96 protein-coding genes, 2 pseudogenes and 1 other annotated feature (2 of these 99 cut by a window edge) are annotated in these 115,343 nt (G+C 41.7%); of the genes and pseudogenes, 16 read left to right on the top strand and 82 right to left on the bottom strand.

The features are described from left to right. The 6 genes from ACP8HI_RS06375 to ACP8HI_RS06350 all read right to left on the bottom strand — a co-directional run. On the bottom strand, window positions 1–478 hold the 5' end (the start) of the coding sequence (locus ACP8HI_RS06375) for a FecCD family ABC transporter permease (RefSeq protein WP_438351727.1). The gene continues 506 nt to the left of window position 1, outside the view; only the first 478 of its 984 coding nucleotides appear in the window; it begins with the start codon at window positions 476–478; its stop codon lies beyond the left edge, outside the window. Between the two features lie 60 nt (window positions 479–538). Then, window positions 539–1,591: a FecCD family ABC transporter permease gene (locus ACP8HI_RS06370; RefSeq protein WP_438350281.1), complete on the bottom strand. Its 1,053-nt coding sequence runs from the start codon at window positions 1,589–1,591 to the stop codon at window positions 539–541. A gap of 22 nt (window positions 1,592–1,613) precedes the next feature. Continuing rightward, window positions 1,614–2,609, bottom strand: coding sequence for an ABC transporter substrate-binding protein (locus ACP8HI_RS06365; protein ID WP_438350280.1), 996 nt, complete (start codon window positions 2,607–2,609; stop codon window positions 1,614–1,616). Between the two features lie 146 nt (window positions 2,610–2,755). Next, entirely contained in the window at window positions 2,756–4,390 is a 1,635-nt protein-coding gene (locus tag ACP8HI_RS06360) for an AraC family transcriptional regulator (protein WP_438350279.1), read from the bottom strand. A 547-nt stretch (window positions 4,391–4,937) separates the two neighbouring features. After that, window positions 4,938–5,150 (bottom strand): zinc-binding dehydrogenase, encoded by a 213-nt coding sequence (locus ACP8HI_RS06355; protein WP_438350278.1) that lies wholly within the window; start codon window positions 5,148–5,150, stop codon window positions 4,938–4,940. Between the two features lie 47 nt (window positions 5,151–5,197). Then, window positions 5,198–5,863: a helix-turn-helix transcriptional regulator gene (locus tag ACP8HI_RS06350; RefSeq protein ID WP_438350277.1), complete on the bottom strand. Its 666-nt coding sequence runs from the start codon at window positions 5,861–5,863 to the stop codon at window positions 5,198–5,200. Window positions 5,864–6,027: 164 nt separating this feature from the next. Here ACP8HI_RS06350 and ACP8HI_RS06345 point away from each other — a divergent pair, with 164 nt between their 5' ends. Beyond that, window positions 6,028–7,383, top strand: coding sequence for an MFS transporter (locus tag ACP8HI_RS06345; RefSeq protein ID WP_438350276.1), 1,356 nt, complete (start codon window positions 6,028–6,030; stop codon window positions 7,381–7,383). 138 nt (window positions 7,384–7,521) lie between these two features. Here ACP8HI_RS06345 and ACP8HI_RS06340 read toward each other — a convergent pair whose 3' ends face one another. The 3 genes from ACP8HI_RS06340 to ACP8HI_RS06330 form a co-directional block, all read right to left on the bottom strand. Further along, window positions 7,522–8,898, bottom strand: a complete 1,377-nt coding sequence (locus ACP8HI_RS06340) for an FAD-dependent oxidoreductase (protein WP_438350275.1) — start codon at window positions 8,896–8,898, stop codon at window positions 7,522–7,524. A gap of 284 nt (window positions 8,899–9,182) precedes the next feature. Next, window positions 9,183–14,066 carry an S-layer homology domain-containing protein gene (locus ACP8HI_RS06335; protein ID WP_438350274.1) on the bottom strand — a complete coding sequence of 1,628 codons (4,884 nt, stop codon included), beginning with the start codon at window positions 14,064–14,066 and terminating at the stop codon, window positions 9,183–9,185. An 880-nt stretch (window positions 14,067–14,946) separates the two neighbouring features. After that, entirely contained in the window at window positions 14,947–16,176 is a 1,230-nt protein-coding gene (locus ACP8HI_RS06330) for an MFS transporter (RefSeq protein WP_438350273.1), read from the bottom strand. A 133-nt stretch (window positions 16,177–16,309) separates the two neighbouring features. Here ACP8HI_RS06330 and ACP8HI_RS06325 point away from each other — a divergent pair, with 133 nt between their 5' ends. Continuing rightward, complete coding sequence (locus tag ACP8HI_RS06325) at window positions 16,310–17,188, top strand: LysR family transcriptional regulator (protein WP_438350272.1); 879 nt, start codon at window positions 16,310–16,312, stop codon at window positions 17,186–17,188. A 123-nt stretch (window positions 17,189–17,311) separates the two neighbouring features. After that, a pseudogene (locus ACP8HI_RS06320) lies at window positions 17,312–17,491 on the top strand (family 43 glycosylhydrolase); the annotation flags it as partial. A gap of 439 nt (window positions 17,492–17,930) precedes the next feature. On the opposite strand, the gene ACP8HI_RS06315 reads toward ACP8HI_RS06320, so the two are convergent. From ACP8HI_RS06315 to ACP8HI_RS06215, 21 genes are all read right to left on the bottom strand, one after another. Then, the gene (locus ACP8HI_RS06315) at window positions 17,931–18,764 is read right to left on the bottom strand and encodes a formylglycine-generating enzyme family protein (RefSeq protein WP_438350271.1); all 834 of its coding nucleotides are present in this window, start codon (window positions 18,762–18,764) and stop codon (window positions 17,931–17,933) included. A 330-nt stretch (window positions 18,765–19,094) separates the two neighbouring features. Further along, complete coding sequence (locus ACP8HI_RS06310) at window positions 19,095–19,730, bottom strand: glycoside hydrolase family 11 protein (protein ID WP_438350270.1); 636 nt, start codon at window positions 19,728–19,730, stop codon at window positions 19,095–19,097. Between the two features lie 506 nt (window positions 19,731–20,236). Further along, complete coding sequence (locus ACP8HI_RS06305; protein WP_438350269.1) at window positions 20,237–20,464, bottom strand: hypothetical protein; 228 nt, start codon at window positions 20,462–20,464, stop codon at window positions 20,237–20,239. Between the two features lie 56 nt (window positions 20,465–20,520). Next, window positions 20,521–21,318, bottom strand: a complete 798-nt coding sequence (locus ACP8HI_RS06300; RefSeq protein WP_438350268.1) for an ABC transporter permease subunit — start codon at window positions 21,316–21,318, stop codon at window positions 20,521–20,523. Between the two features lie 18 nt (window positions 21,319–21,336). After that, a complete protein-coding gene (locus tag ACP8HI_RS06295) occupies window positions 21,337–22,128 on the bottom strand; it encodes an ABC transporter permease subunit (RefSeq protein ID WP_438350267.1) in 792 nt (263 codons plus the stop codon). A gap of 2 nt (window positions 22,129–22,130) precedes the next feature. Next, on the bottom strand, window positions 22,131–23,024 hold the full coding sequence (locus ACP8HI_RS06290; RefSeq protein WP_438350266.1) for an ABC transporter ATP-binding protein: 894 nt from the start codon (window positions 23,022–23,024) through the stop codon (window positions 22,131–22,133). Between the two features lie 18 nt (window positions 23,025–23,042). Continuing rightward, on the bottom strand, window positions 23,043–23,663 hold the full coding sequence (locus ACP8HI_RS06285; RefSeq protein ID WP_438350265.1) for a TetR/AcrR family transcriptional regulator: 621 nt from the start codon (window positions 23,661–23,663) through the stop codon (window positions 23,043–23,045). Next, on the bottom strand, window positions 23,645–23,938 hold the full coding sequence (locus ACP8HI_RS06280) for a hypothetical protein (protein WP_438350264.1): 294 nt from the start codon (window positions 23,936–23,938) through the stop codon (window positions 23,645–23,647). Before ACP8HI_RS06280 ends, ACP8HI_RS06285 begins: the two co-directional genes overlap by 19 nt. Before the next feature lie 304 nt (window positions 23,939–24,242). Next, window positions 24,243–25,460, bottom strand: a complete 1,218-nt coding sequence (locus ACP8HI_RS06275) for a CynX/NimT family MFS transporter (protein ID WP_438350263.1) — start codon at window positions 25,458–25,460, stop codon at window positions 24,243–24,245. Then, window positions 25,461–26,147 carry a FadR/GntR family transcriptional regulator gene (locus ACP8HI_RS06270; RefSeq protein WP_438350262.1) on the bottom strand — a complete coding sequence of 229 codons (687 nt, stop codon included), beginning with the start codon at window positions 26,145–26,147 and terminating at the stop codon, window positions 25,461–25,463. A 214-nt stretch (window positions 26,148–26,361) separates the two neighbouring features. After that, window positions 26,362–27,465 (bottom strand): hypothetical protein, encoded by a 1,104-nt coding sequence (locus tag ACP8HI_RS06265; protein WP_438350261.1) that lies wholly within the window; start codon window positions 27,463–27,465, stop codon window positions 26,362–26,364. A 126-nt stretch (window positions 27,466–27,591) separates the two neighbouring features. Then, the gene (gene abc-f, locus ACP8HI_RS06260) at window positions 27,592–29,538 is read right to left on the bottom strand and encodes a ribosomal protection-like ABC-F family protein (protein WP_438350260.1); all 1,947 of its coding nucleotides are present in this window, start codon (window positions 29,536–29,538) and stop codon (window positions 27,592–27,594) included. Between the two features lie 105 nt (window positions 29,539–29,643). Beyond that, the gene (locus tag ACP8HI_RS06255; RefSeq protein ID WP_438350259.1) at window positions 29,644–29,787 is read right to left on the bottom strand and encodes an RAxF-45 family protein; all 144 of its coding nucleotides are present in this window, start codon (window positions 29,785–29,787) and stop codon (window positions 29,644–29,646) included. Window positions 29,788–30,184: 397 nt separating this feature from the next. Beyond that, window positions 30,185–32,461, bottom strand: coding sequence for an MMPL family transporter (locus tag ACP8HI_RS06250; RefSeq protein WP_438350258.1), 2,277 nt, complete (start codon window positions 32,459–32,461; stop codon window positions 30,185–30,187). A gap of 29 nt (window positions 32,462–32,490) precedes the next feature. Next, window positions 32,491–33,099, bottom strand: coding sequence for a TetR/AcrR family transcriptional regulator (locus ACP8HI_RS06245; RefSeq protein WP_438350257.1), 609 nt, complete (start codon window positions 33,097–33,099; stop codon window positions 32,491–32,493). A 365-nt stretch (window positions 33,100–33,464) separates the two neighbouring features. Continuing rightward, on the bottom strand, window positions 33,465–35,891 hold the full coding sequence (locus tag ACP8HI_RS06240; RefSeq protein WP_438350256.1) for an S-layer homology domain-containing protein: 2,427 nt from the start codon (window positions 35,889–35,891) through the stop codon (window positions 33,465–33,467). A 253-nt stretch (window positions 35,892–36,144) separates the two neighbouring features. Continuing rightward, a complete protein-coding gene (locus ACP8HI_RS06235) occupies window positions 36,145–36,285 on the bottom strand; it encodes a hypothetical protein (RefSeq protein WP_438350255.1) in 141 nt (46 codons plus the stop codon). Between the two features lie 109 nt (window positions 36,286–36,394). Next, window positions 36,395–36,760: a LytR/AlgR family response regulator transcription factor gene (locus ACP8HI_RS06230; protein ID WP_438350254.1), complete on the bottom strand. Its 366-nt coding sequence runs from the start codon at window positions 36,758–36,760 to the stop codon at window positions 36,395–36,397. Window positions 36,761–36,882: 122 nt separating this feature from the next. Then, window positions 36,883–38,016, bottom strand: coding sequence for a response regulator (locus ACP8HI_RS06225; RefSeq protein ID WP_438350253.1), 1,134 nt, complete (start codon window positions 38,014–38,016; stop codon window positions 36,883–36,885). After that, entirely contained in the window at window positions 38,013–39,848 is a 1,836-nt protein-coding gene (locus ACP8HI_RS06220) for a histidine kinase N-terminal 7TM domain-containing protein (RefSeq protein WP_438350252.1), read from the bottom strand. The genes ACP8HI_RS06225 and ACP8HI_RS06220 overlap by 4 nt, the downstream gene beginning before the upstream one ends. A gap of 557 nt (window positions 39,849–40,405) precedes the next feature. Then, window positions 40,406–40,792: a MerR family transcriptional regulator gene (locus ACP8HI_RS06215; RefSeq protein ID WP_438350251.1), complete on the bottom strand. Its 387-nt coding sequence runs from the start codon at window positions 40,790–40,792 to the stop codon at window positions 40,406–40,408. 119 nt (window positions 40,793–40,911) lie between these two features. Here ACP8HI_RS06215 and ACP8HI_RS06210 point away from each other — a divergent pair, with 119 nt between their 5' ends. The 3 genes from ACP8HI_RS06210 (at window position 40,912) to ACP8HI_RS06200 (ending at window position 42,415) form a co-directional block, all read left to right on the top strand. Continuing rightward, entirely contained in the window at window positions 40,912–41,046 is a 135-nt protein-coding gene (locus ACP8HI_RS06210; protein WP_438350250.1) for a hypothetical protein, read from the top strand. An 18-nt stretch (window positions 41,047–41,064) separates the two neighbouring features. Next, window positions 41,065–41,388 (top strand): SDR family NAD(P)-dependent oxidoreductase, encoded by a 324-nt coding sequence (locus ACP8HI_RS06205; RefSeq protein ID WP_438351726.1) that lies wholly within the window; start codon window positions 41,065–41,067, stop codon window positions 41,386–41,388. Window positions 41,389–41,473: 85 nt separating this feature from the next. Next, window positions 41,474–42,415 (top strand): aldo/keto reductase, encoded by a 942-nt coding sequence (locus tag ACP8HI_RS06200; RefSeq protein WP_438351725.1) that lies wholly within the window; start codon window positions 41,474–41,476, stop codon window positions 42,413–42,415. 237 nt (window positions 42,416–42,652) lie between these two features. On the opposite strand, the gene ACP8HI_RS06195 is transcribed toward ACP8HI_RS06200, so the two are convergent. From ACP8HI_RS06195 to ACP8HI_RS06185, 3 genes are all read right to left on the bottom strand, one after another. Beyond that, window positions 42,653–44,113, bottom strand: a complete 1,461-nt coding sequence (locus ACP8HI_RS06195) for a PstS family phosphate ABC transporter substrate-binding protein (RefSeq protein ID WP_438350249.1) — start codon at window positions 44,111–44,113, stop codon at window positions 42,653–42,655. 109 nt (window positions 44,114–44,222) lie between these two features. After that, entirely contained in the window at window positions 44,223–44,408 is a 186-nt protein-coding gene (locus ACP8HI_RS06190) for a hypothetical protein (RefSeq protein WP_438350248.1), read from the bottom strand. A gap of 68 nt (window positions 44,409–44,476) precedes the next feature. Beyond that, window positions 44,477–45,436 (bottom strand): AraC family transcriptional regulator, encoded by a 960-nt coding sequence (locus ACP8HI_RS06185; protein ID WP_438350247.1) that lies wholly within the window; start codon window positions 45,434–45,436, stop codon window positions 44,477–44,479. Window positions 45,437–45,572: 136 nt separating this feature from the next. Here ACP8HI_RS06185 and ACP8HI_RS06180 point away from each other — a divergent pair, with 136 nt between their 5' ends. After that, complete coding sequence (locus ACP8HI_RS06180) at window positions 45,573–46,622, top strand: glycoside hydrolase family 88/105 protein (RefSeq protein WP_438350246.1); 1,050 nt, start codon at window positions 45,573–45,575, stop codon at window positions 46,620–46,622. An 83-nt stretch (window positions 46,623–46,705) separates the two neighbouring features. On the opposite strand, the gene ACP8HI_RS06175 is transcribed toward ACP8HI_RS06180, so the two are convergent. The 11 genes from ACP8HI_RS06175 to ACP8HI_RS06125 form a co-directional block, all read right to left on the bottom strand. After that, window positions 46,706–48,544: a hypothetical protein gene (locus tag ACP8HI_RS06175; RefSeq protein WP_438350245.1), complete on the bottom strand. Its 1,839-nt coding sequence runs from the start codon at window positions 48,542–48,544 to the stop codon at window positions 46,706–46,708. Window positions 48,545–48,554: 10 nt separating this feature from the next. Next, window positions 48,555–52,961: a hypothetical protein gene (locus ACP8HI_RS06170; RefSeq protein ID WP_438350244.1), complete on the bottom strand. Its 4,407-nt coding sequence runs from the start codon at window positions 52,959–52,961 to the stop codon at window positions 48,555–48,557. Between the two features lie 115 nt (window positions 52,962–53,076). After that, a complete protein-coding gene (locus ACP8HI_RS06165; RefSeq protein ID WP_438350243.1) occupies window positions 53,077–54,690 on the bottom strand; it encodes an extracellular solute-binding protein in 1,614 nt (537 codons plus the stop codon). 65 nt (window positions 54,691–54,755) lie between these two features. Continuing rightward, a complete protein-coding gene (locus ACP8HI_RS06160) occupies window positions 54,756–55,655 on the bottom strand; it encodes a carbohydrate ABC transporter permease (RefSeq protein WP_438350242.1) in 900 nt (299 codons plus the stop codon). Then, window positions 55,656–56,639: an ABC transporter permease gene (locus ACP8HI_RS06155; RefSeq protein ID WP_438350241.1), complete on the bottom strand. Its 984-nt coding sequence runs from the start codon at window positions 56,637–56,639 to the stop codon at window positions 55,656–55,658. Window positions 56,640–56,968: 329 nt separating this feature from the next. Beyond that, window positions 56,969–59,278: a helix-turn-helix domain-containing protein gene (locus ACP8HI_RS06150; RefSeq protein ID WP_438350240.1), complete on the bottom strand. Its 2,310-nt coding sequence runs from the start codon at window positions 59,276–59,278 to the stop codon at window positions 56,969–56,971. Between the two features lie 175 nt (window positions 59,279–59,453). Further along, window positions 59,454–59,615: a hypothetical protein gene (locus ACP8HI_RS06145; protein ID WP_438350239.1), complete on the bottom strand. Its 162-nt coding sequence runs from the start codon at window positions 59,613–59,615 to the stop codon at window positions 59,454–59,456. Between the two features lie 133 nt (window positions 59,616–59,748). Then, entirely contained in the window at window positions 59,749–60,918 is a 1,170-nt protein-coding gene (locus ACP8HI_RS06140; RefSeq protein ID WP_438350238.1) for an acyltransferase, read from the bottom strand. Window positions 60,919–61,000: 82 nt separating this feature from the next. Beyond that, entirely contained in the window at window positions 61,001–63,511 is a 2,511-nt protein-coding gene (gene hrpB, locus ACP8HI_RS06135) for an ATP-dependent helicase HrpB (RefSeq protein ID WP_438350237.1), read from the bottom strand. Window positions 63,512–63,925: 414 nt separating this feature from the next. Continuing rightward, window positions 63,926–64,729 carry an SDR family oxidoreductase gene (locus tag ACP8HI_RS06130; protein ID WP_438350236.1) on the bottom strand — a complete coding sequence of 268 codons (804 nt, stop codon included), beginning with the start codon at window positions 64,727–64,729 and terminating at the stop codon, window positions 63,926–63,928. A gap of 97 nt (window positions 64,730–64,826) precedes the next feature. Beyond that, window positions 64,827–65,624, bottom strand: a complete 798-nt coding sequence (locus tag ACP8HI_RS06125) for a hypothetical protein (RefSeq protein WP_438350235.1) — start codon at window positions 65,622–65,624, stop codon at window positions 64,827–64,829. A 342-nt stretch (window positions 65,625–65,966) separates the two neighbouring features. Between ACP8HI_RS06125 and ACP8HI_RS06120 the strand changes: the two genes are divergently transcribed. The 5 genes from ACP8HI_RS06120 to ACP8HI_RS06100 all read left to right on the top strand — a co-directional run bounded on the left by ACP8HI_RS06120 (window position 65,967) and on the right by ACP8HI_RS06100 (window position 68,890). Next, window positions 65,967–66,206: a hypothetical protein gene (locus ACP8HI_RS06120; RefSeq protein WP_438350234.1), complete on the top strand. Its 240-nt coding sequence runs from the start codon at window positions 65,967–65,969 to the stop codon at window positions 66,204–66,206. A gap of 177 nt (window positions 66,207–66,383) precedes the next feature. Next, window positions 66,384–66,713: a PadR family transcriptional regulator gene (locus tag ACP8HI_RS06115; protein WP_438350233.1), complete on the top strand. Its 330-nt coding sequence runs from the start codon at window positions 66,384–66,386 to the stop codon at window positions 66,711–66,713. Further along, window positions 66,706–67,266: an HAAS signaling domain-containing protein gene (locus ACP8HI_RS06110; protein ID WP_438350232.1), complete on the top strand. Its 561-nt coding sequence runs from the start codon at window positions 66,706–66,708 to the stop codon at window positions 67,264–67,266. The genes ACP8HI_RS06115 and ACP8HI_RS06110 overlap by 8 nt, the downstream gene beginning before the upstream one ends. Further along, window positions 67,266–68,111: a DUF4097 family beta strand repeat-containing protein gene (locus ACP8HI_RS06105; RefSeq protein WP_438350231.1), complete on the top strand. Its 846-nt coding sequence runs from the start codon at window positions 67,266–67,268 to the stop codon at window positions 68,109–68,111. The genes ACP8HI_RS06110 and ACP8HI_RS06105 overlap by 1 nt, the downstream gene beginning before the upstream one ends. A 134-nt stretch (window positions 68,112–68,245) precedes the next feature. Further along, window positions 68,246–68,890, top strand: coding sequence for an FMN-dependent NADH-azoreductase (locus ACP8HI_RS06100; protein WP_438351724.1), 645 nt, complete (start codon window positions 68,246–68,248; stop codon window positions 68,888–68,890). Window positions 68,891–69,066: 176 nt separating this feature from the next. Here ACP8HI_RS06100 and ACP8HI_RS06095 read toward each other — a convergent pair whose 3' ends face one another. Further along, on the bottom strand, window positions 69,067–69,735 hold the full coding sequence (locus ACP8HI_RS06095) for an HAD family hydrolase (RefSeq protein ID WP_438350230.1): 669 nt from the start codon (window positions 69,733–69,735) through the stop codon (window positions 69,067–69,069). A 170-nt stretch (window positions 69,736–69,905) separates the two neighbouring features. On the opposite strand from ACP8HI_RS06095, the pseudogene ACP8HI_RS06090 reads away from it, so the two are divergent. Next, window positions 69,906–70,895, top strand: a pseudogene (locus ACP8HI_RS06090) (YpdA family putative bacillithiol disulfide reductase); the annotation flags it as partial. Window positions 70,896–70,916: 21 nt separating this feature from the next. Then, the gene (locus ACP8HI_RS06085) at window positions 70,917–71,360 is read left to right on the top strand and encodes a DUF441 domain-containing protein (RefSeq protein WP_438350229.1); all 444 of its coding nucleotides are present in this window, start codon (window positions 70,917–70,919) and stop codon (window positions 71,358–71,360) included. 474 nt (window positions 71,361–71,834) lie between these two features. Here the strand turns inward: ACP8HI_RS06085 and ACP8HI_RS06080 are convergent, their stop codons facing one another. After that, a complete protein-coding gene (locus ACP8HI_RS06080) occupies window positions 71,835–73,586 on the bottom strand; it encodes an ABC transporter ATP-binding protein (RefSeq protein WP_438350228.1) in 1,752 nt (583 codons plus the stop codon). Window positions 73,587–73,731: 145 nt separating this feature from the next. Continuing rightward, window positions 73,732–74,028, bottom strand: a complete 297-nt coding sequence (locus ACP8HI_RS06075) for a HesB/YadR/YfhF family protein (protein WP_438350227.1) — start codon at window positions 74,026–74,028, stop codon at window positions 73,732–73,734. Window positions 74,029–74,525: 497 nt separating this feature from the next. Here ACP8HI_RS06075 and ACP8HI_RS06070 point away from each other — a divergent pair, with 497 nt between their 5' ends. Both ACP8HI_RS06070 and ACP8HI_RS06065 read left to right on the top strand, forming a co-directional pair. Next, window positions 74,526–76,283: an ABC transporter ATP-binding protein gene (locus ACP8HI_RS06070; protein WP_438350226.1), complete on the top strand. Its 1,758-nt coding sequence runs from the start codon at window positions 74,526–74,528 to the stop codon at window positions 76,281–76,283. 48 nt (window positions 76,284–76,331) lie between these two features. Continuing rightward, window positions 76,332–78,365 carry an ABC transporter ATP-binding protein gene (locus ACP8HI_RS06065; protein WP_438351723.1) on the top strand — a complete coding sequence of 678 codons (2,034 nt, stop codon included), beginning with the start codon at window positions 76,332–76,334 and terminating at the stop codon, window positions 78,363–78,365. 111 nt (window positions 78,366–78,476) lie between these two features. On the opposite strand, the gene ACP8HI_RS06060 is transcribed toward ACP8HI_RS06065, so the two are convergent. The 35 genes from ACP8HI_RS06060 to ACP8HI_RS05890 all read right to left on the bottom strand — a co-directional run. Continuing rightward, window positions 78,477–78,959 carry a hypothetical protein gene (locus ACP8HI_RS06060; protein ID WP_438350225.1) on the bottom strand — a complete coding sequence of 161 codons (483 nt, stop codon included), beginning with the start codon at window positions 78,957–78,959 and terminating at the stop codon, window positions 78,477–78,479. Window positions 78,960–79,089: 130 nt separating this feature from the next. Further along, window positions 79,090–80,796, bottom strand: a complete 1,707-nt coding sequence (gene argS, locus ACP8HI_RS06055; protein WP_438350224.1) for an arginine--tRNA ligase — start codon at window positions 80,794–80,796, stop codon at window positions 79,090–79,092. A 69-nt stretch (window positions 80,797–80,865) separates the two neighbouring features. Continuing rightward, window positions 80,866–81,131 (bottom strand) — a binding site (T-box leader). A gap of 80 nt (window positions 81,132–81,211) precedes the next feature. Beyond that, on the bottom strand, window positions 81,212–82,219 hold the full coding sequence (locus tag ACP8HI_RS06050) for a CobW family GTP-binding protein (RefSeq protein ID WP_438350223.1): 1,008 nt from the start codon (window positions 82,217–82,219) through the stop codon (window positions 81,212–81,214). 135 nt (window positions 82,220–82,354) lie between these two features. Beyond that, window positions 82,355–83,311: a stalk domain-containing protein gene (locus ACP8HI_RS06045; RefSeq protein ID WP_438350222.1), complete on the bottom strand. Its 957-nt coding sequence runs from the start codon at window positions 83,309–83,311 to the stop codon at window positions 82,355–82,357. Between the two features lie 261 nt (window positions 83,312–83,572). After that, a complete protein-coding gene (locus ACP8HI_RS06040; protein WP_438350221.1) occupies window positions 83,573–84,580 on the bottom strand; it encodes an acrylyl-CoA reductase family protein in 1,008 nt (335 codons plus the stop codon). A 163-nt stretch (window positions 84,581–84,743) separates the two neighbouring features. Then, on the bottom strand, window positions 84,744–87,050 hold the full coding sequence (locus ACP8HI_RS06035; protein ID WP_438350220.1) for a thiamine pyrophosphate-dependent enzyme: 2,307 nt from the start codon (window positions 87,048–87,050) through the stop codon (window positions 84,744–84,746). Between the two features lie 27 nt (window positions 87,051–87,077). Then, window positions 87,078–88,079 carry a 2-oxoacid:acceptor oxidoreductase family protein gene (locus ACP8HI_RS06030; RefSeq protein ID WP_438350219.1) on the bottom strand — a complete coding sequence of 334 codons (1,002 nt, stop codon included), beginning with the start codon at window positions 88,077–88,079 and terminating at the stop codon, window positions 87,078–87,080. A 340-nt stretch (window positions 88,080–88,419) separates the two neighbouring features. After that, window positions 88,420–88,719 (bottom strand): hypothetical protein, encoded by a 300-nt coding sequence (locus ACP8HI_RS06025; protein ID WP_438350218.1) that lies wholly within the window; start codon window positions 88,717–88,719, stop codon window positions 88,420–88,422. A 663-nt stretch (window positions 88,720–89,382) separates the two neighbouring features. Continuing rightward, window positions 89,383–90,837 (bottom strand): nicotinate phosphoribosyltransferase, encoded by a 1,455-nt coding sequence (locus ACP8HI_RS06020; protein ID WP_438350217.1) that lies wholly within the window; start codon window positions 90,835–90,837, stop codon window positions 89,383–89,385. Between the two features lie 57 nt (window positions 90,838–90,894). Next, complete coding sequence (locus ACP8HI_RS06015) at window positions 90,895–91,440, bottom strand: cysteine hydrolase family protein (RefSeq protein ID WP_438351722.1); 546 nt, start codon at window positions 91,438–91,440, stop codon at window positions 90,895–90,897. Window positions 91,441–91,472: 32 nt separating this feature from the next. After that, window positions 91,473–92,258, bottom strand: a complete 786-nt coding sequence (locus tag ACP8HI_RS06010) for an NUDIX domain-containing protein (protein ID WP_438350216.1) — start codon at window positions 92,256–92,258, stop codon at window positions 91,473–91,475. Window positions 92,259–92,342: 84 nt separating this feature from the next. Next, window positions 92,343–92,747, bottom strand: a complete 405-nt coding sequence (locus ACP8HI_RS06005; RefSeq protein WP_438350215.1) for a PaaI family thioesterase — start codon at window positions 92,745–92,747, stop codon at window positions 92,343–92,345. Window positions 92,748–92,904: 157 nt separating this feature from the next. Further along, the gene (locus tag ACP8HI_RS06000; RefSeq protein WP_438351721.1) at window positions 92,905–93,318 is read right to left on the bottom strand and encodes a RicAFT regulatory complex protein RicA family protein; all 414 of its coding nucleotides are present in this window, start codon (window positions 93,316–93,318) and stop codon (window positions 92,905–92,907) included. A 52-nt stretch (window positions 93,319–93,370) separates the two neighbouring features. Further along, window positions 93,371–94,960 (bottom strand): tRNA (N6-isopentenyl adenosine(37)-C2)-methylthiotransferase MiaB, encoded by a 1,590-nt coding sequence (miaB, locus tag ACP8HI_RS05995; protein ID WP_438350214.1) that lies wholly within the window; start codon window positions 94,958–94,960, stop codon window positions 93,371–93,373. Between the two features lie 182 nt (window positions 94,961–95,142). Continuing rightward, window positions 95,143–96,909 (bottom strand): SulP family inorganic anion transporter, encoded by a 1,767-nt coding sequence (locus ACP8HI_RS05990; RefSeq protein WP_438350213.1) that lies wholly within the window; start codon window positions 96,907–96,909, stop codon window positions 95,143–95,145. A 164-nt stretch (window positions 96,910–97,073) separates the two neighbouring features. Further along, on the bottom strand, window positions 97,074–97,400 hold the full coding sequence (locus ACP8HI_RS05985) for an ArsR/SmtB family transcription factor (RefSeq protein ID WP_438350212.1): 327 nt from the start codon (window positions 97,398–97,400) through the stop codon (window positions 97,074–97,076). A 262-nt stretch (window positions 97,401–97,662) separates the two neighbouring features. Next, window positions 97,663–98,235, bottom strand: coding sequence for a phosphate propanoyltransferase (gene pduL / locus ACP8HI_RS05980; RefSeq protein ID WP_438350211.1), 573 nt, complete (start codon window positions 98,233–98,235; stop codon window positions 97,663–97,665). A 191-nt stretch (window positions 98,236–98,426) separates the two neighbouring features. Next, window positions 98,427–99,380, bottom strand: coding sequence for a dipeptidase (locus ACP8HI_RS05975; protein WP_438350210.1), 954 nt, complete (start codon window positions 99,378–99,380; stop codon window positions 98,427–98,429). Between the two features lie 124 nt (window positions 99,381–99,504). Next, on the bottom strand, window positions 99,505–99,765 hold the full coding sequence (locus ACP8HI_RS05970; protein ID WP_068655598.1) for a stage V sporulation protein S: 261 nt from the start codon (window positions 99,763–99,765) through the stop codon (window positions 99,505–99,507). A gap of 111 nt (window positions 99,766–99,876) precedes the next feature. Continuing rightward, window positions 99,877–100,671: a TIGR00282 family metallophosphoesterase gene (locus ACP8HI_RS05965; RefSeq protein ID WP_438351720.1), complete on the bottom strand. Its 795-nt coding sequence runs from the start codon at window positions 100,669–100,671 to the stop codon at window positions 99,877–99,879. Between the two features lie 70 nt (window positions 100,672–100,741). Next, complete coding sequence (gene rny / locus ACP8HI_RS05960) at window positions 100,742–102,283, bottom strand: ribonuclease Y (protein WP_438351719.1); 1,542 nt, start codon at window positions 102,281–102,283, stop codon at window positions 100,742–100,744. Window positions 102,284–102,596: 313 nt separating this feature from the next. Beyond that, window positions 102,597–103,331, bottom strand: a complete 735-nt coding sequence (locus ACP8HI_RS05955) for a regulatory protein RecX (RefSeq protein WP_438350209.1) — start codon at window positions 103,329–103,331, stop codon at window positions 102,597–102,599. A gap of 121 nt (window positions 103,332–103,452) precedes the next feature. Continuing rightward, window positions 103,453–104,514 (bottom strand): recombinase RecA, encoded by a 1,062-nt coding sequence (gene recA / locus ACP8HI_RS05950; protein WP_438350208.1) that lies wholly within the window; start codon window positions 104,512–104,514, stop codon window positions 103,453–103,455. A gap of 216 nt (window positions 104,515–104,730) precedes the next feature. Next, entirely contained in the window at window positions 104,731–106,005 is a 1,275-nt protein-coding gene (locus ACP8HI_RS05945) for a competence/damage-inducible protein A (RefSeq protein ID WP_438350207.1), read from the bottom strand. A 117-nt stretch (window positions 106,006–106,122) separates the two neighbouring features. Beyond that, window positions 106,123–106,710 (bottom strand): CDP-diacylglycerol--glycerol-3-phosphate 3-phosphatidyltransferase, encoded by a 588-nt coding sequence (pgsA, locus tag ACP8HI_RS05940; protein WP_438350206.1) that lies wholly within the window; start codon window positions 106,708–106,710, stop codon window positions 106,123–106,125. 179 nt (window positions 106,711–106,889) lie between these two features. Beyond that, window positions 106,890–107,381, bottom strand: a complete 492-nt coding sequence (locus ACP8HI_RS05935) for a YajQ family cyclic di-GMP-binding protein (protein WP_438351718.1) — start codon at window positions 107,379–107,381, stop codon at window positions 106,890–106,892. Window positions 107,382–107,529: 148 nt separating this feature from the next. After that, window positions 107,530–107,691: a hypothetical protein gene (locus ACP8HI_RS05930; protein WP_438350205.1), complete on the bottom strand. Its 162-nt coding sequence runs from the start codon at window positions 107,689–107,691 to the stop codon at window positions 107,530–107,532. Window positions 107,692–107,771: 80 nt separating this feature from the next. Next, complete coding sequence (locus ACP8HI_RS05925) at window positions 107,772–108,719, bottom strand: RodZ domain-containing protein (protein ID WP_438350204.1); 948 nt, start codon at window positions 108,717–108,719, stop codon at window positions 107,772–107,774. A 43-nt stretch (window positions 108,720–108,762) separates the two neighbouring features. Continuing rightward, on the bottom strand, window positions 108,763–109,527 hold the full coding sequence (locus ACP8HI_RS05920) for a DUF3388 domain-containing protein (protein WP_438350203.1): 765 nt from the start codon (window positions 109,525–109,527) through the stop codon (window positions 108,763–108,765). Window positions 109,528–109,719: 192 nt separating this feature from the next. Then, entirely contained in the window at window positions 109,720–109,977 is a 258-nt protein-coding gene (locus ACP8HI_RS05915; RefSeq protein ID WP_438350202.1) for a DUF3243 domain-containing protein, read from the bottom strand. Between the two features lie 101 nt (window positions 109,978–110,078). Next, entirely contained in the window at window positions 110,079–110,840 is a 762-nt protein-coding gene (gene ymfI, locus ACP8HI_RS05910) for an elongation factor P 5-aminopentanone reductase (RefSeq protein WP_438350201.1), read from the bottom strand. 8 nt (window positions 110,841–110,848) lie between these two features. Further along, the gene (gene yfmH / locus ACP8HI_RS05905; RefSeq protein ID WP_438350200.1) at window positions 110,849–112,129 is read right to left on the bottom strand and encodes an EF-P 5-aminopentanol modification-associated protein YfmH; all 1,281 of its coding nucleotides are present in this window, start codon (window positions 112,127–112,129) and stop codon (window positions 110,849–110,851) included. 3 nt (window positions 112,130–112,132) lie between these two features. Next, entirely contained in the window at window positions 112,133–113,413 is a 1,281-nt protein-coding gene (gene yfmF, locus ACP8HI_RS05900; protein WP_438350199.1) for an EF-P 5-aminopentanol modification-associated protein YfmF, read from the bottom strand. A gap of 161 nt (window positions 113,414–113,574) precedes the next feature. Then, window positions 113,575–114,387: a spore cortex-lytic enzyme gene (gene sleB / locus ACP8HI_RS05895; RefSeq protein WP_438350198.1), complete on the bottom strand. Its 813-nt coding sequence runs from the start codon at window positions 114,385–114,387 to the stop codon at window positions 113,575–113,577. Between the two features lie 163 nt (window positions 114,388–114,550). Then, window positions 114,551–115,343, bottom strand: the 3' portion of a protein-coding gene (locus ACP8HI_RS05890; RefSeq protein WP_438350197.1) for a DNA translocase FtsK 4TM domain-containing protein. Its footprint extends 1,868 nt past the window's final position; 793 of the gene's 2,661 nt are visible here — the last part of the coding sequence; its start codon lies off the right edge, out of view; the stop codon is at window positions 114,551–114,553.

The raw sequence follows: 115,343 nt of genomic DNA, 5'->3' as shown, positions 1-115,343 counted from the left end.
TCGCCGAACTGACTGCTGAAGCAACAGCGATTCCAGACATCAGTAAACGGATGGGGATCAAGCCTTCAGACCGTTTATAGGCAAGTCCATAGATTAAAGCAGCAATCAATGAGCCGCCAACAAACGCCAGTATAGGAAGAAGAGCTACAGGCGCAGCACTCGTATTCGGATAGAAAGAAATAAAGAGCATAACCACTAGCCCCGCTCCAGCATTAATGCCAAGAATACCTGGATCGGCTAACGCATTACGTGATATTCCCTGCAAAACGCAGCCAGATACGGCTAGACCTGCGCCAATTAGAACTGAAATCACGATTCTCGGTAGCCGGAATTCAAACAAAATCAAATTTTGTTCGGCACTGCCTTGACCCAATATGACTTTTAATAAATCTATCGGTGGCACTCGTGTATATCCTGTGTTCATGCTTACGACAAATGAAATCATAATCAACAGACCAAGAATCACCATAGCTTTCATTGCCTGTTTCCGCTTACTCTTACTTGGCTCCTCTTTAGATAACACCATACGATTCATAACTCACAGTTCCCTCCTTTGCTTGCGCGCCAAATAGAGGAAGAATGGTACACCAATTAACGCAATAACCGCGCTGACTGGAGCCTCATGAGGAGGATTGACCATTCTGGCCGCCAGATCGGATAGTACGACCAGCAAGCTGCCAAGTACCGCCGAGCAAGGAATAATCCAACGGTAATCGACACCAACCACATATCTTGCAAGATGAGGTATGATGAGTCCAACAAATCCTATCGCACCAATGACCGAAACTGCCGCCCCAGCAAGAATGAGTACGACAATCGCACTAAAAAGTTTGACTAAAGTTGTGTGCTGTCCAAGACCTTTTGCAATATCGTTACCGAGGCTCAGCAAGGTAATGGAATGGGATAGCGCAAGAGCTCCAGTCAGAGCAACTGCAATCCAAGGAAATACAATCTTAATATGAATCCATTTGGTTCCGGCGGTACCTCCAGCATTCCAGAATGCTATGTCTTGATCAACATTATAATGAAAAGCTAATGCTTCGCTTAAAGCATATAATAGCGAGCTAAGCGCAGCCCCTGCGAGTACAAGGCGAATCGGTGTCAACCCGCCTCTCGTTAAAGAACCAATTCCATAAACAAGTCCGGCGCCAAGTCCGGCACCTACAAACGAAAACAACATTAAATATATAAATGAAAGTCCCGGATAGAACGCAAAGCTGAGTGCCATAACAAAACCCGCTCCTGCATTGATTCCAAGCAATCCGGAGTCAGCTAGAGGATTACGTGTTATCCCTTGCATGATTGCACCTGCAACGGCAAAGCACGCTCCTACCAGGGCGCCTCCTATTACACGAGGCAAACGGATGGTCTGAATAATTTGATGCTCCAGTATTTCGGGATTAAAGTGAACAATTGCATCCCAAACCGTTGCCAAGCTGATGTTGGCTGCTCCGAAAGCTGTAGACCATCCGATGCTTAGCAACAAGGCAGCGCTGCTGAAGATCAGTAGCAGAACTGCCGCTTGAGGTCTGGAATGATTCTTCTTTTCCTTGACGCTAGTATATGAATGACTTGTTTGGTGAAGACTCATTTCTACCACCTTGTACCTTTTCTTATTTAATAGACATTAGCTTTTCTACCACTTCATCCAGCTGCTTATTTAACGCATAAGCGTCGGAGAAATAGTAGTTCTTAACATCATAGCTAAAGACATTACCGGCTTTAACCGCAGGAACGCTATACCAAACTGGACTCTCTAGCACATCCTTCTTATCCTGCTCCTCGCCTCGGCTGAAGCCTTGGAATATATAATTTGCCTCTCCAAGATATTGCGGAATGGCTTCGAGCGATATTTGTGACCAGCCCTCTTTAGCAACCGCTTCTTCTACGATCATCGGCGCATGTAACCCAAGAGCGTTGTATATAATTTCTCCTCCTCGTCCATACGACGTCCCATAAAGATATAAATCTTTGCCTGCAATTTCAAAAATGACGACTTTTTTGTCTGCATTAATAATATCAGCCAGCAGCTTCTTCTTTTCTTCGATCTTCACATCAAAGTCAACCAGCCACTTCTCCGCTTCTTGCTCCTTGTTCAGTATTTTTCCGAACTCTACCAGTCGCTCTCTATAATTGTATTTACCCCAAGGAATAAAAACTGTTGGGGCTATTTTGGATAGTTGATCATAAACCTCTTCTTGAAAAGTAAGAATCAGATCTGGCTTCAAGCTCGTAATCATCTCGAAATTCACAGTCGTATTATCGCCCACAACCTCCGAATTACCAAGCTCTTCCTTAAAATATGGATGTTCCTTGATATCGTTACCTGCAACTGCGAGCGGTGTTACTCCTAAGCTCAACACGTCACCAATAAAATCCTCTACCGCTACAACGACCCGCTTAGGATTAACAGGAATCTGAATTGTTCCTTTATCGCTCTCGTAATCTCTAGTCTCTTTCTCGGTGGATTTGACATCACTATTGATCGGCGCGGTCGTTTTAGAACTGACGTCATTCTGATTTACGTTAGCCCCACATGCGCTCACGATAGAAATAATAACTATCAACAATGTATAACGTAACAACTTCCAACCTTTATGATTAAACAAACGAAACACCCCTATAGAATATTTTGCTCATCAATTGAATTAATGATAATGATAATCATAATCAATTGTGCAGCTTTGTTTAATATACTCTTTATTGGATTTCGTGTATATCCACAGAAGGACATCCCTTTATGTATGGACAATTGTCAGATGCTGTCGTTACGAGTGAGCATGTTTGTCTGAACTTCCAATTGTCTCTCCAGAGACAATCCTTCGCTATGCCAAAACGCTTCAAGCTTTAGGAAATAAATCTTTTTATTATTAAAGGCTGGTAAACCATTCCATATCGGACTATTTTCTAACCAATTCTTCGTCTGCTCCATCAATCCGTCTGATGCCACAACAAACATATGATCCGCTGCATATTCAACCAATAACGATTCGTGTAAGTACAAATGCTCATCCTGCTCCAACATATCCTTTTTCACCCGTTCCGGTGGGCGCATATCGAGCATATCGTACAAATTATATACGCCCCTTGTCGTCCGGTTCCATATATAAAGATAGTCATTACCACGCATCTCGTAGACGGCAATCGTTTCATCAGAACGGATTAGTGGCATTAATTTCCGCTTGGCTATAGCAGCCTTTCTACGGTATCCCTCAATCCAGTCTTCGACACGCTCTTCTTCGCCAAAGAGCCGTCCAAATAGCCTGATTTCCTCTAAACGGTCCATTTTATCACATTGTATCGTAACGACCGGAGCAACCTTCTCTAATACTTTCATCAGCTTTGGATCGGGATAAGTAGAGGCGATGACCATATCCGCTTCAAGCATTGTCAATCCCTCCAAAGAAGCTTTATCATCAATATCTAGCGAGTATACGTCATCAAGTTCTTGGGATAACAACATCGAATGGTGCAGTAAATTCGTTTCTACGGCTATCGGTTTTATCCCAAGCACCAGCAAATTCCCTACAAATTGTAGGGCTATGATGCGCTTCGGCTTTGGTCTAGAACGAAATTCGCTTGGCGTCATTCCACAGATTTGTTTGAACTTTCTGCTGAGATACAACCCGTCCGAATAACCAACCTTATTTGCAATTTCATCTAACGTTCCTCCACTAGAAAGCAGAAGTTGTTTAGCTTCATTTACACGAATACGAGTCACATACTTAGTGAAGGTCCAGCCCGTCTGTATTCGAAACCATTCCGAGAAATAACGAGGATTAAAGCCTGTTAGATGCGCTATCGTTGAACGATCAAGACTTTCGGCATAATGTTCATGAATATATGAAAGTAGCTTTTGAGAAGAGCCATCAAATATACCTCGCCCGGATAGGATTCCATTCTTGAATGCGAGATGAAGTAATTGAGCTAGCAAATCATGGGCACTTCCCGTCTCCTTCTTTCCCTCCCAGCAGTCGGCAAGTTCTTGAATGAGATTCACTGTCTTTTTGATTAATTGGCCTTCGGTAATGCCAGTAAATAGTGAATCACGAGACAGCGTATAAATGATGTCCTGTTCCGTTCGCTGCCGCATTTCATAAATCTCGTAAGCAACTAGATAGATCTGCAATGGTTTAGCACTATGATTATGAAATTCGAAAGTCGTGTCCGGTCGTATAAACACAATATTCCCCTGTTGAAGGTCTATTGATTTGTCATTAATTAAGAGTTCTGCCCTTCCGTTACCAACTGATAGCAACGTTGGTGAATTCACATGCTTAATGAACGGCCCTTGTCCAATCTCATTACGAAATATGGACGCTTCTTTCAATACATTAATTCTCTGAATAAATTTATCGTTATAGCTACTAGAATCGCCCTGTTTCTCCATATAACCTCCAACTTACTTTTATTTTTAAGAGACTAATTGCCTACACCCAAGTGATAACCATTCTCAATAACCATTATAACTAAGGAATATGATTAAAAATAGAGGCGGAGAGGACATAAGTAGCCTATCACAGCATTTCCTCCGCTTTGTGGAAGCTCCGAGCTCCGGGTTTCGCCCTCTGGGCATTCCACCATATAAAGCTGTTATGCCATCGACTCCACCGCTTCCTTTATTCTTCTTCACGGACAGCCATGCTTCGTACAAGTTGTTCATTTGGTATACTTTGACGAAGCACATCCCCTTTGTCTCTGTCTTCCCTCTTTTAGAGTGAAAGCAGGTTATACGACTGTGAGACGCACCAAAAAACCACATCCCGAAGGATGTGGTTGGAATTTCGTATATGGCGAATCCAAGAAGGATCGAAACTTTGACCTAATCACTTCCAGCAATGCGCTCTACCACCTTGGGGTATTACAATACCTAAAAAAAAATTTTAACATAAATAATAATGTATAGTATCTATCCGTCAAGCGCTTCAATTCTTTGATTATTTTTTTTCAACACGAATGACAATTTTACCAAACGCGCCGCGAGATAAATGTTTGTATGCTTCAATAGCCTCCTCAAATGAATATATGGTATCAATAACAGGTTTGATTTGATATTTGTCAAAAGCTTGATTCATCTCATCAAATGCTTTACGATGTCCTACATAAATCCCTTGTATGCGAGCTTGTTTTGCCATGCTTTCATCTTTCAAACTCCTCCCTAGGATGTTTTCATTTTTAAATCGAAGTATAAGCAGCATTACGCTTCTTTGCCGCCTTCCTTAACTCTGTATACACAATTCCTCCCCCCCGCCAAAATATACTCTTCCCGTTCGATAAGAACAGTATCCCCCAGAATGGTTTGAAATAGATTTAACTCATTCTTGCATAATCCGGTACAGGCAATAGCAACCTCACAGATCGGACAATGCTTCTCAATAAACAAGAGACTCCCATCACCTTGATCCTTAACTTCGGCCATATAGCCTTCATTAGTTCGAATATCGGCTAGTTTATCCAGTTTTTCTCTTACTCCCGATGCATCACCAAGGTGCTGAAGATATTCATCTTGCATATTCTTATTCCGGACAGCCAACAGCTTGTCTAACCCCTCGGTTCCGAAAGCCTCTTTCATAGAATTAATCAGGCTGACTGACAACTCCGAATACCCGCTTGGGAAGAACCGATTAGCCTCAGGAGTTAACCTCCATAGCTTGGCTGGTCGACCCATTGGGCGAGCTTCTTCTTCATGAGTAACTAATCCATCTTCTTTCATGGTATTTAAATGCTGACGAACAGCCATTCCAGATAGCATAAATTCGGAGGATAGTGCCATAACATCCATCCCACCCTCCTGCTTTAGCAGATCAATAATCCTTCTTCGAGTTCTAATTGAGGAATCCTTATTCGTTTTATTCTGGCTCATGGGGCCCTCCTTTAAAGCAACTAGATCTACATCACTCCCTACATTTTAAGTAAAAATGTTGACAAAGTCAAAGTCAAACTGTAACTTATACTTTATAAAGAAATACGTTTACTAAGTACCTGAGTTTGGTGTATACATAAAAATTTTCTTGGAGGTCACTTCTATTGTCTAATCATCAAAGTATTTTTAGCCCGCGTTATTTTGCACAAACGATAGGAATTATTCTGTCAGTCATGGCGGTTGGATTCGAAGGCTTAGCTGTAACCACGATCGCTCCTTCTATCGCTAGCGACTTGAACGGCATCGACCTATTTGGTTGGATATTCAGTACATATCTGCTTTCCCAGATTATTGGCACCTTGGTCGTCGGACGTATCATTGATAGACAAGGACTTGCTGCACCCTTTACTTTCGCACTTCTATTGTTTGTCGTAGGACTGATCGTTGCTGCGACTGCAAGCGACATGTATATGATGATATTGGCACGAGCGATGCAGGGTCTAGGTGCCGGTGCTATGATGACTTGCGTGTACACTGCAATATCCCTAAGTTACCCCGATGAATTGCGTGCCAAGATACTCGGAGCATTCGGTACTGCCTATGTTCTTCCGTCCATGCTCGGTCCATACGTGGCCGGTATTATCGCAGAACAGTGGTCTTGGCGGTTTGTTTTCTGGGGAATACTACCTATATTAATTCTGTCAGCACTGCTTAGCTTACCGGCCTTTAGGAAATTAAAGCCACAGGGTGTGCAAGAGGGAAGCGGAACTGCCGCTACATGGATGGCGATATTATTAACGATGGGTACCGGGATCTTCTTGATTGGTCTTGGTATGCTGCCGCAAATTACGGGGATTATCTTAGTCATTGCCGGCTTAGCGTTAATGGCATATCCACTACGCAAGCTGCTACCTGAGGGAACTCTTGCATTTCGAAGAGGCATGCCAGCCATTCTAGCAACACGCGGGTTGTTCTTTGCCGCATATGTCAGTACACAGAATTTCTTAGTATTAGCTCTGATAGATGTGAAAGGTATGACTCCTGATCAAGCCGGACTAATTGTGGCCAGCGCCGCACTGAGTTGGTGTATCTTTGCTTATCTGCAAGGACGATGGGATTCAGCAGATCAGGGTAGTGGGCGTAATAGAAGAATTAGCCTGGGTGTGCTGCTGCTTACACTTGGAATCGCAAGCGTGTTATGGATTCCAAACGTGACGACTGCTTTAGCAGTTATTGGGCAAATCATTGCGGGCATCGGAATGGGATTGGCACATCCGACGAGCGGTGCAGTAGCATTTGCTCATGCGGGAGAAGAAGGGGCTGGCGAGACTTCTGCGAATCTGCAATTTGCGGATTCTTTTACACCGGGTGTGGTCATCGGTATAGGGGGTGCCATCCTTGTTGTTTGTCAGGTTGCAGGAATGACGATGCAATCCGGATTGATTGTAACGATGGGATTTCATCTCTTGTTAACAGTAATGAGTTTATTCGCTAGTGCTCGGATTAAACCAGCCAACTAAAGAAATAAAAACCAATAGTCAGATGAGTTTATAATCTTTAATGCTTTAAAAGCTACGATTGACAAGAATCTTATTTCACCAGAGGAAGAAAGGCATAACGAGAATAATTGGTTTGTGCCTTCGCCATGATTGAATCCCTTACTGAATCAACTGAAATAAGTCATTTAATGATTCACTCATTGTTGGATGTGTAAAGATGTGATCTCTTAAGAAGGTATAATCCTGCCCTGTTTCCATAGCTATTTGAACGATATTAATCATTTCATGAGATTCCGCACAGAATAGGGAACATCCTATTATCTTATTCGTTTTCGCATCGACAATAGCTTTCAGCATTCCTTCGGATTCTTCCATCAATTTGGCGCGAGGAATAACTGCTGCTTGCATGACCGCAATTTTTGTTTCGTAGCCTTTTGCAAGTGCTTCGGCTTCACTGAGCCCTACTCGGGATAATGGCGGGTCCATAAAGACAGAGTAGGGAACATTTATTCGATCCCTTGTTGTTCTTTTCTTTTTACCTAGCATATTATCTACAATAATACGTTGATCATCAAGTGAGATATAAGTGAATTGGAGTCCTCCAACGACATCACCCATGGCATAAATATGGGGAACGGTGGTTTGTAATCTTTCATCCACTTGTACAGCGCCTCTTTCGGTAACCGCAACACCAGCATTTTGTAGTTGAAGACCTTCCGTATTCGGCTTTCTTCCTGTGGCTAGCAGGACAGCATCTGCATATAGTTCATGTACGGTATTATCAGTATCATGGTAGGTTACAACAACACCTTGCTCTGTGTCATGAATAGATTGAACTTTTGCACCTAGACAGAATTCGATTCCCTTTTTCTCTAACGTGTCTTGGACTACTTGGGCAATATCACGATCTTCACGCGAGATCAGCTCAAGATTCGCATCTAAAACGATAATCTCCGAGCCGAATCCCGCATACATGGAAGCGAACTCTAATCCAATATATCCAGCACCGAGAATTAGCATCCGTTTGGGGAGAACAGATAATTCCATAAGTGTGGTACTCGTGTAAACATACTCACTATCGTGAATACCTTCAATGTTAGGAATAATCGGTGTAGCCCCTGTGTTAATATAGATATTTTCACCATAAATCACTTTTATTTCTTCATCTATATTAATAGAAATCTCGTGTGGAGATACAAAAGAAGCTTTCCCCGTATAAACGGTAACATTTTCTTTACTATCAAGGTTATCAAAGTTCTTATGACGTAGAGCTGAGGTCAAGTTTGTTTTCTTTTCAATCGCTATGCGATATTCTACTGCTTTATCCTCATGTGTCACCAAGTCCTTTAACTGTGAAAGTTTGGAATAATGAACTAGCGCCTTAGTCGGGATACAGCCAATATTGGGGCAGGTACCTCCGTACATCATCTTCGACTGTTCAATGATTGCTACCTCATGACCTTGATTAGCCAATGCTGCAGCCAACGTCTTACCACCTTTTCCGAATCCAATAATGATAGTCTTATAATGTTTCATGTCCACTCTTCCTTCTAGTTAATGACATAGTATACAGTTCAACATCTTAGAACTATAAGCATTCATGCTAGGATCTGCATTAGCATCATCAATTACAGCTACATCAAAACTCTACTAAACAAGTGTAACCCTTTTTCCAATTCCCCCACAACCCCAAACTATCAAGTCGTTGCGGTATATATTAGATTTAAAATTAGCGAAAGTCCGCAAGCTAGTTCATTGCTTCCGGACTTTACGCTTTTTTAGAAAAGCATGTTTCATTCGAATTAATATTTTACATTTTATTACTTATTCAACATATTCGCAATCGATTGGAGCGCTTCTGCACGAGTGAGTTCCCCTTTGGGAGCAAACTCATCATTGCCACGACCTTGAACTAGGCCGAGATCGAATGCCGTGTTCACAGCTTCCATTGCCCACGCACTAATTCTTGCTTGATCAACAAAGCCGGCTGTTTGTGATGCTTCGGATAGCACCCCTTGCTGCATGTTGTATGCACGAACGAGCATGACCACCATTTCTTCTCTAGTGATGGAGCTTGTCGGTACAAACAATGTCTCACTCTGCCCGTTGACAATGCCTGCTTCATACGCTGCTGCTACATCGGAGGCGTACCAGTATTCTGCACTGATGTCAGCAAACTGATTCACACCCTTCGCTTCGATACCCAATACACGCACGATTAATGCTGCAAATTCTGCTCTACTAATATCATTTTCAGGAGCAAAATCTGTTTCATTCACGCCCTTAGCAATGAGCTTTGCAGCCATCTTCTTGAGCATCTTTGCAGCCCAATGTTGTTCTGGAACGTCTGCAAATGATTTGTTAAACTCTAGCACAACATACTTACCAGCAGACATGACACCCGCCGTGATATGACCATCAGCAATGGTTCCACCTACATAAGAAAAGGTGCCATCATCGTTGATCTTATAAATACCAACAAGATCTAATTCTACATCATCATTAATGTCGAACGATAAAGTGAGCGGTGCATCGAATGTCGTTAGCTTTTCTCCTACGCCACCTTTACCTATGACTGATAGGCTTATTTCATGAATCTCACTTAATCCTTGAATGTTAGCATGATGACTACTCATTGCTTTATCAAGCAATGCTTCTTCTGCTGCATCTCCAATGCCAGCAAAGGAGAAAACAATTTGTGCATTGCCTAATTGCTTATCTAATGCTAATTGTTGCAATTGGATCAATGTTTCGATAGGAATTTCTGCACTGTAGCCATCGCTCTCAATGACAACAGGATGACCGTCAAGTATCGTTACAACATTCATAGGAAGACGGACTGCCGTTTTACCTTTCTTAACCTTAATCACGACATTACCTGCGGCATTTGCTTGCAATTCACTTGCACTAACTTGTTGCGTAGCCACCTCTACTGGATCCGTTGGTGTAACTGGAGCTGTTGGGCCTGTTGGGCCTGTTGGACCAGTAGGTCCAGTAGGTCCAGTAGGTCCAGTAGGTCCAGTAGGATCTACCGGATCTGTTGGATCTGTTGGACCAGTAGGATCTTCTGGATCTGTAGGAACTAATGGAGGGACTATTGTAAATGTAACATCATCCCAGTAGGCTTCTGTTTCACTTATTCCCCCTGAATATAGCCCAATTTTCGCATAGGCTGCTTCTGCTGGGGCAATTGTCGACAATGTCATCTCAGACCAGGTGTTCAATCCTAGTGAATCGCCAGAGAACAATGCCTGTTTGACCTCTAATTCAACATTTTCAGCGTCAAAATAATTAACTTCTAATACAATGACATCTGATTGATTCACAACGTTCACATAGCCTGAAGCAATGTATGCTTCATTCGGAGTCACAGCAATCTTATTGCTGAATATGCGTAGCCCTGTGCTATCAGCATCTGCTACCGACTCTTTAAAATGAAGACTATTCGTTCCATTGCGTGCTTCATCTGTACTTATTTCGAGTAAACCTTCAGTAGTCGGATCAATGTTCCAGTAAGGAATTTGCCCTTCTGCTAGTGGCAACTCGAAGCCTGGATTGAGTACTCTTGCATCTGCAGGGTCATTCTCATATCCTAATGCTATTTTGTACAGATTTGCATCTTGTGTATAATACAAATTATTGTAATCATCTAATGTCATTAAGTTGATATTACTTACTAACGTTTTGTATGCCATTGTTTTAGTATTAATAGCCGTCACATGACGCCCTACTGTTGAGAAGAGAATACCTTCCTTACCCCAGCGCAGATGGAATGGTTTCCACGTGCTACCTGTAGCTGAACCAGAGTGAAGCAAAGTGCTTTTAATAACCTTCAAATTATCCTTCGGATCTAAAGCAAATATAGTATAAATATTACGGTCTGTTGGTGTTTTACCAAATGATGCTCCCCATAGTAGGCCATCTGGTCCGATTGATAGTTCCCCAATCATTTCATGATGATCTACACCAGGAATAATTAATTCAAACTCTGACTTCTTAACTTTTCCGTTTACATCCCACACGAACATTTTGGCTTCTGACGCTACAGGGTCAATACCATTGCCTCCGCGTATTGTTGTTCCACCATAAACGAGCCCATCCTGATACGCTAATCCAATAATGCCTTGATCTTCCACGATCCCTTTATGAACAGCCCATTGTTTCGTCTTGTTATCGTAAATTGTCATAGCACCATCTAACAGGCCATAATCGGCAACTGTAGCAATAAAGAGCTTATTATCTCCCGTTTCGAAAGCGAATGGTCTGCTTTGCCCATCGGCAATGCTTTTAGCAAGAGAAGGATTTTCACCTAATTTAAAAGCACCCGAAGGTTGGGTCGTATCATATTCATATATGACGGCACCCCCATAAGTACCAAAGTACATCGTGTCACCCAAAAAGCCCATGCCTTCAATTTGAGCAAATTTTTGTTCTTGGAGTATAACCTCATCGTTTATTAGATCGTACATCGTTAGGCTTCTTTGAAACCCACCAAGGTACAGGTTGTGATCTGGACCCATCTCCATACTTTGAATATTGATGGCCTGAGCCTTTAACGCTGATGAATAGGTAGTGATGGTATTATCTTCAGGATTATACAACTTGTAATCTAAATGCTGTGTCACCATGCCAAGTAATGTCTTTCCCTCTTTCTCAATCCAATCATAAGCGAGTACGCGAACCTCATCACTTATTAACACATCACCAGGTACGAATGATGTTTTATGATTATTCTTATCAGTCATGTCATACGTGGCTAACTTGCCTGTTAATGCATCTCGAAAATAAAGTATATTTTCATTGGCTGGCGAAGGTGCAGACATCGCTCCATCAGGTCGGAGGGGATGAGCAGGCCAATACATTTCATTAACAACAGCATCCGTCTTTTCATCAAATACTACGAAGCTTGAGACGCCAATTCTCATGAATACATTGCCACCATACTCCCAAATCTTAGATACCCCACCATCCTTCGGTGCATTAGGCGGAAGCACTATTTCCCTTTTAGAACTCACACCACTCTCTTCATTTTTATCACGGTCAAATTTGTAGAGGTGGTTCATATTTCCTGTGCCCATATAAACGTAATCATCTGTTACGCCAATACCTTGGACGTACTTTTGACCTTCAAGGAGAGGGCCTAAATTAGTAAATTTCTTGGCTTCAATATCGTATACAAATGCCGATCCACTTGTTTTCGAATCGAAGGTACCCCCATAAATAAGACCGTCGTCCGTTGCATCAAATCCATAGACCTCTTTATGTCCTGCAGGATTAAAGCCCAGATCTTCAATCTTCTTTTTCTCTGGGAGATAGCGGTATAGTTTCCCATTATCCGGACCAATAAAGTAAACATTGTCGTCGTAGCCGATTGTTATCGACAAGACGTTCGTCAATCCGATCAAGTCCTCAGAAAATTTAACTTCTCCAGTCAGGGCATCCAACACATAGAACGTTGCTGGCGAGCCATAGCTAGCAAAATATACTTCATCATTCCCAATGACCGCACCAACAGCTCGGGAAGCAACGACTGGCTGCCCCAAATTTATGGCTTTTCCAAAAGTAACAGGGAACACTGGAGCTACCTCAAGTGACACATTGTCGAAGTAAACCTCTGTACGACTTACATCCCCTGAATAAAAGGCAATTTTGGCGTAAGCCGCGTTTGCTGGGGCTGTCGATTCATTCTCCAACTCAGTCCAAACGTTCAGTTCTAAGCCACCTGGTACATAGAATGGAACATGTTCAAAGACTTTCTTACCTGCTTCATCGAAGTATTGTACTTCAAAGATCAGTCGATGCGTTTGTTGCAAAATAAAGGCTTGAGCTTGCGCAATATACGTCTCTCCTGGCGTAATCGCTATGTTATCACTGACCACACGGAACACCGCATCCGAGTTATCATAGAAATGAAGACTGTTTGCTCCACTCTTTTTTATTGTGCTATCAAGCTCTATATTTCCCGATCCAGTCATAATGCTCCAACTAGGGATCTTTCCTTCCACTAGATCTTCTTCAAACCCTGGGTTTGCGATCTCTAATAGTGCAGGTGGGTCTACGGGTTCTTCAGGTGATACATCATCGGAAGCTAATACAATAGATACATCATCGAAATATGCTTCTGTTATTGCAATCTTTCCAGAATTAATACGTAGATGAACTTGTGTCGCGCCAGCTGGAACAACAAAAGGCACTTCAATTTCAGTCCATTTTTTCACACCTAATGCTGCTGCTGGAAAGTTAATAGCCGTCACTGTCTCTGTTGGTTTATCTGGATTCACAGCTACTCCTACGCCTTCGTCATTATAAAAGTAGACTTGATAACCAATGCTATGCGATTGACTTACGACGTTAACAAATGCTATCGCAATATATGATTCTCCCGGCATAACTGCAATCATGTCACTTTTCACTGTCAATTGTTCTTCTGCACTGGAGTTGTTAAAGTGTAAGCTCTTAGATCCTTTCCTAACATAATCTTGATCATCGTTAATAGTGAGCGTACTATAAGTACTGGTCGTTACTGAACTCCAACCTGGAATCTTCCCACCTATTAAATCATCTTCAAACCCCGGGTTTACAATAACTATGTCCCCTGCCTCTGCTGATGCTGAGGCCACGTCTGCATACATCGGAAATGTTCCAAAAATCATTGCAAAACTTAATATAATGGCAAATAAACGTTTATACCTACTTCTTTTCATGATGTCACTCCTATTTTATTATTTGTATGAAAGCCACCATTTCAGCGCATGGTATTTGCGTTTCTTTGCAACATAATCCCCATCTGCTTTTCCAATTCTCTTTACATATCGAATTATTTCTTCTAATCTCCTTCTACCCAAGCATCACTCCTTAAAAGTAATATTAGAGCGCTTTCACTACGCTTGCTCTAACCTAACTATTAACGATGAAACTAACTCACATATTGGGAGCGCTCCCAAATTAGGTTTTACACTTTGGTTACTATTGTGACTCTGTTATGTATGCTCCAACCAACACTAAGGGTGAATATCGTCTACTTGATATGATAAAAGATGATACTAGCTTTCTGTAGGGAGCGCTCCCATTGATCGTAAGTATAGTGAAAGCCCTTTCATTTGTCAAAGCTGATATCTATATAGTACTGTCGTAAAGCAAGCAAAAGCCCTCAAGTGAAAGTATAACTTGAGAGCTTTTTGTTATTCAAACATACCGATCTAAATAAATCTTTTACATAGTTAATGTGATCATCAGCCCGATATAAGGAGATTTGACTCTGGGAATGTCCTGGCGTATGGAGCACTTGCCATTCAGGAAAATGGGACAGCGTCTGCCCGTGCCTTAAGTATTCATCAATCTGGCACTTTTCGGAAAATGGCTTTGTCCGATTGTGGTATTTATCAATAATGGTAAGGGACTCCTCTGGAACTCCGCTTGAGGATGGGCGAACGTACGGGCACTGGAGAATTTCCGTACACGCTCCAGCAAGCCGCAATGATCGACGTGATGATGAGTCAGCACAAAATGCGAAAATAACGTTCTAGACTGACACGTTTATTGAACTACCATCATCCGTTCACATCCCTAGCATTGACCACATACTTAGGCATTGTTAGTTTTTTTATTATATATGGTCAGTAGCTTAGCTTGGGGACGATGATGGAGCAGATAGTAGACAACAACAGAAAACAAAGTAATGAAACCTGCAACAACATACATCATGCGGTAATCCGTTAAGGAAGCGATCAGACCCATAAAATAAGATCCCACTCCATAGCCTAAGTCAAACAACAAGAAAAATGTCCCCAAAGCGGCCCCTCTACGATGTCCAGAGGCCAGTTTCATGGCAAGAGTCTGGAAGCAAGGTACGAGGGCTCCATAGCCTACTCCCATGATGACGCCCGCCATCAGAATCACCGTTCCGGAATGAGCTTGGCTTAATAAGAGCATGCCTATGGCAAACAACAAAATGCCGGGATAAACCAGCAAATGTTCATTATATTTATCGAATACTTTGCCAATAACGGGACGGGATAATACAATCATAACTGCAAAAACAATAAAAAAATAACCCGTGACATGAGATTGATGGATCTCAGCAGTGAAAGGAGCAATAAATCCGGTTATCGAGCTATAAGAGAAAGCAAGAATAAACGCCACCAACGAAATCGGCAACGCCTTCGGTTCAATAAAGTCACTCCAACGAAGGCCTTTTCTTTTCTTAATAGGCTTTATGTTCAGAATAGGTTCTGAGGTGTTCTGCATTTGCTTTGGCATCCGCATTCCAATCGTAAACAGTAGAGAGAGTGCCGCAATAGCACAAACGGCCAACAGCAATACATTGATATTCTTGTCTTTCCATAGAAAAAGCCCAAGAGCAGGTCCGACAACCATGGCAATACTCATAAACATGCTGAAGTAGCCCATTCCTTCACCTTGGCGTGATTCAGGAACCAGCGTAGAAGCAACAGTGCTCGTAGCCGTTGAGGCTATCGCATAGCTCATTCCATGAATAAGACGAATGACTAAGAATAGAAAGATTCCCTTGGTGCCGAAATAACATACACAGGCGATTAGAAAAATAACCATCCCTATAACAGCCATTTTCTTTTTTCCGAATCGATCTACCCATAGACCTGAAAAGGGCCTGATCAAAACACCTCCGATAACATAGATGGTAATGGCTAACCCCATCTGCTGTTGATTCCCATCCAAACTATCTTTCACATATAACGGAAATGCTGTAGCCAGAATATAAAAAGTAAGAAACATGAAAAAGCTACTCATACAAACAACAATGAAATCCTTCGTCCAGATTCTCTCTCTAATCAACTAACTCTCTCCGTTCTCCATAAAAACAACATCTGTATGTTACAATATTATAAAGTTCAAAATTGATAATGTATAATACATATTTGATTATTAAATCATCACATTAAAGCTATGTATGAAAAGAGGGCTTGTTATGGAATTTCTACAACTCAAATATTTCCAAGTAGTTGCACGCCTAGAACACATCACGAAGGCAGCTAAGGAGTTAAATGTATCACAACCTTCGATTAGTAACTCGATCCAGCGTTTAGAGAAAAAACTGGGTATTCCCTTATTCGACCGTCAAGGCAGGCAAATTAAATTGAACGCATTCGGGAAAACTTATCTTCGCCGAGTCGAACAAGCCTTTTTAGCACTAGATGAAGGTAGACGCGAACTCACGGATATGGCCGGGCTTGATCATGGAGTAATATCCTTAGCGGTGTTGCTTCCGAATGTATTGCCAAATCTCCTCAAAGATTTTCTAACTATCCATCCTCACGTACGAATCATACAACGTCAGGCTGGCTCTACTGTAGAGATGAGAAACGAACTAGAGAATGCCACTATTGATTTTTGCATATCCACAACTCCGCTTACCGGACCAGACATCGAATGGCTAACATTGGTGGAAGAGGAAATGTGTTTGACTGTGCCCAAGGGACATCGTTTTGCTTCCAGAGAAAGCATCGATTTAATTGAAGTAGCCCACGAACCTTTTATCTCCTTATCCTCCAGATATAACTATCGAGAAATTACAGATGGGTTTTGCCAGCAAGCTGGGTTTGAACCTCATATCGCATTCGAGCTTGAAGAAGTCAGTGCCATACAGACTTTGGTCGAAATGGGATTAGGTGTCACCTTCACCCTCCCTCTCTCTTTAGGGAGCAGAACCTCGGAAACTGTTCAATTAAAAATAACGAACCCGCTTTGTCAGCGTACATTTGGGATTGCATGGAACAGAAAACACTATTTATCCCAGGCCGCCATTCATTTTCGCCAATTTATTATTGAATATTTCAGTAAATCTTAACAACCTGAAAAAACCGCAAGACTTGAAAGCCCGAACGACTTAGAAATCCCTGCATTTCGTAGACATTTACCGAACCAACAATCCGTGTCTGAACAGTCTCGTTTTTCTATAATTTTCACAACACTTCAAGGGGATGAAGAGAGAAGAAATTTTGAAGGTCCATGGGTACATAAATATAACGGTTATTATTATCTATCTTATTCCACTGGTACTACCCACAATATTGTATACGCTATCAGTAAAAATCCGCTGGGCCCTTATGTATATCAAGGTAAACTACTTACGCCGGTGATTGGTTGGACATAACAGGCTAATTCCGGTGAGATTCGCATGCAGTTATCTTGGAAGAGCATCGTACAGAAACAGCACAAACAACTGTGCCGCCTTTCAAGGTCGACACAGCTGTTTTTGTAGGGATACCCGGGAACCATTCTCTTTCATTGCTGATAGGCAGCGTAATGGGAGATAAGTTCAGTGCCGAGGGGTTGCGAGTGCTTGGGTTGGTTATTCTCACGTTGCTAGCATTGTCCTTGGTATTCATGAGTCGGTGGCGCTGGGAGTCAGGGCAATTCGGGGAGTCGTAGGTTATACTCGCAAGTTAGGATAAGCAATGCAATTACCTAGTACTCATGTCTAAGTTCTCGCGAATTCCTCCAGAAACATCGATCGCGGTAATAATTCCTGTCATATAAACTCTCCTAAGGAAAACTGAATATCAATGCTTGGTCTGTCTTGTTCCCGTTTACTCGCCGCGGCTCACACGAAAACCTTGATCGGGGCCAATGCCATTCGCCTCGAACTTGCCCCGAAAAGATATCTCGCTGTTGGTGACTTTGCCGATCCAACCGCCGCCCTTCACAACCCGGAAAGAACCGCTATTACTATCCAAGTCTTCGTACCAGTTCCAACACCATTCCCTTACATTCCCTGACATATCGTAAAGGCCTAACTCGTTGGGTTTCTTGATACCGATAGATTTTGTTTTAGTATTGTTGTTTTCTATGATAGGCCAGTTCCATTCTCCTGATAAGGACTTATCTCCAGCATTTTTCCAATACCATGCTACTTCATCTGTATTATTACTTCCACTGTATGTGTAACTCTTGCTCATCTGACCTCCACCTGCAGCATATTCCCACTCCGCTTCTGTCGGCAATCGGTAACCATTAGCTCCCTCATTGATCGTTACTGTCCATTTTATATTATCGTTATCACTCTTATTATTCGTGTCTTCTTTATTCTTGTCTATATTGTAATAGGGTTCTAAACCCTCTTTTGTACTCCTTTTATTACAGTACTCAACAACGTCATACCAACTTACCATTTCTACCGGAAAATTGTCGCCTTTGAATTCTGAGGGATTGCTTCCCATTACCTCAACCCACTCTTTTTGAGTTACCTCATATTTGCCGATATAAAAGTTCGATATTGTTACATTTTTATAGTTGGACTTTGTGTTCATAAAAGGCCCGCCTTGGACTAATACAAAGTTATCATTCTTTCCAGGATTTTCTTGCGAACAAGCGCTAACAACAACTGTTATTGCTATTAAAAGAAAAATTAATAGTTTTCTCATTGATATATCTCCTTTAAACTGATAGGAAAAGTTATAGACCGTTCGTCTTGCGGGGAACAAACATCGGGCTGTCTCGTATTCTTAGGGATGGGTTTCTTCCATACTATATTTGGTTATTCAGATAAGCTCAAAACCCGGTTACCCGCGACGACGGTCCCATCCGTGCCCTTCACTTTTCTGAAAGGTAATATTCCAGTAGTATGTAGGTAATTATCTTTTGTTGGAATAAATAAGGCCGCCGGCTGTGAGACCGGCAGTCCTTAGCAATATCAATGATTAAAAGTCTTTCTCAATATTCTGTAAATGGTCTGGCGCCTGTCAGTTGACCTGTTACCACACCGTTACGTTAGAGCTCCCACTACTTTGATATCCCTCTGTCGCTAACACCTGGTAAGACCAACTACTCCCCAGATTCATTCCGTAATTCTTCCATGCGTTAACGTGGTTGCTAAAAGTGATAGCAACGTTGCCCCCAGTCGCTCTCTTTGACTGTCGGACACTCCAAAACTGGGTGAAAGTTGCAGTGCCGTCAATTGAAGGTGCGTTTACTCGCTGAGTCGTATATATGTCATAGGTGCCCCCATCACTGGTCACGGTACCTTTATACGTTCCAGTAGGTCTATAAGTACCCCAGCTGTCAACGACGTAATATTCTATGAGTGAGTTTCTCGTCCACCCATAGAGAGTCAAATACCCATTGCCGGATGGCGCCCAGACGCCGGCATTGTAGTTTATTGTCCTAGATGGTGATCCGACATTCCAACCTTTACCGACAACGAAATTCCCAGTATTTGACCATGTAACACTGTAATTTCCACCAGATCCGTTGGTAGCATTTACTGTCCCTCCACCATCGGTCCAATTTTGCCAATAGTCTGTCGCTGCATTTGAGGTTGCTGCAAACATGCTAAAACTCATTGAAGCTGCAATAAATACAGTCAAGATTTTCTTATTAAACTTAAACATAATTTACCTCCTAAAATATTTTTATTTGTCACTACTTACCTACATACTACTTGTCTGTACCTCTGGTAATCCGAGCATTTCGTTGATAGACTGGAGTGACATCTGTCATTTCCTATTGTTGTTTGGTAGGAATTACAACAATACAATGTTTACAGATGATTTCCGTTTTCAGCTGCTCCCCACTTTAACTGCATTCCTCAACGGGGAGATCAAGATCACCACATCCTTCCATAAATATAATTGTAAGCGGTTTCATAAAGTATCTTATCATAAACCTTTAATATGTAACTCATACAAATTAAAGGTTTTACCCGGAAAAATCTAGTTTTTTTGTGGATGGAAATGGAGAATTATACAAATCCATGTCAGCGCTTATCCCAACCGTGCATAGCTATCCAGCCGTGCTCCGCGGAACAATTGGATCGGTACTGATACAGATTTAGATACATGCGCATTTTTATTTTGATGACTATTCAAATACGACTTAGCAGAGGGAAATGTTGTACCTATTTTGTCCCCAGTGCAGCAGGAACACAATAGTTCTCATAAGCCTGAGTGTAAAGATTGAACGCGCCTGGTAAATAGGACCCATTAAATTTTGCACGGTGATAAATAGCTTCTATATTCATATTCGCATCATTCTCCTTCTTCGTACCCTTCCGTCTGCAATCCAGTATGGAGACGGACGCGAAGCAACCCCATGCCGCTAACCCCATCCCAAACACCAATCCCAAATTCCTGATTCGGCTCCTTATGCTGAGGGCTAATACAAGCCATCTACGAATTTCAATTACATATTCAAGTCTCTTTTATTATAAAAAGCATAAGTCACCCCTATTAATACGGCAATGATCACAACAGAAATGATTACGAACACAGGACTCAAGCCGCCGTCACTCAGCAAACGATCCGCCTTGTAATACGAAAATGGGGTGACGTATTGGAGAAACTCCAGTTTATCGTTCAAGTCAGCGGCTGTAGCGAGCACATAGGTAGCGAGAAGTACCGCACCGGAGATAGACGAGGCCGATTTCGGCCGTCTGCCTGCTGAGGCTGTTACCGTTCCGACCAACAAAAAGATGAGCTGCAGCATAAACATACCGGTCATCAGAATGACAATATCTCGACCAATCGACTCACCTTTGCTATATAAACCGAGATATCCAAAGGTGCTGATTGTCGTGATGCCGTTGAAGATCGCGATATTCACCACGGCTGATAGCAGCTTGGATGTGATGACCGCATTTCTTGAAACCGGCTTGGCCATGAGAAACTCCGTTGTCTTGTCCTGCTCCTCTTTGGAGATGATCCCCGATCCGAGCATGACCGCGTGAATCGTAGCCATAAGCACCACATAGAGAAACAAGAAGCCGAAATATCCACTCACTTTCGATAAATCGAGCGAACCCATTCCCATAATCGTTTGCAGTGATTTCGGCATCTTAGACATCATTTCGTTCAACGATTGTCCCGATGCAGATATCGTTTCAAATTTGCTCATACCGCTTGCGATCAGCGCAAATACGCCGATGCACCAAATAATTAATGATTTACGATATGCTTTCATTTCTCTGAGGAATATATTCAATTTAGACGGACCTCCCTCTCAAACGGCATGGATATCTTTTTTTGCATAAACATAGTAACTAGTGCAGACAGTAGCGATGATGATCACGATACTCAGAATAACAAAAGAAACCTCATAGGCGGAGTGCGCAATGATATACGCGGTATCGAAATATTTAAACGGTGTTATATACCGGATGGCCTTGTCGCCGATAACCGACCCAAGCATGCCAATCGCATAAAAACCGAACACAGTACCAAGTGAAATGGAGATAACGGATTTAATCTTCGCTGCAAATACGGAGACTACCATCCCTAATGACATGAAGATCAACTGCACAAACAATGCCGTGATGGATATCATGAAGAACACATGCCATTGAAAGGAAGCCTCCCTCACAGAGAATGCCATCAGGCTGGCAGCGGCCACATATACGGCATTCGACACTAGCAGTGATAACACGCCAGCAGTCAGTTTGGCTGTTATGATTTGGGTTCGTGTCACCGGCTTGGTCAGCAGAAAATCCGCCGTCTTATCACGTACTTCCCGCGACAGCATTCCGAGGCCCAAATTCATCGCCTGAATGGCCGCAACCAACACGACAAATCCGAAAACAAACGAGTAGAATCCGATCAGCGACGCGATCGAATCAAGCGACACACCAATCGCCTCCCGAAACGATTCTGGATAAGTCGCGAACAGCTCTCTAAACTGCTCCGCATCTTGGGATAATGAGGGGAATATAGACAAATATAAAGCCATCACACCAATCATGGAACATGCCCATATCAGCGTTGATCGCCGAATCATTTGCCATTCGTGCAGAAACATATTCATGGCTGTTCATCCGCCTTTTCGTAATAATGCATAAAGATCTCTTCCAAGTCTGGCTCCCCAATCCACAGATTGGTCAGATGAAGCGCGGAGAGCTTATGCATCATGACATTAATATTGCCCCGGAACAAAAAGCTGGTCTCGTGCACGCCTACCTTAATATCGCTAACCCCTTCCATGGCAAAATATCCACTGTCAACTGCATCTGTCGTCTCTAGCTTAAAACGTTTATAATTGTTTTCCTTAAGCGTGCTAATCTTCTCCAACTTGATCAATTTACCTTCTTTAATAATCGCAACGCGATCGCACATTTTCTGAACTTCGCTTAGGATGTGGGAAGACAACAGAATGGTCGTTCCCTTCTTATTCTCCTCTTTCAATAAATCAAAAAATGTTTGCTGCATCAGCGGATCGAGTCCGCTAGTAGGCTCATCGAGAATAAGCAACTTTGGCTCGTGGAGCATGCCTTGGACGATGCCGACTTTCTTCTTGTTTCCGAAGGACAAGTCATCGATTTTCTTATTCAAATCGAGATCCATCCGTTCAGACAGTTCCTTGATCCGTTTACGACAATCTTTCTTGTAAAAGCTAGCCGAATAGTTCAATAGGTCGATCACTTTCATTTTGTCATAATAGAACACTTCGGACGGCAAATAGCCGATCTCCTTCTTAATCTCAGGACCATGCTGGATGCAGTCCTTTCCAAAAATGGTTGCGCTCCCGCTCGTCGGGTATATGAGTGATAACATCGTCCGTATCGTCGTTGACTTTCCAGCTCCGTTGGGTCCGATAAATCCGAATATTTCACCCTCCTCCACGTTGAAGCTGATGTCCGTAATTCCTCTCGCCTTGCCGTATGTTTTGGTCAGATTACGAATTTCAATCGCATTCATAGATCACGCCTCCTATTCTCATTTGTAGAAACATTGTTTAAACAACTCGATATAATCTTCCGTTTCCGCAAATATCTTGTCGTAATCAAGCGGTGTCGACTGCTTTCTCGCCTTTTCCAATTCCTCCTTACCGAAGCCCTCAAACGTCCAAAGAATGACTTTCAATACTTTGTTGAAGTCCGCCCCCTCCTTGAACTTCGAAAGATCAATCCCTGCGAAAATCTTGGCAATACTGATGTTGCTAAGTTCCAGATTCCTTGCTTCTATCTCGTTTCTAACTTCAGTCGAAGTTTCCACATAAACAGATTCGAAATATTGGAACAAGGGTGGATATTGATGTTGAATGTTTAGTTTCAATTGGGACGTTTGCTGTAATCGATTAAAAAAGTCTGGATCGTCCATATCCAGTTTGGCGAAAGTCTCATTCATGAGGAGCTCGATACAGTGGTCGTACAGAAATAAATAGAGATGCTTCTTACTTGTGAAATAGTGAAATAGTAGCCCTTTGGATATGTCTGCCTCCTTGACAATTTCGTTCGTAGAAGCGCGGTCAAATCCACTCCGAGCAAACTCATGCATGGCCGCATTGAGGATACGATCCTGCTTTTCCGAGTCCAGATTTAAAAACTTGGTGAACATGTTGTTAGCCTTCTTTCCGTGCGGATCATTTGATCAAACGAGTCGTTAACTACTCCAGTTAATTCCATTGTAATTCCGTTGACCAATCTGGTCAACACCCAAATTAGGTGATCGAAAACTACCAGTATTCCCTGGTTTGTCCGCCCATCTTGTTGTGAAAACAAAAAGAGGTTATCCCTTAGGCGGTCGTTTTGACCACCATCGGAATAACCCTTTTTTTTCTTATGCTGTTCACTATAATCACTTAATTGTTCAACAGTTTGAATGGCTTCCACTCGTGAGTTTGCATACTTCTTTTATTTTCATAAGATCCCCCCTCCGTATGCTAGGATCGTAGCATCTTACGTAAGGGAAGTGTCGACCATTTTTATTCTAATTGATTGTGAAACTACTATTCTATTGCGTAATTTATGTTTCACTTCGTGCTAATACGGAACAACCCGTTCAAGTCATTGAAACCAAGGGTAAAGTCCATGATGGCCCATTGGCGAAAAACTTGCTGATCAGAATTACATTCTTGTTCAAGATCGTTCTTATGGAAATATCAAACGATTTGATCAATATGCAATCATGGTTAGTTCACAAGTTTTCTGCTCCGATGACTCGATTACGACCTGAAGCAACACCAAAAATAAGCATCAAAACTGATATGACAAGCAACACGATAAGTGGTACATTCCATCCGTTGGTCAAATCGTGCAGATAACCGAATAATATAGGTCCTACCGCGGCCAATAAATATCCTACTGATTGAGCCATCCCGGATAACTCGGCAGCGTCATGCGCATTTGTAGTTCGTAGCCCAAATAGTATCATCGCAAGACTGAATGAACAACCCGCGCCGATCCCAATAAAGATTGCCCACAGAAGAACCAATTGATTTCCAGATAGTAGTCCCCCAATACCTATGAAGAAAAAGAGCGCCGTCAGGATCATAAGGACAATTTGATTTTTCATGCGTCCAGCTAAAATAGGTACGATAAAAGTAACTGGAAGTATAGCGAGTTGCATCAGCGAAAGTATCCATCCTGAGGAATCCGAACTCATCCCTTGAGTCTTCAAAATATCTGGGAGCCAAGAAACAATAACATAAAAAAGCATCGACTGTAGACCCATAAATAGGGTCACATGCCAAGCAAGAGAGGACTTCCACAAATTCGTTCGCTTTTCGTTCAACGTTACTGTCTTCGCTGTTTGTTGTTGACGTCTTAGTTGAGGAATCCAAACGAGAAAGGCTATAAATGCTAACAGGCCCCACAGACCCAAGGCCCCCTTCCAGCCTAATCCTGTTTGATTGGCCAGTGGCACACTGATTCCAGATGCAATAGCACCACTTAGATTCATTGCAACCGAATAAATGCCGATCATTAATCCGATTTTCAAGGGATACTTTTCTTTAATTAGACTTGGCATCAATACATTACAAATGGATATCGCAAGACCCAAAATGACCGTCCCGATCAGCAATGATCCGATATTCCACGCTGAACGCAATACAATGCCGATAACCAGCAGGAATAATGCTCCAAACAGAACAGAGGACATTCCATATCTGCGAGCCAACTTCGGCGCAATCGGCGACAGCAAAGCAAACGCAATTAAAGGAAGCGTAGTAATCAGGCCTGCTAATGTATTCGATATGCCCAAATCATCCCGGATACTCCCAATCAAAGGGCCTACTGAAGTTAAAGGGGCTCGTAAATTGGCTGCGATCAGAATAATTCCCAAGAGAAGTAACCAGCCTGTAAAATTTGAACCCGCTTTTATTGAATTGACTTTATGTTGTTTGGACTCCATTTATACTTCCTCCACCTCTATTGCGCGTTTTATTTCATTTATTGACTGCTCTACAATTTGGGCTGCCGAATCGGGATCTTGCGCGACTATAGCATTCACCAGTTGATCATGCATATTTTTCGGTAGGTTTATAGAAAATTGTTCTTTTAAAATAACTGTAATCGAATTCTGAATTGCTTCAGTTATATGTGTATATAAATCAATCAATATCCGATTTCCAGTCGATTCGACAATGGTCTGATGCAACTTGATGTCTGCGTCCACATATCTCTTTAAATCCCCTATTATGCTAAACGAGTTGCATTCCTGTTGATAAAATCGGATTTTCTCTAAATCCTCTTCGGTCCTTCTTACAGCGGATAGCTTTGCAGCCTCTTGTTCAAGAGCATTTCGTACTTCAAGTGTATCCAATAGACTAGATTTTTGAACACGTCGTTGAATAGCCACGCCAAGTGTGCTGTTAGAAGATACATAAGTACCATCTCCCTGCTTTGTCGTTAGTACTCCGGCATGACATAACGCTCTGATCCCTTCACGCAATGTATTGCGGCTGACATTCAAATCATTGACTAAGTCAGGTTCCGGCGGAATTTTCTTTCCTATCGGCCATGTGCCGGATTCAATCAAAGATTCAATTTGAATAATGACTTGATCGACAAGGCTAAGATGTTTAATTTTTTGTAGCACTTCTTAAACCTCCAAACATAGGATGATTAGACAAGATCGATTTTAACATATTTTAATTATTTTGAAAACTATATCTGGATAGGCTGGATGGTGATAAAGAGCTTCTACATTCATATTCGAAGCATTACCATTGGACCAACATAGCCTAATTCAACAAAAAAAGTGACAGGAAAAAAGCTCAAACATGATGTTTGAGCTTTATCAATTACTCCGGCTACTCAAAGGATTCATCCGCAATCTCTCGCTTCATCTCATCGAAGAACCAGGTGACACCCTTCCACCAATTCGGGTCCTCGGCATAGGTATGATTTAGCCATTGGATTGGGTCACTCGCTCCTGGGCGGCGACCACTAATATTAAATACCGTCCTCGCTGCAATAGTAGCTGAACCTTCAATCGAAGTGTTGTAGCTCTCCCAGCTGCCAAATACGTTAAAAGGATTGTTCGCTATTTCTTCTACCCTTTTATGATCTTTTGGAACGAATCCCTGCTCTTGTCCAGTTATAGCAAACAGCAGGAGTGGATGAATATTGAATTCCTTGCTCGCTTTCACAATCGCAGACAAATACGGTTCCTCAGCTAACATTGAGTTTTTATCCCGCAAATATTGCTGCAAACGTTTCGTATCTATAGAAACATATTCGAACTCCTTAGGGATTCCATCAACGGGTTCCTTCTTCACATTCTCATTCAATATGGGTTGCGAAATATCTATAGGTTCTGCATGAAGTGCGGGTGCAGACGACTGTAGATCCAATGGAAGGGTCAGTATGAATAAGAGAACAACCGCACACAAACAAGCAATCAGAATCGATTTCCTTCGATTGAACCATTCTTTGTTCCATACTGGAACAACAGACTCACTAGCAGCGGCAATCTCCCTATATACACTCGGGTTCAGTTGATCCCATTCCCGCTCCAATGCTTGAAGTGAGACTCCGACTCCAGGCATTAGTTGCTGAGACCATCGAAGAAGAATGTCCTGAGCCACCTCTTCCTGTACAGGTACAGCAGTTCTGCTGGACACCCATGCAGCTAAGGAGGATAACAGACCCTCTTTGCCCAAATCCAGAGACATACAATGTTGGAGCACATCATCTGTATGAATAACGAGGGATTCTCTCTGCTTCATAAGAAGCTCATAGCAAATCTGCTTCTTCACCGCTTCTGGAAAAGAAGGTAGACGGCTCTCAATAATCCGATGCACCGCATCAGCTAATATGGGTGCCCGTTGCTTCGGCTCAAGACTGCGATGCTTGTCTTCAATATATTGCTTCAACCGTACAATTTCCCCACCAGATAAAATATACTCTTGCATCCTCAAGATCCCAGCCCATCCTCATGTCCAGTTAGGGTTCGATCCCCTTTGAAAGTGATTCCACGTTCAGGCTGGAATATCCTTCTTGGATGTATAAACAAAATCGTATGAGATTTGTAAATATCATCAGCTCGACAGTTCCATCCACAATTCCAGAAGGTGATCTAGCTGTAATTGTCCCTTTTCTCGCTCATGCCACCTTGCCTCAAGTTGGTGCGTATCGCCCATAAGATCTAGATGGTGAAGATCTTCGTCGGCACGAGATAGCTCCGCTTCAAGTACAGCAATTTCAAGTTCCAACTGCTCACGTCTCCGCTCGTTTGTACGTGCCAAGTCGCTTCTTTCGGTCCCTTTGGCTCCTTGTTGCTGCCGACCCGTTGCGAAAGTTTTCCCTTCGGTCATACGTGATGCACCACTCACCGATTTGCTCTCTTGCGACAACCGTTCTTCACTCTTCCCCTTAAAATCATCATAATTACCGAGATACTTAGCAATCTTACCTTGCTTCAGCTCCCACACGCTCTTCGCTAGACGATTAATAAAATAACGATCATGGGAAATCGCCAATACCGTTCCCGGATAATCTTCTAACGCCTCCTCCAATGCTTCTCGTGAAGCCATATCGAGATGATTCGTCGGTTCATCCAACAGAAGTAGGTTCGGCTTACGTCTTACAAGTACTGCTAGACGCAAGCGGGACCATTCACCGCCAGAGAGCATTTGCAGCGGCTTGAAAACGTCAGCACCAAAGAACAAATATTTCGCCAGCACATTTCGTGCTTCGCCTTCCTCCAAACTTCCCTCGGTCTGAAAATATTCCAATACCGTCAGCTTATTGTCGCTCACCGGTTCTTGCTGAGCCAAGTAACCAATTTCCACACGTGCCCCTCGCTCGACCTCACCTGCATCCGCCTCAAACGAACCTAGAAGCAGGTTGAACAGCGTCGTTTTTCCCGATCCATTATCCCCCAATAACACGACCTTCTCACCGTAAAGCAGACTCCCCTCCGCTCCATTCAAAATCACCTGTGTCCCGAATTTCTTCGTCAAACCCTCGAATGTGATCACCTTACGGCCAGAACGATCAAGTGGGGACAGATCGAAATCCGCCGTTTTCTGCTCCAGGACGGGACGTTTTACAGCCTCCATCCTTTCTAAAGCTTTACGAATCGACGCTGCCCGTTTGAAGAACTTTTCATTCCCTCCAACTCGCCCCCAATCCTCTAACTGACGAATCGTTTCTTTCATTTTTTTCATCACCTTCTGCTGCTCTTGAAACTGCGCGAACTGTTGCAATACGCGCTCTTCCTTCTCCTTCATATATCCGCTGTAGTTAGTGAGATACGTATAAGCCTCCCCATCCTCCAATTCAATCATCTTCGTACCGATTGCATCGAGGAAATAACGATCATGCGATACGATAATACATGCGCCATCATAACGTTGAAGAAACTGCTCCAGCCACTCTATCCCCTTGAGGTCGAGGTGATTCGTTGGCTCATCCAATAGCAATAAATCTGGACGAACAACTAATTGGGACGCTAGAACAATACGTGTCTTCTCCCCACCCGACAAACTTCCAAACATCCGCTCATCGTTGCTTCGATCAATCTGCAATCCACTTGCTACTTGATCAATGGCCGTATCCATCTCATAACCGCCACTTCGTTCAAAGCGTTCTTGAACTACCGCATACGCCTTGAGTAGAGCCTCCATCAGTTCAGGATTGTCAGCAGTCCCAGAGCTGGACATCTGCTGCTCGATAACGAGCATTTCCTGCTTAGTGACCATCAGTTCCCGATAACCATAAGCTAGTACCTTATATACGTTCATTTTCTCAAACTCGGCAGGAATTTGTGGCAAATAACCAATTCGCAATCCTTTCTTGATAGTTAGCATACCTTCATCTACCCGCTCATGGCCCGAAATTAACCGGAGAAGAGTTGATTTACCGCTGCCGTTACGGCCTATCAGACCGACTTTCTCACCGGTTTGGAGTTGAAGCATCACCCCGTCCAAAACAAGGTTTGCAGCATGGTATTTTTTTATCTGTTGAGCGTTAACTATTATCATTTCAAAAGCCTCCTATTAGATGAAGACCCTAACTTGAATACACATAAAATAAAGAGCCGCAGCAACAAGCCCGCGACCCTCAGGATGGTAAAATATCCGTTGTGGTTAAGGTAGGCGTCTTCTCACGAATGGTTCAAACGTATGTTCATAATTGGACAGACTGATCCCGTTCGTGAAAAATGCATGAACAATGCCAGCCATAGAAATCGGCAGCTGGCTAATACGGTTGTTGACCATTTCGTGATTCACCTACCTCACCCCCTTTACATTAGTTCTTCAATATTAACATAAATGATGATGTCCGGCAATGCGTTCCATATGTCGTTGCCACTAATTAAGCGGATGTCATTGGATTGAAATGAATAGTATTCAACATATTTAATGATGCCGTGTTGTGTTTAATTAATAGGAAGGAGCTGTCCCCTTTTGCCATTTCAGTGCAGCATTAAGGCGTTTACGTATTTTACTACTCTATTGATCATATCGTTGTACGTTGCTTTGCTTCTGCAGTGACCGGAACCTGAAAGTGGACTGGAATTATATGGTAACAAAATAAGAACAGCCCGTGAGATCCTTTACAAAGCGTACACATTAATCTCGACTTAGGCTCATACAGGTTATACAATTAGGTAAATGTGACGTTATATCAATCCTTTTGATTAAGTTTCGTGATTAGCTTATCACCTTCGACATCTAAGTTCGGTAGAATACGATCTAACCACTTTGGTAACCACCAAGCTTTACTATCAAAAACAGCCATAACAGCAGGAACCAATGTCATTCGCACAATAAATGCATCAATGAAGATACCTATAGTTAATGCAAAGCCTATTTGTTTGATAATGATATCATCGGTAAATATAAATCCAGCAAATACCGATACCATAATCACTGCAGCTGCTAGGACCACGCGGCTCGCTTGATTGTATCCATGAATAATGGGCTCTTTACCCCGATGTCCATGAACGTATGACTCACGCATGGAACTGACAAGAAAAACTTGATAATCCATTGCTAATCCGTAAAGGATACCCGTGATGATAATCGGCATAAAGCTAAGCAGCGGTCCGCTAGTATCAAAGCCAAAAACAGAGTTCAGCCACCCCCATTGAAACACTGCTGTGGTCATCCCAAATGTTGCCAATATACTAAGAAGGAAGCCAACGGTCGCTTTGATCGGAATAACAACAGAACGAAATACCAACATGAGAATAATCAAAGAAAAGATAACAATGATGCCGATATAAATCGGGAAAACATCTGCCAGTTTAGCTGACATATCAATATTTACTGCTGTAAATCCGGTAACTCCAAGCTTAATCCCATTTGACTGTAAAATACTTAGATCAGGATCACGTAATTGTGTTACCAATTCTTTTGTTTCTGTATCAGAAGGTCCCGTTTCGGGGATTAGACTGAATATAGCCAAGTTACCATTCTCATTGATTCCGAGTGGTGACACTTGATCAACGTTGTCCTGATTTTTGAGTTCCTGGACAAGATTCATGATTAATTCAGGAGTAAACTTTGAAGAAGAATTCTCTTGCTCTGCAACCAAAACAAACGGCCCGTTAAATCCTTCACCGAATCCCTCTGTAATCGCATCATAACTTTGCCTTGCCGCCGTATCCAAATTCGCTGTGGCTGCTCCAGGAATACCCATATCCATTTTCAATATCGGCGTTGATGCTACTCCAAGTACAACAATAATGCATATAATCACTGGCCAACGAAACTTGATAACACCTCTGATCCATCTGTCAGAGAACCCGCTGTGCGCCGTGTTTGCTGCTTTGTCTGTATTCTTTTGGCGAGCTTTCTGAGAACAGATCCGTTCTCCTAATAACCCAAGCATAGCTGGTAATAACGTCAAAGCAAGTAACACGTTAATAAGTACGGTTGCCGCAGCTACCAATGCCATGGTCGATAAGAAAGAAATCTCTATCACAAGCATACCGCATAATGCAATGATGACTGTCAACCCTGCAAAGAATACCGCACTTCCAGCTGTGCCAATCGCTCTGCTTGCGGCTTCCTGTGATCCTAACTTCTGATCAAATATCAAACGGCGCTGGCGATTGACAATGAATAATGCATAATCGATTCCTACCGCCAGACCAATCATAAGCCCCAACATGGCAGAGACACTTGACATCTCAATAAAGCTTGAAAGTGAAAAAGCTCCCCCAACGCCGATACCAACACCTAAAAGTGCAGTAAGAAGCGGAAGCCCTGCAGCTACCATTGATCCTAAAGTCATCAATAGAACCATCGCAGCAACAATTACACCAATAATTTCTCCGGTTCCAATCCCAAGTTGAAGAGGTAACAGCGATTCGCTTGGCAATACGGTGATGCCAGCTTCATTCTCAACAACTTTAGTGGCTTCAATAATCGAATCCTTAACTTCTTGTGGAATAGAATTCACATCTTTTGTGAATTGAAATTGGAATAATGCAATTGTACCATCGGAAGAGAGTAACACTCCTGGCAATGGAATACCGTCCATGATCATATACCCATAAGGGGGTAGTTGATCAGCAGAGGCATTCTGCATCATAAGTAATGTTAACTCACTTGCGCCTGTATCGAAATCTGCAGGGTTTAACACACCTTCTAAAACATATACTTCATTAATTGCTTTGCTAATCGCAGACATTCGCTCTGGTGTATCCATTCGCGTATCATTGGAGGTCTTGAATACAATACTGCCTTGCCCGCCAGAAGCCAGCGGAAGCTCTTGTGATAATTGGTCCAGTATCCTCTGTGATTCGGTACCTTCAATTTTCATCTCGCTACTTACATGAATACCATTTACTCCTATTAATGAAACAACAATTGCTAATATGATCAGCCAGCCCGTTATAAAGTGCCAAGGTTTGCGGTAAGCTGTATTTCCGATTTTATATAAAAATGTAGACATATTTCAGCTACTCCCTTCGACTATCTAGTTTAGTAATTGAACCCATTTCGCAAATATTCGTATATCTTATCTAAGTATTGATGAAACGAAGTATCTGACAACGTTTGCTCTGGAAGCAGTACATTGAGACTTCCATTCAGCACCGGCAAGATGGCTCCATAAACCGCGCCTACAAGAAGATGAATATATACTTCATCATATTTCTCATTGGAGATTTCCATTAAAGTGTAATATGCTCCATTTTGCATATGGCTCATTTGGTCAAGGAAATAAGGCTTAAGAGATGGATGTTTTTCGCAGAGAATCACGAGTTTACTCACTTTTCTAAAAAGTTCTAATGTAAGCTGCATTTTGATTAATTGAAAAAGCACATCAAGCAGGGGGGTATCTTCGGACAAATCCGCAAGTAAGTTCTCAACTTCGATCGTGTCATTAAACATATAAGCTCCTGTAACCACGGCTTCTTCCTTACAAAAGAAATGATTTGCGAAGGTTCTTCTGGAATAGCCAGCTCTTTGAACCACATCTTCAACTACAAAATCATCAAGCCCGCGTTCCAGTGCAAGCTCGAAGGCTGCATCAGCAAGTGCTTTGATAGTTGCTTCTTTTTTTGTATAGCGTAAGTTTCTTTTTATCATTCGTCTACTCCTTTCCATACATATCTTTTAGTAGTATATATAATAATTACCCAAAGTGCAACATTGCACTTTGGGCAATTATATTCTCGTAGACGACAATCTGTATGAGCATTATATCCATACACGATCAACATACCTGTACCTATTATATTTACCTTTATATGGGAAAAGGATGCTATGCCGAATTCATTACAAAGGGATCTTCTTTTGTCGGGAAGATCCCTTTGTTGAGAATATATCTAATGCACCATCAATATTGAGCACTCCACATGTGTAGAGTACACAGAGTCCACATATATAAAAAAAGCAAAAAAATACGGTAGGTACTGTTTACCAGTACCTACCGTATGAGTGATAAGTGTTTGCTACTCTATGTCTAGTGAATCGCCAAGACTTGCGTTCAACATCCGCAGAATCATAACTAAAGACTCCGATCTCGTAGCATTCGCATTAGGTTTGAATGAACCATCGGCTGAACCTTTTACGATCCCCATATCAGATAACGTAGCAATCTCAGCCTCTGCCCAGTTACCTGAAACATCATTAAACTTATCATTTTTTACTATTGTCGTGTTCATTACTTTGGATAGCATAGCCACGATTTCCGCTCTTGTGATGGTCTGATTCGGTTTGAACGTTCCATCCGCATAACCGTTGATAATACCACTAGCTTTTAACGTTGCAATTGTATCTGCCGCCCAATGTCCTTTGATGTCCTTAAAGCTGGAATCACCTTCAGACGTTAATCCAAGTGCTCTTACTAACATAGTCGCAAATTCTGCCCTAGTTATCGTAGCATTGGCATGGAATGAGCCATCCGCATTTCCCTTAATGATCCCAAGCTTAGCTGCTAACTCGATCGCTTTAGCATTTGGAGCATTTGCAGGTACATCCTTAAATGTTACTGCTGGTGCAGTATTTACTTTTTCTACTAGCGCCTTGATTACATCGATATTAACCTTTTCGTTAAAGAACGGTTTAGTTGTTGGTGTTACTGGTGCTACTGGTGTTACTGGTGGTGTAGGTGTTGCAGTAGGCGTTGAACCCGAGCCCGTTGATGGGTTACCAGTTGGAGGGGTAACTACAACTGGTGGTTCATCAACCACTGGTGGTGCAAGATTAACAGTAACTTTGTAATCTTGGTACGATTCATCTTCGGCATAAACTGTGTAGGTAACAGGATGTGTAAAGTTATTCAATGTTACACCAGACTCCTGTGTAATATCTCCTACCTTGACAGATGCTCCTGTAGTAGTGAAGTGCGATGCTAATGCAGTTAAATCTGCATCAGAAGGTACTAGTACATCTACTGTTTTATCAGCCTGATTGATTATCCCATATTTATTCAGAACTGAGAAAGTGCCTAAGTCCTTCGATGAGTTTGGTATCGGTATGACTGCTGCACGACTTACACTAACCAAGTAATCTTGGTACGATTCATCTTCTGCGTAAACAGTGTAAGTAACTGAACTCGTAAAATTATTAGGTGTAGTTCCTGAAACTTGTTCAGTTGTTCCTACCTTGACAGATGCACCATCAGAAACACTGAATTGTGATGCTACATCATCTAAGTCGGTATCAAAAGGTACCAGTACATCTACCGTTCTATCATCCTGATTAATTGATCCCTCATTTCCAAGCAATGAAAATTGGGTTATTTGCTTCTCCGAACTTGGTGCCACTACTTTAACCAAGGTATTAACAATAATAGGTGACTCACCTATATAATCATTACCTGCTTTGACAGTACCAATATAGATGTTTAGCGAAGCATCATAACTACCTAAAGTGTCTAGAGAATCTAAAGTTACTTGATATACAGGTCCATCCTTAAAAGGAATCTCTGAATGCAAGTCTAAGATTAAATACTTCGCACTAGGCGATGACATTTTAAGTATATATGGAGTATTCATATACGCATCTTCTCTAGCTACAAGCGGTTTGTAGTACCCCTCTGTATACTCATCATCCTCGTCAATGTAAGACTCCACAGAGAACTCCGTTGGATTAAACTCCAAAGTGGTTTTAATCCTATTGACGCCATTTTCGTTGATATTGGTAGTACCACTAGCTGATACAGTAACTACAACAGGCTCTCCAGGTTTGTATGAAGTTTTGTCCGTAGTTAACGTTAATGTCATATTGGGAAGTACGTTGACAGTCACCAAGTAATCGTGAGTACTCGCATCGGATACACTGTGTATTTTATAAAGTACGGGCGAAGAAAAATCAACAGCATCAACATTAGATTTCTGAGCAACCCCATTAATCTCAGCGTAAAATCCGTTGTGACTGAATTGAGGCTTAATGTTGGTTAAGTCTGTACCGTATGGGACAGTAACCTCAACACTATCGGTATCATTATTAATTTTCCCAGCAATCCCATTAATACTGAAACTCGTGAGATCATTTGAAGTAGGTAATTCTGAAGCGTACCCCTTTAACGTGTAATTCCGGTATGTCCCATCCCCAGAGGCTACTTTGAATATGTTAGGATTGTAAACATACCAGGGATATGACCCAGGGACTGGCCAGTCCTTGACCCCATTATTATAAGAAATCGAGGACCCATCTGAAATGCCAAGATTAATATAATAGGGTGTTTGCCCCAAATTAGTACCAGGCGGTAGATAGAAATCTACAGTACCAGTATTATCACTGTAGTTTACAATCTTACCTGCGTATGTGCCAAAGTTAATATAATTAATTACGTTTGTCAAAGCAGGTGTTTCATCGCCCCCGTCCGCTGAAACCAAACTGCCAAACATTGAAAAAACTAAAATAAGTGCCATAAAAACTGATACTAAACGCTTTGAACCATTTCTTATCATGTAGTTACCTCCGCTGAATCTATTTATATTGTCGCTATGCTGTAGTTAAAGCATGCGTTAACATACGAGATGTTCCATTTAAAAATTTTGTCGCATCCACTACCTTCCGCCTTGAAAAGTTTTTTCATACTAACACTGCATCTACAAATAACATATCCCCGATTTTGGGGGGGAGGTGTGAAATTTTAAGATATACCTCGTAATACTATAATCTTTATTTTTCAGCATGCTGCTGCACATCGAAGCCACCCGCAGCAAATGCTTTGACACCTCCAACAAACAACCCATTCAATCCACCTACTACCATCAACATCACTAAGATGATGGAAATTCCTTTTTTATACACACTACGCACACCATTTCCCCCTTCTAATTTTCATACTATCCGTAACAAAGACAAGCATAACAAACCCCAATGACAGCAGAATGACAAACTTCGGCAAAAAAGGCTAAGGAGCCAATGGTCAAGTCCCCGCTTCGAAAAGTACTCTTAACACAGTTTGGTGAAGTCTGCCCTGCTCAACGGGCTTCACGATGTAATCATAGGCATTCACCTCGAATGCAGCCGATGCGTATTCTTTATAGGACGTGACAAATACTAGCTTCACTCGCCTGTGGCTCCCTCTTAATCGCTTGGCAAACTCGATACCATTCTCTCGTGGCAGCTTAATATCTAGAAATACCAAGTCCACCTCATGATTCACCAAATACGAGAATGCAGTCGAGGTATCCTGGAAGCTCCCCACAATCTCGATCTCATCCACCTTAGCGAGTATTCGTCTCATGATTAAATGCATGGCCTTCTCATCATCGATAATGACGACCTTCAAATTACATCCCTCCTCACTTGCTGCAAGAACTAAAGTATAACCAACCCCAATGACAGCAGAATGACAAACTTTCACACCAAAAAGAGCCCTTCATGTGAAGGGCTCTTCATAATAAGCGTATTCTATGAATCTAGCTCTGACATCAGATGGCTATATAGTGCAGATACTTCGGAGGAAGGGGTTATTCCAAGCTCTCTATACAATGTTTCTTCGAATTGAATATATTGTCGGTTCAATGCTTCTTTGTTCTTCGTTAGAGCCAAGGCCCTCAGATATAGCATAATTGTTCCTTCTTCTAGCTCGTTACGGGTGATTAGCTTCATTAATAGTCGGATTGCTGTTTGCGTATCACCTCTGATTAATAAAGCCTCGCATAACCGCTGGGTAAAGGATGTATACATTAACGATAGGTGTTCGACCTCACTCCGAGCCCAAGGGTAAACACGATCCCCGAATAAATCCCCGGTGTAGCGCTGTTCAAGCTCCAGTGCCTGTTCGATACAGGTATCATCCACTACAGCCATCTGCTTGCAGCCTTCTTCAAAACGAAGGAAATCGACATCAACCTGGTTATGATCTAACGCATAATAGCTACTGTAGGAATGTACGATCTCCTTGAGTCCATAATTATCCAACAATTTACGAAGCTGATAGACTGTTGTGTTTAGGTAGGTTTCGCCGTTCTTTAGAGGCATCTCGCCAAACATATCTTCAATGATTCTCGCTCGGGACACATGTCTGCCTTTATGCATTAACAAATAGCCAAAAAGCTCCGCACTTTTGCTAGTCTTCCACTTGACTAACACGTTCTGAGCACTTCGAATCTCCATACCGCCTAGACAATTAAACAGGACTCGTGTAGAGGACGAGTCCTGTTCCACCGAACCTATTGGTGACGGCATTTCGGAAAGCGCCCGTTGGACAGTATGATAAAGCCTTTCTTGATTAACCGGCTTCACTATGTAATCAAATGCATATACATCAAATGCATGAAGTGAATATTCTTTATGTGAGGTAACGAACACGATTTTCATTTGTCTGCCACTCTCTCTTAACCGCCCAGCGAACTCAAGACCGCTTTCCTTCGGCATATTAATATCCATAAAGATCAAATCTACATCTTGAATTGTCAGAAACAAATAGGCCGCCGACGTTTCTTGGAAGCTCCCCACGATCTCGACTTCATCAACCTTGCCGAGCATTCGCTTCATAACGATATGCATGCCCTTCTCGTCATCGATAATAACAACCTTCATACGACTTCCCACCTTCCATCCTGATGTTCAGATTGATCTGAAGCTTCTGGAGGCGTCGGGAGGGAGAAATAGAAGGTGCTACCTTGCGCAAGCGCACTGTCAAACCAAATTTCTCCTCCGTTCAAGCGAACAAATTCCTTGCATAGGGTGAGTCCAAGCCCAACACCTCGTTCTCCAGCTGTTCCCAGAGATGAGACCGGATAGGCTTCCTGTAATAAGGTTTCGGCTTGGTCGGCCGGTATGCCTGAGCCGGTATCGCTTACAGAGATAATTATTTTACCATCCGCTTGATCCGCTTTTAATCGAATACTCCCACCATATTCCGTAAATTTAATGGCATTAGATAGAAGATTACGGATAATTAAATCTAGCATTTCTTTATCTGCGAACACATAGAGACTATCCGATATTTCGGATATGATATTAATATTCTTGCCCGCGCTCCGAACTTGTAACAATCGTACATTCGTCTGAACCGTGTGGGCTAAATCCCTTATTACCGGGTTAAACACCATGCCGCCTCTCTGACTCTGAAACCATTCCAGCAAGCTTTCTACTAATGTAAATGTATTCTGAATTTGATTCCCCATTTCATGGACGATTTCATCATGATTCTCACCACAAGTCTGCATCTCTTCCTCCATTAGCTCCATCAGGTTGATGAGTACGGCAAGAGGATCGCGGATATCGTGGGCGACTACATTAAACATCTTGTCCTTGAAAGTATTCAGCTCTGCCAACTGTCTTGATTTATATAGCAGCGCTTCCTCGTTGCGAACTGTTTCCGTTACATCACTTAACAAAAGCATCTTACCTACGATTCTTTGCTTGTTGTCGATAATAAGCGATAAATGAACATTATAGAATTTTGCATCCACTTTTCCAGTAATTTGTATTTGATTATCAGAAGATGGCTCTTGCTGAATAAGCCTCTCCACAAGCTTGGGATACGAGGAGAAGATCTGTACAGCAGGCTGTCCAATCACATGATTACGATTCAAACCTTCAATTGCCTGACTTGCCGACTGATTAAAACTCGCAATGCAATGATCCATATCCATTACAATGACCGCATCCTGCATCGATTCAAATACCTTTTGCATAGCAAAGGGCGCAAGCCTCAGCATATTAAACTGATAAATCCCCCACATATAGCACACACCTGAGAAAAGAAATCCAAATGGAGTGAAATCAATAGATATGTTGGTAACACCGCTTAAATAGATAAGTGTACCTCCATAGGGTCCGCAGGAGCCTATCATCATAAAGGCAATTTGCTTCTTCATTCGAGGTGTCGCTTTACGATACATTTGGATCAATAACCCCATACCTATTATAAAAAGGATATATGAATTCGTCACATGCACCCAATATAATGGCCCTTTAATCAAGGAAACCAGCGGGAAGCTCTCTGAACTATCTAGCGTCATACTCTTATAAAATAAATGATGCGACTCATTCGTATAATGAGCCACAAGCGTAGTGATGGGAATGACCATCAGCAATGTAACAAACCATTTGCGTATAAACGCCTGTCGGCCTGTATATTGCAATATCATAATAATCCATATCATAGATCCAAAGGGTATCCCAATATATTGTACACGAAGCCAGACACGCATTAGATCCAAAGTAGGGCTAACAATCTCAAAAGCATATCCGAAGGTGTAGAATGCGCCTGCCAACATACCCAAGCCGTAACTAATTGCAATCGGTAGCTCTCTTCTTTTCCATGAGAGAAAGACCATACTTAAGGTGCCGCAGGTAGAAATTATTAGTAGAGCTGATAAATACAGGTTGTATTTCATTGTTACACTAGCCCCACTTGTCATATTTTGTTATTCTTGTCCCACTATAAGACTATCTACTCAAAAAATAATCTCCCCTAATGTGATTATTATCACTTATTTTACCACCATTCTATGAAATTCGACAATTTTTTTCTTTAAGAGACTTAAGTCCAATTCCGCCCTTTGGATTGGTTTGTATGAGATGTCACAATATTCAAAGGTCTGACAAAATCCCATAGATTTTTACAATTGTAAACTACTTCAAGCCGTAAAATACAGTCAGCACAATCAGGAGACATTATTGCGCTGAAGCGCCGTCTTGAGCGCATAAGTCTATCATTCAAAATATGCCACGTTTTTAAGAAGACGACACACGGCATGCGTGCGTTTAATTTTCACATAAAAAAAGAGGACGTCTGCTTAAAGACGCCCTCTTGAATTCGCCTCCTATATCCACATCAAAAACGGACTTCTTCATGAGAAGTCCGTTTTTATTTATCTTATAGAAATATGCTTTGCTAAACACATGGTTCTTAACCTTTATTTTTTGGCAGAAGCAGAGTCGATAATAATCGCTAGATGCTATTTTTTGTATAACATCACAAAGTGCAAGACGACCTATCCAATTCTTCCAATTGTACGTCAAACAATGCCATTTTGTAGTTGATTCTTCCTAAGGTTTTAATTAAAAGAAGCATTTGTTCCTCGACTTTTACTTTGTGATTGTTTATTATCTCTTTTCGCTTATGTAGAGTACTATCCCCATCTTTATATAAATCTACGTATAGTTTTAAATCAGCTAAAGGTATTCCAGTCGAACGCAGCGCTAAAATTGTTTCTATCCACTCAACACTTGACTCGTCATACATTCGGATTCCTTGTTCAGTTCGTTCTGCATAAGGCAGGACCCCCTGTTTTTCATAGAAGCGCAGTGTATGAGCTGTTATCCCTGTTTTTGTTGAAATATCCTTGACGGTATAGTCCATTTATTTATCACACTCCATAGTAGTTAGAGTTACTCTAACATATTGTACATTTTTATAACTGTTTACTCAACAATAACGGCCTATTTGACTTAGACAATACTTTAACAAGTATGATAATAATGTACCCAAAACAAGGATCAGGAAAGGGATGTGAAGAACAAGGATCAGGAATGGGATTGACACTTGTCAGAAAGCTATTAGAGCAAGGATATAAAGTAGCTGCAACTTCAAGAACCAAAGCTGACTTGGAATAAGCAGTCGGAAGCCATGATATCTTTCTTGCTATAAACCTCGACTTATCAGATGAAAAAGACGTCCAAAAAGCCATTTCTGCAACAATTAAACATTTTGGCGGAATTGATGTCGTCGTCAATAACGCCGGTTATGGTCAATTAGGATTTATTGAGGAGGTTTCGGATGAATTAGTCCGTAAAAAATTTGAGATTAATGTGTTTGGTACACTTAACGTTTTGCGGCAAGCACTCCCTCTATTGCGAAAGCAAAGATCTGGGCATATTATCAACTTCTCTTCCGTAGGTGGTTTTTATGGTTTTGCGGGAGGCGGTATTTATAAATGTTCAAAAAGATTTGACTGAATGGGAAACACTTGGTACATCCACAGATTTTATTTAATTACTAAATTAATATTTCTAGGAGGTAGAATGGATGAAGTCGGAAGTTATACAAAAAAGGACGCTTGGACGTGAAGGATTAGAAGTTTCAGCATTAGGTCTTGGCACCATGATGATGCCGAATAACGAGGAATCGGTTCGCGTGATTCATGAGGCGCTGGATATCGGCGTCACTATGTTTGACACAGCGGATATTTATGGTGAATTTGCGCAGCAACGGTTTGGAGAAAACGAGAAGTTGGTAGGGCGGGCGCTTAAGCATAGACGGGATAAAGCGGTGATTGCCACTAAATTTGGTGTAACACATACCCAGGGGCCCAAAGGTGATCGGGCGTATATCAAAAAATCCGTGGATGCTAGCTTGTATCATCTCGGATTGGATTACATTGACCTCTATTATCAACACCGCTACGATCCGAATACCCCTATTGAAGAAACCATTGGAACGATGGCCGACTTGGTCAAAGATGGGAAAATCCGTTTTATCGGTCTATCCGAAGCACCTGCAGATATCATCCGTCGTGCGCACGCCATTCATCCCATTACTGCAGTGGAAACGGAGTATTCTTTATGGAGTAGAGAAGTGGAAGATGAAGTACTTCCGGTTCTCAAAGAATTGGGAATTGGTTTTGTACCTTATAGCCCGCTGGGACGGGGATTCCTGACAGGACAAATTAAAAAGTTCGAGGATTTGGCAGAGGATGATTATAGACGAAATTATGAACGGTTCCAAGGCGATAACTTCATTAAAAATATGGAAGTCGCGGCGCTGATTGAAGAGATGGCTTCAAAAAAAATGTGTACATCTGCTCAACTTGCATTGGCGTGGCTTCTCGCCCAGGGAGACTTCATTGTGCCAATCCCTGGTACAAAACGAATAGACCGGGTGAAGGAGAATCTTGGCGCTCTGCAGGTTCAACTTACTCCAGCGGATTTCGAAGAAATTGAACGTATCTCTCCAAAAGGCTTCGCTGCCGGGGGGCGTTTCTAAATTTAAAGTAGCCCTTCACGCGCTGACATTGCTTATGAATAAAACTCCTTTATAGGAGTTTTATTCATTTTTACAAACACGTTCAAGATGAGTCGCCAATTACTGTAGAAGCAGGTCCGAATTACTGATAATAGCATCCTCTCCACCTTGTAATGTTTCCATTTGAATAAATTATCTTTCAATCCCATACTGTTTTCCCATCCGTTGATTTCCAATCCATTATCGCTTCCTTAGCAATCAAGGAGTTGATAATCTCACATAGCCCACTTCCTCTACCAGTTGTTGGCCTTGAGGTCCTTGCATCCACTCTAGAAATGGAGTAATCATTGGCTTAGTATTATCCTTCTTCAATGTAATAGCATATAAATGAGCGGAAAATGGATAAGTACCATTTGAAATATTATCTTCATTGGGTTCCACCCCGTTGATAGCAAGAAGTTTAATACCCGTGCTTTGATTCATACCTGTTGCAAAAAAACGAAATGAAAACCCAATTGAATTTTCATAATTCCGATAATCAGCTACTTGCTCTAAAATCCCGCCCATACCGCGTGGTACTTCTTCTTTTAAAGGTTTAATTATAGGTGTGTCTGCCATAATCTTTTCCAAAAGGGTCTGGCTTCCCGAATTTTCAGGACGTTGGAAGGCAACGATCTTCTTGTTCTTCCCTCCAACTTCTTTCCAGTTCTGAGTCTTACCGGAGTAAATGTCTGTAATCTCAGACACCGTCAACCCCTTGATTACATTATTTTCGTTTACAAAGAAAACGAATGCTTCCTTACCAATGGGTGTCATGACTAGTTCACGCCCACTCTCTTTTGCCATTTCCAGCTGATGCGCAGACGGTTCTGCCCCAAAGTAAATATCAACTTCTCCATTCAATAGCCGTTCATAAGCATTAATAGTGTTTGTGAAGCTGACGAATGCCGCCTTAGAATCCCCTAAGCCCGTCAGGTCGTATGTGGCCTGAGCAAAAGCAGAGTAGACGGGAAAAGCAGCTTCCGCTCCATCTAAAATAAGCATATCCTTGGAATCTTCAATTCTAAATTGTGCTTCTTCTGCCAGCCGTGGCAATCGGTTACTAGGATTTGAAACTTCATATGGCCATAAATCAGTACTCGAGTAACCTCCCCCATGCTCAAATCCATAAGAAGGTAGAACCGTTTGGCTACGCTGCCACTGCACCGTACTGCCAACTCCAACTGCTAGGAATATAACAATTGCAGCCGAGACTAGCTGTTTTCTATGTACTACGATTCTCGGCTGCCGTGTTCTCTCTTTAAAGAAATAACCTAGCAGAAAAGCCGAATAATAAGATAAAGGCGCTAATAAATATATGATTCCTACACCTTCAAATGAGGTCATAAAACTAATCGGGAGAAACGGTATTTGCAACAAGGTATGAACGCCCCATATAGAGCTTCCATAAAAACCTCCACTGATTAACATACATACAGCCCACAGCACAACGGTATATCCAAGTGGAAAAACAACCGGTAAATATCTTTTGCCAAAATGCTCAGGAAGTTGTCTGTCCATAGCGGCCAGTACACCCGCTGCTATCCCACTTACGAGCATCATCGTAATAGCAATAACCGCCAAACTCAAATTTGTGCTCAGCAATACCAATGTCATTATGGAAAAAGAAAATGGTATCACACCACAATATAATAGAAATATCCGTAATACATATCCCATCGTACTCACTCCTTCAGATTGGTATAAGATCAAGCTAAGGTTCCATTCTTAGTATTTGAAGTGTCGCACTTACCTGGGGATGCTATCCGCTGCTTGTAAATTCATTCTGTCATTTATTCCAATTCATCAAAAGTGAGTTAATCGAATCACTGTTTCCTGAACGATTAACCAAATCATTATACCATGGCAGTTGAATATATGACTGCCCTGAATAGATATATACCGAAGCTGTGGTAGTAGCTCCTGCTGTAATATGACCTGATTCTCTCACCGCTGAAGCTTCCAACCGTATCATATCTAAACGGAGTTACCTTTCTTTGTTTTTCATTTTTAATTAGATCGCTCATGAGGTTATACCTAAAGCTATATCGTAGAGGATAGAGGTAGGATTGACGGAGATATCAGCATATGTGCGGATCGATAGCGGCTAGGAGTCATCCCAGATAAACGTTTAAAGGTATGACAAAAGTGAGAAAGATCTTGAAAACCAACAGTCGCTGCGACTTCCGTGATCGGCAGTTCAGTTCCTTGTAAGAAGTCCTTTGCCTTATTAATTCGAATAGTAATCAAAGATTCATTAATAGATACTCCTGTATTCTGCTTAAATATCCTGAATAAGTAGGAACGCGACAAATGGAACTGTCCACATAAAGTCTCCGCGCTAAGTGGCTCGTGGTGATGCTCCATAATATAACAGAGAATGTTCTCGACCAGTCGTTTCTGTTCATAGCTCCCTCTCTGATCTTCACCCGTTTCAAATTGATAACGTCCTAGTTGGGCAAATAATTGTAGGATGAGGCTTTTGACAATCAAAGGATAGCAAGGCTGTTTCTTGTTAATTTCCCTTTCTAGTTGAGCCAACGTATCCTGTAAATTCAATAACTGTCGGCCATTTAATTGAAAATGAATCGAATCATTATCTGGTTCTGGAAGCCATTGTCTAATTATGAAAGAAGAAGCCCTATCTTCTACATATAAATTTTCCAAATAACTTCTTTGGACCGCAAGGATATAGCGATGAAAGGGCACACTCCTATCTGGCCTCGATAGATGCAACGCCATTGGACTGACAACGGTGAACGTTCCCATTCCCAGAGCATGTATCTGTTCACTGGCAATGAAATTACCATTTCCCTGTACACATAAATAAAGCTCAAATCCATTATGGGAGTGAAAAGTTGGCTGTTCTAAGCTCGTTGTCCGATACGAGCAGTGAACTGGGAAATCCGATAGTATCGCATTCGTGAATTCATCCACTACGAATTCTGGCATATGAGACTTATCTTGCCCATCGTACTTTTTAATAAGCTCCTCACTCTCCACTGTTTGTTCCCCTCTCCACTTATTTCTAATATGAAAGACAATATCCCAAATCAATAAGACGATAGACCAAGATTCACTTCATTCTACAATGTATATTGAATGCATACCTTTACACATCTATGGAGGAATGAATCTAATGCCAAATACGATTTCAAGCCTTACTTTAAATCAAACTGCAGACCAGGTTTATCAATTTATGCTATTGGATCATCTGGGTAATTGGGGGATGGATATCCATCATTGGGACTGGGTTCCCGGCGTCGGTGTCATATCAATGCTGGCCTACTATGAAAGCACACAAAAAAGGGAAGTATTGGATGATCTCGTCATGTGGGCACGCAGAAACATGCAACAATCGGAACATGTGAAAGTCATTAATTCCATGGCTCCTTTTACTATTTTCCCCGCCCTCTACACACACACACAGGATCCTATATTTCTCGAGCAAGCGGAATACATCGGACGTTGGATGCTTACTGAAGCACCCCGCACCCGAGAAGGGGCGTTCGAACATACGGTCACTGAAAATGTTAGCTTTCCAGAACAGGTGTGGGCCGACACTATCTTTATGGCGGTGCTATTCTTAGCACGTCTTGCTCACCTAACTGGCGAAGCCATCTATGCTAGGGAAGCCATTAAACAGTTGGAACTTCATTTGAGTCTGCTTGAAGACAAAGAAACCGGTGTATTGTTCCATGGTTGGAATTGCATCGCACAGGATCATATGTCCGCTGCTCGTTGGACTCGCGCTAATGCCTGGATTGCCGTTGGAACTCCTATGATTGTGCAGGAGTTGAAAGGGTTAGCCTCTTTATCAGAGCAGGCTATAGAACGTTATCGCGCTATGATGCATGGACTAATTCACTTTCAGCAGTCTGAAGGTTTGTGGACTACCGTCATGGATCGATCCGATTTCTATCCGGAAGTCTCGGGAAGTGCCGGCATTGCCTGCGGAATCCTAAAAGCAGTTCGTCAAGGCTTATTAGACAACTCTTGCCAAGATTCGGCCTTTAGGGCTTTGAATGCCATTATGATTAAGATACTTCCAAGTGGAGAGGTAACTTGCGTTTCTGGTGGTACGCCAGTTATGCCTTCCATTGAAGCCTATAATGAAATTCCTTGTCATCCTACGCTTTATGGGCAAGGGCTTGTTCTAATGCTACTCTCTGAGTTGTATGTTAAGTAACTACACTTCAAACTCAATATCGTATAAAGAGCCTCAATGCTTACACCATTGAGGCTCTCTTTGTAACATAACCTAACTGTTCATCATACGGGATGATGATCATTTGGTTGTAAAGGAATAGACAACTCATGCGGTGAACCATTCTGATTGCAAGTTGTAACCTGTGCTATCACATGACCGGCTTCTTCTACGACCGTAATAAGTGGCAATCTCTCAACCACCTCGCCTATAGCTAACGAGATTAGAAATGCGGATTTTTTGAGCGTATGAAAATCTATTACTTTTCGTTGACCCGCATAGATAACTAAATCTAAACCAACACTTTCTCCTTGTCCTTGCTTACTCACTTCCCAGCTCCATCCCTGCTGCTCTTTCTCTGCGCTATCTGCAGCCATTCCCTCTTCAAAAGCTGCATATATGCTGTCGAACCGCAAAGGCAATCCGTTAATGACTACTTGTGCCTTCGTTCCTTCCGTTTCAATACTCACATCATCAAGTAATCCTCCAAATTCCATACGAAGCCGGAAATCCGATGCCTCTATACTACCCTGAATTCGGTCCAACATCGGGTGGGTATCCCCACCATTCGTGAGGAACCGTACACCGAGAAGAAGATGTCCATGTTCCGCCGTAACACTGAGTACCCCCGAGCAATAGTCATATCCATCATGCAAGCAGCGCATCTGTAAATAAGTAGATGACCCGTTATTCTCGAAATAAGCGACCAATCCCCGTGTTTGGTTCCACATAATTTCATCTCTGAACATCCCTATTGTATACCGCGGTGTCATGTGTGTTTCCGCCCATTTCACGAAACCAGTATCCTCATTTCGATAATAGGCCTGTTCAAGTACCTTGGTATCTACCTCAGTCATGAACAAATCTATATAAGTATCAGGGCATCGGCTGCCAGTGCCGAACCATTCGGCGTCATATTCGAGTTCATCATCAGAGAAGAAAGATAGCTTGTTATCGGTAGCCATTTGTAGAAAGGATTTAATCTTGTTGGTCAGAAGTGTACTATAACTGCGACTATGTGGACCTGCCCACTGCTGGGAAATAGGATGATAATGCTCTGCGACCATCCGCCAAACCATGTCTAGTAGCCCAGAGACGATTTCCTTAGCCCTTTGATTAACCGAATAGGTATGAATTTTGGATAACTCTACGATAGCAATGACGGAATAATGAGGACTGTTGAATTCTTGGAAGGTCCCTAAGACCTCCGTATAATGTTTTAACTTTTCCAGTCTTTGTAGCGAATAATCCATATAATCTTGACGTCCATAGAGCTCTCCAGCAATCAAAGTCACAAAAGCCCCCATAATACAAATATTCGTATAATGAGGTCCCACATCCCTTATGATGATCGCATCACACGCACAGGTTATCCCTTGTCTAATCTGATCTCTCAGCTCTTCGGGAAGTCGATGACCGTGAATCAATACTGCAAGTACAAGCTCTTTACCACAGAAGTCGGCCCAGTTCCAGTCCGGTGGATCCATCTTTTTAAGCGGTTCCTCATAGAACCACGGCCATATGCCGTAAGTGTCCCGTTCTGGGTCACGATCTTGTAAAGTAAGTAAGCATTTTATGACATCACAAGCCCTCTGTACATATTCGGGTACCTCTGTATTTAATAAGCCAACGGCATACAGCAAAGATGGATGTGTCGGATGTACTAATGGATAAGACTCGGTGGTTAATGTCGTGTGATACCCTGGCGTGTGGAATGGCCTCAGTAGCATGTTAACAAGTGGGTCGAAGTCGTCTTCCTGAGAAACGATTTTTTTCAATAAAAGTTCTTTGTGATCGAACGATTGTGAATATCGGCTCATGTTTGAATCCTCACTTTCTGTTCCCGGCTTCTTGATTGTGAATGAGGAGAGAGGCAATAGCATGCCCCACTGCATCTCTCTCACTATCAAAGCTTTAAATTACCGTTACGATCATGACTTCACTTTCCTTTACACCCGAAGCATTCACCAGCTCTGCGCGATATTCATATGCACCCGAAGTTCGCCTAGTAATTTCAGTGATAACAGATTGAGCATTAGGAGTGGCCGCAGTCAACTGCTTTGTATCGATGAGCTGTCCGTTCTCGTAAAGATGATAATACGTGGCGTTAGTCCCCCACCACATATTCATAGTTATCTTATACGCTCCGTCTTGATCCCAATTATCATTAGAGAGTATAGGCTTACCTGGTTCCACATTTGTCACGTCTACAATCATCGGTTCACATTCGGTCGTGCCTTTATCATTAATCAACTCGCAGGTGTATTCATAAGTTCCATTAGACTTGCCTACGACTTGAACAGCAGTCTTCTGAGCATTAGGCGTGGCATTCTCCATCGGTTGCGAATGGATCAACACACCGTTCTCATAGAGCTTATATATCCTTCCGTTCTCACCCCACCACATATCCATCGTAATTGTATAACCCCCGTCAAGGAGCCCGTTATCATAATTGTTGTTGGATAAGATAGGTTTACCTGGTACATTAAATGCAGACTCGTATAAAGTAAGCTTCCCGATTTCTTCGCTCCCGCGTAAGAATACGTCGTCGTTCTGAGCATATATGGCTCTAACTTCTTTAATACCGCTGTCCGTATTGATCGGAATTACATACATGAAATTTGCCTTACCCGTTGCATCCGTGGTGGCTTCCCCCACTGAAAGGCCGTTTACATGGAAAGTAATAGATTGCCCTTCAATAGAGTCCCCATCACGATTCCTAAGCGTAGCCTGTAGTATTGCTTCACCTTCAATTGATGCTTCCGTATCGGCTACCTCGAGCGTTGTCCTGTAATAAATTGTGAATTGAACAGTCTCCGTTGCCATGTTCCCTGCATAATCCTCTGCCGTCACGATCAGCGTATGAATTCCATTACCCGTTATGGGGGTATTTATTGTCCATTCCACTCCGTCGAGCCATGCTTTACTTTCCTTCAGTCCATTTCCCGTATCCCTTACACTTATTATAGGAGTCACCTGATCGGTATAGTTCTCTCCACTTTCAACTCCAGATATCGTAATCATGGGATTCGCCAGGTCCGCCTTCTGTAATAGAATCGGCTTGAACAAAGAGGACTGCTTGCTTGAACCAATACCACTACCCCACTCCACATAGCCTTTACGAACATTACTGTCGTTCTCGTTGACGACGATAGACAGACTAAGAATACCGTCACTCGGAACGATCGGCGCCAGTTCACCCCATGGGAGAGCCAACTGGTAGATTGTATCTTTCGTCTCCTCATCTCTAGTTATTTGTAGATCAGGATTTGCTATGGAACCCGTCTCAACCCCTTGTGGCGCCATCCACCGATAGAGCTCCGGCCCTTGCGATGTTAAGGCCATACCATACTCATACCATTGTAAATTCTCCCCCGGCATTCCTGCAGACACGGCAAACTGGATACTATCCCCTGCCCAGATCTCATCACCCTGCTTCGACTGTGAGAACACATCGTCATGAACGCGTGCAACCATGTACAGATGCTCACTATCATAAGTGGACCAGAGATTTCCACTAAAATCCTCTGGACCCTTATGGGAACCGATTCTCGAATTCACATCTGCTATAAGATCAATACCCATCAAATCCTGCAGATCCTCCAATGAATCGACCGTTCGAAATATCAGTGGAACTCTTGATTCGGATGGAACAAGTTTAACGTTGCCTTCGATTAGCAACACCGCACCATCTTCCATAAATAACTTAAATTGATAGGCTTGCAGTGGTCCTTCCGCCAATCCTGACAGCGGGAAGTCGACCGTCTGCAAGGTATTTCCGGGAATAACTACGTCATAGACTTCCGAACCCGTAGATGACCCAAAGCTCCAATCAATCTGCGTTAATTGACGTTCTGTAGGCCTTTCATTCACGATCGTTACTTCCATCACGTCAGCACCATTCTTAATCACATGCTTTGACGATACTTGCTCGGCCTGTTGGATCTCAACTGTTTCAGATAACCCGACAAACATCCTCTCGGTAGTAAGTAAGGTAGCGGTCGCCTTCTTGTATCCAATCTTATCAATTTCCGGAAACTCAACAGTGTAATCTCCGGGTGCTTTCACGGAAATTTCCTGTGTTATACCTTCGAAGCTTACCCTTGCGACAAGCTCCTCTTGCTGTGCAAGATCGCTGACTTGGAGCACGAGTGTTACGGGATCGTTAGTATAAACGGAATCACTATGCAAGGAAAACGGGCTTGATTGAACCAAGCTGTCCATGTCACCTTGAATAAACAGAGGCTCACCCGTCAATGTCAAATACACTTTCCCTTGAATAGGTGTATATGTGATCTTCCGCCCCATCATATCTGTCACGAGAAGGGGTGCCTGCGTATTCAACGTTATATCTTTTTTATCCAATGACCACAGAACATTAATCTTTTCGCTATTTTTATCGAAAGTATAGTAATAAATACCATCCTCTATGTCTTGACTCACAGGATTCGCACCCGTTAGCTGTCTGGTAAGTGTAGCTAGAGCAACATAGGCAGGCTTAGGCGTATAGGCCCCTAACGCATCACCTGTATTATGGATGACTCCGAAATTATGCTCATTGTTGAGCTTATCCGTTCCAGTATCCATCAAGTTGTACCAGAATATTTTCTCAACACCCGCCGCGATACTCAGCACATAAGTGCGGATCAAATAGGCAGCCTGAGTCGTTTCATCCACACCCGTTGGGTTCAAATGGGTTGGCCAGCCAATCTCCGAGAACCACAGGGGGATGGTCTTGCCATCATTGTGATCGCGCACAAGTTGGTTCAACGCGTCAATCTCTTCTAGCAACCCTTCCGGTGTTTGGGGATAGCGGTAAGGGTGGACTGAAAGTGCATCCATATAATCCAACCCACCAAGCTCGAATAAGTCTTCCAACCAATCTTCTGGAATTCCTGCCGTTGCGCCACCTACGACGTTAAGTTCCGGATGAACCGATTTGGATGCCTCGTAACCCTTCTTCAGCATATTGAAGTAAATATCCGCCCTCGAGTCAGCAGGACCATTGCCACCAAAGTACGGCAGGTTGAACTCATTCCATATTTCACCTGACTTGATCTGACTGCCGAACTTTCCCAGCATGGCTTTCACATAATTCCCGTATGCGAGATGAGCTTCCTCTGTATAAGGTGTTTTACCTTCATCGTAATACTTATTACTGAACGCGAAGGAGAGGAATGGATCGATGCCGAACTCGTTAAAAGATTGCATAGGAAGCGTGACCTTCGGATTAAAAGAATATTGTCCTTTATTGACCTCTACTTCTGACCAATAGAAGGAGTCTCGTACGTTCTTGGTACCGGCATATTTAAGAAGTGGAATCATTTCCTTGTTCCAACTAATTCCATAATGGGTCTGTACACCGAATGGAGACTCCGTTACCGCCGCTAGATCAAACTCAGGAAGCGTGGCAAATGTCGTTTCCTTTGTATTGATTACGGCACCCCCTAAAGAAGCTACTACCTTCAATCTATAATATCCATCTTCAGCCACCGGTACGTTAAGACGAAGCTTACTTCCAGTGACTGGGGCAGTTCCGGTCGACACTGGCTCTCCCCATGCATTGAAGGTACTCCATTGAATAGCATCACCCGTTGTCACAATGTCAAAATGGGCTGATTGGCTCCCTGCAAAGACGTTACCAACTTGAACCTGAGCAATGGCTAGCTCGGGAACTTCGACCTTAACTCGAATATTATCAATCCATATGGAGCCAATGGTTTTGCCTGCTTTCATCGATGCTTTAGTCAGCTTAAAGTGCATTTTCTTTAGCGGGCCATGCCATACTCCATCATTACTCCCACCCCACTTTGTATAATTAACCCCCGATGTGAAAGAACTCACTGTAATCTTCTGCCATTCTGTTGTCTGATCTAGTATGATCGTCTGTTGATGATTCTGATTCGAGTTGTCGACCAATATCAGATCGAATTTAGCCATATCCGCTGTCTTCACCCACAAGCTAAGCTCCACAGCATCCGTAGGTAGTACGCGTTTAAACAAGTACTTCTCCAAGGAAACATAACTGTTTGTATATCCCGAATTGCTACTGAAATTAAGCTGTAGTTTTCCAGAGGAACTCCCAGACTGAGCGTTCGTAGAATCCCTACTAAATTCACCATTTCCAAGCGCTCCACTGCTTCCAATCAAGAAGTCCCAAGCCTCATCAGTACTTTCAAAATCTCCAATCGTCAACTCAGGGGTATTCACATCGGCATAAGCATGGGATTCAGGTAATCCCATTAGGAATAGAGCTACAAATAAAGAAAAAAGGAAAGTAGCGACAAATTTAATTACATCCGATTTCTTCGATCTGATCATGTTCATACCACTCCTTTGTTTATAAGAAGTTTATTAGCAGAGGGACGGGTTCTATTGAAGCTTAACCCTTAGAATCCGCCCTCTCGCTTATGATCACAACTCTTTATTTGCTAACTTATTTCAAGAATTCCTTATTTTTTTCGTACCATTCCTGAGCTAATTTCTCTACATTTTCTCCTCCAAGACGTTTCCATTCCTTTCGAACCTGCTCCATACCCGCTTCAGGACTTAATGCCTTACCCCCAGTCACAATCTTAACCTCAATTTGTGTTGCAATCGGAGCGAAGGTAGCAATCAATTGACTCACTTCCGGTAAATCCGGACTAAACGCGATATCCCTACGATATTCATTTTTGAGTGCTACTTCTAAGGCTTGAGATTTAGCCTGAGCGATTTCTTGGGAAAGAGGATCTTGAGCAGCCATGACCGGAATCCATTCCGCTTTCGTATTCCATTGACTCAGAATTGCATATTCGTTAGCATAGGCTACTTCCTGGCGATATTGATCTGAATCGAGCCGCTGCGGAACTTCACCATTCACCAACTTGTAATGTACATTCTCCTCGCCGAACTTCAAGCTCATCCAACCCTTTTCCAACATCCAATCGAGAAATTTGATGGCCGTTTCGATTCTATCCTCATCCATAGTGCTGTTGAATGCGACTAGAACATTGGAAGGCAATTCTTGGTACAGACCATTTTTCCCATATTTGCTCGCCACAGATTCTAATGGAGCCAACTTGGCATCAGGAACATTCACCTTTAGATCCCGGATTTCATTATCCATACTCCAGTTAGCAAAGTAGATCCCTGCCTTACCTGTCGTCCATAGTTGAGTTGCACGTTGGAAGTTACTGTCGGTAATATACTCTCTATCAATCAGTCCTTGGTCGAATAATGACTTCTGAAAGGCAAGTGAATCAGTGAAGCGATCTAATGTTCTGCCATACTTCATTTGACCGTCTTCTAAATACCATTGATTCTCATTGGTAAAAAAGAAGGCGCGCATAATTTGGACAGCATTACCGTTAAATACAATGGGTACCGTATCGTTTTGCCCATTACCATCGGGGTCTTCGTCCTTAAATTTCTGAGCCACCTCAATTAGTTCTTCTACTGTTGTAGGCGCCTTAAGTTGTAGCTTATCCAGCCAATCCTGTCGAATCCACATGCCATTGTTAGCAATAGATTCAATACTCCTCTTACTTGTAATCGCATACATCTTGCCGTTGATTGTCATAGCAGACTTCAATTCAGGATTATCCTCTAAATACTTTTTTAAGGTTGTACTGTACTTTTCAATGAAAGTATCAATGGGCTGAATAGCCCCCTGATTCGCTAATTGAGCGATATAATTTCGATCATATTCCCATATTAGGTCTGGTGCGCTACCAGCAGCGATAAGTGTACTTAACTTTTGTTGAGCTTGACCCCGATCAACCGGAATCCACTCAACCGTAGCCGGTGAATTTTCATTGATCCATTTCGTCCAACGATTGCTTTCGTAGCTACCTTCCTCCGTAGCCACACTCCCACGGTCAAAGGCTGAAATACTAATTTCCTTCTTCGTTTCTGCTGAAGTAGTCTCTGAGGTTGTAGCCGCTGGTGTAGTTGTTACGGGCGGTGCCGATGGATTCTCCGATGTAGTTTTATTGCTGCAAGCTACCAACATCATAAGTGATACGCTTACCACTAGGACCGATTTCCACAAATAATTTGATTTTCTCAAGTGCTTCATCCCCTTATTAGATAGTTATAATTATGCCTATATCAAGGACATATAGTCCGACGATATCATCCTTTTACAGATCCGATTAGTACCCCTTTGACAAAATGCTTCTGCAAGAACGGATATACGATCAGAATAGGGGTGACTGCTATCACGATAGCTGCGGCTTTGATCCCTTCCGGTGTTAGCATCACTTGCCCGATCCCTTCGCTACCAGAAACATTATTCAATAAACTTTGATTCACTTGAAGGATCATTTGATAGAGCTTAAGTGTTAAAGTCTGCTGAGTACTCTTCGTAATATATAGCAACACATTGAAATAGGAGTTCCACCAACCCACGGCATAAAACAATGAGAGTGCGGCCATTATCGGCTTACATAAAGGAAGAATAATCTGGACTAGAATTCTCCAGTCTCCGGCACCGTCGATGGCCGCTGATTCTTCAATTTCCTCGGGTAAGCCTTCCATAAATGTCTTCATGACAAACATGTTATAGGTGCTAATTAATGCCGGTAGCCACAATGACCAATAAGAATCCATAAGTCCCAGTGATTTAACAAGGATGAAATTGGGGATGACCCCCGTGGTTAACAACATCGTGAATATGATAAACATAAGCAGCAGACTACGTCCCTTAAGTCTTCGTCTAGAAAGAGGATAGGCCGCTAATGTCGTTAATACCATATTTAGCAGTGTACCTACAAAAGTTACTACAATCGTGTTCCCCATGGCACCAAAAAGCTGACCGTCATCGAAGAGTCGTATATAGGCATTTACGTTAAATTCAACTGGCCATAAAGACACTTCACCCGCCGTTATAGCCCTACTACTGCTAAAGGAAGATACAATGACATACCATAACGGGTATAAAGCCAGAAGTGAAAAGCACCCGAGTATGGTGTAATTTATAGTCGTCCACAACCGAGACACGACGGATACGTTGTTTCTTCGAGATAGCATCATTTACCATAGCCCCCTCTCCCCAAACATTCGGGTTAATCGATTTACACCTACCACCAGAGTCAAGCTGACCAGTGATTGGAACAAGCCTAATGCAGTCGTATAGCTATAATTCATATTTTGCAAGCCAACCCTGTATACATACGTACTAATAACATCCGCAACATCCAGTACGGATTGATTCTGTAGGATCAATGTTTGCTCTAGTCCAACGTCCATCATATTACCCATGCGTAGAACTAGCAGAATAGCAACGGTACTACGAATCCCCGGAAGTGTAATATGCCAGGTTTGGCGTAATTTACTCGCTCCGTCGATCTTAGCGGCCTCGTAGAGTTGAGGGTCGATCGAAGCCATTGCTGCTAAATATAGAATCGTACCCCATCCTGCTTCACGCCATATACCTGACAGCGTATAAGCTACTGGCCACCATCTAGAATTAGCCATAAAGTAAATCGGTTCAATACCGAATACATGCTCAAGTACTGTATTAACAACACCAGTACTTGGCGAAAGGATAGCGATAAAGATACCACCCAAGACAACCCAAGATATAAAATGGGGCAAATACAGTAAGTTCTGTACTGTCCTCTTATACCATTCTTTGCGAACTTCATTTAGTAAAAGAGCCAGTATGATGGGTACCGGAAAACCAAAGACAAGACTGTACAGGTTCAATACTAGCGTATTTCGAAGAACTCTCCAGAAATCAATACTCCCGAATAAACTTTCAAAATGCTTGAGTCCAACCCATTGACTACCGAATATCCCATCCCCTAAGCGATAATCTTTGAACGCTATAATCTCGCCTACCATAGGAGAGTATTTAAATAAAAGATAAAACCCGATAACAGGCAGCAGCATCAGGTACAAATGTCGGTCCCTCTTTAATCGGTTGAATACATTGGGAATCCTTGGCTTCGTTCTCATCCATATCGACTCTGAATCGGCCAGTGCAGTTTCGAGTTCGGGTCGTTTATGCTTCATTGGGTTCATCCTTTCTTGGTTTGGAGGCCTAAGTATGTCTGGGCAATTCGATCGTACCTTGGGATAGAATCTTTGGATATAGACACGATCTGAACACGATGACTATTCTTGCTATATGTACAGTCACCATTCTTAAACAGGGTTCATTTTCTTATGATATTACATGAAAATACCTATAGGGACGCGGGTTTCTAATCACATGACATACCAACAAGTAGAAACGGCTATGCCGTCCTTTTCAAAAAAAAGACATGTACGGGACTATTCCACCATAAGTGAAAAAGATCTCCCATACATGTCTGTGCTCTTAATAATATTAAATAGCTAGATTATTGTTCATTATCAGTCCGTGACTTGGCTCGGTACTCTAACGGAGTCATCCCTGTATACTTCTTAAATGTTCGTAGGAAACTTCGCGCGTTCAGATAACCAACAGCTTCGGCAATCTCGTTCACTTTCATGTCCTTCCCTGCTAGAAATTTCTGAGAAGCAGTAATCCGGATTCCGATCAAATAATCAATAAAGTTACTTTCGGTATATTCTTTAAACTGTTTGCTTATATAAGTAGGACTCAAATGGAATTCTTGTGCAAGCTTTTCCAAAGATAGATCACTTTCCTGAAAATGTCCTCCGATATAGATGAGCATACGTTCAATAGTATCGTTACTTCCCCTTTGACTTCGCTTAGCTTTGATTCTGCCAGCCATCTCTTCTAGAAACGAGAAGACAATCCTCTCCATTTCCTTCAAGTTTCCACTACGGTTAATCAGCTCATAGATGTTATCCAGTTGGCTCATCGATTCCTTCAGGTCGATTCCTATGGAACCAACGGACTGTACCGATTTCATAATGAGATCAAAAGAAAGCTGACGGATCAGATCTGGGGGCAAATTGCTGTCTATCGCCTCTCGAAATGTCTCCTTCACATAATTCTTCAGCTTCACCGTATCCGTCAACTTCAGTGCGTCCGTAATTCGGTCCGCTGTACGAATCAACCGATAATAATCTTGGCTGTCAAGAGGCTGTAGGTCTTCAATGGAGATAACTGAATGCTGGCCGAACACCATCTTATAATGAAGCGCCTTCTGTGATTCATCGTATGATTTAGGAATTTCCCTCATCTCACTGTAGCCTCGGCCCACGCCAACAGTCACGATCAGATCGAATTGCTTCTTCATAATATCGAGGATTAGCTCCATAATCGCAAGCGAACGTAAGTGATTCTGCTCTGCATCCCCTTCTGCAAAGCTGAAAATGACTGCCGCACGTCCCCCTCCTAAGTCAATAGCAATCCCAGCGTTCTCTAGATTAATCATTTCCTCCGCAACATTACAGAATGCATAAGTATAAAGGGTCTCATCCTGAGCCCTTAAGTCTATTCCCTCTTTGCTAATCTCCGCCGTACATACAAGATATCGATCCGGATATAAATGAACACCCACGAACTCAAGATGGTGGAGGACAGCCAGATAATCCGTTCGATACCCCACAAGCATATCCATCATGATTCTCCACTTCAGTACCGGCTTCGAGTCCCGCACATGTCGCTGAAGATGTTCTCTGTCCAGCATTAATTGGTCGAATACCCTTTCCAGATAAGGAAGTCCAGCATCTGTGTGTTCATGGTTCTCGCTGAATTTATATGTACCCGACATTTTGCCCACCAATTGATTAAGCGGTTTAAATGTCCAACGGTTTACGTAAAACAGCACGATCAACGCTAGCAGAATCATGCCCACCGCCAGAGCAATCAGCAGATTCCGCGTAACTTTGAGCGGCTCATAGATCTGTGACTCTGGAAGGATGCTGATCAATTTCCAACCTGTATAATTGGAATCAAGGTAAAATATCGATTGACGGTCACCATTAATCTGCTCTGTAAATGACCCGCTTCCTTTTTTAGTGAGCACATTTTTAATATAAGGAAGTTCCTTTAAATTACGATAGATTTGACTCTTGTCATCGTGAGTCACCACATTTCCATCGTTATCCATAATAAACATATGACCCATTTTGCTATCCTCGTAGACTACTTTAACCATATCGTATAAGACCTTTTCATTAATATTGACGGCTACAATTCCCTTGCGATATCCCGGACTACTGATTGTTGGATAAGTCCTCACTAAAGTGACCACATCTTTATTCCCGTTGCCATCCCATACCTGATGGGTCGTTAACCACTTGAAATATACTGGCATATCCAAATAATCATCCAACCAATTATCCATCAAGGGGGCATCCTTCATATACACTTTGTCCGTCAGAATGTGACCGCTTACAGAAGAATAAACAAAAATGGATGAGAACTGCGGATTAGCATCAATAAAATTCCTCAGCTTCGTGTTTAATCCGTAAAAATTACTATATCTCTGACCATCATCCGAATAGCTATCGAGCATAAAGTAAACGAATTCAAGCTCGTTCATAAGTGCAAGCAGATCTTTTTCTGTCTGACGAAACGCCGCCTCGATCTTCTGATCGACTTGTTTCAATAAAGCAAGGTTCGTATCATTCAGATCACTCTCTAGCTTACCTACTGTTCCTATATACGATAACCCAAAGGTCAGCGTGATGATTACTAAGAATACGATCCCATAAACCAGCATAATCTTAGTCGATATGCTTATCTTCATCATGCTATAGCCTCCAAATGGGATTTCTTGCGGGTTAGACCCCACTCTTTCATTGATAAACCCTTACGTCAACGATCTCCGCTCGTTCTGAGTCGTTGGTGGAATGAATAACAACTCGAATCCGATCCGTGGATACCCTAATAGCCCGGTATTGATTCTCAACAAGCAGTTCAACCGATTATATATATGCAGCACTTCTGATCTCGATGCCCAAATCCATAAGAAGGTAGAACGGTTTGGCTACGATTCTCGACTCCCGTGTTCTCTCTTTAAAGAAATAACCTAGCAGAAAATACGAGTAATAAGATAATGGTGCTAATTCATGAGATATTATCCTCATAAATACAATTACAACATAATCAGGATCATCATTATCACATACTCCACACCACGGACACTAATTTATCAACAAGCGTATTTCCGTATGAAAAAGCCCCCCATTTGAACAGGAGGCTAGATTATCAGGTTACCGTCTATTTGTCTTGCAATTTGTATAGTTCAATCCCATCCTTCTTTACTGGAACTCCCCCTAGCCATTTCCCCCATGTGAATCTGGATAGTAGCAACATTAGGAGATACGATAACAGGACACAAATTGTAAAGGAGATCATCATGCGCAGAATGATAGGCCATTGTACAAACCATGCCATATCAAATATATAGCTAACTCTTAACATGAGTGCATGTACTAAATAGGCTCCATATGAATATTTTCCAATTGAAAGAATGAATGTATTATAGCGCCTTTCACCCTTCCCCTTCATCCATGAAGCTAGCATGTATACCACACAAATAGAACTGAGTAGAAAAACCACCATCATGGGTCGTATTAAAGATACCGCATGGAATCCAATTTGTAGTCCCGTGGGCGTTCGGAAGCTCCCTGTAACGAGGATCAGATAGTAGACGGTTAAGATTATAAAACAAGATATATACATCCAGCGCCCTCTACGGATCCATGCTTTCCAAATGTCAGGTCTTATCCCCGCACATGCTCCAAGTACGAAATAAAAGAAGAAATACAAGAAATTACGATCCGCATATTTCGTGAACATAGCCGTAATCACAGGGATCTCTACAGTAGACATCATCTTCCCTATCGCTGAGACTTGACCTGTAAGCCATACATATAACAATCCAACACCCACGATACTAGCGATGCAAGCCCATAGAGAGAGCTTGATTCTCACTTTGTTGATCACGTAGCGGAATACTGGAAATAACAGATAGAACTGAAGTATCATGACGATATACCACAGATGAGAGCTTGTCTTGCCCGTAAACAGCATGGTAAACCATTTCCATGATTGCCCCATCCACCCTTGTTGCCAACCATAATTCAAGGAAAAGTATACGAATGACCACAATATATATGGAATGATAATATCCTTCGCTCTTTTTTTCAGAAAAGAAAGATAGTTGAATTGACCATCATAATTGTAAAATAACACCATCCCAGTAATGAAAATAAACACTGGTACTGCGAATTTAGCAAGCACTAATAAAAGTGTCATGATGACACCATCACCGAAGCTTACCCCCTCCACATAGGCGAAATGGGCAATGCTATGCTGTAATGCTACAGCCAGGAAGGCCAGACCTCGTAATAACTCTATTTCAATAATTCTTTCTTTACGTGACATTGAAATCTCCCGTCAGCATATCATTTTTCTTTCATCCAAAATATGAATCATAGTTCCCATTTACTCTAGTCTCTAAATCACTCTACTTCTGTGGCTTCACACGTCGGGTTGCCACGGCATCTAATGGTTCATCAGGCCAGTAATGTTTAGGATAGCGAACTTTCAATTCCTTCTTCACCTCGAAATAAGTACCTCGCCAGAAACTAGATAGATCTGATGTGACTTGTACTGGACGTTGTGCTGGCGACAATAAATGAAGGGTTAAAGGCACTCGACCTCCACCAATACGAGGCGTATCTTGTAAGCCGAACATTTCTTGCAGTCTCACAGCAACAATCGGTTGAAGTGGAGCACTGTAATCGATCGGAATACGTGAACCACTGGGAACCGTCATATGAGTTGGAGCCTTATGATCTAAATCTCGTCGTTGATCCCACGATAGCAGGTTCTGTTCAATGATACTAGTTAACTGTAAACGTTGTAGATCATTTCGATTCTTCATGCCATAAATAGATAACAGCAACCAATCTTTGAGTGTAGCAAGCAGTGCGTCATCTGTCACCTCTGGCCATTCGGATGGCGTTAAAGTATGCATGAATTGCAAACGTTGCCGGAATTGGATCGACACTTTATTCCATGGCAATAGCTGCAATCCTTCCTGCTTAATCCCTTCAAGTAAGGCATTTGCGATGTCTTCCTCTGGTGGCTTAGCATATGGCTGTTCCTTAATCAAAAGGCTACCCAACATCCATCTGCGCCGAGCTTTCACACCCTGTAAATCACGATCCCACGCTACGATATGTTCCTCTTGCATCCATTCCTCTTGATAGCGGTACAACATGGATTCGCTTAAACTTGCTGCAAGTTGCAACCTACCTTCTGTTCCTCGGTCGTCTACTACTGCCGCTACGATATATGCTGACCGACTTAATGGCTGAATCGTGGACATTTCCACACCGCGACCACTACTTAATAGATATCTACCGTCGCCTCTTCCCTGTCCAATTCGATCTGGATATGCAAAAGATAAGAGCACACCACACCATTCCGTTCCGTCACTAGATCTTTCCGAAATATGAACCTGCTTCTGGATATTTCGTGTCTCTTGAATAATCCGATGCATCGCTGCGATATCTAAGGAGGAATCATCTAAGTTCGGCAATCCTTGGCTCTCCCACAATATCAACTGATCTATTCTATTGGAGATATCACAACTATCGCTAGATCTTTTTCCTTTGAAAATGTCCCGCTCCTGTAGAAGGGCTGCGATCATACAGGCTAAATATCCACAATGAAGCGGAATCGCCTTCAATATCATATGAGCCAACCTAGGGTGCATCCCCAAATCGACCATTTGGCGCCCATGTGAAGTCATCCTCCCATGTTCATCTAAAGCACCAAGTGACCGAAGCAAATCAACCGCTTGATCAAATCCCGTAGCATTAGGTGTATCAAGCCAACGCAACTCCGTCGGATCCTGAACTCCCCATGCAGAAATCTCTAGCGTAAGTGACGTTAGATCAGTACTCATAATCTCAGGTGTGCTATCATTCTGAAGAGCATCTTGCTCCTGCTGACTCCACAATCTGTAGCAAGTACCTGGCTGCGTGCGCCCAGCTCTACCTCTACGCTGATCTGCCGATGCCTTCGATACTTTCATGGTCGTTAAATGAGACATCCCACTCCGCAAAGATAATACTTGCGTCCTCATAAGACCGCTATCCACAACAATAGCAACACCTTCGATCGTTAAGCTAGTTTCAGCAATGGAAGTCGCCAGAACGATTTTCCGTTTACCATCAGGTTCAGGCCGAATCGCTGCATCCTGTTCCGGCAATGACAACTGTCCATATAAAGTTCTAATGACAATTTGATCTGATAAAGACATCATTTCTAATTCACGCTTAACCTTGCGGATTTCCCCGACACCCGGAAGAAACGCTAGAACATTCCCTTCGTGACGGAATAAAGCTTGGCCAATTACGGATGCTACACCCTTTTCCATTGAAGCATTAACTAATTGAGGGGCATATACCGTTTCTACTGGGAACTGCCGCCCTATACAATGGATGATGGGTGCATCTTCAAGCAATGAAGCTACAGGCTCTGCCGCAAGCGTAGCTGACATCACTAGAATTCTTAGATCTTCCCTCAACATGGATTGCGATTCCAAGGCTAATGCTAGTCCAAGATCCCCCTGTATATTGCGTTCATGGAACTCATCAAAGATAAGAATCCCCACTTCAGCTAGCTCCTGATCATTCTGTAGCATACGGGTCAGAATCCCTTCAGTCACAACCTCAATCCTTGTTGACTTTCCCACCTTACTATCCATTCTAACGCGATAGCCTACCGTTTCACCCACTCGCTCTCCGAGTTGAGCAGCCATGAAGTGAGCAGCCGAACGTGCAGCTAATCTTCGAGGCTCTAACATCATAATCTTCTTGCCTTGAAGCCAAGGCTCATCAAGTAATGCCAACGGGACACAAGTTGTCTTCCCTGCACCTGGCTCTGCTATAAGAACAGCTGATGAATTTTGACTTAATCGTTCTTTTAACTGTGGTATGACATCATATATAGGTAAATCATGCATTATATCTTCTCCATGTGAATTCTATTATTACGTTCTTGCCTATTATATAGCCATTCCTCATCCAATATCTAGGGAGATATAAGAAAAGAGTATCATCCATTGAAGGACGATACTCCCGTATACAAGGTTTACAATATGACTTTTTGAACTTCCTCTATAAGTTCGAGTTCAAAAAGTCAGGTTTTCAGCACCAAGAAGATTGGATGAAGCAAGGGAGTGAGGAGCAGAGCTACACGCTTTCGTAGAAAGCGACTTCGGAAGCCTATGCTTGCAGTACCTACGTGAGCACCTAAAATGTTTCCGAAGGAAAAATACCTCGTAAGCATATGCTAGGACCGGCTGAATTCAATCTTCGATGTGGAATACGCCTCCTGCTATACTTCGTGATCAAAAGATGACTTTTTGAACTTCCTCTTACAATAGCGATTCGGCGCCATCAATATAGATTTGCGATCCAGTGATATGAGAAGATTCTTTGGACGCTAGAAAACTCACCAAATTTGCCACTTGTTCCGGTTCTCCGGGACCATCTTCTAATGGTTGTCTTCCTTCAGGAAATTCAACAGGAATGACAATCTCCTTAAGCTCATCTGTCTTTTTCGTGCTTTGATCAATGTTGGTTGATATCGCCCCAGGACAAATGACATTTACGCGAATTTTGAACTTAGCAAGCTCAAGTGCCGCCATTTTGGCAAAAGCAACCTGACCCGCCTTCGATGTACTATAGGCTGACATACCAAAGCTAGAAAATGTACGGTTACCATTAACGGAGCTCGTAATAATGACACTCCCACCATTCTTTTTGAGGTGCGGTATCGTATACTTCAATGTTAAAAAGGTTCCATTCAAATTGACACTAAGCGTCTGCTGCCAATCCTCAAGCTTCAATTCCTCGATCGGTGAAACAACACCATTGATACCTGCATTTGCAAATACAATGTCAACTCCTCCAAATAACTCAACCGTTTCTAGAACAGCTTTCTCCACTCTCTCTGCATCCGCAATATCTACATCAAATGCACGTGCTGCACCTTGCCGAATACGATTTATCTCTGTTTCCACTTCGGTTGTGCGTTCATCTAGTAGGTCGAATAGGGCCACATTGGCACCTTGCTGAGCCAATTTTTTGGCCGTAGCTCTTCCGATACCAGACCCAGCCCCTGTTACAATTGCTGTCTTCCCAGTAAAATATTGTGAGTTAATTTGATCCTGTGCCATACGAACATCTCCTTTAGTCTATATATATCTCAGACTGCCCAAATAGGAGGGATATTTAATCATTTGCTTTCAAGAAATCGGAGGGCACAGCCAAAGATCACCATTTAAACTCTAGAAATCCCGCATCTTCTCTTAATCCATCCGTATGTGGTGCATCAAATAGAATCTGAATTTGTTCATCGGGAAGCCAATCACGAATTGAATCTAGATCACTAAGACCTTCTGTATACAACTGCAGTCTCATCGGCTTTCCATATTCTAAGCGACTTTGATATACATGTGGCACACCACCAACCGGACCCTCGGAAGCAGACCACCATTCATCCATAGTCATCGTTTTCTTAAAATATTGGCTTACTTCAAGCTCGTCTCTCCAAAATTTCAAACGAGAGTCACCTTGCCAAGCCATCCATATTCTTCCGATAGGGCGTTCTAACGTAGGTAGCTCTAACCGACCACATATATACATCGCATCGAGGCTTTGAAGCTGCAGTTCTTCGAATACTTTCCCCATAAATGCTAGGTTTTCCTCTTGTGTAGCCCCAGTATTCAAATCCTCTAAAGACAATGGCGGAGTATTCTTCAAAAAGGATAGGAAACCTACAGAAGACCAGTCTTCCGTTGTATCTAACCAATTCATTAACATGTTCCCTAAATTGCGCGAAGCCAAACTTTTTTGATCGTTCTTACCGATCCCCTTACATAAAGTAAAGTTACAAATATCATCCTTAAGATAGACTCCCAGAAAATCCTGACCCATTTCACCTTGCATAACCTTCTCAATTGCTCTTCCATAGCCATATCGGCAAGTCATTAAACCTTGATAAGAAGATATCTTTTGTTCTTTAGCCTGCGAACTTATGTAACGAAACTTTTCAACTATTTCAGGATTCATAAGCATTATAACCCCCTACCCCCTTATCGGCGATACGCCGTCATAAATGAATCAAATAGAATTATTATCATCTTAATTATGTACGCTTGTTACATCATTCTACATTTATCACATGGATTGTTAATAACTATACTACGGACTTCTATGAATCACAAAAGAGGATAGTCCTGGGTATATTACCCTATTACGAAATAAATGAACCATAGAGTTGTACTCTGTCACAACTTGGACTAATTCGTGTCTAGATTGGATTATTTAACTAGTTATAATCTATTTTTAAGGTAATCTTAAGAATCATTTACTAGTATATAAATATGACATACCCCGAATGGAGTGATTTCAATGACAATGTTAATCAGTTTTCAAAACAAATTAGTACCCGTTTATTTCAGTGATGATAACAAACAACCTGTACAAAAAACGATGAGACTTCTTATCAAGACGCTTGAGCTTAAAATTCAAAGCGGCAAAGCAGCAATACAAAAATGTCTGGAATCTCTCATAAGTATCGAAATCGAAGGTTCTGAAGCAATACTGCACAGCAAGAGTGAAGATGACACGTTAGCGTTATCTCTTTATTAATAATATAGCTTTGACCTTAGATAGGCTAGGCACTTTCCGTTTTACGGGAGGTGCTTTTTCTATTTCCGGTATGTTGCATTAATCAGTACTGAGTATTATACTTCACTCATACACTAATATCTAATGTTCAGTACACTTTATAACTTACTACGCAATCAAGAATTGAGGGAATAACCTATGAACGTTAGTATTCAGTTTAAAAAAGGAGTATTGGAACTCTGCGTACTTGTCCTCATCCAGCGTAAAGATCAATACGGTTACGAGCTAGCTCAATCCGTCTCTAAGCACATTAATGTTGCCGAGGGTGCTCTTTATCCCCTGTTACGCAGACTTGTGAACGATAAATATTGCACAACCTATTTACAAGAATCTACAGAGGGCCCACCACGCAAATATTATCGAATTACAGCACTTGGTAAATCTTATTTGACCGATATGGTCATTGAATGGAAGGATTTCGTTCAGAATGTATCCCATTTAATTGAGGAAGGAACTGCCCATGAATAAACAACAATTTTTATTTATTTTACAGAATCATCTGACCCCCATTTCTGAGGATGAAAGAAAAGATTTAATAGCCGATTATGAATCGCACTTCATTCATGGTCTGCAAAATGGAAAGACCGAAGAACAAATAGCCCAAGAGCTTGGTGACCCTTTCGAATTAGTTAAGGAAATACTAGGTGACCGTTTTACGATACAAGACCCACAAATACAGGTATATCATAAAAAGTCCATATCGATTACTCGTAATATTTTTGTCTATATAGGCCTCTTCTTTATCAATATTATTATCATTCCATTATTAATTGGACTTTGGTCTGGATGGATAGGATTATGTGCCGGGACATTAGGAGCCTTACTGAGCCCCCTTCTACTCATTCCCGAATATCTTATTAATCATGAATTTTCCGTTGCGAAGCTATTTGCCTCTATTGTAGGTATTGGAATCGGCATTTGGTTGTTTATAGCAGTCAAGTTCACTTACACATGGCTTGTAAACATCAGTAGATCTTACCTTCAATGGAATATTAAGATCACTAAAGGGGAGTATTCATAATGAAAAAAAACGTTATCCGTCTAGCATCACTCGGATTAATTCTGATCATTATAGGATTCGTAGGTATGTCATTTAATAAATTCAACTTTGGTAATGATCTTACAGAATATCAAAAGAAATGGACGATTGAGGACAACATATTAAGTCAACTTATGGTGAATAGTGATTACAATACTGAGGTTACATTTGTTCAAAGTACCGACGGAACTCAAACCATTGAATTGAAAGGATCATTTGAGGATAAAGTGATCGCCAAATTGAATCAAATTCATCCTCAGGATGGACAATTTGAAATCAACATCGTTGATGATTCCATTCATTTCTTTAGTATATCGTTCAAATCTCATAAGGTCACTCTAACGGTGTCTTTAGCTGATTTGAATCAGCTTCAAGAGGTTGGAATTCATTTCAAATCAAGCAATGGAAAGATTATCAATCTGAACGCTAAAGATGTTGAAATCACAGCGAAATCCGGTAATTTAGTGCTCCAATCCATTATCGCAGAGCAACTTAGAATCGAATCAAGTTCTGGTAATTTGGCTGGATCTGACATACAAGCTAATACAAATGTCTCTATTATATCAGGAAATATGAATATAACAGATTACTCAGGCATAGGTGCATTTAGTGCCCGATCTGGCAATATTAAATTAACGCAAAAGGGTCCTTCATCATTAGATATTTCAGCTAGATCAGGCAATGTAGCGCTAACTGTAGACCCTGATTTCAAGGGTACCTATGATCTGGATGCTAGATCAGGTAATATCAATTCGCCAGAATCACTAAGATTATCCGATGATCTAATCAAGATTCGTACCCACTCTGGGAATATCCGCATTAACTAAGCACTAATAATACCTCCCTTTTATAAGGGAGGTATTATTTTTCACTGTAATTTTGACAAACATATAAAAAGTATTGTACTATATTAAAGAAAGTAAATAATATATATAGAGTGGATAGGAGATTAATCATTATGTTGAAAGTCTTAATTGTTAAAGCCAACAATCGCCCAGCGTCAGAAGCAATCTCAAGTAAAATGTACGAAACCTTCAAGGCAGAATTAGAAGGTAAAGACGTAAATGTAACCACTTACGATGTTTTTGAAGAAGATACACCTTACTTCGGTCAAGAACTCTTCAACGCTTTCGGCAAAGTTCAAAACGGTGGCGAATTAACAGACGTTGAATCACGCCTTTTAGCTGCAAAGCAAAAAGCAATGGACGTAATCTCAGCTGCAGACGTAATCGTATTCGCATTCCCATTATGGAACTTAACAATCCCAGCTAAATTACAAACATTCATCGATTATGTATACGCTGCAGGATTCGCATTCAAATATGATGCTTCAGGTAACATGATTCAATTAATGACAGATAAAAAAGCAATCTTCTTAAGCGCTCGTGGCGGTTTTTACTCAACGCCTGAAGCAGCTCCAATGGAAATGGCTGTTAACTACATGCGTAACGTATTTGGTGGCGTATTCGGCATGCAAATCATTGATGAAGTAATCATCGAAGGTCACAATGCAGCTCCTGATAAAGCACAAGAAATCATTTCAGCAGGTATGGAAGAAGTTAAAGCCTCTGCACAACGTTTAGTAGATTTAACTGTTAAAGCTTAACTTTTTTCTTAATCATACGTTATCAAGTAGTAACTCCCTTATTTTACGGATTGTACCGGAAATAGGGGAGTTTCTTATTGCTGAAGAGGGCCAACCAATTCCCTACAACACTTGCCTGATTAAGATCCTTGTTATCATTATCTAGCGTTGTTCAGTGGGTGGAGCGCACTTCATGTTCAAATGATCTCCATCAACTCATTCAATTGATCAATCATCTTCCATGGCTTCATTCCAAGCGAATCATCCCATAAATGGTTCCGCCGCAACCAAATCCCACGAATCCCTACCTGATTGGCTCCCCAAATATCATTCACAGGATGGTCTCCAACAAAGACCGTGTTCTCTGCCGACACTTGAAGCTTATCTAATGCCATTTGATAAATTCGTTGATCTGGTTTCTTCATACCTGCATCTTCAGATACAATCACCGTATGGAATAACTCACGGAGTTGTAAAACATCCATCTTCCTATACTGATTATAGTGTGGACCATTCGTCATGATCCCCATGCGATAACCACGATACTTACAATATGCCAATACCTCTTCTACATAGTCCATTCGACATGCGTGTGTCATATAGTGTTTGTTGTAATACGCTTCAATCTCAGATGCTGTGACTAGATTATTCCAAGGAAGTACCTCCACCATCTCTGCAAAAAAACCTTGTTTATTCCGGTATCCATCTGCATCTCTCACTTTCAGATCCGATACGATTTCATCCTGTATATGTTGGTCCAAATGTCCCAAATGTTCACCTACAAATTGTTCCGTGAATTTGCGAAATGTCATATCCCGGTCCATTAATGTATTATCCAAATCAAAAATAACAGCTTTTATATGCAAGACTATTCTCTCCCCTCACTTTAAAAAGCATATCACATACCCCAAACCACTTCTATATGTTCACAAACTATGATGACATTCTGTTTCATTCCATTGAGTTTCTGGCATTCAACTTATTTTTAGGGTAGGATTATAATGTTTGAACTACACATACTGGTACATCACTAAGGAGGTTCATTATGCAAGACGTCATCATTATTGGAGCTGGTCCCTGCGGGCTGTCGGCAGCGATAGAATGCAACCGCCGTGGACTAACCACACATATTATTGAGAAGCACCATATTGTTCGTTCTATATTTCTATATCCTACATATATGCAATTCTTCAGTACAGCTGAAATGCTAGAGATTGGGGATATTCCTTTTACTACACCGAATGATAAACCTTACCGTCACGAGGCCCTTTCCTATTATCGTAAAGTAGCCTCTCATTTCGATCTAAATATTACTTCTTATGAGGAAGCTATTTCTATTGAACGACATGAGAATGGATGTTTCACAGTTCATACGAAAGATAGACGCGGGCAAGAAAAGCATCATGATGGTAAGCATGTTGTTATTGCAACAGGTTATTTCGATCATCCTAACTATATTGGTATTCCAGGAGAAGACCTACCCAAAGTAACTCACTATTTCCGTGAAGCACATCCTTATACGGGCACAAAGGTAGCTATTATTGGGGGAAGTAATTCTGCTGTTGACGCAGCAATGGAGCTATGTCGTGTTGGAGCTGAAATCACCATGGTATATCGTGGAGAGACCATTTCGAACAATATCAAACCTTGGGTGCGCCCCCTTTTCGAAGGACTAGTCCAAAAGGGGAGTATACGCCTTCACATGAATTCGAGAGTAACTGAGATTCGGGAAGATGCAGTCATTGTTACTCCAAAAGAAGGTCAAGAAACGATCGTGGACAATGATTTTGTACTTGCACTAACGGGGTTTCACCCTGATCGGCAGTTACTTGCTTCCTCGGGCGTGCAATTAGGTGGAGATATGGATAAACCTGTCTTTGAACCTGATACGATGGAAAGCTCTGTGCCTGGGCTTTATGTCGCTGGCGTTATCGCATCTGGTAGTAATGCCAACGAAGTATTTATTGAGACGGGTCGCGTGCATGGACGATTAATCGCTGAACATATTCGTCCCACTCACAATTAATATGAAGGCAGGGATCGACATATGGATATCACATCACTCATCTTATTGGGGATGGCTGGCTTAGGAATAGTAAGTAACAATACTTCCATATCCGTAGCTATGGTCATCTTACTTCTGATTCGGGTTACTCGCCTTACGCAAGTATTTCCTTGGTTAGAGAAATACGGATTAACCATCGGGATTATTATCCTAACTATTGGCGTTATGTCACCCTTGGCAAGCGGAACAATTAGCCTCTCTACCATTACTTCATCTTTTCTACACTGGCAATCGTTACTCGCCATAGCCATTGGCATGCTAGTCGCTTATCTCGGTGGCCGTGGTGTTACCCTCATGGGTAATAACCCAACCATTGTAGCAGGATTGCTTGTAGGCACTGTATTGGGCGTTGCCCTATTTCGTGGAGTTCCTGTCGGTCCGCTCATTGCCGCTGGCATTCTGTCTCTGTTGATTGGTAAAAGCTAGAGCATAGAAAATGTATATATTTTAGGGTTCGGTAAAATTTGGGTATGGGTTTTGTAATCCGTTATTAAAGACGGATCACAAACCCCATACCTTTTTTGTTCTACTCTGAGGAGGATGCTAACACCGCCACCTCCTAGCTTAACCCCTCCTCCACCTTACCTTTCCTTCTAAATAAGTGTACATCGTGAACAGCCTGCTGGATTTGATACTTTTATTGACACGAAAAAAGGCATCTTTCACACAAATAGATTGCGCAAAAGATGCCTTTAAACCAAAATCCATACTTGCAGAAAACAAGGTATCATGTTCGAAGTAGTGAAGTTGACGAAATTGTTCTGAAGAAGCGGTAGCGTTCGCCTGCAAGCTTTCCTACGGAAAGCTACTTCGAAAGCATATGCTTTGCCCTCTAATTTCAACCGCTATGCGGTATACAATCAAGAAATCAGAGGGCAACAGCGATCGTAAGGATATCCGTTAAATATCCAAATGCTGAACGTTATACAATCGAGCATAACTTCCATTCAGCTCCATCAATTCTTGATGACTTCCGCTCTCGGTGATGCTTCCGTTCTCAAGAACAACAATGGTATCTGCATGCGTGATGGTCGACAATCGATGAGCCACAATTAACGTCGTCCGGTTGGATGATAAGGACTGTAAGGACTGCTGAATAAGATGCTCAGATTCCAAGTCCAAAGCCGAGGTCGCCTCATCCAGTATAAGAATATCAGGGTCCTTCAGAAAGACACGAGCGATAGCTAAACGTTGCTTCTGACCACCCGATAATTTAACTCCGCGTTCTCCAACTTCTGTATCATAACCTTTTGGCAAATTCATAATAAACTCATGAGCATTCGCTGCGATGGAAGCCGCCACAATATCATCGTATCCCGCATCCGGATTGCCTAGTAGAATGTTCTCCTTCACGGATCCGCTGAATAGGAAGTTATCTTGAAGTACCATTCCGATCTTACTTCGCAGACTTTCCTGGGTTAGATCCCGAATATCCTGGCCATTGACCAATATTCCACCTTTTTGAATATCGTAGAATCGAGCAATCAAGCTAATCAGTGAAGATTTCCCTCCACCGCTCATCCCAACGAAAGCCACGGTCTCTCCTGCCCTAATATCCAAATTTATATCTTGTAGAATCCAGTCATTCTTCTCATTATATTTGAACCATACATGGTTAAACGTAATTTGTTTAGCCTGACCTTCCAATTTCTTAGCATGTGGGGCATCCACAATATCATAAGGCTCGTCCATCAATTCCATGACTCTTTCTAATGATGCAGATGCTTGAGTTAGTACGGTAGATGAACTGATTAAACGTCTCAACGGAGCATACAAACGATCTAAGTAACCAAAGAAAGCCACAAAGGTACCTAATGTCAGATTCCCCTGAATCACTTGATATCCCCCATATCCAATAACTAGAATCGGTGAAATATCCGTTATCGTATTAATGACGGCAAATGTGATCGCATTCCAACGCGTCTGTGCCAAAGCCTTATTGAGAAAGTTACCATTGATACCTTCAAATTTATTCTGATCGTATTTCTCTAGAGTGAAGCTACGTATTACAGAGATCCCATGAATTCTTTCATGTAAATAGGATTGAATACCAGCTAATGCTTGAGAACGATCTTTTGTAAGACTTTTCAACCTTTTATAAAGGATCTTTACAGCAATAGCATACAGAGGAAGCATCGAAATTGCGACCAAAGCTAACGTAGGGTCCAGATAGAATATGACAATTAGTACGAATACAAGCGTAAACATATCTAACCAAATATTCATCATACCAACTTCTACAATATTCTTGGTCTGCTCCACATCGTTAATGAAACGCGATATGACTTCGCCCGCTTTCGTATTCTGATAATACCGAAGAGATAATTTTTGTAAGTGGGAATACAATCGATTTCGTAAATCGAATAGAACCTTATTGGTAATAAGTTGGGCGAAATACTGGCGGAAATATTCAACAGGCCCTCTGATTATGACGAACAATACTAGCGCTCCACCAAGAACCTTCATCAATTGCGACACTTTTTCTTGCATCGTAAGTGGTGAATTCCCTGTCAACAAATCATCGACTACATATTTCATGATCATCGGTAAAGTTAACGGAATAGTGAACTTAATCATCCCAATAATCAGCGTAATAATAATTAATTTCATATATGGCTTAATAAATTTAAAATAGGATTTCCATTGATTCAATGACTATACTTCCCCTTTCGAAAGGATAACGATATCACGTTATTATTCCTTCACTTCTCTAATAGAATGCAGCTCACCATTTATGCGCAACCAAAAACTCCTTTCCTTGTCGAAAAGGAGCTTTGTATATAACTTCCAAAGACTATTATTTAATCTCTTTATAAACATAATCAATATCATCATCAGGCTCTACATAATTAACAATCAAATCATAACCTTTAAGGTACCACAAATCCTGCTCTTCCAAATAAAAGCGAATTCCTTCTACATCTTGAAATAACGTACCATTGGTAGGTTTCTCAACAGAGATGCCCAGAGAGAATCCTGGATGTAGCCCTCCTCCGGAACTATAACGTGGAAAGAACCTTACGGAATCACCATCGTTTAAATTTAATTCTCTCACATACCAACGGGCTGCGTCGGCACTCACTACAATGTTCATGAAGTCCAACTCCTTTACGATCTGTATTCCAATGTGTGTGTCTCTATCATACCTGAACCCGCATCAAAAATACATACATCGCCCTGTCTTCCTTATTATAAATACGAACAAATACTCTTACTAAAATAAAAATTGACAAATTTGATGTCATGATGATAAAATTCTCACGATACCAGATACACAAAAATTTACAAAGGAAGGGTGAGTAACATGTTCAATCAGATGATTAGAGCTTTTCAATACAATACGGCTTATAAACTACAATTGAATATTGGAGTAACCCTGCTGGTGGATTGATTCTAAAGAAGTCATATGTGCTTCTTAGAATTTCTGAATTGAATATCCTACGTTGGCGGCGGTTGCTCAATCAACCGTACGCATGATAACTTTAGCATTTCAAAAGGCATATCGTCCGTTCACGGATGGTATGTCTTTTTTTGTGTCCAACTTGGGAATTAAATTCATCAGCAGTTTCAACTTGAGAGGATGTGATTGTTTTGTTTTCTGTTTTAAAAAAGCTAGGTTGGTTTTTTCGCCAAGAGAAAAAGCGCTACATCATTGGTTTAATTACGCTAATTTTATGTGGCGTAGGTGAGTTGTTACCACCTCGTTTACTTGGAAATGCGATTGATGATATCGTTACAGGCACTATTACAGGTCCTTCACTTTTTCGCTATATCGCATTGATTATTGTCATTCTAATTGTTATCTACCTGATCACTTACATATGGATGCATAGATTGTTTGGTGGTGCTAACCTTGTCGAGCGAATTCTCCGTACGCGGTATATGAATCATTTACTTGGCATGACCCCTCCTTTCTTCGAACGAAATCGTACAGGTGATTTGATGGCCAGAGCAACGAACGATCTTCGTTCCGTCGCTGCAACAGCTGGTTTCGGAATATTAGTCATGACAGATTCAACCGTATATTTACTCGTTATCCTGTTCGCCATGGGATTTCTCATTAGCTGGCAGTTAACGTTAGCAGCGATTATCCCCCTCCCCTTTATCGCCCTTGCGATGAAGATTTATGGAAAAATCGTACATGAACGTTACTCTTTAGCACAGGATGCCTTTGGAGATATGAATGACCAAGTTCTCGAATCTGTTGCCGGTGTGCGTGTTATTCGTGCTTATGTTCAAGAAAGATCAGATCAACAACAATTTCAGAACATAACGGATGATGTGTATCGCAAAAATATGAGTGTAGCTAAGGTAGATGCCTTTTTCGAGCCTACGATTCGACTCTGTGTCGGACTAAGCTATGTAATTGGTCTTACCTATGGTATTTATCTTGTGTTCAGAAATCAGATTACCCTTGGGGATCTCGTGTCATTTAATATGTACCTTGGGATGATGATCTGGCCGATGTTCGCTATTGGTGAATTAATTAATATCATGCAACGAGGTAGTGCCTCACTCGATCGTGTGGATCAAATTCTATCCGTCATACCGGATGTGGATGACGTTGCTCATCCTACGACTGTAAGTGATCCACAGCGTATTGAGCTACGGGATATCACCTTCCGTTATCCAACTTCAACGGTGGATAATTTGAAGAATATTCAGTTAACACTCCAAAAGGGGCAGACTCTAGGCGTAGTTGGACGTACCGGAAGCGGTAAATCCACCTTACTGAAGCAACTTCTGCATGAATACCCTATGGGAACTGGTGAACTTCTTATCTCAGGTATCTGCATACAAGAACTGGCTAAGGACGAACTTCATAGTTGGATCGGATATGTACCGCAGGAACAAATATTGTTCTCCAGATCTGTACGTGAGAACATTCAATACGGTTTAAAGGACGCGAATGATTCCTTAATTATGGAGGCCATCGCAACCGCTGCCTTCGAGAATGACCTTACCACCCTGTCAGATGGTCTAGATACCCTTGTCGGTGAGAAAGGGGTCTCCCTTTCTGGGGGGCAGAAACAACGTGTCGCATTAGCGAGAGCATTTATTGGAAATCCTGAGATTCTCATTCTAGATGACGCACTATCTGCCGTTGATGCAAGAACAGAAGCACGAATTATTGAGAACATCAGACTCAAACGCGCGGGTAAGACCACTCTCATATCCACACATCGCTTATCAGCTGTGGAGCATGCCGATTGGATTGTCGTGCTTGAGGAAGGTAGCATCATTGAAGAAGGAACTCACGAAGAGCTATTAGCTCTAGGAGGTTGGTATCTTGAACAATTTGAACGTCAACAAGTGGAAAACAAACTCACCACTGAGGAGGTGACTTAATTGAACATAGGAAAACGGTTGTTCCAGTATGCTCTAACGGCTAAAGTGATGTTCATAGCCGCTATATTCACATTATGTATAGGCGTTGCCGCAGAACTTGCGGGACCTTTTATAGCTAAAGCTATGATTGATGACCATATGCTCGGTATTGAACAACCTTTCTTTGAGACGGATTCACCAACATCGGAAGGTTCTGTTCTATATGAAGGTCATTATTACAAGCGCGGCGATCGATTCGCCGAGAACGAGAATAAAGGTCAAGAAGTCCGTATTCTCCAAAAAGGTAAGACCTTCTATTTTATCAATCAGGCGGTTGAAGTTACTAATGGAAAAAGAGTCGTTGTCGATGGCCAGATGACCATTTCAAATGGAACATTAGAGTCAACTTATCCAGTCACAGCATTAACAGCCGACCAACTTTTCACCTTTTACACGCCAGAAATACCTGGCATTATGAAGCTCGTGGGATTATATCTCTTACTACTATTGGTCACAATATTCACGGAATTTGGTAAGACCTACTGGCTACAGTCTTCAGCCAACAAAGTTATTCAGAAATTGCGGACAGATGTATACGCCCATATTCAACGACTTCCAGTCCATTTCTTTGATAACTTACCTGCTGGGAAGGTCGTTTCTAGAATTACCAACGATACGGAGGCAGTAAAGGATTTGTTCGTGGCTGTACTTGCCAACTTCAGCTCGGGTATCGTCTATATTACAGGCGTGTATATTGCTCTATTCATACTTGATGTGCGACTTGGGCTTGTATGCTTATTCGTTATTCCGATATTAATTATTTGGATTATTCTCTATCGTAAATACGCAACTAAATTCAATACGATTATTCGATCTCGCCTAAGTGAGATCAATGCGATCATCAATGAGTCTATTCAAGGAATGTCCATCATTCGTATATTCCGACGTCAGCAACAGACTAGGGATGAATTCGAGACACTGAATCAAGATTACATGAAGTATCAGAATAAGATGCTGAACCTCAATGCATTTACAACCCATAACTTGGTCAATGTGTTACGTAGCTTCTCATTTGCCGTATTGCTAGCGTATTTCGGATTCGGCTCACTCAGTGGTACCAATGTTGTATCACTTGGTGTACTGTATGCCTTCGTTGATGTCCTTGGTCGGTTATTTCAACCCATCACGGGTATGGTGAACCAGCTTGCTGCGCTCGATTCTTCTATGGTATCTGCTGGGAGAGTGTTCGAGCTGATGGATGAGCCAGGGGAAGATGTTACAGATGGTACTATGCCACGCTACAAAGGAAATGTAGAATTCAAGGATGTCTCATTCGCTTATAAAAAAGATTATGTTCTCAAAAACATTTCCTTTGAAGCGAAGCAAGGCCAGACGGTTGCTCTGGTAGGTCATACTGGTTCAGGGAAAAGTTCCATCATTAATCTATTATTCCGCTTCTATGATCCACAGAAAGGGAGCATTACGATTGATGGTCAGGAAGTGACTGATATCCCTAAACAATGGCTACGCCATCATATGGGAATTGTATTGCAGGATCCTTATCTCTTCACTGGTACGGTGGCATCGAATGTCAGCCTAGGTGACGAGAGAATATCCCGTGAACAAATCGAGAAGGCCTTGTGTGATGTGGGTGCTGAGCGTATCCTTGCCCACTTACCAAAAGGATTTGATGAGCCCGTTGTGGAGAAAGGAAGTACGTTGTCCGCTGGGCAGCGCCAACTGATTTCCTTCGCACGCGCGCTTGCATTCGATCCAGCAATCCTTATTCTTGATGAAGCCACCGCCAACATTGATACAGAGACGGAAAGCCTGATTCAATCGGCCCTGGAGGTTCTGAAGAGAGGTCGCACGACGTTCATTATCGCTCACCGTCTTTCTACCATCCGCAGTGCTGATCAAATTCTGGTGTTGCACCGTGGAGAGATCGTTGAACGAGGTAGTCATGAAGAACTTCTGGAGCTGGGTGGTCGTTACTTCCAATTGTATCAACTACAACTGGGAAGTATCTTACCTCAACCTACTGGATCTGAGCATGTAGAAGAATCTTCTAGGCAACCTATTCAATCCGTGCCTGGTGTATAAAATAACTGATGATTCCAAAGGACGGTAGCACGCCCTTTAAAGAATAAAGTAAAGAGCCTCACTGCGATATTGCAGTGAGGCTCTTTACTTTTCAAGCATCCTTGTTCGAAACTATGATTTATCAGAATAAGAAGCAATAGAATCATTATCTAGACCAAGCGTACGATAGAATTCCCGAGAATATCCTTGGAGCTTCTTCTCCAACATTTGTGCTTGGTCACTAAACTTCGTAAACTCACGAATCATACGAGAACGACCGCCAGGACTGAACGTCTCTTGGATTCGCTCCTTAAAGTAATCATGGACAATATAATTACGTTGTTTCCATATTCTTGTCAATTGAATCGTTTCTTCTTCTGAGAAAGGGAAATGATGCTGAATTTCCTGTACTAACTGGCCTAACGAACTACTTAACTTACGTTGATAAAGTTCAGTGAAGTCTTCTTCTGTTGGAATCTTGCCCTCTGATAGCTTCATGAGCATTAATAAGTTAACGAGTTGCTGCTCCAAAGATTGTGAAGAATATACGGCAAGTCCAAAATAGGTAAAGACATCTCTTGAATGATCACTGTCGAGCAATCTTTCTTTTACCATACTTCCGCTCCATTCACTATCAACACATTCACACGATGTGCTAGTTGATCTGCTTTGCTATTCCTTATGTTAAAGGAATCCGCAGAATCTATCAACATGAGATTGTTAAATGAATCTATTACGCCCCTTTTTACATACGTACAGGAGTACCTAGACCCAGAATATGCATTGTTCTTTGTAAAGATTGTCCTGTTAGCATCGTTAGAGACACTCGAATTTTTCTTAACTTCTCTTCTTCACACAGTATTCTTTCCTGGTTGTAGAAGTGATTGAACACCTGCGCTACATCTAGAACATACCTAGCTAATACGGAAGGTTCATTATTATGTACCCCACGTTTCAACTGTTCAGGGAAGCGAATAAGGAGTTTAAGGAGGGCCCATCCCGAATCACCTAAAGCTTCAATATACTTATCCTCCTGCATTCCTTGTAGATCCTCCGCGTCCACTTGTTCTATCATCATGCTCTTAGAAAGAATACTTTGGGTTCTAGTATATGTGTACTGCAAGTAAGGACCTGTCTCCCCTTCGAAATTCAACGCATCATCCAATGAGAAATCCACTTCATTACTCCGATTATTCTTGAGATCTCCAAAAATAACTGCTCCAATTCCTACATCCTGTGCCACCTTATATTTATCCGGCAACTCTGGATTTTTCTCTTCAATGACCCGCAGCGCTCTTGTAATAGCTTCATCTAACACATCGTCAAGATACACAATTTTACCGCGACGGGTAGACATCTTCTTACCCTCGAATTTCATTAATCCAAAGTGAACATGACTACAATCTTGAACCCACTCGGCCCCCATTTTATTCAATACAGCAAATACTTGTTGGAAATGTAACTTCTGTTCTCCCCCGACCACATACAGAATTTGATCAGCTTTCATGACATGATGGCGATAGAATGCTGTTGCCAAATCCCGTGTAGGATAAATCGTCGTCCCGTCGGACTTCATAATTAAGCAGGGTGGCATCCCCTCATCATCCAACTGAACAACGAGTGCACCCTCACTTTTCACTAATAAGTCTTTATCTTTTAGCTCTTGAACAACAGCACCCATCTTATCGTTGTAAAAGCTTTCTCCGAGCACATAATCGAACGTAACATTTAGTCTTTCATACATTCTGTTGAACTCCTGCATACTAACTTCGACGAAATATTCCCAAAGTCTGTTCGCTTCTTCATCACCAGACTCCAACAGACGGAACCAATTTCGCGCCTCGGGTTCCAATGTAGCATCTTGCTCTGCTTCCTCATGAAACTGAACATATAAACGTAAAGACTCCTGAATTGGGTTCTCTTGTAATGCTTCATCATTACCCCAACGCTTATATGCTGCAATTTGTTTACCAAATTGTGTGCCCCAATCCCCCAGATGATTGACACTAACAGGTTCGTATCCTGCGGTTTGATACATTTTGTACAAGGCGGCTCCGATCATCGTCGATCGAAGATGTCCGATACCAAAAGGTTTCGCTATATTTGGGGATGACATATCGATAATCACCTTTTTCCCCTGACCTATATTGGTTTGGGGATCATTACTTTGCTGCAATTGCTCCATCAAGTACCCAGCATAATAGCTTCTGTCAAAAGTTAAATTAACATAAGGTCCAACAGTTTCTGCTTTGATTCCCTTCATTTGGATAAGGTTTACTAAATGTAGTGCTATCTGTGGCGGTGATTGTCTGTATTGCTTTGCTAATACGTAACACGGAAATGCAATGTCACCCATCACTGCTGAGGGTGGTGTTTCTAACAAGGCCTCTACTTCTTCTACTGATAGGGATACATGTGGCTGTATCGCCTCTACGGCCCATTTATTTAACATGATTAACCATCCTCCTTATTCTACTCAAATGACCGTTTATTTCATCAAAAAAAGCCCTCATCTCTATGAATAAGAGACGAGAGCTTTAGTTCCCGTGGTACCACTCTAGTTGAACCCTCAGACAGAGGTGTAATCCTCTCTAGAGTTGTTCCGCTTGATGACCTATAACGAAGATCAATCGGACTATTCTACTGATCATAAAAAAGCGATCTTCATGACGTTGGAATAGCCATCTCCCGGGTGCGCTTCATCAGAGTCCAATATACCGGCTTTCACCACTTCCGGCTCGCTACAATATCAGTTACTCTCATTACTCTCCCGTTCAAAGACGTTCAATATACAACAGTATACATCGGTCACCATTAGGTTGCAACACGATTTAACTGGCATACTCACTTATAATTTTCAGTTAGCATTAACCTCTCTTCTCAAGCTCTTCCAAGGCATCCTTCAATTCAGCTTGAGAGAAATGCTCACCTATGAATACAACGACATCGGGTACGACTCCTTGAGGATTAATCTTCAAGAAGTCCGATTCTCTAAATGCATATTGAAATAAGAATCGACTGGTGGTATCACTAAATGTCATAATTCCTTTCGCACGATATACTTCACGTGGTAAATGATTCACTAATTGTTCAAAACCCTGACTATCAATTGGACCCGTGAAATAATGCGTATATACCATAACATGATCATGTGAGTGATGTGAGTGATCATGTCCAACCTGACTATGATCATGATCCTCAGCTTGATCAACTTCATATGAATGGTCGCTCTTCCACTGTCTAGGTTGAACATCTTGTCCGAACAAAGGAACCCAGTCCACATCACAACGTACAGCTGGGATAATCGGAGCATACTCGTTCCAACTAGATAGTATCGTCGTAAGCGAAGCTTGATCTCCTTCACTTACACGGTCAATTTTATTAAGAATCAAATAAGATGCACAGCGAATCTGCTCTTGCATAAGGCGATAAGTCTTGCCTTTCTGGATCTCATATAGTTCCAATAAATGTACCGCATCAACGACGGTTATGACGCTCTTAAGATCTATTTTCATATACAGCGCAGCTTCCGTTACACCATCCAAGATTTCCATCGGATTCGCAATTCCTGTCGCCTCTATGACGATTACATCAGGTGATTCTTGCTTAATCAGATTAGATATTTCTAAACTTAAATCACCTCGAATGGTACAGCAGATGCATCCACTGAGCATTTCAGTCATGGGGACGGTCTCTTCAATCAACGCACCTTCCAAGTTCACATCGCCAATCTCATTCATGATCACAGCGGGTCGAAGCCCCTGCTCCTGCCAATATGTTACCATGCGCTGCAACAATGTCGTTTTCCCGCTTCCTAGGAATCCAGACAATATGTATATAGGTGTAACTCGATCTGTTACTTGATTCAGATTCATACTTCTTTCTCCTCCAACTCATTTCCATCTCTATCAGCCGAGTTTACTATATGTAAAGCCCCCCATGCAAGTGGCTACATTTAATTACATTAACTATCCGGAACACTGCTTTTCTTTCGTGCTCAAATAGTGCTGCTATTGTACGCTATTCACTACTTCCTTTCGAGTTTCATTTGATAATTCTAATGAAATCTTCCCCTCTTTATTGGACACTACACCACCAATAATATGTTCGAAGCCCAGTTGCGCAATTTTATTATCTTCATCAATGCTACCACTTGTTTTTGCACTACTATCTCCTGAAATACCATAGTTATAATATAATAGCTTTTTATTTATTGTGATTTCCGTTCCCCTTGTATCGAACAATTTGTGATCTAAGAAATTTTGTAAGTTATCCCCTTTTTGAATATGCGCTTGCCAAGTCACCATTGGGAAATCCTCTTTAAATTCATACAACAAAGCTGTATCACCTTTAAGGACATAGAATCGAAGGGCTTCACCCTCGGGAAATAAAAAGGTACTGCTATAATCATCATCTTCACGAGTTACCTCCAATGGCCTTTGCTCATAATGTACGATTGAGGTGTAGGTCTTGTCCATAGCTAGCTTTCGAGCTTGTTGTAGCGAACCTTCATAGAGGATCTTCCGTTCTTTGTCATTTAAGGGTGAACTAATCGTAACCGCTTTACCATCCCAATTTATTCTATACCCATATAGTTCTGATAGAAATCGTAAAGGGACAAACACTCGATTATTCTCTAATTTAGCAGAAACATCTAATGAAATCACACCGGATTCAGCAAACTTCCCATCGACGGAAGCTGTATTCTTACCGATCGTAAGTATGACACTTTCAGCCCATTTACGAACAGTCACTTTGTTCTCTTTTTTATCCCATTCTACCTTTGCACCTAATGCCTCTGATACAACTCGAATCGGAACAAGTACTCTCCCTTGTTCTACTATTGGTGCCAAATTGTTTTGAATCTTATCATTGTATATATATATAGGTATTGAATCAGCGGCATTTGCTATTGAACTAACACTTAACATGCTTGCAACAGCAAGTGCGGTTAGAATTTTTCTCATGAATTCCTCTCCTCTGCACATTGTTTTTTTCAACTTCAAGCCCGAGCAACGACTTAAGCTTATTCTCTCATTACCACTAAAACGTTCATTAGACTCTAAATGTTCCAATTATATTGAAATTTTTTATTTATCAAGTGAGAATACCTGTTCACATGTAACGATTATTCAACGGCAAAAACAGAGTGTAGAAACTATTATCAGTCCCCACACTCTATTTTTATGATTCCTATTCCCCAAAGCTAACCTACTTCAATAAATATCCTAATCTAGCTTCACCACGGTACGTCCGACTGCTCCACCTTGCAATATGTTCTCTAGTACATCAGGTAATTCATGTAATGAAATCTCCGTTATTCCACCCTCAAGCACCTTAACGGGCTTCCACGCTGCGCCTAATTTAGTCCAAATCGCCTGTCTATGTTCCATAGGACAATAGACAGAATCGATACCGAGCAATTGTATTCCACGAAGTATAAATGGGTAGACTGTACTCTCGAAAGATCCCCCGCCAGTTAATCCTGAAAGTGCAACCCCTCCACCGTATTGGACTGTCTTCAGAAGCCCTGCTAAATGAGATCCTCCAACAGGATCAACTACACCTGCCCATCGTTCTTTCGCAAGAACTCCTTTGGGAGGAGCTATAATTTCTTCGCGGCTAACGACTAAGGTCGCACCTAATTGTTGTAACCACTCACTCTGAGTATCAACTTTCCCTGTACTCGCCACAACTTCGAATCCAAGCTGAGCTAATATATTCACAGCAACACTACCCACACCACCCGTTGCTCCTGTAACTAGCACAGGCCCACGCTCTGGTGTAAGACCATTAAGAATAAGCCGTTCCACAGATAATGCCGCCGTAAACCCAGCTGTACCAATCCCCATGGCCTCTTTGGAATTCAATCCCTGCGGTAACGAGACGAGCCAATCACCACTTACCCTTGCCAAGCGACTATACCCACCGAAGTGTACTTCGCCAAGTCCAAATCCTGTACACAGAACAACATCACCTGACTGAAAGCGAGGGTGATTTGATTCAACAACTGTTCCTGCTAGATCAATTCCTGGAATAAAAGGATACGATTTGACTATCCTCCCCTCCGATGAATTGGCTAAACCATCCTTATAGTTAACACTGGAATACTCTACCTCAACGGTTACGTCACCTTCTGGTAGTTGGTCTATATTCAATGTCTCTACACCACTACGAAACCCTTGATCATCTTTACGAATCATAAATGCTTGAAAACTGTTCATATAAGTCACCATTTCCTTTCTTAACCATCTAAAACATTAATCATATTTCCTAGTCTCTTCATTCTCTGCCGAAATATAAGAAATAGAGTATCAAGTGAAACGTATACTTTCTTATATTTCAAAAAAGGACCTCCTCCCTGCTAAGGAAAGACGCCTTCTTCATTTCTAAATGAGCTTATAAATAAGGATTCTCATGCTTAGCCTTCAATACATTCCAACGCCGATTGACCTCATTTTGAAAACTCTCATACGTGGCTTCATTTTCCGGCTTAAGCAAATGACGTGTTTTCCCCATCCACTTCAGCCATTCGCGAAGTTCAACTTTCTTATTCTTATCTTCTGGATTATATGTGATGTTTGTACATCCATGCTCTACTTCATACAATGGGAAGAAACAAGTATCTACAGCTTCGTTCACAATGATAGCACCCTCATTGTCATTAGATAACCAATTCAAAGGACATGCAATCAGTATTTTACCATATACTAATCCTTCGTTCTGCGCATAATATTGGGCTTTCGCCGCTTTCTTCACCAAATCTTGAGGGAATGCCTCGGAACCGGTGAATACGTACGGAATATTCGTTGCTGCCATGATTTGAGCTGTATCTTTATGTTGCGTTGTTTTCCCTTGTTGCTCCGTTCCTAGATTGGATGTCGAGGTTCGGTTTCCAAGAGGCGTTGAATAGGATTGTTGCGCCCCGGTATTCATATAACCTTCATTATCATACTCGATAATGATCATCTTATGATTCCTCATTGCTGCGCCAATAGCAGGTCCCATACCAATATCCATACCACCATCACCCGTTACCATAACAAACGTGAAGTCCTCTTGCAAACCTAGATGATCCAATTCACCACGCCGCTTGCGTTCCCAGAACATTTCCACAACACCTGATAATGTGGCAGCCCCATTCTGGAATAGATTGTGGATATACGTTGCTTTATGTGCAGAATAGGGGAAGCCCGTAGTCGTAACCATCGCACAACCTGTATGATACAGTGCAACAATATCTCCTTCAATTCCCTTGAAGAACGTCTCAAGCCCTGAGAATATCCCACACCCTGGACAAGCACCATGACCTGGAGCTAATCGTTTCGGCTTCTTCGTAAGCGCGCGTAGCGGTGGAATACGTACACTTAATTTCCCTGTCACTTCGTCCTTCTTCACCGTAATTAGACCTGTCTTCAAGTCTTCGAACCTCATCGGCTTCAGAACACGTTTAGGGGCTTTAGATGCTTCTCCAACGGTATGTCCATAGTAGTCAAAAGGTACTTCTACCATACCCTTCGCAACCGCTTCAATAGCTAGTTCAAATAAATGATGCCCATCTTCTGCATAGAATTCTTTACCGCCCAAACCATATATCCTACTGATGACTTGCGTTGTCGTGTTACCATCTGTGAACAGAGCCGCTTTAATCTCAAGCACCATATTACCGCCATGTGCTCCATATGAATCTGCACGGTCACCCACCGTAATGGCCTTAACATGTTGCAAAGCCTCAGCAATTTGCTTCTGAGGAAACGGTCGGATCATATTGGGAGCGATGGAACCCGCCTTGATCCCTTGACTACGAAGTTGATCAACCACATCTTTTATAATTTCAGAGGCCGAATTCATAAGGAATACCGCTACTTCTGCATCCTCCATACGGTACATATCTAGCATTTCGTAATTTCGACCTGTTAATTCCTTGTATTCACTAGCAATAGCCTCAAATACATCTCCAGCATTGTACATCGCTTGGGACTGCTGATATTTGTTATTAATATAATCTGGTTCATTCATATAAGGTCCGACCGTAATGGGATTATCTCGATCTAACGTGTTAGGGAAGCCTTCAGGCGGCTTTTCCCCTACGAACTTATGAACGTCCTGCTGATGTGCCAACACTTGAACACGACGCTTCTGATGTGATGTGAAGTATCCATCAGAAGCAATCAGCACTGGCAGACGTACATCTTTGTGTTCAGCTAGTTTGAGGGCAATTAGGTTCATATCATAGACAGACTGGGGATCACGACACATCAAGATAGGCCAGCCTGTATTCAAAGCGAAATATAGATCCGAATGATCACCATGGATATTCAATGGACCTGAGACCGATCTACACACCAAATTCATAACCATAGGGAATCGTGTGCCAGACTGCACAGGCATCTGTTCTAACATAAACATATAGCCATTTGCACTTGTTGCGTTAAATACACGACCACCTGCCGTTGAGGCTCCGAAACATATACCTGCGGAGCTATGCTCACCATCCGATGGGATCAACTTGATATCATGTTGCCCATTAGCTTTCATCAAGTCTAAATACTGTGCCACCTCGGTTGAGGGGGAGATCGGAAAATAACCCATCACATGATAATTAATTTGATGTGCAGCATAAGCAGCCATTTCATTCCCAGATTCATAGACATATATTTGTTCAACCTTGGAAGTGTCTACTTCTTTTTCATCAATAACAGCCATTAGAGCTTCCCACCTTTCACCAATAATCTATACTAAGTCAAAAATATGTTTAACCGTCTGAGCATCTGCTGCACCGTCTTCTTCAAGAACACTTGAGAGAGCATCTGTCGGACAAGCCTCAATACATTTCAAACAACCTTTGCAATACTGATAATCGATCCCATTCAGGAACATTTGTGGTCTTCCTTTTTTATCAAGTTGCTCTTCCCATACAAAGCATAAATCCGGGCATACGGTGTCACACTGAGCACAATGAATACAATCTTCCACTACGAAATGAGGCATCATTCCAGCACGGGAAATACTAAGATTTTTCAAAAAGCTATTGCCCGGATTGGTAATAAGTCCTCCGATCGGTTGTGTCTCATATCCAAGCACAGAGATATCTGAACGTACGAATTCCGGCATCGACTTCCCTTCTTCTAAAGGAAATTCCTGAATGATTACTTCATTAAATCCACGCTCGAACGTATTTAAGGCTGATGCCACACTCTGAGGATATTTCGTCCCAAGGGATTTGCGAATGACTTCTTTCATCGTATCGGGATCAAGAAAAGGACATAGACGAAACATTGCTCCAAGCATCGCCATATTGACACGATTCTTCTCCGATAGTGCAATGCCTGTGGCGTCGATAACAGCAACCGTGCCTCCAAGCATATTCATAGCATTCTTTAATTGCTCAGGTGTTTTCTGAGAATTAACAAGGACGGTACTATCTGCATAAATTCCACTAATCACATTGACCGTTTTAGCCAGAGCTTCATGAAATATACTCAAGACATGTGGTCGTTCAACGGGTGACGTATCACGGATAGGTGTATTCAGATCACAAAAACGGATATGTGCTTTAACATGTGATCCCTTCTTCTCAGAACCATAGGACGAGAAACTCACCCCATTCAGACCAGCACCTTCAACACCAGCTTCAGCCAGCATTTTACCAGCCAAATTTGCCCCAAGGCCCCCAATGGACTCCAATCTTATTTCAAAGAAACCCAATTCATTTACTTTTGGCAGATGTACCACCGACATCACCCCTTTTACGGATATTTTCTCTAATGTGATATTTCCTCTATTGTTATCCTTTCATTTTAACGAGATATTACAAATTTTAGATATGAAAAAAATCATATCCAATTGAATATGTTGTATGCGGTTTCATTCCACAACATGTCGAACAGCGATACATTTTGCCAACTCCTGCGCTTTCCCGAGAAATAATTGAGGTCATCCGCATGATTTCAATGGCTTCTTCACAATAAAAAAGACGCCTTTCGGCGTCCTTGGTCGGGGAGTTTATGTAGTGGGTGGGAAGCGACTGGCTATGGGCTACATCCGCTGTTAAAGTCATGTTCCTTGATTATTATCAAAGGATGGAACACGACTTTAAAGGCGGAACGTGAACTTTTCGCTCCATATCCATTCCCTTCTCTTGTTCTATTACGAGTGCTCTGTTATTTCCATATTTGTGGCTATCCGATCTTCGATTAGGTATATATACCATAAACGACAAAACATCCCCTCCATTAGCACGATTAGCATCGCCAACAGTCATCTTCACCTCCATAATCAGTCCTAGCACCAGCATGACTAACATTCCACCTTCTCCTTGTCCAACAGTTGTACCGAGTACACTTAAATCCCCTCCGTATCCTGATGTGCTCATATTAGCTGCATAGAGTGCATCTAGTTACTGGAAAACCCCTAATTTTCACTATTATCCGTATTTTAACTGTATGTTTTGTATCTGTTTCTCTTCAGCCTAGCTTTCCTCCTAAATAAGTGTAACTTCTGCAGTTACTTCACTCACTTCTGCCTCACATTATGGGTCAAGCCCCCTTCGTGAGTCTAACCTTGCCTCTTTATCTACTTTAAGATGGGTTACATCCGGAATATATCATCATAAATTACAATTTATTAAACTTCCTACTATGTAAACCTAAAAATCCTACTAAAACTCTATACATCCTTATATGTAAAAAAAGCATGTCAGAGATCCTGTAGAATCTCTAACATGCTATCGGTTAGTCTTATAGTACGAGTTCAAAAATTCAGCTTTTCAGCACTAAAAACGTATGCTTATGATGCTATGTTTTTCAAAACGCTTCAGAAGTTTGGATGAAGCTAGGGACTGAGGAGCAGAGCTACACGCTTTCGTAGAAAGCGACTTCGGAAGCCTATGCTTGCAGTACCTACGTGAGCACCTGAAATGTTTCCGAAGGAAACATACCTCGAAAGCATATGCTAGGACCGGCTGAATTCAATATTCGATGTCGAATAAGCTTCTCGCGAACCTTCGTGATCAAAAGATGACTTTTTGAACTTCCTCTTATATATCCTCTTCTTGCATATGTTCAGCCATAATGGCTTTTTTTAACTCCCATACGGTCTCACTAATGTTCGTACGATATATTTCCGGGTTCATTTTCCGCAAATATTCCGGCCAGAAGAGATTTAACTGTTCCTTATGGTGGATGCGAATCATATCAAGCGTCGGTAATTCATATACCTGAATACCATCCACAAATACGGGCTCTAGCATAGGAATGGCCTCATAGTTCCGTATCTTCTTTTGTAGATAAGAATGCTGTGGATTGAACAACTTGATTGGTCCGCCATCACGCGGTTGTTCCTCTTCTGGGAAACAAATATAATCTGCTAGAGCCTTACCGCTTGTGCGGTCAATAATACGATATACGTCTTTCTTGCCAGGTGTAGATACCTTCTCAGGGTTAGCTGAGATTTTGAGAGTTGGTTTCATTACGCCATTCACATTACGCTCGACGAGTTTGTATACACCACCTAATGCCGGTTGATCCGCCGCAGTAATCAGTTGTGTTCCAACACCCCAAATATCAATCCGTGCTCCCTGTGCTTTCAGATTGAGAATCGTATTCTCATCTAGATCGTTCGAAGCAACAATCTTGACTTCAGGCAAGCCGGCTTCATCTAACATTTTGCGTGCTTGAATCGAGAGATACGCTAAATCACCACTATCTAGACGAATGGCAGACAATTTTTTTCCAATGGATGCTAAATACTTACCCGTCTGAATCGCATGCGGAACTCCACTTTTTAGCGTATCGTAAGTATCTACTAGTAAGGTTACTAAATCCGGCATGACCTTGGCATAGGCGTCAAAAGACTCTTGTTCACTTTCAAAGCTCTGCACCCATGAATGTGCATGAGTACCTTTGGTAGGAATTCCAAACTTTTTGCCTGCCAGCATATTGGATGTTGCATCAAAACCTCCAACATACGCAGCTCGAGCACCCCAGACCGCAGCATCCGCCTCCTGTGCACGACGTGTACCGAATTCAAGTAAAGTATCCTGACCCGCAATCTGTTTAATTCGTGATGCTTTGGTTGCGATGAGTGTCTGAAAGTTCATGAAATTAAGGAGAGCCGTTTCTACTAATTGCGCCTCCATCATTCTACCTTCAACACGAATCAGCGGTTCATCAGGAAATACTAATGTCCCTTCTTTCATAGAATGAATCGTTCCTTGGAAACGGAACTTACGCAATTCATCCAGAAAAGCAGGATCGTAATTCTCTTCTTGCTCTGCAAGATATTCTATATCCTCTTCCGTAAATCGAAGATGGTTAACATATTGAACAATTCGTTCTAAACCTGCAAATACAGCATATCCATTTCCAAATGGAAGCTTTCGGAAATAGGCTTCAAATACGGCTCTATTCTCATGTGTACCCAAGTGCCAATGCGCATACATCATATTAATCTGATATTTATCGGTATGCAGCGCAAGATCTTCCGTATGCATGATGTATTCCCCCTTGTTGTCCTGCAGCTCGTCAACTTCAATGTCAGAAGAAAACCTCTATTTCGAACTTCTAATCACTTGAGCTCCCAGACTACCTTTAAAATGCTCTAGTGCCCATTCATGCCCGTGCGGATTAAAGCTGGCTACAGCATCCTCAAACACGGTAATTCCATATCCCTTGTTGTATGCATCTACAGCGGTATGAAGAATACAAATATCCGTACATACACCTACCAGATGGACTTCCGTAATTCCACGTTCTTTAAGTGCTATGTCGAGATTCGTTCCACAAAAAGCACTGTATCTACTCTTATCCACCCAATAGATAGATTGTTGGTTTCTGTTATAGACATCCGCCAAATCACCGTACAATTCACGTCCGTGCGTACCACGAATATTATGTGGAGGGAATAAAGCCGTCTCCGGATGATAAGAATCATTCTCCTCATGAAGATCAACAGCCATCACGACGAAGTCATCCTGATCTACATACTTTTGGGTGAGGGCGACAATAGTCTCTTGAATATCAATGGCAGGCTGCCCCACCGGAAGATTACCTTCTACGAAATCATAGGTATAATCAATGACGATTAATGCTTTCATCATTCTCACTCCCCATTCATTGCATATTGGAACTACGTGTAGATCGATAATAAAGGAACATCATCCATAAACATGTACAATTGTGCGGAACGCTGTGAATATTGATTAGAACTAAGTTTCTTGCCCGTCTCATCTTTCACTTCTTCCAAGAGACCCTGTCTGCTTCGTGTTGAAGTGATTTTCCGAATGAAATTGGGTTCCTTGAACTCTGGCACAACCGTCTGAATCACTTGATATAGTTCACTCAGGGTGAAGTGCTTCGGCAGAAACTGCCTAGCAATCGTCGTCTGCAACATCTTCTGCTGAATTCTTATATACGCATCTCTAATAATCTCGCGATGATCGAATGCTAACTCCAACTGTTCGAGCGCTTCTTGAATCCCGAACATCCCCACTTCTTCCGCATCGTCCGCTGCTTGTTTCTGCTCCAGCATCCATTCTTCTACGAGTGCAAAAAAGGCATTGCTGATAATCCAACCACGCGGATCTCTACCAGGCTTGCTATAGACACCTAAATACTCTAGATGGCCTCCGTCCACACCGGTCTCTTCCTTCAACTCTCGCTTTGCCGCATCATAGATGGATTCACTTTCTCTGCAAAATCCCCCAGGTAGCGCCCATTTACCCGCAAATGGCCAAGACTTACGACGAATTAACATCACCTTGAGTTCGCGAATAGGTAAAGTCTTCGTAACCGTCTTACGTTCCCGCTTCGTTAGTGTAAACATGACAATATCAGCAGGCACTCCATCTGGCGTGCGGTATTTCTTAGCATTGTACGTTTCTTGTTTATTATTATCATTATTATCTTCATTCATCGTCATCACCACATAATATTCTATTTGATATTATCATTATGATTCATTAATATTATTTGTCAAGTGTTATGACTTGTTTCCACTTTATTTCTTAATGCCAACGACTCTGAAGCTAGCTGTCGATACACATCCTAATGTTCCTTCACTATCATGAACACGCGCTTCAGTCGTTAAGCTACGTCCTGCTTCATGAATAACTACGGCAGTTACTGTTAGAAGTCCCTGCTTCATCGGAGCTACAAAATGTATATTCATATTTGTCGTCACACAAGCATCTACATTTTTGGCAGCTGTTGCAACCATACCCATGGCCTGATCCATCAATGAGCTGAGCACTCCTCCATGGACAATACCAAGAGAATTCGTATGGTGTTCCTTAGCATCCAATGCAATCTTCACTTCCTTATTATCTCCAGAAACAAATTCACAACCAAGAAATCCCCAAAAGGTATCTTTCCCCTTGGCAATCATGCTGTCTAATCCCTCCATGATAATCCTCCTATATTATGTCTTTCTATCTATTTAATCAGATAAAGAAGAAACGGAATTTCCATCCTATACTCAGGTGGTATCCGTTTCGCACGTCTTATACTTTCTTATCATTTAGCAAAAAGGCGCGGATAATCATCCGCAGCCCTGTCCACTCTTAACCACAATTTGTTGGAGGAGAATCTGTCCCCACTTCGACATTCACCTTTTCGGATACCGTATCTCGTATAACAGAAATCACCAGCTGTAGTAAATAGTTTATATCACTTTGACTCTGCTGGAATTCCACAACAACGGGTATACCGTCGATCTCATCTTGGAGAACTTCAATTTCAGCTTCAATCTTTGCAACCATCTCTTTATTTCTAAAAGATTCAAAGGCAACAATTTCTTTTTGCTTCTTCTTGATTACAGTGATCAGATCTTGTACACGTTCATGGTTATTAATTTTCATTTCTGCTTGTTGGAAGTGCTGAACTTCTTCACTATTAGATATCAAGTTCGCTAATTCTTTCGCCTTAACCATAACCTCTTCTTGGATAACCAAATCTCGCGTATCATAGGTCATCATTCCATACTCATTAAGCTTACCTTGTTCTTCTGCCACATGGACCACTCCTTATCTATAAATTCACAGCTACAGACTCTGTTACAATCTCGCCTTTAATATACCATGTCTTTACTTCGCTGATTTCCACATTCACTAGCGTCCCAATCAGGTCTTTACCACCTTCAAAATGTACTAGCCTATTAGTCCGTGTTCTTCCTGCTAGAACCGCCTCATTATTCTTACTTTCACCTTCAACGAGCACTTCCACGGTCTTCCCTTGTAGCTTCTCGTTGCTCATAAGACTGTTATCGACAATAGCCTGATTAAGACGTTGTAAGCGTTCCTTCTTGACTTCCATAGGAATATTATCCTCCATTATAGCTGCAGGTGTCCCTTCCCGGGGAGAATAAATAAAGGTGTAGGCTGAATCGAAGCCAATATCATTGACTAACGTCATTGTTTCCTCAAATTGCTCATCGGTCTCTCCTGGGAAGCCAACAATAATATCCGTCGTTAATCCTACATTTGGAATCGCCTTTTTTATCTTGTGTGCTAACTCGATATATCGATCACGGGAATATTTACGACTCATTTTCTTCAGAATTTCCGTGCTTCCAGATTGAACAGGTAGATGAATATGCTCTACCAGATTACCACCCTTAGCAAGCACGTCCACCAACTCATCATCGAAGTCTCTTGGGTGAGAAGTTGTGAACCGAACACGTGGAATATCAATCAAACGCATATCATCCATTAGATTAGCGAAGCTGTAAGTAATATCCGTGAAATCTTTACCATAGGCATTCACATTCTGTCCAAGCAATGTCACTTCTTTGAATCCTTGACGTGCTAGGTCTCTTACCTCTGCGATAACATCTTCCGGTCGGCGACTACGCTCTTTACCACGGGTGAATGGAACGATGCAATAGGTACAGAACTTATCACAACCGTACATAATGTTTACCCATGCTTTCATACCTTCCCGCTTCTTCGGTAGGTTCTCAATAATGTCGCCTTCCTTAGACCATACATCGACAACTAACTCTTTACTGAATAGTGCTTCCTTAATCAAATGCGGCAATCTATGAATATTGTGTGTTCCGAAGATCAAATCGACGAAACCATGCTTTTGCAAAATACGATTGACCACATTCTCTTCTTGGGCCATGCAACCACAGACACCAAGTAAGAGATCTGGTTTCTCTGTCTTCAGATGCATGAGATGACCGAGTTCACCGAATACTTTATCCTCAGCGTTCTCCCGAATAGCACATGTATTAAGTAGAATAATATCTGCGACCTTCCGATCCTCTGTACTACTATAACCCATCTGTTCTAAGAGTCCTTTAATGGTCTCTGTATCGTGTTCATTCATTTGGCAGCCAAATGTATAGACAATATAATGTTTGCCTTCTCCTATGCCTCTCAGCTCGTCTGGAACGGCATTACCATACAACACCTGAACATCTTCTTTACCACGTTGTTTCTCTTGTCTATGGTTCGGCTCTGACAATATATTGATTTCTCGACCTCTAATTCGAATTCTCTTTCCAAACTCATCTTCTGATAACACTTTCGCATCAGAGAAATCGAAGTATTTGGAGTAATCTTTCGAACCCTTGCCGGATTTTAAGTCCGGTGAGTTTTGGTTATCCTTAGTCAATTATTTCACGTCCTTTATATTTACAATAAAAATCATTTTATTTACTATGCAATTTTAAATTATATCATAACAATCCTCTAAAGCGTAAATCAAAAAACTCCTTCTATGAAAAAAGGAGGAAAATTAGCAATAAATTATTTCTCATAATCGATGTCTTTTAACTACACACTTGGAACGTCCATTTATTTAATCAATTGCGACTCGAGAATCTCTAAGTCAACAGCTTCCTTCAGAGATGGATTAGAGCGCAATTGGCATTCCCGGAATGCATAATGTTGACAGCCTAAACAATGAGATTTATTTAATTTGGTCAATGAATAGGTGATGGCCTCTCCTGTATTTCCAAAGAAATTCTCAGGTCCGATAAACTGATCTAAGTGTGTATTTCGAATGACTTGTTGAGGTTGGTTTTGAATTTCTGAGACTACAACCGTCCCCCCCTGTTTAATAAAACGCTTCGTTACATTTGCAAAGTTTGCCTCACCTGTTGAATCCAAATAAGGGACATTATTCATTTTTAAAATAAGGACTTTAGGTTCGTGATCAATTTCATCCATAATAGACTTTTCAAATTGATTCGCCACCCCGAAGAATAACGCCCCCTCAACCGTATAAATACTAATATAAGGGCAATCATGCTCATCATTCACGATATGTGCTGCTACCTGATCGTTCTTTGCAGAATGGTCAGGCAACACTTTGGAAACAATGAGTAACTCACTCATATGTTTAATAAAGACAATGGCTGACAAGAGTAATCCCACTTCCACGGCCATAGTAAGGTCTGTGAATACGGTCAGAATAAATGTTGTAAGAAGCACCAGCGCTTCCCCCGACTTTGTTTTGAGTATATGCACAAACTCTTTACGCTCACTCATATTCCACGCAACAACCATTAGAATCGGAGCCATACTAGCTAACGGAATTCTAGAAGCATAAGGTGCAAAAAGAACTAGCACCAACAAAACAACAATCCCATGAATGACCCCAGATATAGGGGAAACAGCACCGTTCTTGATATTCGTTGCCGTTCTAGCGATTGCACCTGTTGCAGGAATCCCTCCGAATAAAGGTGTGATCATATTAGCAATCCCTTGCCCCATGAGCTCTCTATTACTATTATGTCTACTTCCACCCATTCCATCTGCCACCACAGCAGATAGTAGGGATTCAATGCCACCCAACATGGCAATAATGAATGCCGGTTTAATTAAACTCTGAATATTATCGATCGTGAAGGTAGGAAAGTGTACGCTAGGTAAGCTACTCGAGATAGCCCCATACGTACTACCAATCGTTGCCACCTTATCCGGGAACAATGTTGCTGCAACAGCCGTTGAAACTAACAAGCCCACCAACGAACCTGGTAATTTAGATAATAATTTAGGAGTTACAATGATCGTAATGAGACAAATCGCTGCGACTAGAATACTGTACATATTCGTTGTTCCAATATGCTTGGCTATTTCCTTCATATTTGAAAAGAAATATTCGTGCTTCTCAAGATTCTCCAATCCAAAGAAATTGGCTAATTGACCTCCAAAGATCGTCACCGCAATCCCGGTAGTAAAACCAATCGTAACGGGGCGTGGGATGAACTTAATGACAGCTCCAAGCTTAAATAATCCCATCAAGAATAGTAATACCCCAGCCATAAATCCAGCAATTAATAAATTCTCATACCCATATTGCATAACGATTGCAAAGATGATAGGAATAAATGCTCCCGTCGGACCGCCAATTTGAAATTTTGATCCTCCTAATAAAGAGACTAATATACCAGCAATGATCGTCGTATATAACCCGTATTCAGGTTTAACACCTGCTGCAATTGCAAACGCCATCCCTAATGGAATAGCGACGATTCCTACAATAAGACCTGAAATAATGTCCTTCTGAAATGACTTTCTATTATAGCCTACATATCTGCCACTAAATGAGAACTTCATAGTTAACCCCACAATCAATATATTTGATTATTTGAATATATATAAAATCATATATCTGATACAGAGTAGTGTCAATTTCGCATTTCGTAGATAAACACTCCATTGGAACAAAAAGAAGAGCAAATCGATTAATTACACTCGATTTGCTCTTCTTTTGAAGAAATTCACTGATTTTTTATGTTTTCTAAAATTGAAATCGTATTCACAAGATGATTATCAAAAATTTGTTTCGCCACGATTAGCAGTTCCTTAATCTTTGGATCGGTTAAAGAGTAGATCACTGAGGTTCCATCCTTTTTTCCATATACAACGTTCTTACTTCTGAGAACAGATAATTGTTGTGAAACAGCCGATCCTTCACTACCTAATATCGTCTGTAACTCATTAACATTCTTATCGCCCTCTACCAAGGTTTCAAGTATCCTTATTCGCAGTGGGTGTGCTAATGCCTTGAAAAAGTCAGATTTGAAATGTTGTATTTCTTGATACATAACTTTCTCTCCTAAATGTTCAATAATTTGAATATATAGATATATTAGCATACTTGTTAGGCATTGATCAAAATTCGAACAAGCAGAAACGGTTATACCGTCCTTTTTCAAGGACGGTATAACCGTTTCTGCCGAAATATAAGGAATAGAGTATCAAGTAAAACTTATACTTTCTTATATTTAGAAAAAGGCAGGAGAATCAATCTCCTACCTTCCATTATTTCAGGTCTCACGAAAAGCGTGGTTATTGTTTATGTCAAGTTTAGTCAATAATTTCAGCTGTATCTCCATTATTGGCACCTGCAGCGTTAGCTTCGTCTGTATCAATATGCATGTCCAAAGCGAAAGAATCAGAAACACGAGCTACCACATTCTCAAGAACCAATCCACGTTCTCCACCTAAACGTACCTTTAGCATTTGCTTATCTTGAATTCCCCAAGCCTGTGCATCGGAAGTGTGAAAATGGATATGACGTGCAGCAACAATTACACCTTCTTCAAGTGTTACTTCTCCAGCAGGACCTTTGAGTGTTACTCCTGGTGTACCATCAATATTGCCAGACTCACGAACAGGTGCTTTTACACCGATTGCGAAAGAGTCCGTACGAGAAATTTCCAATTGTGAGGCTGGACGTGCTGGTCCCAGAATTCTCACTTTATCAAATTGACCCTTAGATCCAATGACAGCTACCGTTTCATTTGCTGCAAATTGCCCTGGTTGCGACAACGGCTTGAACTCGGTTAATTGGTATCCTTGTCCAAATAATACTTCAACATGTTCTTGTGTAAGGTGAATATGTCTTGCAGACACACCTACAGGTACTGATTTACTCATAAAAAATCCACTCCTTATTTTTTCTCTCTCATTTCTATACACCAACATCAACGTCCATTATACAACCTTTGTGTTCAAAATAAAAAGGTGCCCGTCTAAATTGTGATACTACATTCGACATTATTCCAGTTTTCGAAACAAGTTCGCCATAATGTTCAAGCTTATTTGTATGTCTAACCCTATTCGCTTCGCTATTCAGCAGATTTACCCGGTAGATACGTCTCCAAGTAACTTAAAGCATTCCCTGATAACCATGAATTAACTTGTTCTTCCGTGTAATACTTCAACAGTAACTCAATCAGATTAGGATACTTGCCTGGATGCTCCAAATCTGAGATCCAAGTATCAATCCCATCGAAATCAGACCCGAACATCAGATGCTTCTCTGCTCCAAGCTCGCACATATGCTCTATGTGAGGAATGATGTCCCTAGGAGTTACTTCACCATTTCCACTCTTAACGAACCAAGGTACAAAAGTTAAGCCAATTCTGCCATCCATAGAAACCATCCCTTTGATCTGTTCGTCATCCAGATTTCGCACATTTGAACATATAGCATAAGCATTAGAATGCGATGCAATGAATGGTCTCTCCGTTAATTCAGCCAACTCCCAGAACCCCGCCTGTGACAAATGGGAAACATCCAATAGCAACCCAATCTCATTGCATAATTCAACAAGCTGTCTTCCTTTCTTCGTAAATCCGCCATTTCTCGTCTCAAGTACGCCATCAGCTGCCCAATTCGCATAATTCCATGTCAATCCGAGGAATCTCACCCCTAGCTCATATGCTGTTCTCACATTGAACATATTTCCCTCAAGCCCATCTGCTCCCTCGATAGATAGCATTCCCCATGACTTGGAATTCGCCAATTGATTTACTTCTTCTTTAAAGCGGAGCCATTGCATACCATTACCCGTTGTAAGAACTTTATTTCGAAATACATCTATACCTTTCAGTATATATTCAAATCGAGGCTGTCCCCACTTTTCCAGTAAGTAAATAGCGAAACACTGAAGAACAACTCCCCCAGTTTGTAATCGTTCATAGGTAACATCCAATCGACTATCATTCATAAAAATAATCGAAGCATCATCTGTCATTTTACTAAGTACATCACAATGAAAATCTATCACTGATCTCATATATGTACTAATCCCCTTCCTAACAAAAAAAACTGTTTACCTCAGCTAAAGATAGACTTCACCACTTGGGTAAGTTCAACCTTCTACACAGGTAAACAGGTTTAAGACATATGAAAATAGAAACTCATCTTGGCTCAACAATTAATTTCATCGCCGTGCGGTCTTCCCCATCAATCACAATATCTGTAAAGGCTGGAATACAGATTAAATCAACTCCACTAGGTGCAACAAATCCCCGGGCAATAGCTACTGCTTTTACAGCTTGGTTCAAAGCACCGGCTCCAATCGCCTGTAGTTCAGCAACTCCTCGTTCACGAAGAACACCAGCAAGCGCTCCCGCAACCGAGTTAGGATTGGACTTAGCTGAAACTTTTAATACATCCATAAGTTGATCCTCCCCTGGGAATGATGATGGCTCATATCCACATACTAATTATTATTCAGGAAAGTAGAAATCATGACTTATTTTATCAATACCCATTTATTTTTTATCGTATTAACTCATAATCCATTCGTCTTCTTGCAAACGAATCTTCTCAATTTTTAGAGCACTTCCCGTAGACTCATCTATTTCGACAAAGACGCCATGGAAATGCCACTTCCCTGTATCTACTACGAACCGCACTGGAAGCTGTGTTTCAAATTTACGAAGTACGGCTTCTCGTTCCATTCCAAGAATCCCTTCCCTCGGTCCAACCATCCCTGCATCCGTGAGATAAGCCGTTCCACCTGGAAGAATGGTATCATCATTACTCTGAACATGCGTATGTGTACCCACTACAAGAGACACACGACCATCTAGATTCCATCCCATAGCTATTTTCTCAGAAGTCGCTTCAGCATGGAAATCGACCAAGATACATTTATGCTGTTTGCGTAGCTCTTCGACAATTTCATCACTTTTACGAAAAGGGCAATCAATTGCTGGTAAAAACGTACGCCCTTGCAAATTAACGATCGCCAATTCTTTTCCGTTTGCTTTAATAACCGTATATCCACGTCCGGGTGTCCCCGGTGGAAAATTAGCTGGACGTATTATTCTTGGTTCATCGTCAATAAATTCAAATATATCTTTATTGTCCCACGTATGATTTCCCATGGTAATTCCATGAACACCCCAATTATAAAATTCATTCGCAATAGACTCTGTAATCCCACGACCTGCAGCAGAATTCTCACCATTCACAATAATAATATGTGGGTTGTATTTCGCTTTCAATACGGGCAACATAGCTTTAAGTGCTTTTCTACCAACTTCTCCTACAATATCTCCAATAAATAAAACGTTAATATCATTTCTCCTCCTTCAATATAAACAATATGAAAAGTGGCCCCAATGTGGCCACTTTTCATATTTACTATTATTTGGCGTATTCAACCGCACGAGTTTCTCGAATGACCGTTACCTTGATATGTCCTGGATAATCCAGTTCATTCTCAATCATCTTCGTAATATCACGTGCTAATCGGAATGATTCCGCGTCATCAATTTTCTCTGGGTGAACCATCACGCGCACTTCACGACCTGCTTGAATGGCAAATGATTTCTCCACACCTTCAAAGGACTCAGCAATTTCTTCCAACTTCTCAAGACGCTTAATGTAAGTCTCCAATGTCTCTCTACGCGCTCCAGGTCTCGCAGCTGACAAAGCATCTGCTGCACCAACCAACATAGCAATGACCGAAGTTGCTTCGACATCTCCATGGTGAGAAGCGATACTGTTGATAACCACTGGATGTTCCTTGTATTTCTTCGCTAGTTCCACGCCAATTTCAACGTGTGATCCTTCCACTTCATGATCCAGCGCTTTACCGATGTCATGCAATAATCCAGCACGTTTCGCCAATACAATATCTACCCCAAGTTCTCCTGCCATTAATCCTGTTAAATAAGCGACCTCCATAGAGTGCTTCAGAACGTTCTGACCATAGCTTGTACGGAATTTCAACCTACCCATAATCTTAATAAGATCAGGATGCAGTCCATGAACACCTACCTCGAAGGTTGCTTGTTCACCATACTCACGAATCCGTTCATCCACTTCTTTACGAGATTTCTCCACCATTTCCTCAATACGTGCAGGATGAATTCGTCCATCAGCAACCAATTTCTCTAGTGCTGTACGGGCAATTTCTCGACGGATTGGATCAAATCCTGACAGAATAACAGCTTCCGGCGTATCATCGATAATAAGATCAATACCAGTAAGAGTTTCAAGAGCACGAATATTCCGACCTTCTCGTCCGATAATTCGTCCCTTCATTTCCTCATTTGGAAGTGTTACAACAGAAACTGTTGTTTCCGCTACGTGATCAGCGGCACAGCGTTGGATAGCTAGAGTAATAATCTCACGCGATTTCTTATCTGCTTCTTCCTTCGCTTGGCTCTCAATATCTTTAATCATCTGTGCAGTTTCGTGACGTACCTCATGCTCTACATTGGTTAGAATAATTCCCTTCGCTTCCTCAGTAGTTAAATTCGAGATGCGTTCTAATTCCGTTACTTGACTCATGTAAATCATATCAATTTGTTGTTGAGTTTCTTCAATTCGTTTCTCTTTGTTAGCCACTTGCTCTTCTTTACGTTCTAATGCTTCCATTTTTTTATCCAGCGATTCTTCTTTTTGCAACAATCTACGTTCCTGCCGTTGAGTTTCATTACGGCGTTCACGAGTTTCCTTTTCAGCTTCGGACCGAATTCTATGGACTTCATCCTTAGCTTCTAGTACCGTTTCTTTCTTCACTGCTTCTGCTTCCTTCTTCGCGTTCTCCACGATTTGAACGGCAGCTTCTTCAGCACTGGAAATCTTAGCTTCTGCAATAGACTTTCGAATAAAAAAACCTACGAACCCAAAGATTACGGCTACAAAGAGAATGATCAAGACCCAAATCCAGGTATCCATCATCCCGTTCACCCTCCTCGTTTGTTCCTCCAAGGTATCCTTGGAATTTTCTACAGTTGTTCATTCATTAACTCATAACAATACTACCAACCTGCTATTACTACCGACATGCTGTGCGTACTAACCATGTACAATGTCCGCCAACCACTGGCGTTAAATTCATTCATAGGAACTAGCAGAATCAATATCTTTCATAGAAAGAACCTCTTTTGGAAGGAAAAAGATTCACTCTGCGAATATAGATTCTTTTTCATTTTAGTATTTGTGAAAAGATATTGTCAAGGGAATGCGTCGTAATCCCATATATTCTTATTTATTCGAACTCATAATCATCATCCACATCTTGTAAATCATCTTCTTGTATCACTTGATTCAGCACCCGTCTAACTTGCTCACCCGGGAATCCACGCCGCATAAGATAAGATCCTACCTTTCGTTTCTTATCTAACGTTTCACCTTTGGTGTGACTCCACTTCTTTCTACCAATGATAAGTGCACTCTCATATTCTTGTTCTGGGCTTACCCCATCAAGTGCTTCCGCAATAAGCGTTTTATCTACACCCTTTTGCCTTAACTCTTGTCTCACCCACGCCTTACCCTTGCGCTGGCTCCTAATTCGCTGCTCTGCCCACTGTTGAGCATACATAGCATCATTTACTAATCCTTCGCGACTTAAGCGCTCTAGCACGTCCCCAATGACCTCCAGCGAGGTTTCCTTCTCTTGAAGTCTTATCTGTATTTCTTTGCGAGTACGTGACTTTCTCTCTAAATATTTCAATGCATGAACATAAGCTATTTGCTTCTCATTAGACAATACAATTTCTTCTAATTCATGTTTCCAAAAGGTATTCCCTTTCACCATTCTATACTTGATCATCACATCTTCATGAACAGAGAGCACATAAGATTCGAAAGATATTAAATACCTATATTTCTGCTTTGGTTCCCGCTCCACTCCCGTAATAACCAATTCTTGATCCGCAGGAAAATGGGAAGTAGCACTTGTTACATCTTCTTCAAGATAATAGTCATTATTCAATTCATCCATGAGTTCAATCACTCACCTTTCCTTAAGAAATTTATCCACAAACAAGCCAAAAGGCACCCCATGTAATTATATTACGGGCGCCCTCCATGTCATAACAACTTAGATCACTACAATACCAAGCCTATTCCATTTCCAACAGTTCTTTCTCTTCCAACTCATCTTCCTCTTTCTCTTTCGCGTCTGGAGGAGTGACTACACTCGTCAAATTGCTAGCTTCCCGAATTCTCTTCTCAATAGTATTTGATATCTCAGAATGATCCTTCAGGAATTGCTTCGCATTCTCTCGACCTTGGCCTAAGCGTTCACCTTCATAGGAGAACCAAGCCCCGCTCTTGTTTATGATATCCATATCCACACCGATATCAACAATGCCGCCTTCCTTGGAAATACCTAAACCATACATCATATCAACGTCAGCCTGTTTAAAAGGTGGGGCTACCTTGTTCTTAACGACTTTAATCTTAGTACGGTTACCAATAATGTCGTTTCCGTTCTTAATACTCTCTACTCGACGTACATCCAAACGGATCGTGGCATAGAACTTCAAGGCCCGTCCACCTGGAGTGGTCTCAGGATTACCAAACATAACCCCGATCTTCTCGCGCAACTGGTTGATAAAGATCGCAGTGGTATTAGATTTACTAATTACCCCTGATAACTTCCGCAAAGCCTGAGACATCAGACGGGCTTGTAAACCCATGTGGGAATCCCCCATGTCTCCTTCAATTTCTGCCTTTGGTACTAAGGCCGCAACAGAGTCAATGACAATGATGTCCACTGCACCACTCCGTACCAATGCTTCTACAATTTCTAATGCTTGCTCACCCGTATCTGGCTGCGATAGAAGCAGTTCATCAATATTAACACCTAGATTAGCAGCATATTTAGGATCTAACGCATGTTCCGCATCAATGAAAGCCGCGGTTCCACCAACCTTCTGAGCCTCAGCGATCGCATGTAGAGCTACAGTCGTCTTACCAGACGATTCTGGACCGTATACTTCAATAATACGACCTTTTGGAAATCCACCCACGCCAAGGGCAATATCCAGAGCTAAAGAGCCACTGGAAGTAACTCCCACTTGCATGTGTGTTGATTCGCCTAACTTCATAATGGAACCCTTACCGAATTGTTTCTCTATTTGACGAAGCGCTACATCCAGCGCCGCACGACGATCTGACAATTGACTCACATCCTTCAATATTTATAATATTATGATACCTTGTTTTAGAACGTTTGCCAAGCATTTTTTCGAACATACATTCGTTTTTTTATCAGATCAATGCTCCTTCCTTTTTGATACGGGTCCGATACAATAGAAAAAGAACCGTAGCAAAATACTTGTTTCGCTACGGTTCTTCCGTTATAAGAGTAGTATACTACTACCTATATCAATCATTCAACTGTCTTGCTGAAGTTTATCGCTTTGCATGATTTTCAACCACAACCGATACAACAGACTTTTAACCGTACGAATCCGAATAGACTCTCGATTCCCACCTAAACGTAGCTCATGAACCTCTGTCTTCTTTCCTCGTTCAGCAATTGCAATATATACAAGACCTACTGGTTTGCGCTCGGAGTACCCTGGACCCGCAACCCCCGTAATCGATAGACCAAAGTCTGTATCCGCAATCATTCTAACTTGTTCCGCAAGCACCTGTGCGACCTCCGCACTCACAGCACCAGGCGCCTCGTCTCCCTCCAATAAATCATGGGGAACGTTCAGCAGTTTTTCTTTTAACTGATTAGAGTAGCATACAATGCCACCTAAGAACATGGTCGCACTACCAGGTACGGATGTAATTCTCTCCATCAAAAGCCCACCAGTACAGCTCTCGGCTACACCTAATGTCATCCCGTGATCCGCCATCAGATCAACAATAGCTTTCTCAATAGGAATATCTTCAGTAGCATACAAATGATTAGGAAGTAACAACCGAATTTGTTCTTCTGTTGCATCCAGCTTGATCATCGCTTCCTTCTCACTATGTGCCTTCGTTGAAATCCGAACCGTGACCTCGCCCTCTTTGGCATAGGGAGCAATCGTTGGATCACTTTGATTCTGAATTAATTCCAATAGCCGTTCCTCTAGCGCAGACTCACCAATACCAGCAAACTTTAACATGGTAGAATAAATGGGCATTTCATTCGTAAGAGCGTGTTGCAATAACCATGGCTTAGCCTCTTCATGGAACATTGGGGCCATTTCTTTCGGTGGTCCGGGAAGAATAATATAATACTTCCCCTCATGCGATAACGCATTGCCGACAGCAAGTCCTGTGGGATTAGCAAGAGGCGTACTTCCTTCGACTACCGTCGCTTGTCGCCGATTATTCTCAGTCATGTGCGCACCACGACTATTGAAGAAGTTCTCAACATGATCCATAGCAAGCCGATCTATATGTAATTCTCGTCCCAGTAATGCTGCAAGTGCATCCTTAGTTAGGTCATCTTGTGTGGGGCCAATACCACCCGTTAATACAATAATATCCGCCCGCTGACTCGCCAATGCAATGGATTCTTGTAGCCTATTTAGATTATCACCTACGACGGTTTGGAAATACACATCAATTCCTAATGTAGCTAGTTCCTGAGACAAGAACTGAGCATTTGTATTTACAATCTGTCCCAACAACAATTCTGTTCCCACTGCAATGATCTCTGCTTTCATTTCTAAAAAACCTCCACTTCGTGTCGAATCAACCTGAACCCCTTTTTAAAAATCTGAAAGAAAAGACAATAGGATAATCTCCTACTGCCCCCAATAAAGTGCTTATTCTATACGCTATTAGCTATTAGTCAAATTTAATACACTTTTATTCTTAACGAAATAATCAATCCCAGAATATAGTGTGATCAGACCAGCAGCCCAAGTCGCAATGACGTCAAAAGGAAGTGATATAAAGACAAAAGGAAAATTGTTAATTAGCATAGCTATGATCGCTATGATCTGAACAACCGTTTTAATCTTCCCCCAACTACTAGCTGCAACGACCTTACCCTGGAGCAGAGCAATCTGACGAAGTCCTGTCACTGCAAATTCCCTACTGATAATAATAATGACAATCCAGCTCTCACATTTTCCCATTTGTACCAATGAAATCAGAATAGCTGCTACCAGTAATTTATCTGCTAATGGATCAAGCAACTTCCCTAGATCCGTCACCAAATTATTCTTGCGTGCGAGATAGCCATCAATCCCATCTGTGCTAGCAGCAATAATAAAGATGATCGCAGCAACCAGTTGGTTAAAGGGCAATTCATAAGAACCCCAAACGATTGGATTTGGATAAAAACTAAAATCAACTAATAAAAATACCATCATAACGGGAATTAGACAAATTCTAGCTACCGTAATACGATTGGGTAAATTCACAGGATGACCTCCCTGTAAATCATATTAAAATCCATCAAAAATAAATCACAGTTCAATAGTATACTCTGGACTCTCTCTGTCATTATCCATGCTCCCCCAGTGATATAACCCATTATTACTAAATGAATCTTTTCAAGTATAATATATGGATTATTCAGTGTCAAAAAGTAGCACTCCTCTTACTTGACGTTCGTAAACTGAAGATCTAAGGAAAGATCTGCTTTGAGTAATAGTTGCATGATCGCTTGCAAATCATTTTTACTCTTACCCGTTACACGAATTTGATCTCCTTGAATCTGACTTTTCACTTTTAATTTCGAATCGCGAATCAGAACATTGATCTTTTTAGCGTTATCCTGATCGATACCCTGTTTTAAAGTCAGCTTCTGCCGAACAGTCCCCAAAGAAGCAGGTTCAATTTTACCATAATCCACATTCTTTAGTGTTAATCCTCGTTTAACCATCTTTGATTGCAGAATATCGATAACCGCATTCAATTTATATTCATCGTCCGAGGCAATAACAAGAGCATCTTTATCTAATTTAAGACTACTCTTACTCCCTTTGAAATCGAACCTCGATGCAATTTCCTTCTCCGCTTGGGTGATGGCATTATTCATTTCTTGCAAATCAAATTTGGATACAATGTCAAAAGAATTTTCTGAACTCATCATTCCACGTCCTTTCTAGAAACGTTCTATCATAATATATAATTCTATCATTGAAACTTATTTTCACAAGAAGAAACGGCTTTGCCGCCCTTAGATAAGGACGGTATCCGTTTCTGCGAGAAAACACATGAGAGTTGAGACACACAAACTATCTACTACTGGAAGGTTGTCGTAACATATCTAGAACCCCCAGTACAATATGGGCAATTCCAAAGCCCAAAATACCATAACCCCATGCATTTGGAGTTAAATAATACCCGAGTAAACTCACAATAATACCTAATCCGGTCACAATCCAGCTGACTGTCACAGTAAACACCACTCTTTAACGGAGATTTTCAGACTACAACATGGTATAGCTAGTCTTATTATTTCCGCCAAAGTTGTTACTTATTCACCTGTAGTTGTATCCGTAACTGCATCCGTATCCGTGGTATCCATCTCAAGAATGATTCTTGTTGTCGTTTTCCCATCCGTAATAGGCTGACCCGCTACAGTAATAATCGTTGCAGGTGAATAACCCGATTTGATCAGCATATTTTGGCCATCCAATTCTAAATTAAGAACATCACCATCTTTTGTGTTACCGAACGATAGCTTCTCTCCAGTAGAATCTTTACCTCTGTAGACTTCAAGCCAGCTCTCGCCGCTAGCCTTAATCTCAACTGGAACCTTCGCACCCTTAGGGCCTGATACTTTAAAGATGGTATTCTTCCCCTTCTTACCATCTTCCGTCACCGTTACGGTTTGTGGTTCCACCGGTGGAATCTCCTCTACTGGTGGTTCCACCGGTGTATCCGTTCCCCCATTGACCTCTCCAGTGTTATTACCCGGTGTTGGTTCTCCTTCAATTCCCTCTGGATCTACTACAGGATCATCGGTTATCGACGGATCCTTAATATCCCCAGTTATTTTTTGCCCGGAATCCACTTGCTTATTACTCGGCTTCTCTTCTAGAGAAGATACATACAAATAAATAACGACAATAATTAATATGGGAAAAGTCCACATTAATACGGTTGATAACCATTTCACATTTCGCTCTTTAGGAACTCGATTGCTCGAACGTTTCTGGATGATCGGCTCCATAGTCCCTTCAATCTGAGAGGACGACACTTCCGTATCCCCTTCTAAGAGTTCATCAGGATTAAGACCTACGGTTTCTGCATATGTCTTTATAAACGCCCGCACATAGAAATTCCCGGGAAGAACTTTATAGTCACCCGCCTCGATGGCTTCTAAATATCGTTTGCGAATTTTCGTCATTTCCTGTACATCATCAAGACTCATTCCCTTTTCGAGTCTTGCTTCCCTTAACTGTTGACCCAGTTCAGACATACCATCACCTCCTGATTTTATCATTATATACAATGTTCATTCATTAATCTTCCATGTAGGTATTCGTAAAGGTATCGTAAACGATCTCTTCATCCCAAGTGTTTCTCAGCTCAATAATAATATCAAAAACATCGAATGAACCATTGGTCTCCTGTACAAATACATCTGGATGTTCAATCACTTTGGTACAGGGCATATCCATAATATCCTGTAATAATTTATAGTGTTTCTCACTAGACCTCATCGTACTAACAATTCCATCAATTATAAAAACATTATTAGCATTCATCTCATCCTCTGACAGCTGACTACGAATCGTTTGACGTAGTAGTGTAGATGAGATAAACGTCCAGTGCTTCATCGCGCAAACACTACCTGCAATAATAGACTCCGTTTTACCTACACGTGGCATACCTCTTAATCCAATGACCTGATGGCCTTCTTTCTTAAATACTTCACCTAAGAAATCGACAAGCAGTCCAAGCTCATCACGTGTAAAACGAAACGTCTTACCATCCTCAGAATCTCGGTCAACATATCGTCCATGACGTACAGCAAGCTTATCAACAAGTTTTGAAGGTCTTAGTGCTGAGAGCGTTATATTATCCACCTTTTTGAGCATTGATCCCATAAGCTGTATTTTCTCTACATCATCCGTTTCAAGCAACATTCCCCGAGTCTCGCCTTCAACGCCATTAATAGTTAGTATATTAACTTCCAGCATCCCAAGTAAAGATGCAATATCTCCCAATAAACCTGGTCTATTCTTATGTATCTTATATTCCATATACCATTGTTTTGGCTCCAATTCAACACCTCATCTAACACGTTTCCCATACATTCGACACGACTTGCTCGAAACCCCATCTTGAGTCATGTTATTTCTACATCGGTTTCAGTCATGGGTCATGTTAATGATATATAAAAAAAAACCGAAAGGCAAGGTCAACTCTGTAATGATTGTAGAAAAGCTCCCATGAAGGGAGCTTTTCTCGCAGAACTATGCATTTTTCTTGGCTAGTTTAACCATCAAGCGTGCAATAGTTTGCCGTTCTTCTTTATTTCCAACATCCCACAATTCCTTAAGTGTTCGGTTGGAGGCATTCTGGGGATCGACCTTCTCATCTAGAAAATCGCCGATTTCGTAAGCCAATTTCGAGATGGTATCTTCACTCATCCCCATCTTTTGAGCCTGCACTACACGTTCACCCAAAAACTTTTTCCAACTATCAAAATTTCTGACAACTGTTGATGACATATTAAATCCTCCTTTGCCTGACACATGAGATTTAAAATCAACAGTTATAATATGAGCTTATTTGGACTTCATTATGCGAGATATTATCGGAAAATTCTGACTTAAGTGACCCACCCACCATTCGGACTAATGACTTGGCCATTAATATATCCCGATTCTGGCAGGGCCAGGAAATAAACAAGTGACGATATCTCATCAGGCTGAGCCAGCCTTCCTGCTGGTATTTCTTCCTCAAGCATTCGAACTTCATCCTCTTGTAAATGATCCAGCATAGATGTATCGACGGCACCAGGAGCCACGGCATTGACTGATATTCCCGAGGGTGCCAGCTCTTTCGCCAATGCTTTAGTAAAGGCGTTCACTCCGCCTTTACTTGCTGAGTATAATACCTCACATGATGCTCCTGAAATTCCCCATACCGAAGATATATTAATGATACGCCCCCAACGCTCTGATATCATATAAGGCATAAAGGCTTGTGTACATAAAAACATGCTCTTCAAGTTGGTTGACATCACATCATCCCAAATCTCTTCTGTCACATCTGAGAGCAATCCATAATGAGATATCCCCGCATTATTCACCAGAATATCTGGCATCATTCCATGACTCTGAAGTTTGTCACGCATCCGAATTATTTCTTCACGATTCTTCAAGTTCGCGGTTATCGTTAGAACGTTAGCTCCATGAATCATACAGCGACGTGCGACTTCATTAGCCTCTTCATGGGACTTTCCATAATGAATAACAACATTCATCCCCACAGTTGCGAAACGCTCTGCTATCGCCGCTCCAATGCCCCTGCTAGCCCCTGTAATTAGAACTGTCGTTTCCCCGAACGGCTTGCTCCATTCCGCTCCCATGTTATTACTCAAGGATTAATCACAACCGACACAGCAACTTGGCTCGAATCAATGTGCTCATTTAATCGTTCATTCACATCTTTTAATGTAATCGACTCATATACCTTTAGGATGGAGAAAAAGTCACTCCCGCGAAATTGATATTTGGTAAATTCATGGGCAATATTCTCGGGAGAATTCAGCATACGTAAATATCCACCCATTTTCTTTTTACGTGACCGCTCGAAATCAGTCTCCTTAAAGCCTTCCTTCACAAGTTGTTCCACTTCTTCTTGAATTCTACTCAGCAGTAGATCAGGATCCCTTGTATCTCCACCAATAATGGAAAATCCATAGTGAGGGGAACTGTTATATTCATATCCGAAGCTATCTGAAATGAGCTCCTCATCATAAAGTTTCTGATATAATTGGGTACTTGAACCAAACAGTAAATCGAGCATGAGTTTAGTCGTCAGATCACGCTTCAGCAATGCCTCCCCTTCGAGTCCAACATGCCTATCCTTGTATCCAAATAAACACTTTGGCATCGAAACGGTTAGGTTATTTACGCGTTTTTTCTCTGCCACTCCCACTGGTTCTTGTTCAAATAATCGTTCTATGACACCTTGAGGTTCATATGATTTCTTCGCTTGGTTATTCCTAACAAGTTCGAACACTTCCTCAGGCTTAACCCCACCCACCACGAACAGAAGCATATTGCTTGGATGATAAAAAGCATTATAACAAGAATATAACGTCTCCTTCGTAATCGTACTAATAGATTCCACCGTACCCGCGATGTCGATATGAACGGGGTGAACTTTAAACATGGCTTCAATTAGACCGAAATAGACACGCCAATCCGCATTATCCTGATACATCCCAATTTCTTGAGCGATAATCCCCTTTTCCTTATCTACATTCTGATCTGTGAAATATGGATTTTGTACAAAGTTGATTAACGTCTCCAAATTATCTTCAATATTCTCAGTCGCTGAGAATAGATACACCGTTTGATCAAAGCTTGTGAATGCATTCGCAGAAGCTCCTTGCGAAGCGAAGGTTGCAAAAATATCGCCTTGCTGTTCCTCAAACATTTTATGTTCAAGAAAATGAGCAATTCCATCAGGCACAGCTACCTCTTCCTGCCCTTCCACACGGAAGCGATTATCCACTGATCCATATTTGGTCGCAAATGAGGCATACGTCTTGTTAAATCCTGGTTTAGGAAGAACATAAACACGTAGCCCATTATCCATGACTTCGTAGTATAGCGTTTCTTGTAAATGCTCATATTGTATACTATCCATGTGCTATTCCTCCTTTTGCCCCGTTAAGAAATAGATGGTATCCAGCTCGAAGGTTGCTGCTGCAGCGTGTACATCATCCACTGTAATATTCTTCACCTGTTGAAGAAGTTGCTCGGCTGTGCGATCTTTTCCAGACAACTGCGAATTGAAATCAAATGAAATCATTTCAAATGCAGAGTCATCCATTTCAAGCAATAAATTTCGAATCATGGCCTTTGTTTGTGACATCTCCAACTCACTGATCTGACCTGTTCGCATTTCCTCCAACTGATTGCGAATAATCGTGACCGCTTTCTCGTAATTCTGAACCTCAATGCCAGATTGAATCGTCCCGATTCCTTTATGACCATCGTAACGAGAGGAGGCATAATAAGCTAAGCTTTCCTTCTCACGCACATTCAAGAAAAGCTTCGAATGAGGATATCCACCAAGTATTCCGTTATACACTAATGCAGAGGCGTAAGCGTCATCCCCATAAGTAATCGTTGTACGAAGCCCCATATTCAGCTTCCCTTGATTGACATCCAATTTCTCAACAATGGTTCGAACATCGCTCACATCGCGAGTCGACTGATGCGACTCATAAGATACAGGAGTTGAAGAATCTAGATGAAAGTGCTGTTCTACCATCTTCTGTACTTCCTCAATGGTTGTATCTCCGACCACATATAGATCTATACTCGATTCATTCAACCACTTGATGTATGAGTTATAGAGGGATTCTGAAGTTATAGAGTCCAAATCCTTACGCTGTCCGAGCGGATGTAAGCGATATGGCTCATTCCGACACATTTCTTCCAAGCAACGCTCAGCGGCATAACGAATTTTATCATTTACGATAGACTCCAATTTTTTACGGACATTCTCTTTCTCAGCCTGTACATAAGCATTTCTGAAATGCCCATCTTCTAATACCGGACGAGTAACGACCTCACCTAGAAATGCAAAGGAGGATTCAAGTAGACTTTCTTCGCTCTGAACAAAAGAATCGTTAATCGTATCCATACGAAACTGAACGATCTGGTAATCCCCTCTTTTATATACATCGAACCCAAATCCAGCTCCATATAATTGTTCCAATCTTTCACGGAACTGTGTAGTCTCTGGAAAGGACTCCGTCCCTCGCCGCAGTACAAAGGGAGTTAGTGCTGTAGAAGTCACCGTCTCTTCGGAAAGCGGGGTACCCACATACAAAGAAATCGCGAACGTTTTGAAGCGCTTGGTAGGCATGACATGTATCCGTAGGCGACCTGCACTACCGTGTTCAAATCTCATTTTATTCAAGGTCCCAATCTCCTTTAATTGATGAATTGTTTATTTAGGTTGAAGCATTGTAATATTATCCATTCTAACCCACCTGAAAGTGAAGAAGCAATCGAAGACAAGCCTTCGATTGCCCATTCATCTTACAGAGGTTGTTCAAAAGTCACCTTTTGATCACGTATTTACATGCAGAAAATATGCGCACCAATCGTTTTCACTTGAGGACGTGACCAAATCCACTTTGAAGTAGCCGTCTTCGGATTAAAGTAATATAGGCATCCTCCTGAAGGATCCCAACCGTTCAGCGCTTGCTGTACAGCCTGTCTCGCCCCTTCATTAGGTTCTAAATATATTTGGCCATCAGCAACTGCTGTAAAGGCTAAAGGCTGAAATATAACGCCTGAGGGGGTGTTAGGAAATTCAGATGACCTCACACGGTTCAAAATAACAGCTGCAACAGCTACCTGTCCCTCAAATGGTTCACCGCGAGCTTCACCATAAACAGCATTGGCCATTATTTTTAGGTCATTCTCAGATAGACCCATCGTATTAGAGGTTGCCAGTGATGGATTCTTCGTAGGTGTTGTCGGTTTTTGGACTGCCGCTGAATTCCCAGTATTTTTCGGTACAGTCGGTTTCCAATTCTTCGTCGCATTATAAAGCTTCAGCTTCATTTTGGGGCCGACGACCCCATCTACCTTCAAACCAAACTCATATTGAAACCATTTAACTGATTTCAGTGTATTCGTACCAAAGGTACTGTCAATCTTCCCAGTGTAATAACCAAGATGCTTAAGCCGACCCTGCAGCTCATACACATCGTCTCCTGATGAACCATATTGAAAGACATTCGTGCTAAATACCTCTTGAGAAGGAGCCTCTGGCTCATTCAAGGTATCCATCTTCGCTTCAGATTTATCTTGTGAAAAGGCGACTACAGAAAATGACAAAGTAAGCACCAACCCAATTACGATCCAACTTCTCGGTTTTTTCATATGCTTTGATCTACCTTTCTTTTGTGTTTTGACAGGTTGCTTGACATTATTATGACAAGACTTATAGCTTCCTATGCATGCATCACAAAAGTGTAGTGGATCTGACATTGGTGTAGGAACAGAAAGAGCCTCCCTCAAAATACAAGGGAGACTCTTTATTAATCTAAGAACTAATTCTACTCTGCTGATATTCCTCCATCGATATAAGAACTTCCCTTGGCTTACTTCCTTCATATGGTCCAATGATTCCACGTGCCTCCATTGAATCAATAAGTCGAGCTGCGCGGGTATATCCTACTCGCATTCTACGCTGTAGGAGGGATACCGACGCCTGTTTGGCTTCAAGTATAATTTGCACAGCCTGATCATATAGTTCATCAAGCATCTCATCCCCATTGGATGATGGTTCTTCTATTTCAGGTACAAGCGATTCATCATATTCAGCTTGTCCTTGATCACGCGCATAATCAACAATGTTCTCTACTTCTTGGTCTGTCAAATATGCACCTTGAACCCGAACCGGTTTGGATGAGCCCATTGGCATGAACAGCATATCTCCACGCCCAAGAAGCTTCTCAGCTCCTGCCATATCAAGTATCGTTCTAGAATCCACATTAGAAGAAACGCCAAATGCAATTCTCGAAGGAATATTCGCTTTGATCACTCCCGTTATAACGTCCACTGAAGGACGTTGGGTAGCGATAATGAGATGGATACCAGCTGCTCGTGCCATTTGGGCGAGTCGCATAATCGCTTCTTCCACATCATTGGCTGCGACCATCATTAGATCTGCAAGCTCGTCAACGATGACAACGATATAAGGTAATACAGCAGGTAAATTATCTTTCATTAACTTGTTATATCCTTCGATATTACGAGTCCCTGATTTGGAGAAAAGTTCATAGCGCTTCTCCATTTCGACTACAATCTTCTTCAATGCTAAAGATGCTCGTTTC

This window comes from Paenibacillus sp. FA6 (assembly GCF_051550225.1).
Classification (GTDB): Bacteria; Bacillota; Bacilli; order Paenibacillales; family Paenibacillaceae; genus Paenibacillus_AQ.
This window is presented reverse-complemented; position numbering and strand designations above follow the sequence as displayed.

Coding starts and splice junctions, on each gene's coding strand:
- ACP8HI_RS06370 (WP_438350281.1), bottom strand. CDS start 1,591: ATGAGTCTTCACCAAACAAGTCATTCATATACTAGCGTCAAGGAAAAG.
- ACP8HI_RS06360 (WP_438350279.1), bottom strand. CDS start 4,390: ATGGAGAAACAGGGCGATTCTAGTAGCTATAACGATAAATTTATTCAG.
- ACP8HI_RS06350 (WP_438350277.1), bottom strand. CDS start 5,863: ATGAGCCAGAATAAAACGAATAAGGATTCCTCAATTAGAACTCGAAGA.
- ACP8HI_RS06340 (WP_438350275.1), bottom strand. CDS start 8,898: ATGAAACATTATAAGACTATCATTATTGGATTCGGAAAAGGTGGTAAG.
- ACP8HI_RS06335 (WP_438350274.1), bottom strand. CDS start 14,066: ATGAAAAGAAGTAGGTATAAACGTTTATTTGCCATTATATTAAGTTTT.
- ACP8HI_RS06325 (WP_438350272.1), top strand. CDS start 16,310: ATGGAATTTCTACAACTCAAATATTTCCAAGTAGTTGCACGCCTAGAA.
- ACP8HI_RS06315 (WP_438350271.1), bottom strand. CDS start 18,764: ATGAGAAAACTATTAATTTTTCTTTTAATAGCAATAACAGTTGTTGTT.
- ACP8HI_RS06310 (WP_438350270.1), bottom strand. CDS start 19,730: ATGTTTAAGTTTAATAAGAAAATCTTGACTGTATTTATTGCAGCTTCA.
- ACP8HI_RS06295 (WP_438350267.1), bottom strand. CDS start 22,128: ATGTTTCTGCACGAATGGCAAATGATTCGGCGATCAACGCTGATATGG.
- ACP8HI_RS06290 (WP_438350266.1), bottom strand. CDS start 23,024: ATGAATGCGATTGAAATTCGTAATCTGACCAAAACATACGGCAAGGCG.
- ACP8HI_RS06285 (WP_438350265.1), bottom strand. CDS start 23,663: ATGTTCACCAAGTTTTTAAATCTGGACTCGGAAAAGCAGGATCGTATC.
- ACP8HI_RS06275 (WP_438350263.1), bottom strand. CDS start 25,460: ATGGAGTCCAAACAACATAAAGTCAATTCAATAAAAGCGGGTTCAAAT.
- ACP8HI_RS06265 (WP_438350261.1), bottom strand. CDS start 27,465: ATGCAAGAGTATATTTTATCTGGTGGGGAAATTGTACGGTTGAAGCAA.
- abc-f (WP_438350260.1), bottom strand. CDS start 29,538: ATGATAATAGTTAACGCTCAACAGATAAAAAAATACCATGCTGCAAAC.
- ACP8HI_RS06250 (WP_438350258.1), bottom strand. CDS start 32,461: ATGTCTACATTTTTATATAAAATCGGAAATACAGCTTACCGCAAACCT.
- ACP8HI_RS06245 (WP_438350257.1), bottom strand. CDS start 33,099: ATGATAAAAAGAAACTTACGCTATACAAAAAAAGAAGCAACTATCAAA.
- ACP8HI_RS06240 (WP_438350256.1), bottom strand. CDS start 35,891: ATGGCACTTATTTTAGTTTTTTCAATGTTTGGCAGTTTGGTTTCAGCG.
- ACP8HI_RS06225 (WP_438350253.1), bottom strand. CDS start 38,016: ATGAAGGTTGTTATTATCGATGACGAGAAGGGCATGCATATCGTTATG.
- ACP8HI_RS06220 (WP_438350252.1), bottom strand. CDS start 39,848: ATGACAAGTGGGGCTAGTGTAACAATGAAATACAACCTGTATTTATCA.
- ACP8HI_RS06215 (WP_438350251.1), bottom strand. CDS start 40,792: ATGGACTATACCGTCAAGGATATTTCAACAAAAACAGGGATAACAGCT.
- ACP8HI_RS06210 (WP_438350250.1), top strand. CDS start 40,912: ATGTACCCAAAACAAGGATCAGGAAAGGGATGTGAAGAACAAGGATCA.
- ACP8HI_RS06195 (WP_438350249.1), bottom strand. CDS start 44,113: ATGGGATATGTATTACGGATATTTCTATTATATTGTGGTGTGATACCA.
- ACP8HI_RS06190 (WP_438350248.1), bottom strand. CDS start 44,408: ATGATACGGTTGGAAGCTTCAGCGGTGAGAGAATCAGGTCATATTACA.
- ACP8HI_RS06180 (WP_438350246.1), top strand. CDS start 45,573: ATGCCAAATACGATTTCAAGCCTTACTTTAAATCAAACTGCAGACCAG.
- ACP8HI_RS06170 (WP_438350244.1), bottom strand. CDS start 52,961: ATGATCAGATCGAAGAAATCGGATGTAATTAAATTTGTCGCTACTTTC.
- ACP8HI_RS06160 (WP_438350242.1), bottom strand. CDS start 55,655: ATGATGCTATCTCGAAGAAACAACGTATCCGTCGTGTCTCGGTTGTGG.
- ACP8HI_RS06155 (WP_438350241.1), bottom strand. CDS start 56,639: ATGAAGCATAAACGACCCGAACTCGAAACTGCACTGGCCGATTCAGAG.
- ACP8HI_RS06150 (WP_438350240.1), bottom strand. CDS start 59,278: ATGATGAAGATAAGCATATCGACTAAGATTATGCTGGTTTATGGGATC.
- ACP8HI_RS06145 (WP_438350239.1), bottom strand. CDS start 59,615: ATGAGGATAATATCTCATGAATTAGCACCATTATCTTATTACTCGTAT.
- ACP8HI_RS06140 (WP_438350238.1), bottom strand. CDS start 60,918: ATGTCACGTAAAGAAAGAATTATTGAAATAGAGTTATTACGAGGTCTG.
- hrpB (WP_438350237.1), bottom strand. CDS start 63,511: ATGCATGATTTACCTATATATGATGTCATACCACAGTTAAAAGAACGA.
- ACP8HI_RS06130 (WP_438350236.1), bottom strand. CDS start 64,729: ATGGCACAGGATCAAATTAACTCACAATATTTTACTGGGAAGACAGCA.
- ACP8HI_RS06125 (WP_438350235.1), bottom strand. CDS start 65,624: ATGAATCCTGAAATAGTTGAAAAGTTTCGTTACATAAGTTCGCAGGCT.
- ACP8HI_RS06120 (WP_438350234.1), top strand. CDS start 65,967: ATGACAATGTTAATCAGTTTTCAAAACAAATTAGTACCCGTTTATTTC.
- ACP8HI_RS06115 (WP_438350233.1), top strand. CDS start 66,384: ATGAACGTTAGTATTCAGTTTAAAAAAGGAGTATTGGAACTCTGCGTA.
- ACP8HI_RS06110 (WP_438350232.1), top strand. CDS start 66,706: ATGAATAAACAACAATTTTTATTTATTTTACAGAATCATCTGACCCCC.
- ACP8HI_RS06105 (WP_438350231.1), top strand. CDS start 67,266: ATGAAAAAAAACGTTATCCGTCTAGCATCACTCGGATTAATTCTGATC.
- ACP8HI_RS06085 (WP_438350229.1), top strand. CDS start 70,917: ATGGATATCACATCACTCATCTTATTGGGGATGGCTGGCTTAGGAATA.
- ACP8HI_RS06075 (WP_438350227.1), bottom strand. CDS start 74,028: ATGAACATTGTAGTGAGTGCCGACGCAGCCCGTTGGTATGTGAGAGAA.
- ACP8HI_RS06065 (WP_438351723.1), top strand. CDS start 76,332: ATGTTCATAGCCGCTATATTCACATTATGTATAGGCGTTGCCGCAGAA.
- ACP8HI_RS06060 (WP_438350225.1), bottom strand. CDS start 78,959: ATGGTAAAAGAAAGATTGCTCGACAGTGATCATTCAAGAGATGTCTTT.
- argS (WP_438350224.1), bottom strand. CDS start 80,796: ATGTTAAATAAATGGGCCGTAGAGGCGATACAGCCACATGTATCCCTA.
- ACP8HI_RS06050 (WP_438350223.1), bottom strand. CDS start 82,219: ATGAATCTGAATCAAGTAACAGATCGAGTTACACCTATATACATATTG.
- ACP8HI_RS06045 (WP_438350222.1), bottom strand. CDS start 83,311: ATGAGAAAAATTCTAACCGCACTTGCTGTTGCAAGCATGTTAAGTGTT.
- ACP8HI_RS06040 (WP_438350221.1), bottom strand. CDS start 84,580: ATGGTGACTTATATGAACAGTTTTCAAGCATTTATGATTCGTAAAGAT.
- ACP8HI_RS06035 (WP_438350220.1), bottom strand. CDS start 87,050: ATGGCTGTTATTGATGAAAAAGAAGTAGACACTTCCAAGGTTGAACAA.
- ACP8HI_RS06025 (WP_438350218.1), bottom strand. CDS start 88,719: ATGAGCACATCAGGATACGGAGGGGATTTAAGTGTACTCGGTACAACT.
- ACP8HI_RS06020 (WP_438350217.1), bottom strand. CDS start 90,837: ATGCATACGGAAGATCTTGCGCTGCATACCGATAAATATCAGATTAAT.
- ACP8HI_RS06015 (WP_438351722.1), bottom strand. CDS start 91,440: ATGAAAGCATTAATCGTCATTGATTATACCTATGATTTCGTAGAAGGT.
- ACP8HI_RS06010 (WP_438350216.1), bottom strand. CDS start 92,258: ATGAATGAAGATAATAATGATAATAATAAACAAGAAACGTACAATGCT.
- ACP8HI_RS06005 (WP_438350215.1), bottom strand. CDS start 92,747: ATGGAGGGATTAGACAGCATGATTGCCAAGGGGAAAGATACCTTTTGG.
- ACP8HI_RS06000 (WP_438351721.1), bottom strand. CDS start 93,318: ATGATGACCTATGATACGCGAGATTTGGTTATCCAAGAAGAGGTTATG.
- ACP8HI_RS05990 (WP_438350213.1), bottom strand. CDS start 96,909: ATGAAGTTCTCATTTAGTGGCAGATATGTAGGCTATAATAGAAAGTCA.
- ACP8HI_RS05985 (WP_438350212.1), bottom strand. CDS start 97,400: ATGTATCAAGAAATACAACATTTCAAATCTGACTTTTTCAAGGCATTA.
- pduL (WP_438350211.1), bottom strand. CDS start 98,235: ATGAGTAAATCAGTACCTGTAGGTGTGTCTGCAAGACATATTCACCTT.
- ACP8HI_RS05975 (WP_438350210.1), bottom strand. CDS start 99,380: ATGAGATCAGTGATAGATTTTCATTGTGATGTACTTAGTAAAATGACA.
- ACP8HI_RS05970 (WP_068655598.1), bottom strand. CDS start 99,765: ATGGATGTATTAAAAGTTTCAGCTAAGTCCAATCCTAACTCGGTTGCG.
- rny (WP_438351719.1), bottom strand. CDS start 102,283: ATGGATACCTGGATTTGGGTCTTGATCATTCTCTTTGTAGCCGTAATC.
- ACP8HI_RS05955 (WP_438350209.1), bottom strand. CDS start 103,331: ATGGATGAATTGAATAATGACTATTATCTTGAAGAAGATGTAACAAGT.
- ACP8HI_RS05945 (WP_438350207.1), bottom strand. CDS start 106,005: ATGAAAGCAGAGATCATTGCAGTGGGAACAGAATTGTTGTTGGGACAG.
- ACP8HI_RS05935 (WP_438351718.1), bottom strand. CDS start 107,381: ATGAGTTCAGAAAATTCTTTTGACATTGTATCCAAATTTGATTTGCAA.
- ACP8HI_RS05925 (WP_438350204.1), bottom strand. CDS start 108,719: ATGTCTGAACTGGGTCAACAGTTAAGGGAAGCAAGACTCGAAAAGGGA.
- ACP8HI_RS05915 (WP_438350202.1), bottom strand. CDS start 109,977: ATGTCATCAACAGTTGTCAGAAATTTTGATAGTTGGAAAAAGTTTTTG.
- ymfI (WP_438350201.1), bottom strand. CDS start 110,840: ATGGGAGCGGAATGGAGCAAGCCGTTCGGGGAAACGACAGTTCTAATT.
- yfmH (WP_438350200.1), bottom strand. CDS start 112,129: ATGGATAGTATACAATATGAGCATTTACAAGAAACGCTATACTACGAA.
- sleB (WP_438350198.1), bottom strand. CDS start 114,387: ATGAAAAAACCGAGAAGTTGGATCGTAATTGGGTTGGTGCTTACTTTG.